Annotated in this window: 101 protein-coding genes and 1 pseudogene (2 of these 102 cut by a window edge); 64 read left to right on the plus strand and 38 right to left on the minus strand. The window is 38.7% G+C overall.

The genetic code is table 11. The features are described 5' to 3' along the window. Positions 1 to 607: the 5' portion of a dihydrodipicolinate synthase family protein gene (locus ACLCEG_RS15330; RefSeq protein ID WP_000050876.1), read on the minus strand. It extends 338 nt beyond the left edge of the window; only the first 607 of its 945 coding nucleotides appear in the window; its start codon is at positions 605 to 607; its stop codon lies off the left edge, out of view. A gap of 187 nt (positions 608 to 794) precedes the next feature. On the opposite strand from ACLCEG_RS15330, the gene ACLCEG_RS15335 reads away from it, so the two are divergent. Further along, positions 795 to 1,685: a LysR family transcriptional regulator gene (locus ACLCEG_RS15335; protein ID WP_068566408.1), complete on the plus strand. Its 891-nt coding sequence runs from the start codon at positions 795 to 797 to the stop codon at positions 1,683 to 1,685. A gap of 13 nt (positions 1,686 to 1,698) precedes the next feature. Here ACLCEG_RS15335 and ACLCEG_RS15340 read toward each other — a convergent pair. Beyond that, positions 1,699 to 1,887 (minus strand): annotated as a pseudogene (locus ACLCEG_RS15340) (hypothetical protein); the annotation flags it as partial. A gap of 312 nt (positions 1,888 to 2,199) precedes the next feature. On the opposite strand from ACLCEG_RS15340, the gene ACLCEG_RS15345 reads away from it, so the two are divergent. The 9 genes from ACLCEG_RS15345 to ACLCEG_RS15385 all read left to right on the plus strand — a co-directional run bounded on the left by ACLCEG_RS15345 (position 2,200) and on the right by ACLCEG_RS15385 (position 11,892). Further along, a complete protein-coding gene (locus ACLCEG_RS15345; protein WP_410568170.1) occupies positions 2,200 to 4,500 on the plus strand; it encodes a type VI secretion system Vgr family protein in 2,301 nt (766 codons plus the stop codon). Next, positions 4,439 to 4,831 carry a DUF2345 domain-containing protein gene (locus ACLCEG_RS15350; protein ID WP_410568172.1) on the plus strand — a complete coding sequence of 131 codons (393 nt, stop codon included), beginning with the start codon at positions 4,439 to 4,441 and terminating at the stop codon, positions 4,829 to 4,831. The genes ACLCEG_RS15345 and ACLCEG_RS15350 overlap by 62 nt, the downstream gene beginning before the upstream one ends. Continuing rightward, positions 4,832 to 5,737 carry a DUF4123 domain-containing protein gene (locus ACLCEG_RS15355; RefSeq protein ID WP_410568174.1) on the plus strand — a complete coding sequence of 302 codons (906 nt, stop codon included), beginning with the start codon at positions 4,832 to 4,834 and terminating at the stop codon, positions 5,735 to 5,737. 8 nt (positions 5,738 to 5,745) lie between these two features. Then, entirely contained in the window at positions 5,746 to 6,174 is a 429-nt protein-coding gene (locus ACLCEG_RS15360; RefSeq protein WP_410568176.1) for a hypothetical protein, read from the plus strand. Between the two features lie 14 nt (positions 6,175 to 6,188). Then, complete coding sequence (locus tag ACLCEG_RS15365; protein WP_410568178.1) at positions 6,189 to 6,611, plus strand: hypothetical protein; 423 nt, start codon at positions 6,189 to 6,191, stop codon at positions 6,609 to 6,611. A 181-nt stretch (positions 6,612 to 6,792) separates the two neighbouring features. Then, positions 6,793 to 7,224, plus strand: a complete 432-nt coding sequence (locus tag ACLCEG_RS15370; RefSeq protein ID WP_410568180.1) for a hypothetical protein — start codon at positions 6,793 to 6,795, stop codon at positions 7,222 to 7,224. Positions 7,225 to 7,240: 16 nt separating this feature from the next. After that, positions 7,241 to 8,932, plus strand: coding sequence for a T6SS phospholipase effector Tle1-like catalytic domain-containing protein (locus ACLCEG_RS15375; RefSeq protein ID WP_410568182.1), 1,692 nt, complete (start codon positions 7,241 to 7,243; stop codon positions 8,930 to 8,932). Positions 8,933 to 9,123: 191 nt separating this feature from the next. Continuing rightward, a complete protein-coding gene (locus ACLCEG_RS15380) occupies positions 9,124 to 9,831 on the plus strand; it encodes a YoaK family protein (RefSeq protein WP_410568184.1) in 708 nt (235 codons plus the stop codon). 147 nt (positions 9,832 to 9,978) lie between these two features. Beyond that, positions 9,979 to 11,892, plus strand: coding sequence for an esterase/lipase family protein (locus tag ACLCEG_RS15385; RefSeq protein ID WP_410568186.1), 1,914 nt, complete (start codon positions 9,979 to 9,981; stop codon positions 11,890 to 11,892). A 50-nt stretch (positions 11,893 to 11,942) separates the two neighbouring features. Here ACLCEG_RS15385 and ACLCEG_RS15390 read toward each other — a convergent pair whose 3' ends face one another. From ACLCEG_RS15390 to betI, 7 genes are all read right to left on the minus strand, one after another. Beyond that, positions 11,943 to 13,277: a basic amino acid/polyamine antiporter gene (locus ACLCEG_RS15390; protein WP_019456936.1), complete on the minus strand. Its 1,335-nt coding sequence runs from the start codon at positions 13,275 to 13,277 to the stop codon at positions 11,943 to 11,945. 5 nt (positions 13,278 to 13,282) lie between these two features. Next, positions 13,283 to 14,161: a homocysteine S-methyltransferase family protein gene (locus tag ACLCEG_RS15395; RefSeq protein ID WP_004703215.1), complete on the minus strand. Its 879-nt coding sequence runs from the start codon at positions 14,159 to 14,161 to the stop codon at positions 13,283 to 13,285. Positions 14,162 to 14,377: 216 nt separating this feature from the next. After that, the gene (locus ACLCEG_RS15400) at positions 14,378 to 14,848 is read right to left on the minus strand and encodes a hypothetical protein (RefSeq protein ID WP_410568189.1); all 471 of its coding nucleotides are present in this window, start codon (positions 14,846 to 14,848) and stop codon (positions 14,378 to 14,380) included. A gap of 88 nt (positions 14,849 to 14,936) precedes the next feature. Then, a complete protein-coding gene (gene mqo, locus ACLCEG_RS15405) occupies positions 14,937 to 16,577 on the minus strand; it encodes a malate dehydrogenase (quinone) (RefSeq protein ID WP_200002245.1) in 1,641 nt (546 codons plus the stop codon). Positions 16,578 to 17,087: 510 nt separating this feature from the next. Then, positions 17,088 to 18,746: a choline dehydrogenase gene (gene betA / locus ACLCEG_RS15410; RefSeq protein WP_077165676.1), complete on the minus strand. Its 1,659-nt coding sequence runs from the start codon at positions 18,744 to 18,746 to the stop codon at positions 17,088 to 17,090. 95 nt (positions 18,747 to 18,841) lie between these two features. Beyond that, positions 18,842 to 20,314, minus strand: coding sequence for a betaine-aldehyde dehydrogenase (gene betB / locus ACLCEG_RS15415; protein ID WP_151684678.1), 1,473 nt, complete (start codon positions 20,312 to 20,314; stop codon positions 18,842 to 18,844). Continuing rightward, positions 20,307 to 20,930, minus strand: a complete 624-nt coding sequence (betI, locus tag ACLCEG_RS15420; protein WP_004703204.1) for a transcriptional regulator BetI — start codon at positions 20,928 to 20,930, stop codon at positions 20,307 to 20,309. Before betI ends, betB begins: the two co-directional genes overlap by 8 nt. 264 nt (positions 20,931 to 21,194) lie before the next feature. On the opposite strand from betI, the gene ACLCEG_RS15425 reads away from it, so the two are divergent. From ACLCEG_RS15425 to ACLCEG_RS15440, 4 genes are all read left to right on the plus strand, one after another. After that, positions 21,195 to 22,817 carry a BCCT family transporter gene (locus tag ACLCEG_RS15425; protein WP_410568192.1) on the plus strand — a complete coding sequence of 541 codons (1,623 nt, stop codon included), beginning with the start codon at positions 21,195 to 21,197 and terminating at the stop codon, positions 22,815 to 22,817. Positions 22,818 to 22,932: 115 nt separating this feature from the next. Further along, the gene (locus ACLCEG_RS15430; protein WP_191105584.1) at positions 22,933 to 24,999 is read left to right on the plus strand and encodes a choline transporter; all 2,067 of its coding nucleotides are present in this window, start codon (positions 22,933 to 22,935) and stop codon (positions 24,997 to 24,999) included. Between the two features lie 11 nt (positions 25,000 to 25,010). Beyond that, positions 25,011 to 25,625: a MarC family protein gene (locus ACLCEG_RS15435; RefSeq protein ID WP_410568194.1), complete on the plus strand. Its 615-nt coding sequence runs from the start codon at positions 25,011 to 25,013 to the stop codon at positions 25,623 to 25,625. Positions 25,626 to 25,883: 258 nt separating this feature from the next. Continuing rightward, positions 25,884 to 26,399, plus strand: coding sequence for an acyl-CoA thioesterase (locus ACLCEG_RS15440; protein WP_004703199.1), 516 nt, complete (start codon positions 25,884 to 25,886; stop codon positions 26,397 to 26,399). A 128-nt stretch (positions 26,400 to 26,527) separates the two neighbouring features. Here ACLCEG_RS15440 and ACLCEG_RS15445 read toward each other — a convergent pair whose 3' ends face one another. Further along, positions 26,528 to 26,722: a hypothetical protein gene (locus ACLCEG_RS15445; RefSeq protein WP_049065214.1), complete on the minus strand. Its 195-nt coding sequence runs from the start codon at positions 26,720 to 26,722 to the stop codon at positions 26,528 to 26,530. A 500-nt stretch (positions 26,723 to 27,222) separates the two neighbouring features. Between ACLCEG_RS15445 and ACLCEG_RS15450 the strand changes: the two genes are divergently transcribed. After that, positions 27,223 to 28,221, plus strand: a complete 999-nt coding sequence (locus tag ACLCEG_RS15450) for a CobW family GTP-binding protein (RefSeq protein WP_410568196.1) — start codon at positions 27,223 to 27,225, stop codon at positions 28,219 to 28,221. A 42-nt stretch (positions 28,222 to 28,263) separates the two neighbouring features. Here ACLCEG_RS15450 and dctA read toward each other — a convergent pair whose 3' ends face one another. Further along, positions 28,264 to 29,526, minus strand: coding sequence for a C4-dicarboxylate transporter DctA (gene dctA / locus ACLCEG_RS15455; RefSeq protein ID WP_039254131.1), 1,263 nt, complete (start codon positions 29,524 to 29,526; stop codon positions 28,264 to 28,266). Between the two features lie 190 nt (positions 29,527 to 29,716). Here dctA and ACLCEG_RS15460 point away from each other — a divergent pair, with 190 nt between their 5' ends. The 5 genes from ACLCEG_RS15460 (at position 29,717) to pgaD (ending at position 34,683) form a co-directional block, all read left to right on the plus strand. Next, positions 29,717 to 30,247, plus strand: coding sequence for a YaeQ family protein (locus ACLCEG_RS15460; protein ID WP_004703190.1), 531 nt, complete (start codon positions 29,717 to 29,719; stop codon positions 30,245 to 30,247). A gap of 87 nt (positions 30,248 to 30,334) precedes the next feature. Continuing rightward, positions 30,335 to 30,676, plus strand: coding sequence for an FKBP-type peptidyl-prolyl cis-trans isomerase (locus ACLCEG_RS15465; protein ID WP_212511810.1), 342 nt, complete (start codon positions 30,335 to 30,337; stop codon positions 30,674 to 30,676). A 236-nt stretch (positions 30,677 to 30,912) separates the two neighbouring features. Then, positions 30,913 to 32,907 (plus strand): poly-beta-1,6-N-acetyl-D-glucosamine N-deacetylase PgaB, encoded by a 1,995-nt coding sequence (gene pgaB, locus ACLCEG_RS15470; RefSeq protein ID WP_077170080.1) that lies wholly within the window; start codon positions 30,913 to 30,915, stop codon positions 32,905 to 32,907. A gap of 13 nt (positions 32,908 to 32,920) precedes the next feature. After that, the gene (pgaC, locus tag ACLCEG_RS15475; protein WP_004703185.1) at positions 32,921 to 34,177 is read left to right on the plus strand and encodes a poly-beta-1,6-N-acetyl-D-glucosamine synthase; all 1,257 of its coding nucleotides are present in this window, start codon (positions 32,921 to 32,923) and stop codon (positions 34,175 to 34,177) included. 86 nt (positions 34,178 to 34,263) lie between these two features. After that, positions 34,264 to 34,683: a poly-beta-1,6-N-acetyl-D-glucosamine biosynthesis protein PgaD gene (gene pgaD / locus ACLCEG_RS15480; RefSeq protein WP_004703183.1), complete on the plus strand. Its 420-nt coding sequence runs from the start codon at positions 34,264 to 34,266 to the stop codon at positions 34,681 to 34,683. Between the two features lie 107 nt (positions 34,684 to 34,790). Here the strand turns inward: pgaD and ACLCEG_RS15485 are convergent, their stop codons facing one another. Together ACLCEG_RS15485 and ACLCEG_RS15490 are read right to left on the minus strand one after the other, a co-directional pair. After that, positions 34,791 to 35,579, minus strand: a complete 789-nt coding sequence (locus tag ACLCEG_RS15485) for a crotonase/enoyl-CoA hydratase family protein (protein ID WP_410568198.1) — start codon at positions 35,577 to 35,579, stop codon at positions 34,791 to 34,793. Positions 35,580 to 35,737: 158 nt separating this feature from the next. Next, a complete protein-coding gene (locus ACLCEG_RS15490; RefSeq protein ID WP_347913363.1) occupies positions 35,738 to 36,682 on the minus strand; it encodes a DMT family transporter in 945 nt (314 codons plus the stop codon). Between the two features lie 407 nt (positions 36,683 to 37,089). Here ACLCEG_RS15490 and pnuC point away from each other — a divergent pair, with 407 nt between their 5' ends. The 4 genes from pnuC to ACLCEG_RS15510 are packed head-to-tail and all read left to right on the plus strand — an operon-like array spanning position 37,090 to position 39,137. Next, on the plus strand, positions 37,090 to 37,680 hold the full coding sequence (gene pnuC, locus ACLCEG_RS15495) for a nicotinamide riboside transporter PnuC (RefSeq protein WP_134262887.1): 591 nt from the start codon (positions 37,090 to 37,092) through the stop codon (positions 37,678 to 37,680). A 46-nt stretch (positions 37,681 to 37,726) separates the two neighbouring features. Further along, the gene (locus tag ACLCEG_RS15500; RefSeq protein ID WP_191105578.1) at positions 37,727 to 38,326 is read left to right on the plus strand and encodes a hypothetical protein; all 600 of its coding nucleotides are present in this window, start codon (positions 37,727 to 37,729) and stop codon (positions 38,324 to 38,326) included. A 21-nt stretch (positions 38,327 to 38,347) separates the two neighbouring features. Beyond that, positions 38,348 to 38,815, plus strand: coding sequence for a hypothetical protein (locus ACLCEG_RS15505; RefSeq protein WP_191105577.1), 468 nt, complete (start codon positions 38,348 to 38,350; stop codon positions 38,813 to 38,815). Between the two features lie 22 nt (positions 38,816 to 38,837). Beyond that, complete coding sequence (locus ACLCEG_RS15510; RefSeq protein ID WP_410568201.1) at positions 38,838 to 39,137, plus strand: hypothetical protein; 300 nt, start codon at positions 38,838 to 38,840, stop codon at positions 39,135 to 39,137. Positions 39,138 to 39,181: 44 nt separating this feature from the next. On the opposite strand, the gene ACLCEG_RS15515 is transcribed toward ACLCEG_RS15510, so the two are convergent. Next, a complete protein-coding gene (locus ACLCEG_RS15515; protein WP_410568203.1) occupies positions 39,182 to 39,994 on the minus strand; it encodes an IclR family transcriptional regulator in 813 nt (270 codons plus the stop codon). Between the two features lie 273 nt (positions 39,995 to 40,267). Between ACLCEG_RS15515 and ACLCEG_RS15520 the strand changes: the two genes are divergently transcribed. The 14 genes from ACLCEG_RS15520 to ACLCEG_RS15585 all read left to right on the plus strand — a co-directional run bounded on the left by ACLCEG_RS15520 (position 40,268) and on the right by ACLCEG_RS15585 (position 53,721). After that, positions 40,268 to 40,573, plus strand: coding sequence for a non-heme iron oxygenase ferredoxin subunit (locus tag ACLCEG_RS15520; protein ID WP_000118513.1), 306 nt, complete (start codon positions 40,268 to 40,270; stop codon positions 40,571 to 40,573). A 27-nt stretch (positions 40,574 to 40,600) separates the two neighbouring features. Further along, entirely contained in the window at positions 40,601 to 40,900 is a 300-nt protein-coding gene (locus ACLCEG_RS15525; protein ID WP_019456951.1) for a recombinase-like helix-turn-helix domain-containing protein, read from the plus strand. 16 nt (positions 40,901 to 40,916) lie between these two features. Beyond that, complete coding sequence (locus ACLCEG_RS15530) at positions 40,917 to 41,984, plus strand: Rieske 2Fe-2S domain-containing protein (RefSeq protein WP_410568205.1); 1,068 nt, start codon at positions 40,917 to 40,919, stop codon at positions 41,982 to 41,984. Beyond that, on the plus strand, positions 41,977 to 42,741 hold the full coding sequence (locus ACLCEG_RS15535; protein ID WP_410568207.1) for an SDR family oxidoreductase: 765 nt from the start codon (positions 41,977 to 41,979) through the stop codon (positions 42,739 to 42,741). The genes ACLCEG_RS15530 and ACLCEG_RS15535 overlap by 8 nt, the downstream gene beginning before the upstream one ends. 11 nt (positions 42,742 to 42,752) lie before the next feature. Then, complete coding sequence (locus ACLCEG_RS15540; RefSeq protein ID WP_198071510.1) at positions 42,753 to 43,682, plus strand: VOC family protein; 930 nt, start codon at positions 42,753 to 42,755, stop codon at positions 43,680 to 43,682. Between the two features lie 28 nt (positions 43,683 to 43,710). After that, on the plus strand, positions 43,711 to 44,922 hold the full coding sequence (locus ACLCEG_RS15545) for an NAD(P)/FAD-dependent oxidoreductase (protein WP_410568210.1): 1,212 nt from the start codon (positions 43,711 to 43,713) through the stop codon (positions 44,920 to 44,922). Between the two features lie 42 nt (positions 44,923 to 44,964). After that, entirely contained in the window at positions 44,965 to 46,188 is a 1,224-nt protein-coding gene (locus ACLCEG_RS15550; RefSeq protein ID WP_019456954.1) for an MFS transporter, read from the plus strand. A gap of 23 nt (positions 46,189 to 46,211) precedes the next feature. Beyond that, complete coding sequence (locus tag ACLCEG_RS15555) at positions 46,212 to 46,733, plus strand: cupin domain-containing protein (RefSeq protein WP_019456955.1); 522 nt, start codon at positions 46,212 to 46,214, stop codon at positions 46,731 to 46,733. Positions 46,734 to 46,768: 35 nt separating this feature from the next. Beyond that, positions 46,769 to 47,593: an alpha/beta fold hydrolase gene (locus ACLCEG_RS15560; RefSeq protein WP_410568212.1), complete on the plus strand. Its 825-nt coding sequence runs from the start codon at positions 46,769 to 46,771 to the stop codon at positions 47,591 to 47,593. A gap of 15 nt (positions 47,594 to 47,608) precedes the next feature. Then, entirely contained in the window at positions 47,609 to 48,403 is a 795-nt protein-coding gene (locus tag ACLCEG_RS15565) for an SDR family oxidoreductase (RefSeq protein WP_005803011.1), read from the plus strand. Positions 48,404 to 48,418: 15 nt separating this feature from the next. Further along, positions 48,419 to 49,210: an aspartate dehydrogenase gene (locus ACLCEG_RS15570; protein ID WP_410568214.1), complete on the plus strand. Its 792-nt coding sequence runs from the start codon at positions 48,419 to 48,421 to the stop codon at positions 49,208 to 49,210. A gap of 13 nt (positions 49,211 to 49,223) precedes the next feature. After that, the gene (locus tag ACLCEG_RS15575) at positions 49,224 to 50,690 is read left to right on the plus strand and encodes an aldehyde dehydrogenase (protein WP_410568216.1); all 1,467 of its coding nucleotides are present in this window, start codon (positions 49,224 to 49,226) and stop codon (positions 50,688 to 50,690) included. A 38-nt stretch (positions 50,691 to 50,728) separates the two neighbouring features. After that, a complete protein-coding gene (locus ACLCEG_RS15580) occupies positions 50,729 to 52,369 on the plus strand; it encodes a thiamine pyrophosphate-binding protein (protein WP_410568218.1) in 1,641 nt (546 codons plus the stop codon). A gap of 155 nt (positions 52,370 to 52,524) precedes the next feature. Next, positions 52,525 to 53,721: a hypothetical protein gene (locus tag ACLCEG_RS15585; protein WP_410568220.1), complete on the plus strand. Its 1,197-nt coding sequence runs from the start codon at positions 52,525 to 52,527 to the stop codon at positions 53,719 to 53,721. Positions 53,722 to 53,782: 61 nt separating this feature from the next. Here ACLCEG_RS15585 and ACLCEG_RS15590 read toward each other — a convergent pair whose 3' ends face one another. Then, a complete protein-coding gene (locus ACLCEG_RS15590) occupies positions 53,783 to 55,081 on the minus strand; it encodes an MFS transporter (protein WP_191015504.1) in 1,299 nt (432 codons plus the stop codon). Positions 55,082 to 55,316: 235 nt separating this feature from the next. On the opposite strand from ACLCEG_RS15590, the gene def reads away from it, so the two are divergent. Beyond that, entirely contained in the window at positions 55,317 to 55,799 is a 483-nt protein-coding gene (gene def, locus ACLCEG_RS15595; RefSeq protein WP_410568222.1) for a peptide deformylase, read from the plus strand. A 178-nt stretch (positions 55,800 to 55,977) separates the two neighbouring features. Further along, positions 55,978 to 57,300 (plus strand): glutaminase, encoded by a 1,323-nt coding sequence (locus tag ACLCEG_RS15600; RefSeq protein ID WP_019456963.1) that lies wholly within the window; start codon positions 55,978 to 55,980, stop codon positions 57,298 to 57,300. Here the strand turns inward: ACLCEG_RS15600 and ACLCEG_RS15605 are convergent. Further along, complete coding sequence (locus ACLCEG_RS15605; RefSeq protein WP_410568224.1) at positions 57,267 to 58,055, minus strand: AraC family transcriptional regulator; 789 nt, start codon at positions 58,053 to 58,055, stop codon at positions 57,267 to 57,269. The two genes, ACLCEG_RS15600 and ACLCEG_RS15605, sit on opposite strands and share 34 nt — an antisense overlap. Positions 58,056 to 58,161: 106 nt before the next feature. Here ACLCEG_RS15605 and ACLCEG_RS15610 point away from each other — a divergent pair, with 106 nt between their 5' ends. Next, positions 58,162 to 59,382: an MFS transporter gene (locus tag ACLCEG_RS15610; RefSeq protein ID WP_410568226.1), complete on the plus strand. Its 1,221-nt coding sequence runs from the start codon at positions 58,162 to 58,164 to the stop codon at positions 59,380 to 59,382. Between the two features lie 67 nt (positions 59,383 to 59,449). On the opposite strand, the gene ACLCEG_RS15615 is transcribed toward ACLCEG_RS15610, so the two are convergent. Beyond that, positions 59,450 to 60,595: an aldose epimerase family protein gene (locus tag ACLCEG_RS15615; protein WP_410568228.1), complete on the minus strand. Its 1,146-nt coding sequence runs from the start codon at positions 60,593 to 60,595 to the stop codon at positions 59,450 to 59,452. Between the two features lie 172 nt (positions 60,596 to 60,767). On the opposite strand from ACLCEG_RS15615, the gene ACLCEG_RS15620 reads away from it, so the two are divergent. After that, the gene (locus tag ACLCEG_RS15620; RefSeq protein WP_410568230.1) at positions 60,768 to 61,214 is read left to right on the plus strand and encodes a hypothetical protein; all 447 of its coding nucleotides are present in this window, start codon (positions 60,768 to 60,770) and stop codon (positions 61,212 to 61,214) included. Positions 61,215 to 61,225: 11 nt separating this feature from the next. On the opposite strand, the gene ACLCEG_RS15625 is transcribed toward ACLCEG_RS15620, so the two are convergent. Further along, on the minus strand, positions 61,226 to 62,101 hold the full coding sequence (locus ACLCEG_RS15625; protein WP_086222335.1) for a LysR substrate-binding domain-containing protein: 876 nt from the start codon (positions 62,099 to 62,101) through the stop codon (positions 61,226 to 61,228). 184 nt (positions 62,102 to 62,285) lie between these two features. On the opposite strand from ACLCEG_RS15625, the gene ACLCEG_RS15630 reads away from it, so the two are divergent. The 4 genes from ACLCEG_RS15630 to ACLCEG_RS15645 all read left to right on the plus strand — a co-directional run bounded on the left by ACLCEG_RS15630 (position 62,286) and on the right by ACLCEG_RS15645 (position 66,292). Next, entirely contained in the window at positions 62,286 to 63,035 is a 750-nt protein-coding gene (locus ACLCEG_RS15630) for an SDR family NAD(P)-dependent oxidoreductase (RefSeq protein WP_289392034.1), read from the plus strand. 75 nt (positions 63,036 to 63,110) lie between these two features. Continuing rightward, complete coding sequence (locus tag ACLCEG_RS15635) at positions 63,111 to 64,412, plus strand: MFS transporter (protein WP_410568232.1); 1,302 nt, start codon at positions 63,111 to 63,113, stop codon at positions 64,410 to 64,412. A gap of 19 nt (positions 64,413 to 64,431) precedes the next feature. After that, positions 64,432 to 65,277, plus strand: coding sequence for a transketolase (locus ACLCEG_RS15640; protein WP_206235118.1), 846 nt, complete (start codon positions 64,432 to 64,434; stop codon positions 65,275 to 65,277). A 10-nt stretch (positions 65,278 to 65,287) separates the two neighbouring features. Beyond that, entirely contained in the window at positions 65,288 to 66,292 is a 1,005-nt protein-coding gene (locus ACLCEG_RS15645; RefSeq protein ID WP_000080243.1) for a transketolase family protein, read from the plus strand. A gap of 287 nt (positions 66,293 to 66,579) precedes the next feature. Here ACLCEG_RS15645 and ACLCEG_RS15650 read toward each other — a convergent pair whose 3' ends face one another. Continuing rightward, positions 66,580 to 69,129, minus strand: coding sequence for a hypothetical protein (locus tag ACLCEG_RS15650; RefSeq protein ID WP_410568236.1), 2,550 nt, complete (start codon positions 69,127 to 69,129; stop codon positions 66,580 to 66,582). Between the two features lie 56 nt (positions 69,130 to 69,185). Further along, positions 69,186 to 72,872 (minus strand): methionine synthase, encoded by a 3,687-nt coding sequence (gene metH, locus ACLCEG_RS15655; protein ID WP_410568238.1) that lies wholly within the window; start codon positions 72,870 to 72,872, stop codon positions 69,186 to 69,188. 465 nt (positions 72,873 to 73,337) lie between these two features. Between metH and ACLCEG_RS15660 the strand changes: the two genes are divergently transcribed. Together ACLCEG_RS15660 and ACLCEG_RS15665 are read left to right on the plus strand one after the other, a co-directional pair. Further along, the gene (locus ACLCEG_RS15660) at positions 73,338 to 74,969 is read left to right on the plus strand and encodes an inorganic phosphate transporter (protein WP_004703132.1); all 1,632 of its coding nucleotides are present in this window, start codon (positions 73,338 to 73,340) and stop codon (positions 74,967 to 74,969) included. A gap of 162 nt (positions 74,970 to 75,131) precedes the next feature. Continuing rightward, on the plus strand, positions 75,132 to 76,466 hold the full coding sequence (locus ACLCEG_RS15665) for a D-serine ammonia-lyase (RefSeq protein ID WP_410568240.1): 1,335 nt from the start codon (positions 75,132 to 75,134) through the stop codon (positions 76,464 to 76,466). 46 nt (positions 76,467 to 76,512) lie between these two features. On the opposite strand, the gene ACLCEG_RS15670 is transcribed toward ACLCEG_RS15665, so the two are convergent. From ACLCEG_RS15670 to ACLCEG_RS15690, 5 genes are all read right to left on the minus strand, one after another. Next, entirely contained in the window at positions 76,513 to 78,060 is a 1,548-nt protein-coding gene (locus tag ACLCEG_RS15670) for a hypothetical protein (RefSeq protein WP_212511791.1), read from the minus strand. A gap of 540 nt (positions 78,061 to 78,600) precedes the next feature. Continuing rightward, positions 78,601 to 78,765 carry a hypothetical protein gene (locus tag ACLCEG_RS15675; protein ID WP_004703129.1) on the minus strand — a complete coding sequence of 55 codons (165 nt, stop codon included), beginning with the start codon at positions 78,763 to 78,765 and terminating at the stop codon, positions 78,601 to 78,603. A 115-nt stretch (positions 78,766 to 78,880) separates the two neighbouring features. Then, positions 78,881 to 79,888 (minus strand): SUMF1/EgtB/PvdO family nonheme iron enzyme, encoded by a 1,008-nt coding sequence (locus ACLCEG_RS15680; protein ID WP_410568243.1) that lies wholly within the window; start codon positions 79,886 to 79,888, stop codon positions 78,881 to 78,883. Beyond that, on the minus strand, positions 79,885 to 81,561 hold the full coding sequence (locus ACLCEG_RS15685) for an arylsulfatase (protein ID WP_410568245.1): 1,677 nt from the start codon (positions 81,559 to 81,561) through the stop codon (positions 79,885 to 79,887). Before ACLCEG_RS15685 ends, ACLCEG_RS15680 begins: the two co-directional genes overlap by 4 nt. Before the next feature lie 169 nt (positions 81,562 to 81,730). Then, complete coding sequence (locus ACLCEG_RS15690) at positions 81,731 to 82,348, minus strand: rhomboid family intramembrane serine protease (protein ID WP_019456839.1); 618 nt, start codon at positions 82,346 to 82,348, stop codon at positions 81,731 to 81,733. A 158-nt stretch (positions 82,349 to 82,506) separates the two neighbouring features. Here ACLCEG_RS15690 and nfuA point away from each other — a divergent pair, with 158 nt between their 5' ends. Next, entirely contained in the window at positions 82,507 to 83,145 is a 639-nt protein-coding gene (gene nfuA / locus ACLCEG_RS15695; protein ID WP_004703125.1) for a Fe-S biogenesis protein NfuA, read from the plus strand. A 166-nt stretch (positions 83,146 to 83,311) separates the two neighbouring features. Next, positions 83,312 to 85,567, plus strand: coding sequence for a TonB-dependent siderophore receptor (locus ACLCEG_RS15700; protein WP_410568247.1), 2,256 nt, complete (start codon positions 83,312 to 83,314; stop codon positions 85,565 to 85,567). A 23-nt stretch (positions 85,568 to 85,590) separates the two neighbouring features. Here the strand turns inward: ACLCEG_RS15700 and ACLCEG_RS15705 are convergent, their stop codons facing one another. Next, on the minus strand, positions 85,591 to 86,598 hold the full coding sequence (locus ACLCEG_RS15705) for a hypothetical protein (RefSeq protein WP_410568249.1): 1,008 nt from the start codon (positions 86,596 to 86,598) through the stop codon (positions 85,591 to 85,593). A gap of 26 nt (positions 86,599 to 86,624) precedes the next feature. Beyond that, entirely contained in the window at positions 86,625 to 87,653 is a 1,029-nt protein-coding gene (locus tag ACLCEG_RS15710; RefSeq protein ID WP_039253355.1) for an alpha/beta fold hydrolase, read from the minus strand. Positions 87,654 to 87,937: 284 nt separating this feature from the next. On the opposite strand from ACLCEG_RS15710, the gene ACLCEG_RS15715 reads away from it, so the two are divergent. After that, positions 87,938 to 88,552, plus strand: a complete 615-nt coding sequence (locus tag ACLCEG_RS15715) for a carbonic anhydrase (protein WP_019456843.1) — start codon at positions 87,938 to 87,940, stop codon at positions 88,550 to 88,552. A gap of 32 nt (positions 88,553 to 88,584) precedes the next feature. On the opposite strand, the gene ACLCEG_RS15720 is transcribed toward ACLCEG_RS15715, so the two are convergent. Next, on the minus strand, positions 88,585 to 89,208 hold the full coding sequence (locus ACLCEG_RS15720; RefSeq protein ID WP_410568288.1) for an arylesterase: 624 nt from the start codon (positions 89,206 to 89,208) through the stop codon (positions 88,585 to 88,587). A 44-nt stretch (positions 89,209 to 89,252) separates the two neighbouring features. Between ACLCEG_RS15720 and ACLCEG_RS15725 the strand changes: the two genes are divergently transcribed. Next, entirely contained in the window at positions 89,253 to 89,945 is a 693-nt protein-coding gene (locus ACLCEG_RS15725; RefSeq protein WP_410568251.1) for an ABC transporter ATP-binding protein, read from the plus strand. Positions 89,946 to 89,948: 3 nt separating this feature from the next. After that, on the plus strand, positions 89,949 to 92,408 hold the full coding sequence (locus tag ACLCEG_RS15730; RefSeq protein WP_410568253.1) for an ABC transporter permease: 2,460 nt from the start codon (positions 89,949 to 89,951) through the stop codon (positions 92,406 to 92,408). 1 nt (position 92,409) lies between these two features. Here ACLCEG_RS15730 and ACLCEG_RS15735 read toward each other — a convergent pair whose 3' ends face one another. Further along, the gene (locus tag ACLCEG_RS15735; protein WP_004703112.1) at positions 92,410 to 93,219 is read right to left on the minus strand and encodes a rhomboid family intramembrane serine protease; all 810 of its coding nucleotides are present in this window, start codon (positions 93,217 to 93,219) and stop codon (positions 92,410 to 92,412) included. Positions 93,220 to 93,295: 76 nt separating this feature from the next. Between ACLCEG_RS15735 and mtgA the strand changes: the two genes are divergently transcribed. The 3 genes from mtgA (at position 93,296) to ACLCEG_RS15750 (ending at position 96,985) form a co-directional block, all read left to right on the plus strand. Next, entirely contained in the window at positions 93,296 to 93,973 is a 678-nt protein-coding gene (gene mtgA, locus ACLCEG_RS15740) for a monofunctional biosynthetic peptidoglycan transglycosylase (RefSeq protein ID WP_049065774.1), read from the plus strand. Between the two features lie 104 nt (positions 93,974 to 94,077). Next, positions 94,078 to 96,156 carry a polyphosphate kinase 1 gene (ppk1, locus tag ACLCEG_RS15745; RefSeq protein WP_019456848.1) on the plus strand — a complete coding sequence of 693 codons (2,079 nt, stop codon included), beginning with the start codon at positions 94,078 to 94,080 and terminating at the stop codon, positions 96,154 to 96,156. Between the two features lie 238 nt (positions 96,157 to 96,394). Then, positions 96,395 to 96,985 (plus strand): SPOR domain-containing protein, encoded by a 591-nt coding sequence (locus ACLCEG_RS15750; RefSeq protein WP_348885296.1) that lies wholly within the window; start codon positions 96,395 to 96,397, stop codon positions 96,983 to 96,985. Between the two features lie 29 nt (positions 96,986 to 97,014). Here ACLCEG_RS15750 and oxyR read toward each other — a convergent pair whose 3' ends face one another. The 4 genes from oxyR to rubA form a co-directional block, all read right to left on the minus strand. Then, positions 97,015 to 97,923, minus strand: coding sequence for a LysR family transcriptional regulator OxyR (oxyR, locus tag ACLCEG_RS15755; protein WP_004703104.1), 909 nt, complete (start codon positions 97,921 to 97,923; stop codon positions 97,015 to 97,017). 6 nt (positions 97,924 to 97,929) lie between these two features. Continuing rightward, entirely contained in the window at positions 97,930 to 98,874 is a 945-nt protein-coding gene (gene estB, locus ACLCEG_RS15760; protein WP_004703103.1) for an esterase EstB, read from the minus strand. A 52-nt stretch (positions 98,875 to 98,926) separates the two neighbouring features. Further along, positions 98,927 to 100,108 carry a rubredoxin reductase RubB gene (gene rubB, locus ACLCEG_RS15765; protein WP_410568255.1) on the minus strand — a complete coding sequence of 394 codons (1,182 nt, stop codon included), beginning with the start codon at positions 100,106 to 100,108 and terminating at the stop codon, positions 98,927 to 98,929. Between the two features lie 92 nt (positions 100,109 to 100,200). Next, positions 100,201 to 100,365, minus strand: a complete 165-nt coding sequence (gene rubA, locus ACLCEG_RS15770) for a rubredoxin RubA (RefSeq protein WP_000760495.1) — start codon at positions 100,363 to 100,365, stop codon at positions 100,201 to 100,203. A 442-nt stretch (positions 100,366 to 100,807) separates the two neighbouring features. On the opposite strand from rubA, the gene ACLCEG_RS15775 reads away from it, so the two are divergent. Further along, on the plus strand, positions 100,808 to 101,248 hold the full coding sequence (locus ACLCEG_RS15775) for an SRPBCC family protein (protein WP_191012780.1): 441 nt from the start codon (positions 100,808 to 100,810) through the stop codon (positions 101,246 to 101,248). A gap of 22 nt (positions 101,249 to 101,270) precedes the next feature. On the opposite strand, the gene ACLCEG_RS15780 is transcribed toward ACLCEG_RS15775, so the two are convergent. Continuing rightward, positions 101,271 to 101,759: a YqiA/YcfP family alpha/beta fold hydrolase gene (locus tag ACLCEG_RS15780; protein ID WP_004703099.1), complete on the minus strand. Its 489-nt coding sequence runs from the start codon at positions 101,757 to 101,759 to the stop codon at positions 101,271 to 101,273. A 255-nt stretch (positions 101,760 to 102,014) separates the two neighbouring features. On the opposite strand from ACLCEG_RS15780, the gene lysS reads away from it, so the two are divergent. The 5 genes from lysS (at position 102,015) to cysN (ending at position 108,112) form a co-directional block, all read left to right on the plus strand. Then, positions 102,015 to 103,544 (plus strand): lysine--tRNA ligase, encoded by a 1,530-nt coding sequence (gene lysS / locus ACLCEG_RS15785; protein WP_004703097.1) that lies wholly within the window; start codon positions 102,015 to 102,017, stop codon positions 103,542 to 103,544. A gap of 192 nt (positions 103,545 to 103,736) precedes the next feature. Then, a complete protein-coding gene (locus ACLCEG_RS15790; protein WP_410568257.1) occupies positions 103,737 to 105,182 on the plus strand; it encodes a capsule assembly Wzi family protein in 1,446 nt (481 codons plus the stop codon). A 253-nt stretch (positions 105,183 to 105,435) separates the two neighbouring features. Further along, the gene (locus ACLCEG_RS15795; protein ID WP_081401316.1) at positions 105,436 to 105,567 is read left to right on the plus strand and encodes a hypothetical protein; all 132 of its coding nucleotides are present in this window, start codon (positions 105,436 to 105,438) and stop codon (positions 105,565 to 105,567) included. Then, entirely contained in the window at positions 105,560 to 106,468 is a 909-nt protein-coding gene (gene cysD, locus ACLCEG_RS15800; RefSeq protein WP_346523270.1) for a sulfate adenylyltransferase subunit CysD, read from the plus strand. The genes ACLCEG_RS15795 and cysD overlap by 8 nt, the downstream gene beginning before the upstream one ends. Before the next feature lie 30 nt (positions 106,469 to 106,498). Then, positions 106,499 to 108,112, plus strand: coding sequence for a sulfate adenylyltransferase subunit CysN (cysN, locus tag ACLCEG_RS15805; protein WP_191015479.1), 1,614 nt, complete (start codon positions 106,499 to 106,501; stop codon positions 108,110 to 108,112). Positions 108,113 to 108,167: 55 nt separating this feature from the next. On the opposite strand, the gene ACLCEG_RS15810 is transcribed toward cysN, so the two are convergent. Further along, positions 108,168 to 108,725, minus strand: a complete 558-nt coding sequence (locus ACLCEG_RS15810) for a DUF2239 family protein (protein WP_410568260.1) — start codon at positions 108,723 to 108,725, stop codon at positions 108,168 to 108,170. A 213-nt stretch (positions 108,726 to 108,938) separates the two neighbouring features. Here ACLCEG_RS15810 and ACLCEG_RS15815 point away from each other — a divergent pair, with 213 nt between their 5' ends. After that, positions 108,939 to 109,451: a hypothetical protein gene (locus ACLCEG_RS15815; RefSeq protein ID WP_049065783.1), complete on the plus strand. Its 513-nt coding sequence runs from the start codon at positions 108,939 to 108,941 to the stop codon at positions 109,449 to 109,451. A 49-nt stretch (positions 109,452 to 109,500) separates the two neighbouring features. Here ACLCEG_RS15815 and ACLCEG_RS15820 read toward each other — a convergent pair whose 3' ends face one another. The 3 genes from ACLCEG_RS15820 to ACLCEG_RS15830 form a co-directional block, all read right to left on the minus strand. After that, positions 109,501 to 110,838, minus strand: a complete 1,338-nt coding sequence (locus ACLCEG_RS15820) for a CitMHS family transporter (protein WP_004703084.1) — start codon at positions 110,836 to 110,838, stop codon at positions 109,501 to 109,503. Positions 110,839 to 111,389: 551 nt separating this feature from the next. After that, the gene (locus ACLCEG_RS15825; protein WP_019456855.1) at positions 111,390 to 112,715 is read right to left on the minus strand and encodes a hemolysin family protein; all 1,326 of its coding nucleotides are present in this window, start codon (positions 112,713 to 112,715) and stop codon (positions 111,390 to 111,392) included. A gap of 123 nt (positions 112,716 to 112,838) precedes the next feature. After that, positions 112,839 to 113,828 (minus strand): LysR substrate-binding domain-containing protein, encoded by a 990-nt coding sequence (locus tag ACLCEG_RS15830; protein WP_410568262.1) that lies wholly within the window; start codon positions 113,826 to 113,828, stop codon positions 112,839 to 112,841. Positions 113,829 to 114,416: 588 nt separating this feature from the next. Between ACLCEG_RS15830 and ACLCEG_RS15835 the strand changes: the two genes are divergently transcribed. Next, positions 114,417 to 115,343, plus strand: the 5' portion of a protein-coding gene (locus ACLCEG_RS15835) for an isocitrate lyase (RefSeq protein WP_004703081.1). The gene runs 678 nt beyond the window's last position; 927 of the gene's 1,605 nt are visible here — the first part of the coding sequence; it begins with the start codon at positions 114,417 to 114,419; its stop codon lies off the right edge, out of view.

A 115,343-nucleotide genomic window follows, 5' to 3' on the forward strand; every position in this document is an offset into this window, starting at 1 on the left:
GAAGCAAATATTCATCGTGGCATGTCAACACCTGTAAGTCTGGACGTTCACGGCGAATAATCGGGATTTCGACATCCCAGCGACGCATATTACGCACACCATTTTTCATGGCAAATACACCTGGCTGTGCAGAAATATCAAGTAGAGTGTCTAGGTCGTAAGTGGCCTTCGTTGCATCTGGATATTGGAATAAAATAGATGGCAAACCACTTTCTTCATAAATCGCTTTATAGCGGTCTTGCGGTGCGCCTTTTTGATAGCCGAAACGCAACCAGCCGTGTGAAGGGTAAATCAAACCTGCCGAAGCACCCGCGCTGACTGCGCGTTTTGCTTCTTCTGCTGCAACCGAAGTACCTTCGAGTGTAATCCCTGCGATTACCGGAATTTTGTCATCTACAGATTTAACAAAGCTTTCGATGACCTGCATTTGTTCTTTTTGCGACAAGAATGTTCCTTCACCTGCATGCCCAAGAACAACCAAGCCTTTCACACCATCAATACTGCCTAACCATGAACCTAAACGTTGAATTGCATTATGGTCTACTTGTCCGTCACGGGTAAAAGGAGTCACAGGTGCTGGGGTTAATCCACGTAAATCTAAACTCATAATCGTACTTCCTATACAGTGTAATTAAATATTCTCTGGTTCTTAATCTGACTTAAATCGTGTTGTAGAGAACATGATTGGAGTATAGAAATAGGTGAGCTATGTAGGAATTACCAATTCTTGAATTTCAGTTATACTGAAAATGTATGGCTCAAAATGTTGCCTATTTACGATTTAGGAAGAATCGATGAATTATGAATTATGGAAAATATTTTTAGACGCGGTGGAACTCGGTAGCTTAAGTAAAGTCGCGATGCTGCATAATACTAACCAACCGCAAATCAGTCGGCAAATGAACGAGCTTGAAGCGCAATGTGGTGGACGTTTGTTTAACCGAACTGGCCGCGGCGTAGAACTCACCGATTTAGGCCAGCATTTACTTCCTAAAATTCGTTCATGGCTGAACGTGACCGACCAACTCAATAACGAAATTTTGCACTCGACCGATACCCCGATTGGTACGGTTCGTATTGCCAGTTTGCCGTCTACTGCGCATCCGTTGTTATCGACTCTCTATAAAGTGCTTCAAGAGAAATATCCTTTAATTAAACTGTCGGTGCGTGAGGGGCAAGGGGTGCATTTAGAAAAATGGCTGGAAGATGGCAGCGTCGATTTAGCCATTCTCTATCGGTTTAATCCGACACCTAAACAAGGCGATGTTTACCTTACCGAAGCCGATACTTACTTGGTCGGCTGTGAAGGAGATGCGCTCACTCAGGCCAATGAAGTCGACTTTAAAAAAGTAAGTGAGTTACCTCTGGTCACGTTTTGTAGACCAAGTAACTGGCGCAATTTTTTAGACCACATGGCTTATGAAAATGGGGTAGAGCTGAACATTGTTTTTGAGGCTGACTCGATTAGTCTACAAACCCATTTGGTTTCCGAATCTCGCATGTATACCATGTTGGGGCCGCAAGCATTAAAGAAGGCCAGCCAATACACCTCAATTCAAGCCGCAAAAATTATTAACCCTGCCCTCAAGCGCTATATTTCTTTGTCTATTTCTAAACATGGCTATTTAACGCCTGCGTGTAAGGCGGTGATGGAAGAAATTAGGAATTTAGCCGATTTGCTTTAATCAAATCGTAACTTTATGACTGGCACTTTTGCATCGTTCGAAGCATGGTTTTTACAAAATCATGCGGCAATTCTGGGCTTTGTAGACTTAACTTTCTAAGCTTATGCATGAGTTTTGGGGAATATTGGCGTTCTAAACGGTGATAAATACACAAACAGGTCGCGCGACTATGTCCAGCGGCTACGCATTTTGAGTAAAAGTCACAGTTTCATCATAGTCGGAGCGGTTTTAGAGGCCAAATCGATTTGACGATAAAAGCATTTATGTTTTTGAAATGAATATTATTAAATAAAATTTTAATAATTTTTTATTTTTAATTAATAATAAAAATATTGCAGGATATTTATTCAATCAAGTGAAATAATTTATTTAAGATAACTTTTTAATACAAAAATATTATTATATTTATATTGTTGATTTTATTTTAATTTATTAAAAATAAGCATGTTTGCTTATTTGATGATTTTGTATCTGTTTGTTAATATAAGTAAGTTAATTTGTGGTTAAAATAACAATGTTAAATAATGTTTTTGATTTCTTAGATAAAATTGGTTTTGCTTCACAAAAACGGGCACTACATATTTATTTTGCCAATCCAGAAATAAATAGTCAGGTTTTTTTACAACGTATTGATGGTTTTCATGCAATTAATGAAGGTCTCTCTGCGGAGCTGATTTGTTTATCAACAAATCCTTATATTTCTTTAAAACAATTTATTGGTTGTCAGGTTGCAATAGAACAAGTAACAGATTCGGGTAAATTATTTAGAACGACAGGAATTATTACAGGGGCGAGTCAAGGGCAAAGTGATGGCGCTCTTTGCTTATATAAACTGACTATGCAAGATGCGACCAGTTTATGGCACAAACGACGTAATAGTCGGGTGTTTATGAACAAAAGTGCGGTAGAAATAATTGAGATTATTTTTAAAGAATGGCAAAACAAAAGCCCCTTATTTGCCGCAAGTTTACAAATAGATAGCACTGGCTTAACTAAGAATTATGATGTTCGACCTTTTTCTATGCAGTCAAATGAAAGTGATTATGCATATTTAACCCGTCTCATGCGCGAAGAGGGCATCAACTGGTTAATTGATGAATCAGAGACTATGGTCTTGAGCAATAGCCAGACGATTGAGCCTCAGAAGTTACGTCTTATTGATCATAATCATGAGTATAAAATCTTAGAGCGCCGAGCTATTCGCTATCATAGAAGCAATGCAACTGAACAAAATGACAGTATTACCAGTTTTATTGCACAAAGACAGTTGCAACCCACCGCAATCCATCTTCAACGTTGGCAAGCGGATAATTTAAGTCAAGAAGATGCAAGTGGCAGTGTTTTAAGTGCACATCAGCATAGTTCACAGCGTGACAATGAAAGTTTAAGTCTTGAACAAGCATGGACAATGTCACCTGCTTGGATTACGGACCTGAACGGAGAAGATCAGGCAACTACTTCAAGTAACAGTCAGATTGAAAAACTAAATAAGCAATTAAATCAATATCAAGCTTTACAGGCAAAATATTTTATTGCTCAAAGTAGTGTACGAGATGCTCAAGTTGGTTATTGGTTTCAGTTAAATGAACATCCTGAGCTTGAAAGAAATCATGAAATTTCTGATAAAGAGTTTTTGATTTTAAGTAAGCGGTTTTATAACCAAAATAACCTGCCTAAAGATATACGGGATCAAGTTGAGCAACTATTAAGTTTGAGCCATTGGCAAGTCAGCCATGATCGAGCGCAAGAACGACAAGCCAATGAACTCATGGTTGTACGCCGTTATATCGATATTGTTCCAGAGTTTGAGCCATTAATACATCGTCCCTCGGCCCATGTGCAACGAGCCAAAGTAGTGGGTTTAGATGGTGAAGAAATTCATGTAGATGAATGGGGACGTATCAAGGTTCGTTTTTTATTTACCCGTACCGATGATCACCAACATGATGGAGGTGCAGGAAGTAATGACAATGATACTGACTCGGCTTGGGTAGATGTATTAACGCCATGGGCAGGGGAAGGATACGGTGCCCGCTTTTTGCCAAGGGTGGGTGAGGTTGTTGTAATAGATTTTTTTGATGGAAATATTGACCGTCCATTTGTTACAGGGCGCATTCATGAAGGGCAACGGTCACCTACCAAATTTGATATTAAAGGTCAGCTACCCGATACAAAAAAGTTAAGTGGTATTCGCTCTAAAGAGGTCGGCGGGTCTGGATTTAACCAACTTCGTTTTGATGATACGACTGGACAAATTAGTACTCAACTCCACAGTAGTCATGGGGCGAGTCAGTTAAATTTAGGTAACTTAAGTCATCCTAAAGACAGCGCGACAAGTGAAGGAAGAGGTCAAGGGTTTGAATTAAGGTCTGATTTAGCTGGTGCGATTCGTAGTAAAGGACTATATGTTTCAACTTTCATTCAACCGGGTGCTCAAAAAACACAACTCGAAGCAAAAGAAGCCATTGAAAATCTTTCCGATGGTTTAGAGCGTATGAAAGCTTTATCTGAATATGCAGGTAAGCAGCAAGCTGAGGCAGCAGATATGCTTCAAAATGTTGAGATCTATATCAAAAAAATAGAATCTCAATGGAAAGACCTAAAAGCCATGAAAGATGCACTCATACTTTTAGCTGCTCCTGAAAGTATTGGTTTAACATCAGGAAAAGATATCCATATTCAAGCATCTGAAAGCATTACGCTTGGTAGTGGAAAATCTATTAATACAAGTACAGATGAAAGTCTGATTTTAAATGCGAAGAAAAAAAGTAAGCTTATTTGCAGGACAAGAAGATTTAAAAATTTATGCTGCTAAAGGTAAGTTTGATATTCAGGCTCAAGATAATGTACTAGATGCATCTGCAAGATTAGATATCAAAATTACTTCATCAGAAGGAAAAGTTGAAATCAATAGTCCTAAAGAAATTGTCTTAAGGGCTAAAGAGAGTGCATTAAGAATTGATGCATCAGGTGTAACAGTAATTACTCCGCAAAAATTTACAGCCAAGGCGGGTCAACACCTTTTTACAACTGGGGCAAGTGAAGCACCGTCCTTACCGATTTTTCCAAATAACGTGTGTTGGGAATGTTTGGCGAGACGAGCAGCACAAAAAGGTGCATTTGTAAACAAAGGGGATGGTCGATAAATGGCTGCTAAATTACCGCTTCAGACATTTTTTAAAACATTCCAGCAACACTCTTTAGCAGAAGTTGGATTAAACGTTTTTGCACTTGCAGATGCTGCACAAGATAATAGTTTCTTAAAGAAATTTGAGCATCTACGTCAAAAATGCCTTTTGTTAGAAGCGAGTGGTGAGCAAGCAAAAGCGGTGTCTCCTCATTTACTTCAACTCCCTCAAGATTTTTCATCACAAGAATGGCAATGGATACAACAAAATATTGCAGGCACGCCTCGCATGACAATTATAGTAAGCCCTTTGTCCTTCAATTATTTGTTTGAACACCTACGAAAATTTTTAGAAGTAAAATTTGAAGGTGGACTCGAAATGTTTTTGGCATTTTGGGACCCTGTAATCTTGGCTACCTTGGTTGGCCATAAAGAAAATAAAACTTTGTATGTCGAAGGACCTGTATTCAATGCTCAGCAGATTAAAGACTTACTTACTCCTATTCAAAGTTGGTGGTATTGGGATAGGTTAGGAAAACTTCAAGTAATTTGGGGAATAAACGAACGGGTTGAACAATTACCTTATGTGCAAGTTCCTTTACATTTTACTGTTGAACAAGAAGAAATGATGGTTGAGGCAACTTTCCCTGATAATCTTATTTATTATTTAAAACTCAATAATGAATTTCTTATTAGTGATATGACAGATAATGAATTATATCAATTTGTTATTAAATCTATTCCTGAGGCTAGAGCGTATAACTTATTTGGTACACGAGATATTTTAAATTTTATTTGTTTAAAATTGATTTATAAAGAAAACTTTTTAACAGATAAAGGGTTAAATCAAAAACTAGAACGCTTAAAAGATAAAAAAATATCTATGGATGAAGTGATGGTCCAACTTGTAGCAAATGCGAGCTAATAAATTTTATGATGAATAAAATGCAACGGTCGAATAGATTATTACTAATATTTGGTTTGATATTCAGTCTTGTAGGCTGTGTTAGCCTTGGTTCAAATGCGACTTATTATATGGGTACAACATCCTTTCAATATTTTACTTCTTACCATGCTTATATGACTGAGATAAATGGTGAGGGAATTGGAGGAGGATTTGGTGGAGGCATGAATACTTCTCCAGTTAAGATTGGTTCACAAGTCATTACATGGGGAGAAACAAATAGTAAAAAAAAGCATGTGGCAAAGAATCAAGTTATTCTTACGAAAGAGCAGTTAAAAGGGAAAAAATACTTAGCAGTACATATTTATCCTGATGAAACCGTAGAAATAACGATTTCAAATAACTGGCCTATGCCTACAGAAAAAGGTCTTAGCTTATTAGGCCAATTAAGACAGTAAAGAGAATAAACACTATGATTTTAAATAAAATATTACTATTGCCTATGAGCTTGATGTTAAGTATGGCTGGTTGCGCTAGTTTTGGTCCAAATGCAACTTATTATATGGCGACAACATCTTTTAAATATGATCCTCGATATACAGATTATATGATGGAAGTAAATGGATCTGAAATTGGTGGGGGATTTGGTAAAGCAATATCTACTAACCCAATTAAAGTGGGAGAGCAAATCATTACATGGAAAGATTCAAATACGGGTGAAAAACATACTGCTAAAAATCAGGTGATTATTACGAAAGAGCAGTTAAAAGCTAAAAAGTATTTAGCAGCTCATATTTACCCTGATGATACAGTTGAGATAACGACTTCTAACAATTGGCCTGACCCAACAGAAAAAGGGATGAAGTGGAGAGAAAAAATAAAAAGTGAGGAATAATAGATATTATTTGGATAATTTACCTAAAGTGAATGTAAATATTTATACATGAACGAGATAGCTATTATATGAATATGATTTTAGTAATGTAGTTAAGGTAATTATTATAAGTTCTTAAATTTATAAAAATCATAAGTTTTTATAAATTTGATAATTGAGTTGTAGAGTGAGGTTTAGTGAAATGAGTTTAAAGAAAATATTGTTATTACCAATAAGTTTAATGTTGAGTGCAGCTGGTTGTGCAGGTATTGGTCCAAATGCGAGTTATTATATGGCAACAACATCTTTTAATTATGATCCAAGTTATACAAGTTACATGGTGGAGTTGAATGGTTCTGAAATAGGTGGTGGATTTGGAGGTGGAACAAATACCTCTAGTGTAAAGATAGGGCCACAGATAGTTACATGGGGCGAGACGAATAGTAAAAGAAAGCATGTAGCGAAGAACCAAGTTCTTCTTACAAAAGAACAATTGAAAGGGAAAAAATATTTAGCAGTACATATTTATCCGGATGATACGGTTGAAATATCAACTTCAAATGATTGGCCTGAACCTATTCAAAAGGGATTAGATTGGCGAACTGAAATCTGGAAGAAGATTCATAATAAATAAAAAGGCATACAGATAAATGATTAGTGATAATTTACAACGTGTCGTTAATTTAAATAATGATATTTCAAATGATCAGCCATCCTCTAAGCAAGATTGTCATGATGTCGTGAATATTTCAGTATTTTTTGATGGTACTGGAAATAATGAGGATGCTGATAAAAAAGAAAAAAAATGGTCCAATCCTGCTCGATTATGGCGTAATGCTCAAACATTAAGAGACAAGGAAATGGCCGATAAAAACACGAAAATATCGCCCAATTACGCTATTTATATTTCTGGTGTTGGAACCAGATTTAATGCTGAGTTAAATATCTTTCAAAGAGCGATTTCTAGCTTTCAGGATCACTATAGTCTGTTAGGTATGGGCGTTGGTTTAGGTGGTGCAAGACGACTAGATTATGGTGAAGACCAGTTAAATGATGCCTTAAAACAAATCTTGACTTTTAATGCACAAAAGCTAGAAAAAGACGTTAAAAAATATGTAGGTGAAAAAAAGAATTATAGCTTTGCAGAAGTCGACAAAAACTTAAAAGATCATAGACTCATTAAGAAAATTAATATTTCTGTATTTGGTTTTTCGCGTGGTGCTGCACTTGCCCGTGCATTTACAAATCAATTTATAGGGCAGTGTGAATCAAACTGCGATGGGCTTACCTATGGACAAGGCAAATATCCAATTGAATTTAAGTTTTTAGGAATTTTCGATACGGTCGCTTCATTTGGTTTGCCTGCTACAAATTTAAGCAATAGCTTACCTTTTTTAGAACGTGATTTAGTGGTAGATGAGCGAGTTCAAAACTGTTCACATTATATCGCTGGTAATGAGGTTCGTTTTGCTTTCCCAGTAGATGTTATTCATAAAGACAATAAGTTAGCAAACAGTAACTGGAAAGAGGTGGTATATCCGGGGGTACATTCTGACGTGGGTGGTGGTTATGAACCAGGGGGTCAGGGAGTAAATGACAATTTTGCCCGAATTCCGTTAAAACATATGCTAGATGATGCCTTACAAGCAGGTGTCAAAATGTATAGTTATGATGAATTGAAAAAAGGACATTCCGAGGTTTTTGAACAGTTTGAAATTCAACCAGATTCTCAAAAATATTATGATGCTGTAAAAGCAGCTACGCCGAGTCAAGGAAGTGTTCAAGAGCAGATTAAAGGGTGTATGAAACTTTACTACAGTGCATATGGTACCATTGCCCGTGCTGGAAATGAGCTTTCTGTGAGTCAGCGTGTACGTCAGGAAAATAAATTCCGTGAATACATACCAGTTGGCCCATCCGATATGGCAACTGAAATGCAAAGATTGAAGAAACTAAAAGAAGCAACTGCTTCTAAGAAAGATGGTTTTAATATTTTTAGAGTTTTTTCACCTGTCTCAACTGCATATGAATATATGATTAGTATCGAAGATTGGCAATTTGAGAGTTGGAATAAAGATGTCAATGATGATATTAAAAAATTCTATTTAAATTATGTTCATGACTCTAAGTATGGTTTTTTAAGTAACGTAGAACCATTTAGTTATTTCCGTCAAAGAAGGGTCTATGAATCACGTCGTAGTGCCAGTGGAGAAGAGCGGGATAAAAAAGCTGCCGAACAGAAAGTAACTTGTAGTGCCCCTAAACAAGAGATACCGCAAACCCAGTTTATTAATGCTTATAAACAAGCTCAACAGACAGATAATTTTTTAAATGCATCTTAGTGATGCATTTAAAATACCTTAGCTTTTAAAATAAAAAGTCCAATACATTGTATCTTGTTTAAATACACTCTGACTTAAAATGAACAGCTAGGTTTTTACATAAAGATCTGTTGTTATTAAAGATCGAAATTTATATTAAATTTCTGACAAAAAATTTCTAATTAAAAAACCAATATTTGATAGGAAGTGTAATGCCAGAGACCTCAATTCAACAAGAGACACAAAGTACATGGGCACTATGTCGAGATCCTGTTTTACTGACTATGGTAGGCGGGGCAATTGATACCATTGGCTTTATTGCGTTATTTGGTTTTTTTACCGCCCATGTAACGGGTAACTTGGTGCTGGCAGGAGCGGCTTTGGTGAAGGGTGGTGCAGGTGTCTGGATTAAACTTGCGGCTATTCCATTGTTTATTGTGACGGTGGTGATTACCAAACTTTTAATTGACCGTAGTCAGGCTAAACATAAAACACTGTCTTATTTATTTTTGTTTGAAGCTATTTTTCTCTTTGCTTTTATGGCTGCTGGGCTTTACTTTGAGCCATTTAAAAATGCCGATGCGATTACGGTTGCAATCACGGGTGGCCTCGGTTTAATTGCTTTGGCGATTCGTAATACTTCAAGTAAAACCCTCATTAAAAATATTAGCCCAAGTACCATGATGACAGGCAACACCACCCAGCTTGGGATTGATATTGCCAACTTACTTAAAAATAATAATGAGGCCAATCGGGCAAGTTTATTGAAAAGTGCCAGTATTGTGATTGGCTTTGTGATTGGTGCTTTTATGGGGGCTGTGCTTTATGTCTATTTTGACTTTTGGAGTGTAGCGCCGTTTATTTTACCTATCCTTTATTTTTCTTATTTGGCTTCACAGCAGAAGTTTAAACAAGCTTAAACAAAGCTATTGAAAGAGCCTGAATTTAAAAAATTCGGGCTTTTATTTTTTTAGTAAAGCACCATTGAAGCTGAGCTGAAATTGTTCGTTCACAGCTTTACAGGCATAATGAGGAATGGGGAAATACATTCGATAAAGGAATGCACAATGACAAAATCCGGCCATTATTTAGTGCTTGCAATAATGGGACTGCTCAGCGGTTGTCAGGTCATTCATTTAAAAGAAAGTAACTTAAGCAGCGCTTTAAAAAGTAAAAATGAAAGCATTTTGACCGACAATACTTTAAGTCATCAAACCCAAAACTTACTGTATTTGGTCAAAGAAAATGAAAAGTCTTGTCTGCAAAATTTTGATGATTGTTTAAAGAAAATTCAGGGGCTGTCTGAAAATAGCAGCCGAGAAGAGCGTTATGCCGCACTGAGTGAAATTTACTTGGCAAAAGCTTTAGATGTGGGACGTAGTAGCCAGTGTAATGTGGGTAGTAAAAATAATCGTTGTGTCGAGCAAGAGTTAGCACTGTTTGATAAAAGCTTGCGTTATAGCTATGTTTATTTGTTTGACTCTGAGGAGTCGCCGTTCGATCGGGTATTTGACCATCGGCAAAATCAGGTGCGTATTTTTTATAACGTGGCTTTGTCAAAGCTCATGACCACGTATTTTAATCATTTAAATACGCTTCATTTTCCACCTTTACTAAAAGCAGATGGGCATGAGTACCAAGTCAACTTTGATCATGCAGTAGATGTACAAAACATTGAAGTCGATACCTTTCGCTCTAGCTATAACATGAACTTTTCAGGGTTTAATACTGTCAACCGTAAGGATGGTTTAGGTGCCGAGTTTATCGTGGGGCGTAAGGAGCATGATGTAAATCATGGTTTCATTTTAGACCCCGATGCTTTTTACGCTCACCAGAGCAATCCGAACATACATTTACCACGCTTCTTTCCAGTGACTGCCATTGCCTACCCAAAACAAAAGGCCACAGCCGATCAAGTCATTGCTGGGGCAGATTTGGAAATTTCCATGTTTGACCCTTATCGGCAGGACCGTGTAAAAGTTGAAGGTGTGGACTATCCGCTCACTGCAAACTATTCGGCGCCTTATGGATTGTGGCTGTCGAAATATAATTTAGGGGCAGCGGGTTATTGGTCTTTAATTAATAAAGAAGCCAATTTAATCATGCCGCATTTATATATGCTGGAACCTTTTAACCCCAATAAAAAAATTATTGTGTTTGTTCATGGTTTAGCGAGTAGCCCAGAAGCATGGGTAAGTCTAACCAATGACATTATGGGCGATGCTGAATTAAGAAAAAACTATCAAGTTTGGCAAGTGTTTTATTCAACCAATATGCCGATTTTTGAAAGTCGTTTTCAGATTTATTCATTGCTGAATCAGGCTTTTCAAAATGTTGCCAAAGACAGCTATGCTGCACATGATGCAGTGTTGGTTGGGCATAGTATGGGCGGCGTGATCAGTCGTTTATTGGTAAGTGATGCTGATATTTCAGAGCAAGCCATGCAAAAAATGAATGAAGCACAGCTAAATCGGTTAAAGGAAAATCCTGTTATTCGAGAGCGTTTTCAGTTCAAGACTTTGCCGTATTTTAAGCGGGTTGTTTTTGTTTCGGCGCCGCATCATGGTACAGACTATGCTGATCGATGGTTTACCCAAATTGCTCGCCGTGTCATTCGTTTGCCTGCTGACTTTTTTATTGCGGTCGAAATGAGAGATGAGAAAAATACAAAACTCAGAAAAGGTTTAATTGAAAACGGAGCGAGTAATTTAAGTCGCTCTTCTAGCTTTATGCAACTTACGCAAGCCATTCAGCCATCGTCCGACGTGGTCTATCACTCGATTATGGGTAATATAAATGGTACGACGGATAAGTTAAAAAGCAGTGATGGGATTGTACCGTATCAAAGTTCACATTTGGGTGGGGAGCAGTCCGAGCTGATTATTAAAGGTGGGCATTCAATACAAACCTCACCAGAGGCAATTTTAGAATTACGTCGTATTTTAAGGTTGCATTTAAAGCAGTCGCAGCTTTCAAAATAGAATTTTTTTAGAAAACCACTGCTGAAATAGCTCAACAGTGGTTGAAATGATTAATTAAGCTGATTTTGTTTGAGCGATTTTTTATGCTCAAAGTAGCTGATTGAAAAAATAACTAAGCCAACCAAATACAACACGCCAGACAACAGCAGCAAGTCTAAACCTGCCGCGTAGAGCAGCCAAAGTGCATAGATTGAAGCGACACTTGCAATCGCAATATGCGGCGTGCGTTTATGGCGAATCGATTCTTTAAGATAAAAAGCCGACACCAGAAAATAAGGCAGCAAAATCATCACTGATGAAATCAATAAAAGCTGAGTGTAGTTTTTATTGAAAAAATACACTGCAATGAGGGAGCCTTGTACCACAATAGTAGTGAGCCAAAGTGATGAAATCGGTACATTGTTCTGATTATTCTTTAAAAATAATTTCGGGAATGCACCATTTTTTGCGGCTAAAAATGGAATTTCGGTCGCAAATAACGTCCAGCTTAAATAAGAAGATGAAACTGAAATAATCAGCCCGATGGTAATAATGATGGTACCCGGTAAGCCGATCAATTGCTGCAAAATGGTCGCCATTGATGGGTTATGCATGCCTGCAAGGGCTTCACGACTTGCCACACCATAAGCCAGTACTGTCACCATGACGTAAAAACTTAACGCCAGTAACACACCTAAAATCGTCGCTTTACCAATGTCATTACGGTTCTTTGCACGCGATGATAAAACCACAGCACCTTCAATACCCGTAAATACCCAAAGGGTAATGAGCATCAGATCTTTCACTTGCTGCCAAAGTGGAACTTTTAAAGAGAAGTCATTTAAGTTGAGTTTGAATAAATCAAACTTAAAGGCAATAAACGTAAAGAAGATGAAAACCACCATTGGAATAATTTTGGCAATGGTCGCCAGCAAATTTACAACAGCGGCTTCTTTAATACCTCGGCTCACTAACCAATGCACCAGCCATACAAAAATGCTTGAACCAATCAGAGAGTAGAGCGTGTTACCTTCACCAAAAATAATATGGTCTTTGCTGTCGGTAAACATGCCAACGCCTGAAAAGGCAATGACCACATAGCCGACAATACCAATGGTGGTACATAACCAATAACCCCACGCCGAGCAAAACCCGATGAGATCTCCAAATCCTTCCCGTGCATAGTTATAAATACCGCCGTCTAGATCTGGTCGTTGACGGGTTAAATGCAACAATGACAGGGCTAAGAAAATAATGCCGACCCCAGTAATGAGCCATGCAACAAGAAGGGCAGAGCCGTTGGCAACTTGAGCCATATTTTGGGGAAGGCTAAATACACCAGACCCCACCATAGAGCTAAATACCAGCGCTGTAAGAGACAACAATCCGATTTTGGCAGCAGACATGGTATTTATTCTTTAAAAAATTGAGAAAGTTCAGCAATGTGTTCTGGTCCAATACCACAGCAACCACCAACCAGACTTGCACCTGCTTGCTGCCACTGTTTAGCAAAACCAAGATAAGCTGGAGCATCTAAGTCTTTACGAATTTCATCTAAGCCATCATTGGCTGTAGCACTATCATCTTGCGGTGGGAAAGCGTTGGCATAGGCGCCAATTTGTACAGACTCAGGAATGAGTCCTTTAATTTCATTAATCGCTTGCAAGATCACTTCAGGTTGGCAGCAGTTAAACAATACTGCTTTGGCATTGGATTGTTTGATGAAATCAGCCACTTGCTGCATGTTTTCGCCTGAACGAAGTAACGCTTGTTCTTGTTTAATTTCATCTTGCAGCGTAAATGACACCCAATAGTCCTTACCATCTTGTGGTAACAAGGCATGCACTGTTTCAACTTCTTTTAAGCAAGACTGGGTTTCAGCGAGCCAGAAATCTACTTCTGGTGCCAATGTGTTAATGATAGGCTCAGCTAGGTTTTTAGCCTGTTCTGGTTGGAACAAGTCGGCGCGGTAAGAACCAAATAACGGTGGTAAGCAGCCTGCAATTTTGACATTTTTGCCGCTTTCTTTAACTGCATTTTTCGCTTGTTCGATGGCAACTTTAATTAAACGCACGCCGTCAGTTTCAAAGCGTTCTTGCCCAATGTGAAATGGTACAACTGCGTAGTTGTTAGTTGTGATGACTTCTGCACCAGCATTAATAAAGTCTAGGTGAACTTCTTTTACTGTTTCTGGTGCTTCAATAAGTGCTAAAGCAGACCACTCTGGTTGACGAAATGGAGCGCCACGACGAGCCAATTCACGGCCTAAACCGCCATCTAAAATTTTCATAGAATTACAACATAAAGGGAGAAAAATAATTCAGGTAATCTAACGCGTAGGTGAATTCTATTCAATCACTAATATGCTCGATATATTTCAAAAAAAATGAGATGGTTATGAAAATTTTTTCTTAAAAGGAATTCTGTAGATGATGTTCAGTTTTACTGATGAATTTCACGTGAAAATGAGCGTGTATTGGTTTGCAAACATAGAATGAAAACGATCTTACAAAGCGCCATATTGTTGCCAGCTTTCACCGGTATGCTGTGTTTTATAATAGGCTTGAAGTTGAGCAAGCTGTGTAAAATGTATACCTGACCACACCAATAAACTGATCACTATTAAAACCTTAAATACATTACGAAGTTTATTTAGGCGGGAAAAAGCCAGTAGAACAAAAAATAGTGCAGGTAAAAATATAAAGAACTGGAGAGGGGAGAAAAATAAATGAGTACTACTGAAATATAACGCGGCTGCACTTAGCAGCACATTTAAAACTGAACAGATTTTCTGGTACTTGCCGAGCTTAAACGTATAAGCAGTGATAATAAATAATACGGCTGAGCTGACGTAAATGGCTGTACCACCAATCATCCACATATAAAATCCGCTTAACAAAAGATAAGCCAGTAGCAAAACAAGTACGAGCTTAAAACAAAATGATAAGAGGCGAGGTGATGAGTTTAAAGGCGTCATAGCGAATCTATATCTCAACTGTGGTCTAAAAAACAAAAGGACAAATCGAAATTCATCCTTTTGATATTTTACTTATACATCCTCAAACTTAGTTTGCTTTTGCAACAGGGGCAGCAGCAGTTTCATCGTTTGCAGCTTTGAATGGAGATGTATAGTTCAAGCCAAGCGTAGAACTTGTGTACTGACGAACTTTGTCGAGTAACACTGGGTCTTTGCTCAAGTCTTGCTTATAAGAAACCACGATTTCATGAAGCTTTTGGTTCCACTTACCTTCAGTTTGCTGAGGGAAAGCTTTTTCAAGCAAGTTAAGCATGATGTATGGAGAAGTCGAAGCACCCGGAGACGCACCTAACAATGCAGTTACAGCGCCGTCTTTAGAAGCAAAGATTTCTGTACCGAATTGAAGTGTCGCAGGTTTACCCGGTTCTTTCTTGATGATCTGAACACGTTGACCACCTTGGCTTAAACGCCAGTCTTCAGCTTTCGCATCTGGGTAGTATTTACGAAGTTCATTTAGACGGTCTTGGTCTGACATCATCACTTGGCTCACCAAGTATTTAACAAGATCAAGGTTTTCCAAGCCAACAGTCGTCATTGGTAAAATGTTGTTTTTGTTGGTTGATGCAAGCAAATCAAGCTGTGAACCATTTTTCAGGAACTTGTTTGAATAGGTTGCAAATGGTCCAAACAATACATATTTTTTACCGTCGATATAACGTGTATCAATATGTGGTACAGACATTGGAGGCGCACCAAGTTCAGCACGACCATATACTTTTGCGGTATGTTGAGCAGTAATTGCTGGGTTATCAGTAATTAAGAACTCACCACCTACAGGGAAACCAGCATATTGTTTCGCTTCTGGTAAACCAGTAAGTTGCAATAATTTAACCGCTGCACCACCTGCACCGATAAACACGAAACGTGTTTTAACGTGATCTGTTTTACCAGTTTTCAAATCTTTGAAAGTTACAGTCCAAGTTTTGTCATCATTTTGGCTGATGCCAGAAACTTCAGTTGAAGTCTGTAATTTGAAATTTGGGTTTTGGCTTAAGTGTTTCACTAACTGATTCGTGATTGAACCGTAGTTAACGTCTGAACCAACTTCCATACGCGTCGCTGCAACTTTTTGAGTTGGGTCACGATCGTTCATCACTAAAGGTGCCCATTGCTTAATTACAGCTGGGTCTTCAGTAAATTTCATACCTTTGAACAACGGGCTTTGAATCATGGCAGCATAACGTTTTTCTAAGAACTGAACGTTATCGCCCCAAACGAAAGCAATGTGTGGAACAGGGTTAATGAATGATTTTGGTTCAGCTAAAACGCCTTGTTTTACCTGATATGACCAGAACTGTTTTGCTACTTCAAACTGAGAAGCAACTTTTTCAGCTTTGGCAATTTCCATCTTACCGTTTTTCTCTTCGGTATAGTTCATTTCCATAAAGCCAGAGTGGCCTGTTCCGGCATTGTTAAAGCCGTTTGAACTTTCTTGAGCAACTTGGTCAAGACGCTCATACATACGAATTTGCCAATTCGGTTCAAGCTCAGTGAAGTAAGTACCGAGAGTGGCACTCATGATGCCGCCGCCAACAAGAACGGCATCAACAACTGGCTCATCTTTTGCAGTTTGCACTTGTTTTGACGCAATCGGTCTAAACAAGAAAACAATACCTGCAATTAAAATAATAATGATTAATACCAGAAGGTATTTCAAAAACTTTTTCATGCAAGGGGAACCTTAAAATAAGTTATTTGAGTCACTTAAGGTGTGAGGAAACCTAGACAGCGTATCCAGACAAAACGGATATAAATGCGAAAGTAAAATTCTCCAAAACAGAGAACTTTAAAAAAAGAAAAATTACTTGGGATTATCGCAAACACTCTATATTTTAGACTAATTTTGCATTGACAAGACAATTTTTATAATAAATGGGTTCTATCAAAATCATAAATATGATTTATATTTAATCAAACTAAGCTTTTATAAGATTATTTTTTGCTGATATTTTTATATAAATATATGAAAATTATTAATTTAAATAATTATGGTTAAAATTAAATCACTTGATGGTAATTTGCATATAAAAATAGATTAATTTTTATTTCATGCCATATTTGTGTAAATGTTTAGCTTATAGCCGCTTATTTTTTGTCATACATAGTTCTTATTAATGTTTGTGCAGTACCTATTAAATTAAGGGCATATTTCTGTATAAGAAATATGCCCTTAACGGTTTTATGACGCGACATAGAACGGTGCAGTTGAACGTGGTAATGCTTCACGTCCACGAATTTGGTCTGCAATTTTCTCGGCAATCATAATAGTGGTTGCATTTAAGTTACCAGTAATAATCAATGGCATAATTGAGGCATCAACTACACGTAAACCATTCATACCGTGTACACGGCCTTGACCATCTACAACAGCCATCTCATCTTCGCCCATCTTACAGCTACAAGACGGGTGGTAAGCTGTTTCCGCATGGTTACGAACAAAGTCATCAAGCTCTGCATCACTTTGCAAATGTTTACCCGGACTAATTTCTTCACCACGATATGGATCAAGCGCAGGTTGCTGCATGATTTCACGTGTAATACGAATTGCATCGCGGAACTCACGCCAGTCTTGTTCAGTCGACATGTAGTTAAACAAGATACTTGGATGTTCAAACGGATCTTTCGATTTAAGTTTGATACGACCACGTGAAGGCGAGCGCATTGAACCGACGTGTGCTTGGAAACCGTGTTCTTTTACTGCATTACTACCGTTGTAGTTAATAGCTACTGGCAAGAAATGGTACTGAATGTTTGGCCACTTGAACTCATCGGAACTACGGATAAATCCACCCGCTTCAAACTGGTTACTTGCGCCAATACCTGTACCATTAAATAACCACTCAGCACCAATGGCAGGTTGGTTATACCATTTTAAAGCAGGGTATAAAGAAACAGGTTGCTTACATTTATACTGTAAGTACATTTCCAAGTGGTCTTGCAAGTTTTCACCTACACCTGGCAAATCATGAACCACATCAATATCCATTGATTTTAAGAAGGTACTTTGCCCCACACCCGAGCGCTGTAAAATTTGTGGTGATGCAATTGCACCTGCACAAAGTAATACTTCGCGTTTAACCAAGGCACGTTGCAAGTTGTTTTGATCAGCACCAATAATGTATTCAACACCAATCGCTTGTTTTTGATTAAACAAGATTTTATTGGTCGTCGCATGAGTCAAAATAGTCAGGTTTGGACGACCTTTTGCCATATCTAAATAACCACGTGCAGTACTTGAGCGACGGCCTTTAGGCGTAACTGTACGGTCCATTGGACCAAAGCCTTCTTGCTGGTAACCATTTAAGTCATCAGTACGTGGGTAACCTGCTTGTACGCCTGCTTCAACCATGGCATGGAACAGCACATTATTGCCATTTTTCGGGGTAGCAACGGATACAGGGCCGTTATCACCATGATAGTCATTGCCACCAATGTCACGAGTTTCGGCTTTTTTGTAGTAAGGCAAACAATCGGCATAAGTCCAGTTTTCAAGGCCTTTATGAGTTGCCCATTGCTCTAGATCCATTGCGTTACCGCGGATATAACACATGCCATTAATTAAAGATGAGCCACCTAAACCTTTACCACGACCACATTCCATACGGCGGTTATTCATGTGCGGTTCAGGGTCGGTTAAATAAGCCCAGTTATAGCGACGACCTTGAAGAGGGTAGGCCAAAGCTGCCGGCATTTGTGTACGGAAATCCAAGCGATAATCTGGGCCACCCGCTTCTAAGAGTAAAACGGTGGTATCTTTGTCTTCAGTCAGACGCGCAGCAAGTACATTTCCGGCAGATCCTGCGCCAATAATAATGTAATCATATTCTTTAATATTCATAGCTATCCTTTTTTTACTAACAGTTTGCCTGAGCAATCTATAAAGACTGCTCGGCATATGTGATTTAGGTTGAAGGTTTTAGAGCGATTGCGGCATTAAAAAATGCTTTGATAATCGCCAAGTTCAACTTGAATAGATTTGATACGGGTATAGTGCCCAAGTGTGGTTAAGCCATTTTCGCGGCCTACACCAGATTGCTTGTAGCCGCCGACTGGCATTTCGGCAGGCGATTCGCCCCACGTGTTAATCCAGCAAATACCAGCTTCAATTTGGTGAATAATGCGATGAGCGCGGCTAATATCTTGAGTGACAACGCCGGCAGCTAAACCAAAGGTGGTGTCGTTGGCACGACGGATGACTTCTTCTTCGGTTTCATAGCTTAAGATGCTCATGACAGGTCCAAAAATTTCTTCTTGAACAATCGCCATCTGGTCAGTGCAGTCGCTAAATACAGTTGGTAGTACATAAGCGCCTTTGGCAAGTTCGCCTTCTGTAGCACGACCACCACCGATTAATACTTTAGCGCCTTGTTGTTTGCCTGACTCAATGAAAGACAACACTTTTTCCATATGAGGGAAGCTAGTGAGCGGACCAAAGTTCGTGTCTTCAGCCATTGGGTCGCCAATGCGAATGCGTTTTACACGCTCTACAACCGCTTTTTCAAAGTCGGCTAAACGTGATTTTGGAACAAATACGCGCGTACCGTTGGTACATACTTGACCTGAGCTAAAGAAGTTCGCCATAACCGCGATATCTGCGGCACGGTTAAGATCAGCATCTTCACAAATAATGAGTGGTGACTTCCCACCAAGTTCCATGGTCACTTCTTTCAGTGTAGAGCCAGCAGCGCTTGCCATGACTTTTTTGCCGGTTTCCACACCACCCGTGAATGAGATTTTTTCAATCACAGGATGTTCAGTGAGCCATTGACCAATTTCACGACCTGCACCTTGCACCACGTTAAATACACCGTCTGGTAAGCCAGCTTCTGTATAGATTTCTGCAAGTTTAAATGCAGTAAGTGGGGTTGTTTCACTTGGCTTGAAAATCATGGCATTACCCGCAGCAAGAGCAGGGGCAGATTTCCATAAAGCAATTTGAATTGGATAGTTCCAGGCACCAATACCGGCAACCACGCCTAAAGGTTCACGGCGTGTATAAAAGAAACTTGATTCGCGAAGCGGAACTTGTTCACCCTGAATGGCTGTTGCAAGTCCTGCGTAATATTCGAGTACATCGGCACCAGTCACAATATCGACGGTAGATGTTTCGCTATAGGCTTTACCTGTGTCGAGTGTTTCAAGACGGGCAAGCTCATCATTACGTTCACGGAGAATGTCGACAGCACGACGTAAAATACGTGAACGCTCCATGGCAGTCATGGCAGCCCAGATTTTTTGTCCTTGTTGGGCACTTTTTACAGCAGCTTCAATATCTTGTTCAGATGCCTGTTGAAGAGTCGCGATTGTCTCGCCATTGGCAGGGTTAATACTATTAAATGTTTTACCACTGGTTGCTTCAACGTAGCGTCCATGGATATACAGTTGATAAGCTTGTACATCACTCATTTTGTCTCTCCTGCAAAGGCTTGTTCGCAAATTGCAATTGCGTTTTTACATAATCGTAAGCAATAGAACGGGCCAGTTCGCTGTCAAATTCGTTATGACGGCTTAAACTGCCGCGTAGCCATAATCCATCAATCAATGCTGCCAACCCTCTTGCGGCAACACTGGCCTGTTGTTCATCTATTAACTTGAGGAAATAAAACTTCAAGTTAGAGTACAGGCGTTGATCATTAATCTTTTGCAAACGGCTCAGGTCCGGTACATGCATACTTGCAGACCAAAAGTCTAACCAGACCCGCATTGCTTTTTCATTTACCTGACTAATGTCAAAGTTAGAGTCAATAATTGCCTTAATTTGGCTTTCCGGATGCGAATCTGCTTCTGCTCTGTATTGTTCGGTTTTCCGACGCAAAACATTTAGCATTTCTTGCATACAAGTATTTATTAACCCTTGTTTGTCGCCAAAATAGTGGCTAACAATACCGGTCGACAGCTCGGCTTTTTTTGCAATTTGTGCAATGGTGGTATTGGATAACCCCACTTCATAAATTACGTCGAGTGCAGCGTTCATAATCTCTTCACGGCGCACATGCTCTGGTTTTACTCTGCGTTTTGTCATGATTTTCCACATCAGCACTTTTATGGGTGCTTTAAATTCAGCATGTTAACTTGCAGAGCATCATAGCACTTTTTTTATCATACTTTTTATTGATTGAACGTTCAATCAATAAAAAGTATGATGTGTAAAAATCAATGAATTTTTGAATCTGACTTCGGGGAAGAAGAGATAGAATCGAAAATTCTTACGGATAGGATGATGCGCATAAGTCCAGTACTTATCACGTTATTTTAGAAAAATACACCGATTGCAAGGAGCAATAAGATGGTGTTGAAAAGTGATAAATATTCTTCAGACCATATTCGGTTAAATCGTTTCGTATTTTGGAGTTCGGCAGTCAGTATCGGTATTTTTGGCCTGTTATTTGTACTGTTTCCGCAAAAAAGTCAGTTTTGGCTGACCTATGTACAAGAGCAAGTAAACCACTTTTTCGGGTGGTATTACATGTTGGTGATTGTGCTGTGTTTAGGCTTTGTTGCGTGGCTTGCCTTTTCAAAAGTAGGGCAGATTCCTTTAGGAAAAGACCACGACAAACCTGAGTTTGGCTATTTGGCTTGGACCTCAATGCTGTTTTCGGCAGGTATTGGTATCGCACTACTTTATTATGGTGTTGCTGAACCTGTTGACCATTTTCTAAGACCACCAGAAGGTGAGGCAGGAACAATTCAAGCTGCTCGAAACGCCATGACCTATAGCTTTTTGCACTGGGGTATTCATGGTTGGGTGCTTTACGCCTTGCTTGGCGTGACATTAGGTTACTTTGCTTTTAGACAAAATTTACCACTCGCGCTACGCTCGGCGCTCTATCCAATTTTCGGAGAACGAGTTCATGGCTTGGTGGGTGATTTTGTCGATGGCTTTGGTATTTTAGCAACCGTCATTTCGCTCGTGACTAATTTAGGTATAGGCGCTTTAGTATTAGTTTCAGGCATTTGTTATTTAATTCCTGAAATACCGCATAGCTCTGCAACCTTAATTACAGCTGTTCTCGTCATGATGAGTGTTGCGACCATTACAACAGTGGTCGGCATTGAAAAAGGCTTGGCATGGTTATCGCGTATTAATTTGCATTTGCTCTATGCTTTACTTTTATTTGTATTTTTAACAGGGCCAACTAACCATTTGTTAAATGGCCTTGTGCAAAATGTCGGTGATTACCTTAATAATTTTATGGGTAAAAGCTTTGATATGTATTTATACAATCAAAAAGCCAGTGGTTGGTTGGGTTCATGGACTGTGTTTTATTGGGCATGGTGGATTGCTTGGGCACCTTTTGTAGGAATGTTTATTGCCCGAATTTCCAAAGGTCGAACCATTCGTGAAGTGGTGTTAGGTGTATGTCTGATTCCACTCGGCTTTACACTGGCTTGGATTTCAGTTTTTGGAAACACTGCAATTTACTTAATTCTCAATCAAAAACATAAAGTTTTAGGAGATATGGTTTTAAGTGATCCAGCGTTGTCATTATTTAAATTACTCGAATATCTCCCGTTTAATCCGTACATTGCGGGGATTGTTGTTGTAATTTGTTTCGTTTTATTTTTGACCCCTGTTGGCTCTGGTACACTAATGATCGCCAATTTGTCCTCGAAAGGGGGCACCAGTGATAGTGATTCACCGATCTGGTTACGCATCTTTTGGTCTGTGGTCATCACCATTGTCAGTATCGGTTTACTCTTAGCCGGTAGTTTCAACTCCATGCAAAGTGCAGTGGTGTTATGTGGTTTACCATTTTCTGTAATTATTTTGCTTTATATGTTTGGTCTAGCCAAAGCCTTAAAGCAAGATGATTTTGACCCGAATGTTGCGAAAAAGCAGTTAGCTATTTCAAAAGACATTTCTATTCCATCGAATTGTGACCAGAACAAAGTAACCGAGGTTTTATAATCTTGGTTCATCACATTTATTTATATTTTTGCGTTCAAAGCAGTCTTTTCATTATGGTTAAATAGTGAAAAGACTAAATTGAATATTTTATTTTCTTCTATTCCTTGAGGATTGTATGGCAACAGATAATCCAAGAGCAGTTGATGATTTAACATTATCTAAATCTAAAAAAGACCCGCTTAATCGTGTGGTTTTTTATATTTCAGCTCTAATTATTTTAATCTTTTCTCTCGTTACTTTTTTGTTTAACGATTTTGCAAATCGAACAATTAACACCGTACTTGCGTGGGTAACGTCAACTTTCGGCTGGTATTACTTACTGGCTGCAACACTGTATATGGTGTTTGTTATTTTCATTGCCTGTTCCAGATATGGTGAAATTAAGCTTGGGCCTAAACACTCAAAGCCTGAGTTTAGTCTACTGAGTTGGTCTGCCATGCTGTTTTCGGCAGGCATTGGTATCGATTTAATGTTCTTCTCGGTGGCCGAGCCATTATCTCATTATATGCAGCCGCCTGTTGGCGTAGGCCAGACCTATGAAGCTGCACGCCAAAGTATGGTGTGGACGCTATTTCACTATGGTTTGACCGGATGGTGTATGTATGCCTTGATTGGTATGGCACTTGGCTATTTCAGTTATCGCTATAACTTACCGCTGACCATTCGTTCTGCGCTTTACCCAATTTTCGGGAACAGAATTAATGGGGCAATTGGCCATAGTGTGGATACTGCCGCAGTCATCGGGACAATTTTTGGTATTGCGACCACCTGCGGGATTGGCGTGGTACAGCTGAACTATGGTTTACATGTTTTATTAGGACTGCCAGAGAATATCTGGATGCAGTTTGCGCTGATTGCCATTGCAGTCGGTATTAGTATTATTTCAGTGACATCTGGGGTGAATAAGGGCCTTCGGATTTTGTCTGAAATCAATATTTATGTATCAATTGGTCTTTTGCTGTTTATTTTGTTCTTAGGTAATACCGAGTTTTTACTTAATGCTTTGGTACAAAATATTGGCGACTATTTAACTCGATTCCCGACCTTAGCACTTCAAAGTTTTGCTTTTGAGCAACCTAAAGATTGGATGAGCAGTTGGACCTTGTTCTTCTGGGCATGGTGGATTGCTTGGTCTCCATTTGTAGGACTCTTTTTGGCACGTATCTCAAGAGGGCGTACTATTCGGGAGTTCGTGTGCGGGACTTTAATTATTCCTTTATTATTTACCTTAACGTGGTTATCCATTTTTGGTAATAGCGCCTTACACAGCGTAATTTTTGAAGGTAACCAAACTTTAGCTGCAACGGTATTATCCAATCCGGCACATGGTTTTTATGACCTGTTAGCGCAGTATCCAGGTTTTACCTTCATTGCTTCAATTGCGACGGTGACGGGGCTTTTATTCTATGTGACTTCTGCCGATTCGGGTGCATTGGTTTTGGGTAACTTCACGACCAAGCTCACGCATATTGATAATGATGCACCACGTTGGTTAAGTGTGTTCTGGGCAATTGCCATTGGCTTATTAACTCTTGCTATGCTGATGACCAACGGGATTACTGCTTTGCAAAATGCCACCATTATTATGGGACTACCGTTTAGTTTCGTAATGTTCCTTGTGATGGCAGGGCTTTATAAGTCACTCAGACTTGAGGACTACAGGCATGCTAGTCGAAGTATGAATGCAGCACCCGTGGTAGGTAACGTCGATATTCTGAACTGGAAAAAGCGTTTGACCCGAGTGATGCACCATCCGGGAACGACTGAAACTAAACGTATGTTAGATGATGTTTGTTATCCGGCGGTTCAAGCCGTGGCTGATGAGCTGATTAAGCAAGGCATGAATGTCGATGTACAGCAAACGCCTCTTGAAGATGAAGAAGCGCTTTATCACCTCGATATCACCATTCATTTGGAAGAAGAGCAAAACTTCGTTTATCAGATCTGGCCAGTTCGTTATACCGCGCCTAACTTTAGTCAGCGTGTAAAACGAGGCAAGCAGTTCTATTACCGTCTCGAAACCTATCTTTATGAAGGTTCTCAAGACAACGACCTTGTTGGTTACAGTAAAGAACAGGTCATTAATGACATTTTAGATAAATATGAAAGACATATGACCTTCTTGCATATCAATCGTATTAGCCCTGGAAACCGACCATTGTTCCCAGATCCACAAGCTTAAGAGGAAAATGCATGGCTTCTCCTTATCTACATTCTTTTGCTTTATTTTTCTCATTGCTCAATCCATTTTTAATGAGCATTTATATGATTGGCCTAATCCGCCATTCAGAAGCTAAGGTGTTTAATAAAGCACTGATTCAGGGAAGTTTGATTGCTTTTATTGTATTCATGCTGTTTGCATGGGGCGGTGAAACAATTTTTAGTAAATATCTGAATGTATGTTTTGAAGCCTTTCAGATTTTTGGCGGCCTTATCTTTTTGGTGATTGGCTATCGTTATGTGTTTCAGGGTGCCGATACCATTGGTGAAATGCGCGGTGCTCCTGAGCATTTAGCTGGAACCATCGCTATGCCATTTATGATTGGGCCAGGTACTATTAGTGCCGCTGTAGTCACAGGCATAGAAATGTCAATTGGTGAAGCAGCTCTAGTGATTGCCTTTACGTTATTTTTAACCTGTAGTATTTTGATTTTGATGAAATTTTCACATGATCATTTACGCTATAAACATGCCAAACATATTGACCGCTATTTTGATATTGTCGGGCGTTTATCAGCGTTATTAATCGGTACGATCGCTATTGATATGATTATCAATGGTGTGACAGGTGTAATTAATAAAGTTTAGCAAGTATCGGTCAACATCGTGCTATGTCATTTAATATCGAAAAATGGCATAGCACTTTTTTTATTATTTTTAATTTCTCAATCAATTTTTATTTAAGAAAAACTAAAAAATAATTAAAAATAATAGATTAAAAAAGCTTCGTTCAAAAAAAGAATAAACAATATTAAAAAATACGATGCTATGTTGTGGATTTAAGCATGTTTTTTTTGTGAATTATCAACCATAATGTTTCTGAGCTTGTTTGGACAGAGTTGAGTCATGCCTACATTAGATGAAATGACAACCGTAACTGATGATCAGTCAGAATTAACCATGTCAGTTTTAATGACCCCTGATATGGCAAATTTTTCAGGTAATGTTCATGGTGGAACAATTCTTAAGCTGTTAGACCAAGTCGCCTATGCTTGTGCAAGCCGTTATTCGGGCAGCTATGTGGTCACTTTGTCTGTAGATAAAGTGAATTTTAAAGAACCGATTTATGTAGGCGAGTTAGTTACCTTCTTGGCAAGTGTGAACCATGTAGGCCGTACTTCAATGGAAGTTGGTATTCGTGTTGAAGCACAAAATATTCAAAAGCGCACCGTTCGCCATACCAATAGCTGTTATTTCACAATGGTTTCTGTTGATGAGCATGGGAAACCACGCGAAGTTCCTCAATTGAAGCTAGATACCGAGTGGAAACGCTGTCGATTTGAAGCGGCAGAGCATCGTAAGGTGTTGCGCCTACAAGAAAATCATAATCCTTCTTGTAGCATGTATAAGAAAACCTCTTAATCAGATCGAATTAAAAAAAGATCGAACCGCAGCATGGTTCGATCTTTTTTTTCATCACTGAAACTTAACGTCCTGTTTCATTTCAGTAAAATTATCTCTGAGCTTGGAGGAGAGTACAGAGATAATAATTATTGAGCAGCAGGAGCGGCTTCAGAAGCTGAACCTACAGCTTCAGATGCAGCATTTGCAGTGTTGGCTTGTTCTTGAGTTGAAACTACAACTTTGTCTTCTGGAGCATGAACCTTGTCATGTTTAGAAGCAGCGAAAGTTGAAGCAGCAGTTAAAGCTAGAGTAGTAGCAAGTAAAGTTTTAGCTAATTTCATTTTATGGCATCCTTAAAATTCATTAAACAATAAATTAAACCTAATCGTTCTTACCAACATGAAACCTGTATGGCTGAATGATTAAGCTAGGACACATGCTAAGCCGAGCTTTGGATTGCATCAATTAACTTAACAATCTATTACGGCTATCTTAACAATATGAAATATACGGGCCGTTTATGTGCGTCTACTGTAAAATTACCGCGCTGGTTGAACGTTTAAAATGTGAAAAAATATTTCATGTTGAATAAAAAAAAGTCAGGTTGGTTACGTAAACAAAACACTCTGGTATGAATGATGAATGCCTTAAAATAGAATATTCCGTTTGATAATAAATTATTTAAAGTAAATTTAGATAAACAACGAGACTTACATCTCAAATTTAATATTTTCACCCACTTTTTAAAAATATGACGTCAAAAAGAAAAATCATTTTCATGCTACTTAAACAGTGATATACCTTTCCTAGTTTTTTTGAACCTTGTTGATTTGAGTTGCTTGTGAAACTAATTCCCCAAAAAACTGTTCCTACCCATATTATTTCAGGATTTTTAGGGGCAGGGAAAACCACATTATTACAGCATTTATTAAGTCAAAAACCCAAAGATGAAGTGTGGGCGGTCTTAATGAATGAGTTTGGGCAAATTGGGGTAGATCAACAACTTTTACCGCAAGAACAAGGCTATGCCGTAAAAGAATTATTAGGTGGGTGTTTATGTTGTAGTAGCCAACTCCCCATGCATATTGCTTTGGCTCGTTTGCTAAGTGAACAAAAACCAGACCGACTCTTTATTGAACCTACAGGGCTTGGACATCCTTCGCAACTGTTTGATCAGTTAACAGAACCTCATTGGCAAAACAGCTTGGCTATGCGTGCATTAGTCACTGTTGTCGATGGTAGCCGTTTGCATGACACCAATTGGGTTAAGCATAATCTTTATGAAGATCAGTTGAAAGCTGCCCAGATTGTTGTGGTTTCTCATGCTGATACGATGTCTTTTGAAGATGAACAAGCATTAGACCAATTGAAACAAGAGTATCAACCTTATCAACAACAATGGTTAACGACAGAGCATGGTCAACTCGAACTAGCACAAATTGATGTGGCTGCTCGTTTAACCGCACGCTCTATACAACCTTTACTTAAGCTTCAAAAGCAGATGAGTGAAGCTGAAGTAGCAAAAGAAATTCGTCAATTGCCTTATCACTATGTTGAGTCAGCGCAGGGATATACTGTTGCAGGCTGGAAATTACCTAAGCGTTGGAAATTCGAATTTTATGCTTTGCTCGATTTACTCTGCGCACAGCAAGACTGGCTGCGTATTAAGGGAATTTTTCATACAGATCAGGGGTGGAAGACCTTTAACTTTAATCCTGAACAGTTTAATTATAAGTCTGGTCAAGAAGGCATTGATAACCGTATTGAAATCATTAGCCAACATGAACATGACTGGCTGGCATTTGAAACTGAGTTATTAACTTGTAGAATTGATGAATAGAGAACATTGAAAAGATAGCTCAATGTTCTCAAAAATCTTCATCTATTTTTTTATGTCGAGTACAGCTTTAGCTTGGGCATGATCAATATCTTTTTCCCAATGGGCAATGACTACGGTCGCAACACAGTTACCAATTAAGTTGGTACAGGCACGAATAATCCCAATAAACCAATCTACAGACAGTAAAAGTACTAGGCCAATTGCAGGTAAGCTTGGAATAACTGAAAGTGTAGCCGCAAGAATAACTAAAGCTGACCCCGGAATACCATGCGCACCTTTAGAGGTAATCAGTGAAACCAGTAAAATAGCTAACAAGTCATGCATGGAGAGATCGATATTGCAGGCCTGCGCAATAAAAATCACTCCTAATGTTAAATAAATGGAAAAACCATCTAAGTTAAAAGAATAACCGGTTGGAATGACTAGACCGACTGTTGAGTCTTTTATGCCTAGGTTCTTAAGCTTCTTCATGACTTGAGGAAGAACTGAGTCGGAAGAGGCAGTACCTAAAACAATGGCAAGTTCATCTTTAAAATAGCCTACAAATTTGAAAATGTTCAGGCCAGCAAGCTTTAGAATTAAACCTAGAACAATGACAACAAATAAAATGCAGGTTGCATAAAAGAGTAAAACTAAATAACCGAGTTGCAGGAGTGAGTCTGATCCAAATTTTGCAGTGGTATAGGCAACTGAACCGAATACCCCAATTGGAGCTAAGCGAATGATTAGCCCCATAATTTTAAAGAAGACTTCAGAGAAAGCTTCAAGTGCCTGACGTACTAGCTCTGCTAAATGTTTAGGAATTAAAAGTAGCGATACGCCAAATAAAATCGCGATGAGTAAAACTTGTAAAATATCGCCGTTGGCAAAAGCGCTAGTAAATGTTTTTGGAATAATATTAAGAAGAAAATCTGAACCTGTATGCATGTCGTGAGCACGTTCGGTATAAGTACTTAAATCTTTAGCATCTAAATGGCTAATATCAATATTCATACCGACGCCCGGTTTAAAGACATAAGCAACAATAATTCCCAAAATTAAAGCAATACTTGTGACTACTTCAAAATAGAGAATCGTTTTTGCACCGACTTTGCCCATTTTTTTAATATCGTTTGCACCATAAATTCCCAGTACTACGACACAAAATACAATTGGTGCAATCAACATTTTAATCAGTGAAATAAAACCATCACCAAGGGGTTTTAAAGCTAGAGAGAAGTCATGAAAAGCAAGTCCTACTGCAATACCGAGGAAGAGAGCGCAGAGAACTTGTAGGAATAAACTACGTTTAAGTTTTTGCCACATAAGTCATCAAATCAAAAGAGAGGAATACAAACCCTTCAAAGCAAAAAGCCCGCCAACTTGGAAAGCGCTTGGATGTTTTGGAAGAAGATGCAAATTTAGAGTGAAAGAAGTTTTGTGTTACTGCGTTTTTTCTATAATTTTTTAATTGAAATCGAGTATTCTTAGCGCCAAATTTTTGGACATATTAACCATGGCGCTTAAAGCAACAATTTATAAGGCAGACTTGAATATTGCCAATATGGATGACCATATCTATGGCGATTATCAATTGACGCTTGCATTGCATCCTTCAGAAACTTTAGAACGGTTAATGGTTCGTGTTATGGCATTTGCACGTTTTGCAAGTGACAGTCTTGAATTTACTAAAGACCTTTTTGAAACTGATGAGCCTGCACTTTGGCAAAAAGATTTAACAGGTCAGTTAGAAAATTGGATTGAAGTCGGTTTACCTTCTGAAGATAAAGTGAAAAAAGCCAGTGCACGTTGTAAAGCTGTAGCAATTGTTGCGTATGGTTCACAGGTCGAAGACTGGTGGAAGAGAAACAGTAAAATTAAAACATTAAGTAATGTCCAAGTTTGGCAAATTGCACCTGAAAGTACAGCAGAGTTAGAACAGCTTTGTGAACGTACGATGCAGTTACAGTTAAACGTTATGGACAACGAGTGGACTTTACTGGGCGAGAATGGCCAAGCAAATGTAGTGTGGACCCAATTACAGTAAAATTGGAAAGCGCAACAAAATTTACAAAACTAGTTGCTAGACTAAAGATTGAGTCTGGGCTGTGAATTTAAATGAAACGGAAATGTTATGATCACTGAATTAGAAATTATCGATTTAAAAGTAGGCGAAGGTAAGGAAGCGGTTAAAGGTGCCTTAATTACCACTCACTATACAGGTTGGTTAGAAGACGGTACTCAATTCGACTCTTCAATTGACCGCGGAAATTATTTCGAATGCGTCATTGGAACAGGCCGTGTGATTAAAGGTTGGGACCAAGGCATCATGGGAATGAAAGTTGGCGGAAAACGTAAACTTATTGTTCCTGCGCATTTAGCTTATGGGGAACGCAAAATGGGCAAAGTTATTCCGGCGAACTCAAATTTGATTTTTGAAATTGAGTTATTTGACGTAAAAACTCGCGATGAATGAAATCAAAATTTTACCGTTTGATTTTTTTATATAAGCTTTAAATATGAATATATTCGTTATTTATATTTTAGCTTTTTGAATATTTAAGATTATTTTCAGTTTATTTGATTATAAAGGTGAACTGAAAAACTGTTCATTTTGGGCAGTTTAAACTTAAGGGCTAAATAGACGTCGGTTTTAGTTCTTAAGTTTAAATTTCACATAAATAATCTATATTGCTATTGAGACGCTATTTCATGATTACCCGCTTTGCATCTCCTTTGTTGAATCTAACGCTTGGCTTGGCTTTAGCAGGCTTGTCAGGTATGGCATTAGCTGCTCCTCCTAAAATAGATGCTTCAGAACTTACTGTTATTGGCTATCATGAAATTACCGATACTAAGAATGCCTTAATTCCTCAATATGCGGTGACTACGAAACAATTTAGTGAGCATATCGATTGGCTGCAAAAAAACGGTTTCCATTTTATTACTGTAGATCAGCTAATTCGTGCTCATCAGGGTAAAGTTGCACTGCCAAGCAAACCGGTTTTATTAACTGTAGATGATGGTTATCAGACTTTTTATCAAAATGCTTATCCAGTGATTAAGGCTAAGAAAATACCAGTAGTACTTGCTGTTGTTGGTTCATGGTTAGAGCCAAAAGAAAATCAGAAGGTAGATTTTTCTGGTGAAGAAATTTCACGTGATAAAATCTTAAGCTGGCCTGAACTTAAAGAGATGCAAGATAGCGGTTTTGTTGAAATTGCAAGCCATAGCTATCACTTACACCGTGGTATTAATGGTAATCCACAAGGAAACTCTGAACCTGCGGCAACTACACGTTTTTATGATGATAAAACTAAAACATATGAAAACGACAGCCAGTATCAGGCTCGAATCTATAATGATTTAAAAAAGAATAATCAGTTGCTCAAACAACATGGTATACGTTCGCCACGTATTATGGTTTGGCCATACGGTCGCTACAATATGCAAACGGTCCAGATTGCTAAAAAGCTTGGTATGCCAATTACCATCACACTTGATGATGGGGCAGATCATGCTAAACAGTCTCTACAGAATATGAGCCGTATTTTGGTAGAAGGCGGAATGAGTACCAATGATTTGGCTCAAGAGATTAAAAACCGTGAATTAAACTTAACGGATAACAATCGCCCGCAAAAAATTATGCATGTTGATCTGGACTATATTTATGATCCAGATCCGAAACAACAAGAGCGTAATTTAGGTAATCTACTCGACCGTATTAATGCGATGGGCGTAAACACGGTTTATTTACAAGCTTTCTCTGATGCAGATGCTAATGGTTCTGCCGATATGGTATACTTCCCAAATCGACATATTCCTATGCGTGCTGATTTATTCAACCGTGTTGCATGGCAAATTCAAACACGTACGCCTGTAAGCCGTATTTATGCGTGGATGCCTTTATTGGCATGGGAACTACCAAAAACTGATCCTGTATCAAAAGACTTGGTTGTAACCCAGCAGGATAAAACGAGTGAGCATCTCAATATGGGATACATTCGTTTAAGCCCTTTTTCACCTGAAGCGCGTCAAACTATCCGTGAAATATATGAAGATTTAGCGAAGTCATCGTCTTTCAATGGAATTTTATTCCATGACGATGTGACTCTGTCTGATTATGAAGATGCAAGCCCAGATGCCTTAAAAGCTTATGCGAAACAAGGTTTACCAACAGACTTGGCAAAAATTCGTGCAAATGACGAAGATTTGCAGAAGTGGACTGCATATAAAACAAGATATTTAGATGATTTTGCGATGGAGCTTGTTGGTGAGGTTCGTCAGTATGAGCCATTCCTGCTTACAGCACGTAATTTATATGCACAAGTGGCTTTAAAACCATATGCGGAAAATTGGTACTCTCAGTCACTTGAAGAGTCATTAAACCGTTATGATTTTACTGCTATTATGGCGATGCCTTATATGGAGCAAGTGAAGAACCAAGATCAATTCTATAAAGATATGGTTGATCGTGTGAAACAGTATCCAAATGGCATTAAGAAAACAGTTTTTGAGCTACAAGCAACGAACTGGCGTAATAACGAAAAGGTACCTTCAACTGAAATGGCTGCGACAATTCACTCTCTCTATGAACAAGGTGCAATGCATGTTGCATATTACCCAGATGACCCAATTAAAGATCATCCGGACGTGAACGTGATGCATAAAGCATTTGCTGAAAAGTCATCTCGTCTTGTGCCGTAGACGAGGCTGAAACATGACAATCTTTGCTGCAATATGGTCGCAGGCTCTAAAGTTCGTTTTTTATTATCCATTGTTTATGTCATATCTATGGATGATTGGTGCGATCATTTTCTATTGGAAAGAACGTAAGGCTCCACCTTACGATCAACCGGCTCCATTAGAAAGCTATCCGAAAGTTGCTGTACTTATTCCTTGCTTTAACGAAGGTGATAATGCAGAGGAAACCATTAGTCACGCTTTAAAATTGGATTACCCTAATTTTGAAGTCATTGCGATTAACGATGGTAGTTCGGATAATACGGGTGAAGTCCTAGATCGTTTAGCTGAACAATACGAAAAACTTCGTGTTGTTCACCTTGCACAAAACCAAGGTAAAGCAATGGGCTTACAGGCTGGTAGCCTCATGACCGATGCCGAGTTTTTAATTGGTATCGATGGGGATGCTTTGCTTGACCCGCATGCAGCAAAATGGATGATTCGTCATTTTCTTCAGAATCCAACAGTTGCAGCCGTAACTGGAAACCCACGTATTCGTACGCGTTCAACTTTGTTAGGACGTATTCAAGTCGGTGAGTTTTCTTCGATTGTGGGAATGATTAAACGTGCGCAGCGTACATTTGGTCGTTTGTTTACGGTGTCTGGTGTAATTACGGCTTTCCGTAAAAGTGCTGTTCACCAAGTCGATTATTGGTCACCAAATATGTTGACCGAAGACATCGATATTACTTGGAAATTGCAACGTGCAGGCTGGGACATTCGTTTTGAACCGAATGCCTTGGTCTGGATTTTAATGCCTGAAACATTAAACGGATTGTGGAAACAGCGTTTACGTTGGGCAATGGGTGGGGCACAGGTATTAATTAAAAATATTGATGTGTTCACCAAACCAAAACTGAATTTTTTATGGCCTTTAATGTTTGAGCTTTGCTTAACTTTAGTCTGGTCATATTTAATGCTGGCAATGGCTTTATTGTGGTTGGTACATTTTATTTTCCCAGTCCCTGCATTAGCCGTTGTGAGTTCCCCATTTTTACCGTATGGTACAGGTATTTTATTGGGGGCAACCTGTCTAATTCAGTTTGCTTTAAGCAAATGGATGGATAGTCGTTATGAACCGAATCTAGGAAAAAACTATTTCTGGATGATTTGGTATCCATTGGTCTTTTGGCTAATCACCATTTCGGCAACCATTGTGGCATTTCCAAAAGTCTTACGACGTGGAGATGAGAAACGAGCACGTTGGGTGAGCCCGGATCGGGGCATTCGTTAGATGAAATGCAAGAGTCATGAGATTTTAAAGATCGTGCTGTATTGATGTCTGGGGAAAACCGCAGCACTTCGTTAGGTAAAAGAGAAATGAAGACAAATTCGTTGATTATTGATTTACGTCGTCAATTACCGTGGCACAAGCGCTATGTTTCTACAACAAGCACAGCCATGATGTGGGGCGGTTGGTTGTTGTTGTGGCGTCCGTTCGTGTTTGTATGGCTATTGGTTGAACTACAAAAAACACATTTGGTACACCGTTTATTTAGTGCCTTTGGTGTGGGAATTGAGCATGGCTTTACAGCACTCATTGCTTGTGCAATTGGTTTGTTGCTATGGAGCCATATTTTGCCTGAACGCCGTGTGGGTGGTGATGAACTTGACATGAAGCAGACAGATGATTATGCACGCTACTTTGATTTACCTGAGCAAGAAATTGAGCAGGGACGTAGCCAAAAAATTACGATAGTTCACCACGATGAATTTGGTAAAATTGTTAGAGTTGAATAAGCCAAATTAATTCAAGAAAGCCCACATCATGTGGGCTTTCTTTTTATATATGTTTTTAGAGAGTAATAAGTTTTAAATCTTGAAGGGTGTGTGTGTCTGAGTAGTCTTTATTTACCTTTGAAAACAGGTGGACGCTTTTGTAGCATGGCAAAGACACCTTCTTGAACATCTTCTGTGGTTAGCAAAGGCTGTAAATGAGTTTGCAATTGATCAAAAGCAACCTCATAGCCTTCATTAATGGCTTCGCGTGCAGAGGCAAGAGTGGCTTTTACAGCAAGTGGGGCCGCTTGGGAAATATGTTCAGCAAGTTCTATTGCTCGGTTAAGCTCCGTCCCTTCAGGACATATTTCTGTAATCAGGTTCATATCAAATGCTGCTTTTGCATCAAAAGGGTCACCTGTAAGTAAATATCGCATCGCTTTGGCCCAGCCAGCAGCTTGAGTAAAGCGAGCAGTCGCGCCGCCAAAAGGTAAGATGCCACGTTGGACTTCAATTTGCGCAAATTGAGTATTTTCACTTGCAATTGCAAGATCTGCATTAAGAAATAGTTCGATACCCGCGGTATAACAGTAGCCCTGTACAGCTACAATTAATGGTTTACTCAGTTTTCGGCCAACTGTACCCCATGGGTTAATTTCTTCATCATTAAAATCGAACACGCCTGTAGCAAGCTTAGGTTGTAACTCAACCAAATCTAAACCCGCCGTAAAATGGTCGCCATGAGCAAAAATAATCGCACAGCGCAGAGCATCATTATTTTCATATTCTGTAAGCGCTAGAGATAAATCTTTAATGAGGTGGCTATCAAAGGCATTGCGTTTTGCTGCCCGATCTAAACCAATTAAAAAAATATGTCCTCGAGTTTCACGGCTGACTTTTCCTTCTTGATTTGACATATTGTCGCGCTCTTTATTTGTGTTTCATTATCTTTTAAACAATCATTTAAAAACGATCAAATACAATTTGTTGATGACTTGGTAAGTGAAAATAAAAGCATGCTGTCAATACTCGTCAAAAGTCAACCTGACGTATAGATGTATCAGGTTGAGCAAGATTATGCAGAGCGCCTTGAATACATTAATAGCCCTAGACATAACAGGATTAAACCTAAAACAAGATGTGAGCTAAGTTGTTCATGGTTGAACCATGTTCCCCAAAAGGTGGCTAAAACAGGGGTGATAATTGTAATAAGTAGTACCGTAGTCGGTTGGAGTACCTTAATGAGTTGATAATAAAAAATCATGGCAAGTACAGAAGAAAAGACAGCACTATAGAAGACCGCTAGTGAAATTTTCAGACTTGGAAGTTCAGTTGGAAGATGTGACCAGAAGAAAGGCAATAAGCATGCGTAACCTACCCACGAGACAAGGCTAGAACCCGTCATTTGTATAATGGGGTGAATATGCGCTCCGACAGATTTTACGGCAAAAGTCGACAATACATAAAACAGCATAGCGATTAGCTCTAGCATAATACCAATACTGTTGAGCTGAAAACCTGATGAAGATAGCCCTAATGTAAAACTCATCCCGACAAGCGCAATACCGAGACCAAGCCACTGCCATGATGAAAAACGCTCACGCCCTAATACAAAAGAACTGACAAGCCCAGATACTAACGGAGAGGTGCCGTAAATAATTGAAATAATGGCTGATGGAACTTTATCTGCACCCATGTAGCAAAAAGCCATGGAACCAAATAAACCAATGGCTCCTGCACAGTAGCTTAAAACCGCTTTTTTACTAAAGATCAGTTTTAAACGGAAAAACTTTAGACATAGTAAAGCAATCGGAATAGCGATGCTAAAGCGAAGGAATAATCCCCATGCCCAGTGAAGTTCTTGTACTGTCCATACGGCGGCGAGTGGTGTAAGCGACCAAATAACAATGACCGCAATAAATTGGCCGGCTGTAGCGAGTCGAGTCGGAGATGAAGGTAATGCTACAGCCGGCTGAATCTGCGGGCTGGACGTACTCTGTTGTTCAAATAAAGGCTTCATATAAAGCTCCATAAAGTAATGTTTTGTAGGATGAACGGACATAAAAAAAGCCGCTTTTTATGGCGGCTTTTTAAGAAAAATCAGAGAAAATATTATGTAAGTAACTTCTTGATGTTTTTATTCAAAGCGCCAGATTGTCCGAAATAAGGACGTCGGCAATTGACCACACAGAGCATCATCTCTGAGGCGTGGAATTGACGCGCTAGACAATAATGGGCTTTAGATAAAAACATGATAAGTATATTAAAAATATAGATGATATTTTTATAACATATAAATAGAAAAGTGCAAATTAGATTCAAGCGTGGGATATAGATTTTGTTGAATACGTTAAATTAGTTGTTTGCTTAGGCCCATATTTTTCTCATAATACCTCGTCAAATTGATCTCAATAAGCAGCTGCTCTTATGTCACCTCTAGAAATCTTTGCGGTCTTAATTAGTCTAATTGGAGTCGGATTAACTGTAATTCGCAATATGTGGTGCTGGCTGTTTAATTTCTTTGCCTTTGTTCTATACGCCTATTTGTTTTACGAATTTAAACTTTATGGTGAAACGATTTTGCAGTTCTTTTTTATGGCTGTAAATTTTTATGGTTTTTACTATTGGCTCAAAGGAAAGCAGCAAGATCACGACATTCGAATTGAACCTATCGCAGTTCAAACCGCGATTATCCAAATGATCATTGCTGCGATAGGCGGCTTACTGTTTGGTTTGATACTTAAAAACTTTACTGATGCAGCAGTGCCTATGCTCGACTCGCAGCTTGCCGCATTTAGTTTGCTTGCAACTTATTGGACGAGTCGAAAACATATTGCGACTTGGATACTTTGGGTATTTGTCGACATTATTTATGTGGGTATGTTTATTTATAAAGATCTATTTTTAACTTCAGCCTTATATGCAGCCTTTGTATTAATGGCAGCTTATGGTTGGTATCAATGGGAAAAGGTTAAAAGAAAGCAGGTTGATCATATAGATCTTAAAAAAACTATTTAATGTATGAGAAAATATTAAAACAATAATCCTGTTTGGAAACTATTTGATGACTCATACTTTAAAAAAACTTTTATTTTGTTTATTTCTTTTTTCTGGTTATGCAAATGCTCAGGTTAATGCTATTCCTTTAAACCAGCTCAGTAAATTACCTGATTCATGTCAGAAAGATGAACCTGTTGAAAATAATAAATTAGTTATACAGACGGCACAGATAAAAATACAAAGCTATTCTTGCTTTAAGCCTGATATAGCTGATGCGCTAGGCTATAATGTATTTGCTATTCATTTAGATAAAAATAAAACCTATTATTTTAAAGCGCAAACTCAGGATATATCCTCAATAGCAGGCCAGACTATACATAAAATTGATTCCGAAACTTTTGCAATAGACAACTATCAAGAGCGTGGCGGAAATTTCATTATTTTTTGGATAGCGAATTGGTCAAATATTTATACACAAGATATTTCTTATTATACGGATGATGAAACTTCCATAGATAGCTTTATTAAAGACAGACAGATTTATTTACAGAAGAAAAAATATTTGGATAATACCAAAATTAAAAAAGTTGGATCTCCCTTAATCATTATGAAAGACAAACAAAAAGGTTTGATTATTAATAAGACTAAGGCGCAAAACTTTTAAATCATTAATTTCTGGATTTTTATGAAAAATTTAACTCATATATTTTTATTTTGTATTGGCTTTTTAGTAGCAACGACCTCTTATGCGCAAGTAAATATTAAACCTTTATGGCATGGTAAAGTATTGAACAGTTTTGATATTCCTTTAAATAACCTGAAAAAGCCAAAGCAGGTTATTAAAGGTGAGGCTGATGAATGCAATGGTGGTTATTTTCCAGATCAATGGGTATATGACGATGGAGTGGTACTCTCTACGGGTTCTATAGATAAGGTATATGTAAGCCAGCAAAATGGTCTAAAGTATGGTCCCCGATTATTTAATCATTTAACTTCTGAGAATGAGTTTAAAAAGTTTTTTGGTAAGCAGATAGTTATGTCTGAAAATCATACTTACTCTATCTTTCCTTGGAAAGGGAGTAATGATGGCTTACATTTTCATTTCCGTAATGGAAAACTACATTACTATACGCATTCTATTGATGACTGCTAGTAATTAACTTTTAAGAATAACCATGATCCTGAATTTAGTCATATATAAACAGCAACAGTTTGATGCAGTGGCCCAAAAAATTATGGCTGAACCAACAAAATATATAGATTTTAATTCAGTATCAGATTTCTATAAGGCTGCATGGCTCAAAGATTTTCCACAAGGCACTCAGGTCTCTGTGACAGGTTTAGATGATGGAGCCGAAGAGTTTTATGCAGTAGTACGGTTTAAACAGCAGTATTTAAAATTTGATATTAAAGAAAGCCATTCGACACTGAGTTTTCAGGACATGAATGGTGAAATTTTTAAGCGTAATTTTTAATTGATGAAATAAAAGTACAAAAAAGCGACTTAACGTCGCTTTTTTTAATAAATAAATTTTGAAATTTTATCTGCCGTTGCGATGACCAGAGCGGCGATATCTTCTTTAAAGGTTTTTTCATCATAAGTGGTAATTGGACAGCTCACCGAAAGGATCGCCACCATTTTTCCATTAGATTGTTTGAAAATAGGAGCACCACAAGCAGCCATATCATGATTGTAATGACCCCAGCTCACCATCGATTTTTGGGTTTTTACATAATTTAGTTTTTGTAAGAGTGCTTTCAAGTTAGTTGGGGTAAGTTCTGAGAAACTATCCCACTCATTGAAATTACGATAGCGTTGTCGTACTTCTGCCTCTGGTAAATCTGACAATAACATTTGACCAATAACGGTAGCATGGGCTGGCCAGCGAGTACCTAAACTAATATTGCTGGTAAAAGTACCCATTGATTGAACGTTATTTACAAAAACAATATGTGTACCTTCCAAAACAGTCAGATGTACTGCGAGTTTGGTCTGATCACGTAGTTCTTTCATTAAAGGAGTGGATAAGTCGAGTAATGAAAGCTTCGATAAACTGTTAAAACCAAGCTCCATAACTTTTGAGTCAAGCGCATAAGTTTTTTGGGATGCTTTCCTTAAATAGCCACAAGCTTCGAGTGTATAAATAAGACGAAATGCACTAGAACGGTTCACTTCCAAAATTTCGGCAATTTCTGTAATCGTCATTTCTTGTGCTTGTTGATTGAATGCTTGCAAGATGGCTAAACCACGCACAAGCCCTGGTACTAAATATCGATCATCATTTTTTGTCGTTTCTGATTCTTGCAAATCTTCTTCAATCTCTAGGCTCATTTGTGTTGTTTTCCTATAAATAAAAAAGGGTTCGAATTGGGGCATTATGCTTTATTTTAGAACTATTGTAATTATAAAGATCGCATAAAACATTTTTTATATTTAAAACAAAGTTTTCTTTTTGAAACGTAACAAATTATTTAAAATGAATTAATACAGTGATTTTTATCATTATTTTTACTTTGACAAAAATTAACCAAGAGTATTATTCTTTGCTTGTGTTTTGAAAATGAAATTAAGTTTTGTATATAAAACAAAATGAGGACGCAAAGTATGAGTTGGATCTCAGTTTGTCAGCAGGGTGACGTTAGCGAAGATGAGCCGAAGGCTATCGAAGTTGAAGGAAAAAAAATTGGCGTATTTTTTGTCGATGAAAATTACTTCGCTATCGAAAATGTTTGCCCTCATGCGTATGCCTTATTAACCGAAGGATTTATCGAAGATCAAACTGTTGAATGTCCATTGCACGAAGCAATTTTTGACATTCAGACAGGTGAGCTAAAAAGTGGGCCCGGGTGTAGAAACCTATGTACGTACCCAGTTCGTGTTGAAGGACAGGATATTCAAATTCAACTCTAGTCCTCACATGTACAAGGAAGCAGAACAATGAAGACATTTAATGAAAAGTTAGCAAGCTGGATTCATGCAACGCCAGCAACCGAAGCAGGTATCAACAATATTCAAATTCCTGGTCAATCTGAATTGTTGGTTTGGCAGACACGTTATAAAGAACCGACTCTCTACGAGCAAGATTTTGTAAAGAACTTGATTCAAGCATTCTCTGCGGGTGCAACAGCGCTAGATGATGTTGTTTCTGCACTTAATCAACAGGGTTTCCGCTGTGAATCTGGTGATGAATGGACTTCTGCAAGCTTTACAGAAGAAATGCAACGTTTAGGTTATTGATTCAGGGAAGAATAAAATGAACGCAATCGTATCAACTTCACAAAGTGCTGAAGAATATTTAGAACTTGGTTTACGTGACCAATGGCATCCGGTTTTGGCAAGTTGGGAAGTCGCTGCTAATCCGGTCGGAATTACCCGTTTAGGCGAAAACATTGTGGTTTGGCGTGATGCTGAAGGGCAGGTTCATGCACTTGAAGATCGCTGTCCACATCGCGGCGCTCGTCTTTCCCTCGGTTGGAACTTGGGTGACCGAGTTGCTTGTTGGTATCACGGTGTTGAAGTTCGTGCTGATGGTGTGGTTGCCGATGTGCCAGCAGTTCATGAATGTCCAATGACTGGAACTAAATGCTTAAAGAACTATCCAGTAATTGAGCAGCATGGTGCAATCTTTATTTGGTTTGGTATTGATGCAAATGAACAACCAGCACCGCTTGAGTTCCCAGAGCAACTTGCAAGTGAAGAGTGGAGTGCGTTCCTTTGCCAAGCAGACTGGAAAGTAAACCATCAATACGCGATTGATAACGTGATGGACCCAATGCATGGTAGTTATTTACATGCGACATCGCACTCGATGGCAGATGGTGATCGTACCGCAGAGATGAAGCACCGCACCACCGATAATGGTTTTATTTTTGAAAAAGAAGGTCAATTAGGTGTGAACTTCGATTGGGTTGAATATGGTTCAACAGGTGCGAGCTGGTTACGTCTGTCAATTCCATACCGCAAACAATTTGGCCCAGGTGGTGAGTTCTGGATCGTGGGCTATGCAACGCCAATTGATGCTAACAATACCCGCGTATTTTTCTGGCGCTGCCGTAAGGTGAGTGGCTGGCAACGTAATGTATGGCGCTTCTTGTATCGCAATCATTTAGAGCAGTTGCATTGGGATGTATTGGAACAAGACCGAATTATTTTAGAAAACCTTGCGCCAAAGGCACGTGAACAAGAATTCCTCTATCAACACGATGTTGGCCTTGCTCGTTTACGTCGTTTAATGAAAAAAGAAGCTGAAAAGCAATTAAAGAAAATTGCTGCGCTAAATGCATCAAACCGTATTGAGATGCAGGAAGAAGCTCATGGCTAATGTAGCGTTGTTGCAAGGCAAAAAAGTTTTAGTGACTGGTGCTGCACGTGGTTTAGGCCGAGATTTTGCTCAAGCTATTGCCGAGGCTGGTGCTGAGGTTGTAATGGCAGATATTTTATCTGACTTGGTGCAACAAGAAGCACAAGCTTTGCAAAAACAAGGACTGAATGTTCATGCTGTTACCGTTGACCTTGCCAATGCAGACTCTATTGAAAATGCGGTTGCAAAAAGTGTTGACGTACTCCAAGGACTAGATGGCCTTGTGAACTGCGCGGCACTGGCAACCAATGTTGGTGGAAAAAATATGATTGATTACGATCCTGAACTTTGGGATCGGGTCATGAATATTAATGTGAAAGGCACATGGCTCATTAGTAAGGCTTGTGTTCCCCATTTAAAGCAATCGGCTGCAGGCAAGATCATTAATGTTGCTTCTGATACAGCACTTTGGGGCGCACCGAACCTAATGGCTTATGTTGCGAGTAAAGGTGCAATTGTTGCCATGACGCGTTCAATGGCAAGAGAGTTGGGACAATCTAATATCTGTGTCAACACATTGTCACCGGGACTTACTCTGGTTGAAGCAACCGAGTATGTGCCTCAAGAACGTCACGATTTATATGTCAAGGGAAGAGCGATTCAACGTCAGCAACTTCCACAAGATTTAAATGGAACAGCATTGTATCTACTGTCGGATTTGTCCTCTTTTGTGACAGGTCAAAATATTCCGGTCAATGGCGGTTTTGTCTTTAACTAAGGAGTAGTCAAATGATTACAGGGATCGAGATTTTAAAGTTTGGAGTTGAGGATAGAGCCGCTTCAAACAAGTTTCTAGCAGATTTTGGTTTAAGCCAAAGTACTTCGGATATTGAAGGTACAGATTTATACCAAACTCAAAATGGCAGCAAGATTTATCTATTTAATTGTGATGATGATCGTTTGCCACCTGCGATTGAACAAGGCTCAACTTTACGTGAAGTCACTTGGGGTGTTGATAATTCTCAAGACCTTGAAGACTTGGCAGCTCGTTTGGCTGATGTAGAAGGTTTTAAACGTTCTGAACATACAGTTCAGTGTCTTGACCCAAATGGCATGACGATTCGTTTTGAACAAAGTTTTGTTAAAGATGTCTCTGAACTCAAAACGGAAGGTATTAACCAATACGGCAACATTCAACGTGTTAATGCAGCAAGTCCTGTCTATGAAAAAGGTCAGCCTGTTGCGATTGGACACGTGGTGTTCTTCACACCAGATTTGGCAACAACTGAAAACTTCTATATTGAAAAAGTAGGTTTCCATTTATCTGATGCCTATAAAAATCGCGGTGCATTCTTACGTTGCCGCGGTGAAGGTTATCACCATGATTTATTCTTGCTCAGTGTTCCAAATAAACCTGCTGGCTTAAATCACGTTGCGTTTGTAGTACGTGATATCCATGAGGTGATTGGAGGCGGTTTAAATATGAATCGTTCGGAATGGTCAACTTTTATTGGACCGGGACGTCACCCAATTTCTTCTGCTTATTTCTGGTACGTCAACTCGCCATTAGGTGGTGCGTTTGAATATTACACCAACGATGATTATTTGACAGAAGAATGGCAGCCACGTGTAGAAGAGCATCGTCTAGAGCTTTTCACTGAATGGGCGATTGAAGGTGGTCTTGATGACACAACCCGCCGTCAGGTGAAGCCTGTTTAACAGGTATGGCTGAACAAGGAAGATGGCTATGGAAAAGATCGTAATTGTAGGTGCCGGACAGGCAGCGGGTTGGGCAGTAAGTACCTTACGCCAAAATGGTTATGCGGGCGAAATTCACGTGGTTTCAAATGAAGACCAAGTGTTTTACGAGCGTCCACCACTGTCTAAGCAAGTACTTTCAAAAGAAGCTACTTATGAGAGTTTGAATCTGTTCTCACCTGAACAGGTTCAAGAGTTCAACGTTCAATGGCATAAACCAGAAATTGCGACAAAAGTCGATCGTGAGCAAAAACAGGTTCATTTAGAAAGTGGCCAAGTTTTACCGTATGACAAATTGCTGATTGCAACTGGAAGCCGTGCACGTGTACCCGTCAATACATGGCAGTTTATTCCAAATGTTGTGACCCTACGTAATGTGCATGACTGTGAACGTTTGGCTGAAATTTTAAAGAACGCAAAAAATATCGCTGTGATTGGTGGCGGCTGGATTGGTTTAGAAATTGCTGCAACTGCACGTAAGCAAGGTAAAGAGGTACATGTTTTTGAATATGGCGACCGTTTATGTGCAAGAAGTGTGAGTCCGGAAGTTTCTGCATTTTTAAAAAATATGCATGAAACACAAGGCACAAAAATTCATTTAGACAGCAAAAGTCTTCATTTGGTTGAAGCACCAGATCGCAAAGTTGAAGTGGTAAATCATCCTCAACATAGCCAGTTATTTGACTGTGTTGTGGTAGGTGCTGGTGCTGAAATTGCCAAAGAGTTAGGTGTGCACGCTGGTCTCGATGTGAAAGATGGCATTGTGGTGAATTGTTTTGGGCAAACCTCAGATCAAAACATTTATGCCGCAGGTGATGTCGCAATTCATCCGAGCTTGGGTTATTGCATTCAGTCTTGGGCAAATGCACAAAATCAAGCGATTGCAGCAGCAAAGTCAATGCTCGGAATTGATACTGAATATACCGATATTCCATGGCTCTGGTCTGATCAGTACCACTTCAATATTCAGATTTTAGGTACGTATCAACCAGATAGAACCAAAGAAGTAGTGATTCGCCAAGGTGGTGAGGATCAGGTGAGTTATTTATATCTCGACCATGAAAATCGTTTGCTGAATATGATTGCCATTAATGATTCGAAGCTGATCAAACTGGCGAAACGTTGGATGCAAGCCAACACCGTTTTATATCCAAAATTATTAGCAGATGCCGAATTTAATGTCATGAAGTTAAAACCGTAAGCATTAAATCTGGTTCTCATTACCAAATCGAAGGAATGACGCATGAGTAATGAAGAAAAAAGTGGATTGAAGCATTGGGTGCCTGCTTTTGTCCTTATGGTGTGTGTGGTACTGGCATTTTTCGACAAGATTAGTATTGCGGTTTTATTTTCAGATCCTCATTTTCAAACTGCAATGGGAATTGCTGAAGATAAGGCCAAGCTTGGATGGCTCATGACAAGTTTCTTGCTTGCTTATGGCTTTTCATCGGTTTTTCTAAGCTTCTTGGGTGACATTTTTAACCCAAAGAAAATGCTGTTCTGGAGCGTAACATCATGGGGTTTACTCATGTTCTGTATGGGTTTCACCACCAGTTATTCAGGCATGTTGATTTTACGTGTACTACTTGGTTTGGCAGAAGGACCACTGTTTGCTTTGGCATACACCATTGTTAAGCAGACTTATACAGACCGTCAGCAGGCACGTGCTTCTACTATGTTTTTGCTTGGAACTCCGATAGGTGCATTCCTTGGATTTCCAATCACGGCAAATGTTTTAGCTCACCACGACTGGCACACCACTTTTTTTGTGATGGCTGCGCTAACCCTAATTGCCATTTTCAGTATTGTTTTTGGTTTGCGTAACTTACAGCTCAAGAAAACTGTCGAAATTGAGGGCGAGAGTAAACGTACCAATTTCAAAGGCCACATTGCTAATACTAAATTGCTGCTCAGCAACAGCGCGTTCTGGCTGGTTTGCCTCTTTAACATTGCATTAATGACTTATTTGTGGGGCTTAAACAGCTGGGTTCCTTCTTATCTTATGCAAGACAAAGGATTCAATCTCAAAGAGTTTGGGATGTATTCAAGCTTTCCATTCATTGCCATGTTAATTGGCGAAATCATCGGTGCGTTTTTATCTGACAAGTTAGGCCGCCGAGCAATTCAAGTCTTTAGCGGTTTATTACTCGCGGGCATCTTCATGTATGTGATGGTCATTATGACTCAACCATTATTGATTATTGCTGCCATGTCTTTAAGTGCGATGGCGTGGGGTTTTGGAGTAGCAGCTGTATTTGCTTTGCTTGCCCGAGTAACCACCTCAAATGTAGGGGCGACTGCGGGTGGAATATTTAACGGTTTAGGTAATTTTGCAAGTGCAATTGCGCCTGTCCTTATTGGTTACATCGTGATGCAAACACATAGTTTTAATTTAGGAATTAGCTTCTTGGCTGCTGTCGCTGTCATTGGGTCGTTGTTCTTGGTTCCTCTTTTAAAACGTTATTAATTCACTGTATAGGAGTTTAAAAAATGACTACACAACAATTCGAATCGTGGGCACAACCAGAGGGTGCTTCTTTAGAAGATTGGTTAAATACGCGTATTGCTCGCTTTGAGACACGTAAATACGACTTCGATGCTTTGAAGTTCCAAGCAGATTACGATCCGAAGTATCGCCGTGCACAAATGCGTTACATGGGTACGGGTGCAACAGGTGTTGCAAATGACGGTAACACTGTTCCAGCAGAAAACTTCACATTTTCCACAATGGTTTTGCCTGCACAGTGTGAAGGTCCTTTGCATATTCACCACGATGTTGAAGAAGTGTTCTTTATGCTTCGCGGCGAAATTGATTTGTTCATTGAGCACAACGGCGAAAAATTTGAGACCCGTTTAAAAGAGCGTGACCTGATTTCAATTCCACCGGGAATCTATCGTGGTCTTTTTAACCCAGGTCAAGAAGATGCCTTGATGTGTGTGATGTTGGGAACAGGTAAACCAACCATTCCGAACTATCCACCAGAGCATCCATTGTCTCAAATCAAACGTTAATTGTTTGATGAAGTGAATGAAGGAATGAATTGAAAATGATGACACTCATTGAAAAGTTAGCAGAATTTCCGGTGAAAACCGTTACTGTTCAAGGCCAGCGGCAAGCCTATCGGGAAGCCGGTCAAGGTGAGTACCTTGTGCTGTTGCATGGCATTAGTTCAGGTTCTGCTTCATGGGTAAACCAACTTGAAGTGCTGTCTCATCATTTTCATGTCATTGCCTGGGATGCGCCGGGCTATGGCAAATCAGATGAACTTTTAACTGATCAACCCAATGCTACCGATTACGCAAAGCGTTTGGCTGCGCTATTCGATGTTTTAAAAATTGAAAAAGCAACTGTGGTCGGACACTCATTAGGTGCCTTACAGGCCAGTGCATTTGCTGCACTTTACCCAGAGCGAGTGAAGCACTTAGTTGTTGCTAACTTGGCGCAAGGCTACCAACGCCACGATGAACAAACACAAATTCAGGTTTTTGAAAAAAGACCAAAAATGTTGAAAGAACTAGGCGCTAAAGGAATGGCCGAAAACCGTGGACCTCATTTGATTTATAAACAAGAGCCACAAGCCTTAGCTTTAGTTTCAGAGGTGATGCAGCAATTGACCCTACAAGGTTTCACACATGCATCGTATTTACTGGCATATGACGAAATACGTAATTACCTAACCGATTTAAAAGTCCCATGCACAGTCATTGCAGGGCAGCAAGATCAAATCACTCCTGCGTTAGGTATACAAGAGCTTGCTCAGGAATTGCAGTTGGAACAGCGCTTCGTCATAGAAGATGCAGGACATTTAAGTTATGTCGACCAACCGCAAGCATTTAACCAAATTATGTTGACGATTCAGGAACAATCGTAAGAGAGATTAAGGATTATGAGCTTCCAAGTTGAAGGAAAAGTTGCAGTTGTTACCGGTGGCTCATCTGGGATTGGGTTGGCTGCTGTTGAAATACTGGTTGCAGAGGGTGCAAAAGTTGCTTGGTGTGGTCGCGATGAAGAGCGTTTAAATGCTTCTAAGCACTATATTCTAGAAAAATATCCGCATGCCAATATTTTTACCAAAGCATGTAATGTGTTGAAAAAAGAAGAAGTTCAGCAATTTGCTAAAGACGTCAAACTCAATTTGGGCAATGTAGACATGCTCATTAACAATGCTGGACAAGGCCGTGTTTCAAATTTTGAAAATACGCAAGATGAAGACTGGATGAAAGAAATTGAGCTGAAATATTTCAGTGTTTTACATCCGGTAAGAGCTTTTCTTGACGACTTAAAACAGTCGGCAAATGCGTCTATTACCAATGTGAACTCATTACTGGCATTGCAACCTGAACCGCACATGATTGCGACTTCATCTGCACGCGCTGCACTGTTGAACTTAACCCATTCTTTGGCACATGAGTTTACTCAATATGGTGTTCGCGTGAACTCGATTTTACTCGGTATGGTCGAATCTGCGCAGTGGAAACGCCGTTATGAAACCCGTTCAGATTTAAATCTGTCATGGGAGGAGTGGACAGGCAATATCGCAAAAAATCGCGGTATTCCTATGCAGCGTTTAGGCCGCCCAGAAGAGCCAGCACGTGCTTTAGTTTTCTTGGCATCACCATTGGCATCTTACACCACAGGTTCGGCAATAGATGTCTCAGGTGGTTTTAACAAACATTTATAAATATCAGGTGCTGTCATGAAAAAGTTGATGATGATTGGTTTTGGCGCAATGGCAGCAGAAGTATATGCCCATTTGCCTCAAGATCTGCAACTCAAATGGATTGTCGTACCATCTCGCAGCATTGAAAAAGTGCAGTCACAAGTGTCTTCCGAGATTCAGGTGATTTCCGATATTGAGCAATGTGATGGTGAGCCAGACTATGTCATTGAGGTGGCAGGTCAAGCAGCAGTGAAAGAACATGCTCAAAAAGTTTTAGCGAAAGGCTGGACCATTGGTCTGATTTCGGTGGGTACTTTGGCTGATAACGAGTTTTTAATTCAGCTTAAACAAACTGCTGAAAAAAATGATGCCCATCTGCATTTACTGGCAGGGGCTATCGCAGGTATTGACGGTATTTCTGCGGCCAAAGAAGGTGGTTTGCAAAAGGTCACTTACAAAGGCTGTAAAAGTCCAAAAAGCTGGAAGGGTAGTTATGCAGAGCAATTGGTCGATTTAGACCATGTTGCTGAACCTACGGTCTTCTTCACAGGAACTGCGCGTGAAGCTGCCATGAAATTTCCAGCTAATGCCAACGTTGCAGCAACCATTGCACTTGCAGGACTTGGTATGGATGAAACCATGGTTGAGTTAACTGTTGATCCAAGCATCAACAAAAACAAACACACCATTGTGGCAGAAGGTGGCTTTGGGCAAATGACCATTGAACTGGTGGGCGTGCCGTTACCAAGTAACCCGAAAACATCAACGTTGGCTGCGCTTAGCGTGATTCGTGCTTGTCGCAATAGTGTAGAAGCAATACAGATTTAAGAAGGATTTGATCATGGCAAAGGAAATTTATATTGCAGGTGAATGGCGATTAGGCCGTGGTGCAGTTATTCAGAGCCTGTTTCCGGCAGATCAGTCGGTTAACACTGAGCTTTCAACAGCAACGCTTGAAGATGTAAATGAAGCAATTGAAAAAGCGGATCAGGCTTGGCGTCAACCGAGCTGGAGAAATAGTTTGCCGCATGAGCGCGCACGTATTCTGTACAAGGTTGCAGACATTATTGAGGCGCGTGTAGATGAATTAGCGAAACTACAAACACGCGATAATGGTAAGCCTTTAACCGAAACTCGCGGTTTAGTCATGAGCGCTGCCGCAACTGCACGCTATGTTGCAGCAGCATGTGAAACGCTGAACGATGAGCTCACCACTCAACGTGCTCCAGACTTTATGACCATGAGCGTGCATGAACCAGTGGGTGTTGTGGCAGCAATTACCCCTTGGAACTCTCCAATTGCGAGTGAAGTTCAAAAGCTTGCTCCAGCTTTGGCAGCAGGAAATGCCGTGGTGTTAAAACCAGCAGAAGCAACTTCACTGATTGCTTTAGAGCTTGCCAAAATTTTTGAAGAAGCAGGTTTACCAAAAGGTTTACTTAGTGTGTTAGTTGGGCGTGGTTCTATCATTGGTGATGCGATTGCTCAGCACCCGTTGGTTCGTAAAATTTCTTTTACAGGTGGAACAACTACGGGTCGTCATTTGGCACACATTGCCGCAGATAAACTCATTACCACTTCGCTTGAGTTAGGTGGTAAGTCACCAACCATCGTTTTGCCAGATGCAGACGTTGAACTGGCTGCTAAAGGTGTCGCGTACGGCATTTTTAGCTCAGCAGGCCAAGCGTGTATTGCAGGTTCTCGCTTGTTTATTCATAGCAGTCTTTACGATCAGTTTTTAATGCGTTTGGTTGAAATTACCAAAGGCTTACGTGTGGGCCATCCGGAACAGGCGGGTGTGCATTTAGGGCCACTGGTCAATGATAAACATTTGCAGTCCGTTGACCGCTATGTGCAGCTTGCTAAAAGTGAAGGTGGTCAGGTTCTGATTGGTGGTGAGGCACTTACCACTGGTGACTATGCCAAAGGAAGCTATTACTTACCGACCATTATCACTGGCTTAAATAACAGTGCTCAAACCTGTCAGGAAGAAATTTTTGGCCCTGTTTTAGTCGTTATGAAATATGACAACGAGCAAGATTTAATTGCCCAAGCCAATGACAGTTGTTTTGGTCTTGCCGCAGGTATCTGGACTGAAAGCTATCGCAAAGCTTGGCGCATTGCACGTGCATTAGAAGTGGGAACGGTGTGGATTAATACCTACAAAAAATTCTCGATTAGTGCGCCGTTTGGTGGCTTTAAAGACAGTGGGATTGGGCGCGAAAAAGGCCGTTTGGGCATTTTATCGTACATGCAACAAAAGAGTATTTATATGGGGCTGAATGAACAGTCGAACCCTTGGTGCGATTAATAAATTCAAGGACTGAAAACAAATTTTGAGGAACAGACATGACTGAACGTGTAAATGTAGGCGAAGCAATCGCAAGAGTTTTAGAAGCGCACCAAGTTGATAGTATTTATGGTGTTATTTCCATCCACAATTTACCGATTGCCGATGCAGTAGGGCGCCGTGAAAAAATGCGCTTTGTCGCAGCCCGTGGTGAAGCGGGTGCGGTCACCATGGCAGATGCACACTCACGCTTTAAAGGCCTAGGTGTAGCGTTAACCAGTACGGGTGCTGGAGCAGGTAATGCGGTAGGTTCACTCATTGAAGCAATGAATGCAGGTAGTCCTGTATTGCATTTAACAGGTCAAGTTGAGCGTGAATATCTCGACCGTGATGCAAGTTTCATCCATGAAACCAAAGATCAACTTACATTCTTACGTGCATCGAGCAAAGCGGCGTTCCGTATTACCAGCCCAGACAATGCTGTTGGTGTGATTCGTGAAGCCATCCGTGTAGCAACCACAGTTCCAATGGGACCGGTAAGTGTTGAGCTGCCGATTGATGTGCAGGCAGCAGAAATTGATTTACCACTTAATCTTGGGCCAGTTAAAGCACTTGAGTTGCCACAGGCAGAGCAAACTGAAATTGACCTTCTTGTAAGCGAAATCAAAAAAGCAAAACGTCCGATTTTCTGGGTTGGCGGTGGAACTTTAAATAGCATTGCAGAAGTGAAAGCAATTGCAGATTTAGGTATTCCGGTTGTTTCATCGACTCATGCTCGTGGGGTGTTGGCAGATGATCATCCACGTAGCTTAGGTGCTTTCCATAACTCGGCGGGTGTTGAGCAGTTATTAAAAGATGCTGACTTGATGGTAGTCGTGGGTTCTCGTTTACGTAGTAATGAAACAAAAACTTATTCGGTTGAATTCCCTGAAAATATTATTCAGGTAGATGCCAACCCAGTGGCTCAGCAACGTAATTACAAAATTCGCAACTTCATTTGTGGCGATGCCAAAGATGTCTTAACACGTGTGTTAGAACAGCTTCAAGACATTTCAAAAGTTGATGCTGATTACGATGCTGCTGTAGTGGCTGCTAAACAGTCTGCAATCGATGCGCTGCGCAAACAAATCGACCAATACGCATTAATTTGTGATCACTTACGTGTAGCTTTACCTCAAGACGGTATTTTTGTACGAGACATCACCATGTCGGGTAGCACATGGGGTAGTCGTTTATTTCCTGTACAAGCACCAAACCAAAACATCCACTCACTTGCGGGTGCAATTGGTTTAGGCCTTGCAACTGCAATCGGTGCTTCAGTTGCTAACCCTGACAAAAAAGTAATTGGTTTAGTCGGCGATGGCGGCTTAATGCTTGGCATTGGTGAAATTGCAACTATGGTGCAAGAAAACACCAATATGGTCTTAATGATTATGAATGATGGTGGTTATGGCGTAATGCGTGGCATTCAAAATAATTACTTCGGTGGCCGCCAGTATTTCAATGAACTGCATACGCCTGACTACAAACTCCTTGGCGAATCAATGGGTGTGAAAAGCTGGAAAGTCGGTAGTGCAGATGAGTTTAAAACGGTTATTCAAGAGGCTGTCGCTTTTGAAGGGCCAACCGTGATTGAGCTCGATATGAACTCGATTGGACCATTAAACTTCGCGGGTCCACCGCAAAAGAAACTGTATTAACCAGTTTGGATGGTTTAGTACATATGCGATGGGAGCTGCTAAGCCATCCTTTTTTTAGATAAATTTTTTTGTCTAAAAAACAATAAAAACTAAGTTTTACAGGTAAAACAAATAAAGTTCCAGCAGGACGCTGGAACTCAATAAAGGATGTAGAGATGAAAAAGACTTCATTGATCATGGCATTCATTGCACCGTTTACGCTGGGGGTAAGCGTCAATGCTTTTGCAAAAGATTCATTACTTGAGTGGAAGAGTGATGATGGAACTGAGTCATTAAAGTTGGGTGGGGTGGTTCGGTTAAATCAACGTTATGAAGATTGGGAAGGACCAAACCGTGGTTTTGGTAAGCTCTATTTCGACGTGTTCAGAGTTGATCTGAAAGGTAAGTTTGATGATGCTTACATCAACGCCAGCTATCTGTTTCAAGATCAACAGAAAACTGCCATTGAAAAAGCCTATGTGGGTTATAACTTAAATGCCAATAACAGCATTGAAGCAGGTTTGGTTTATAAACCTTTTACGATTTATCCCTATCCACAAAATGGTTGGACTTACCACATTCCATTCTTTTTAGGTTATGGCAATAATATTGCACCGGGACTTAACTGGAATTATCACGACAAAGACTGGGATGTAAAACTCGGCTATTACCCGCAAATGCTTGAGACCAATTTGCGCTATTCACCTGAAAGTGCAACTTATGATGACTTGGCAGGAAATGCATTTCCATCTCAAAAAGCCTATCAAAATGAAAAACGCAATCAGATGAATACCCGTATTGTGCGCAAGTTAGAAACTGATTTCGGTAAGCAAGAGTTTGGCGTATCGGGTGCAATTGCACAGTTACATAACAAAGTGACTGATAAAGACGGCAAATATTATGCAGTCGGTTTGCATACTGAAAATAATTACAATCGCTTTAATTTACAAAGTTCGGTCATTCACTATCAATACGATGCGAAAAATCCGGATGGTGTAAATAGTGACATGACCTTAATGGGCAATAATGGTTTTACACCTGCTTATTTCATTGCTTCGGAAGGAACGATTGCCAGTTTAAACCTTGCCTATACATTGCCCGTCACCAATATGGGCAAGCTAAAAGCTATTAAGTTTTATAATGACTATAGTTATCTCGATAAAAAACGCGATGATTGGTCAGATTCGCAAATGAATACCACAGGTATGATGTTTATAGCTTCACCATTTATGGTTTGGGCAGATTATACGTGGGGTAAAAACTCCAACATTATTGGTGGTTCTACAAACTCAACGGGTTATACCTCTGCAACCTCGCCAAACAGCGATAAATGGCTATACCGTATTAACTTTAATATCGGCTTTACTTTCTAAAGTAAGCAGCATTAAAAAACCACGCAATCAGCGTGGTTTTTTATTTAATAAGTTAAAGCGTTTAATACCTGTTTTTTTCGAACTTATTCCAAAACACAAAGGCAGTTACAAAGGCCAAAATGGTGAGCGCGAAAATATAATACATCGCACCAATATCACTATATTGACTGAGCCAATGAACGAGAGGCAGTGTCATACCGCCAACAATCGCATATGACAAATTATAAGAAAATGAAATGCCCGAGAAACGCACAGGCGCGGGGAACATTTTGACCATACTGCTCGAAACCATGCCAACCGTACCTGAGCATAGGCCCAACAACATATATAAACCAAAAATGGTTGAATGTGCGGCATGTCCTAAACTGTTATAAAAAACTGCTGCTGTGAGTGCAACGGCAAGCGCACCGACCATCATCACTTTGCCACAACCATAACGGTCAGCAAAATAGCCTGCCAAAATACAACCGACCATTTGCATGACAATAGCTGCACTTTGCATTTCAAAAGTCTGTGCGCGCTCAAAGCCAAATGAACCAATCAATAAATTCGGCATGGCTAAAATCACCACCACCACACAGCCAGTTAAAAACCACGTAAATAACATACCAATCGCAACGGCTGTTTTATGCGTTTTTAACACTTGCTTGACTGGCATTTCTTTTGAAATTTCTTTACGAGCCTGCATGGCTTTAAACACAGGTGTTTCTTTTAAATAAGTCCGTAAATAAAGTGCAACCAGACCAAAAATACCACCTGCAATGAAAGGAATACGCCATGCCCAGTCATGGATTTGTCCTTCACTAAAATTCAGTGAAATCCATAGAGACATGAGCGCACCTAGTAAAATTCCTAGAGACAGTCCGGCAGTGAGTAAACCATTTGCCAGTCCGATTTTTCTTTCAGGTACATGTTCAGACACAAAGGTCCATGCGGCTGGAATTTCACCCCCAATCGCAATCCCTTGTACCACTCGCATAAGCAATAAAAGTAGCGGTGCCAAATACCCAATATTTTCAAAGGTAGGCAAAATCCCGATAAACAGGGTAGGCAGTGCCATCAGTAAAATAGAAAGTGAAAAAAGTTTTTTACGCCCGACCAGATCACCAAAATGGGCCATGACAACCCCACCTAATGGCCTAAAAAAGTAACCTGCTGCGAAAATGCCGTAAGTGTTAAGCATGGCCCAAAATGGGCTGAGTGTGCTTGGGAAAAAAAGGTCGGAAATGATTTTGGCGTAAAAGACATAAATCACAAAATCATAAAACTCTAAAGCGCCACCCAATGAAGAAAGGGCCAGCGTTCGTTTATCTTCTTTATTAAGATAGTTCGCATCCTGCAAAGTTAAGTCCTGATCCATTTTTTTACTTAATTGTTGTAATTGAAGTTTGGATATTAATGGAAAAGTGAAGTAAAAGTAAATGGAGGAAATTTGTTCTATCAAGAAGGTTAGATTTTCATTACTCAAATAAAAAGGCTTTAAAACAAAAAATGTATTAGATGAAACAAAAACAGATGTAGGAATGACTTTTCTTTTGAGTCGTTCAGCGAAATAATAAAACTCGTCTAGCCAGTTTAATAGAGAGATTCAAAGGATGAGTGTAGTTTTACCAGTCGCAAAACGTGGTGAAGATATTTTGAAACTGATTGCAGCTCCTGTCTCGGCAAATGAGTTAAACAGTGATTGGCTTTATCAGCTTGCTGCTGCTATGCAAGCAACCATGCTTGAACGCAATGGGGTGGGGATTGCTGCACCGCAAGTTTATATCTCTAAACGCGTCATTATTGTGGCATCTCGTCCAAATCCACGTTATCCCGATGCACCTGAAATGGATGCTGTGGTGATGGTAAATCCTGAAATTTTAGAGTTCTCAAATGAAACGCTTTTGGGTGAAGAAGGTTGTTTAAGTGTGCCAGATGAGCGTGGACAAGTTGAGCGTGCAGAAATGGTCAAGGTCAAATACTTAACGCTTAAGCGGGAGGCTGTTGAAACAATTTTTCATGGTTTTCCAGCTCGCATTGTTCAACATGAAGTCGATCATTTAAATGGAATCTTATTTGTAGAAAGAATAAGCTAATCTTCAGTTTAAAGTTTTGAAAAATCTATAATGAGCTTGAAATGAATAAGACATAGCAATTACAATACTTGTAGCGTGATATTTAAATCATTACAAAAGATATAATTTTAATATTATCAGCAGGTTGTGCTGAAATTTTGCGCGATGTTGTGAATCTCCTCATTTAAGGTTACTGACCATGAAAACCCCTCTCCCAGAATATTTGGCAAATGTTATAGAAGCCTGTGACATCGACAACAGTGGTCATCTCGCCGATTATATTCCTGAGTTGGCAAATGCAAACCCAGATCGATTAGCTTTAGCAATGTCTACGGTAGATGGCGAAATTTATTCGGTTGGTGATGATGATGTCGAATTCACCATACAGTCGATTTCTAAACCTTTTGTATATGCCTATGTTTTACAACAACTTGGCATTGATGCAGTACTTACGAAAGTAGGGGTAGAGCCATCGGGGGAAGCCTTCAATGAAATTTCATTGGGTAAAGACGGACGCCCGAAAAACCCGATGATTAACTCTGGCGCAATTACTGTACATTCTTTGATTCAGGTCAAACATGGTTTACATAGTGCAGAAATTCTACGCCGTTTTATGAGTGAGCTTGCAGGGCGTGAATTAAGTTTTGATGAGTCTGTTTATGATTCGGAAGTTAAAACTGCCTACCGTAATCTTTCGATCGGTTATATGTTGCGAACTGTTGGGATTTTGGAAACTGACCCTGTAGATATCGTGAATGGCTATATTCGCCAATGTGCGATCATGGTTACAGTTAAAGACTTGGTACGTATGGGCAGTGTACTTGCCAATGGTGGGGTCGACCCTAAAACTGGAAAGCGTTTGTTAAACCGATCTGTGGTTAGACAAGTACTCAGTGTCATGATGAGCTGTGGTATGTATGATGCCGCAGGTGACTGGCTGTCGACTGTAGGTATTCCTGCTAAGAGTGGTGTAGCAGGCGGTATTTTAGGTGTGCTGCCAGGTCAGGTGAGTATTGCTGCTTTTTCACCTCGTTTAGATGAGCATGGGCATAGTATTCGAGGTATCGATATTTTAGAGCGATTATCTCGTGACATGGGATTACATCTCATGGAAGGTACACCTTCTGCACAAACGATTGTACAAAGTCATTATCGCACAGGAAAAGACGCATCATTAAGTGTGTATGTGCTTCGTGGCGTATTGAAATTTACTGAAGCTGAAATGTTGTTGCGTATTTTGCAAGATGAGACCATTGACCAAAGCACAATTGTTATTGATTTAACTCAGATTTCACTTATCCACGATGTGGGTAAACGTATGTTCTTAGAAGGGGTAGATCGTCTCATTGATGATGGTCATACGCTTGTTCTAGTTGACCCTGAACAACGATTAGATCATGCCAGAACAGCTAAAGATCGTGAGCTTCATGTCTACCACGATTTTGATGATTTGCTCGAAAAGCATGAGATCCGCACTAAAAAAAAGACTTATAGCGACATCGCGGCACTTCTAAACTGCTGAGGTGTTTTTCCTAGGTGTCGCTTAAACATCGCACTGAACGCGCTGGGGTTTGTGTACCCCAGCGACTCTGAAACTTGAGCAATAGATTCACCATTCGCAATTTTACTTAACGCAAGTGCAATATGCATTTGTTGCAACCATGCCCGATACGACAGCCCTGTTTCTTTTTGGAACATGCGCATTAGAGTTCTGGAACTCGCACCAATTTCATCAGCCCAATCTGTCAAATCTTTTGAATGGTCAGGAGTATGTAATAACTCTTGGCAAATTTTTAATAGTCTTTTGTCTTTCGGCCATGGAATTTGAATAGGTAACAAATTGGCTCGATGAATTTCTTCAAAAATCAAAATTTGTAAAGAATGGGAAAGTTCTTGAGATGTTGCTGTATTTGGCGTGTCTTCTCGTTCAATTTCATTTAAACGAATCAAAAGCTCATGCAACAGATTGCTTACCCGAATAATAAAACAATCTTGTCCCATTAGAGCAGCAGCATTTACTTCAACTAACGCCGTATTTAACTTTACGTGACTCAGTGAAATCACGCTGTGCTCTACATGGGCTGGAATCCATAATGCACACATCGGCGGCACAATCCAGACATGATTGGGCGTAAACACCTGAATGTTCCCTGTTGATGCATATAAAAACTGCGCACGTGTATGTGTATGGGTAGGCGTGATTTCTCGGTAAGCATGCTCAGAAGATAGCCCAATCACAAGTTCAGACAAATCAGACTGAATAAGAGAATCGGACATAAACTATCCTAAAAAATTGTCACTTATACGATGATTATTGGAAGATAACTTTATAAGCGACAATTTACAATAAACATCTTACTTAAAATATTGGAGTTTTTCAGGTATGACGTCTTCAATACAATTGAAAGATGGTATTGCCAATACCGTTGCAAATGATCAGCCTCAAGGAATGATTATTAAAATTGTAGGCGCTGTGGCAGTCGCACATTTACTGAATGATTTAATTCAAGCAGTGCTACCCGCTATTTATCCAATGCTAAAAGCAAACTTTTCGTTGAGTTTTGCGGAGGTTGGCCTGATCTCATTTGTATATCAAATCACAGGTTCGCTGCTACAGCCTTGGATTGGACTTTATACCGATAAACATCCAAAACCGTATCTTCTCCCACTCGGAATGGTCGTCACATTCTGCGGCATTATCTTGTTAGCCTTTTCGCCAAGTTTTGCCGTGTTGTTATGTGCATCTGCACTGATTGGGGTAGGGTCTGCCACCTTTCATCCAGAAGCTTCGCGTGTGGCGCGTATGGCATCGGGTGGGCGCTTCGGTACAGCTCAGTCGACTTTCCAAGTGGGCGGAAATACAGGTACTGCCATTGGTCCATTATTAGCAGCATTATTAATTGTTCCATTTGGGCAGCATGCAGTTGCGGGCTTGGTGATATTTGCACTTTTAGCGATTTGGGTTTTATTCGGTGTAAGCCGCTGGACAGTAAACCATGCTAAAAGTCAGGTGGTTACACGTGCTACGCAAGCACATACCAAATTGCATGGCCGTAAGCTCATTATCGCCTTGGGCACAATTAGTGTGTTGATGTTTGCTAAATTTACTTACATTGCCAGCATTAGTAACTATTTTACTTTTTATTTAATTCAAAAGTTCCATATTAGTATTCAAACAGCTCAATTACACTTATTTGCTTTTTTGGCAGCTGTGGCTGTAGGCACATTTGCGGGTGGCCCAATTGGTGATAAGATCGGCCGTAAAGCTGTGATCTGGGTTTCATTTGTTGGCATGGCGCCGTTTGCATTAATGATGCCGTATTCAAACTTATTTTGGACAACGGTTTTCTCAATTATTGCAGGTTTGGTGTTGTCATCTGCTTTTGCAGCGATGGTGGTTTATGCACAAGAAGCTGTTCCGGGCCGTGTAGGCATGATTGCAGGTTTAATGTTTGGCCTTATGTTTGGGGTAAGTGGTATTGCCGCAGCGGGGCTAGGGCATTTAGCGGATATTAACGGCATTGAATGGGTATTTGGTTTATGTTCATTGTTGCCATTACTTGGTTTTGCAACAGCACTTTTACCAAACACAAAAGTTAAATAAATGAAAAGACTCTCAGCCATATTCAGCTGAGAGTCTTTTTAATATGAACATAGCCTCATTAGAAAGACTATTTTTGAACACCAAACTTAAATACGGTAACACTGTTATAAGTTTGATTTGGGTTTAAACGTGTAGACGGGAAAGCCGGTTGATTCGGGCTATCTGGAAAATGCTGTGTTTCTAATGCTAGCGCGTCTGCTTGCCGATAGAGCACGCCATTTGCGCCAACAATATTTCCTAATAAATGATTGGCTGTATACATTTGGACACTTGGTTCAGTGGTTAAAACCTGCATTGTTCGTTTAGATTTTGGATCAACTACAACAGCCGCAAGATTGAGTTTCCCTTGAGACTTTTGATTAATTACCCAAGTTTGGTCATAGCCATATCCATAGGCCAATTGCTGATTATTCGCTCGAATATCTTTCACAATCGCCTTAGGCATCCGAAAATCAAAAGGTGTTCCTGCAACTGAAGCAATTTCACCTGTTGGTAAAGAGTTTTGATCGGTTACCAATATACGGTCTGCATTGAGTTGTACCACATGATCTAGCACGCCATAAGGATTGTTCCCAGCGCCTGATAAGTTGAAATAGCTGTGGTTGGTGAGGTTGACGACTGTAGGCTGATCAGTTTTGGCTTTATATTCAATCTTGAATTCATTTTGATCTGAAAGACTGTAGATTACTTCCACATCTAATTTTCCGGGAAAACCTTGATCACCATTTGGACTGGTTAACTTCAGAGACGCTTTAACGGTTTCACCTTTAGAAATGAGGGGTTTAACTTGCCAAACACGTTTATCAAAACCAGGATTGCCGCTATGTAATGAGTTCGGGCCATTATTTTTTTCAAGATTATACGTTTTCCCATCTAAGCTAAATTTAGCATTACCAATCCGGTTCGCATAACGACCAATTAATCCGCCAAAATGAATACCTTCCTTGGTATCAGTGACTTCATAACCTTTTAGGTCATCAAAGCCCAAAACAATATTATTTTGTTTACCTTGTGCATCGGGAGTTAAAATCTGGGTAATTACACCACCGAAGCTAATAAAAGAAACTGAGACTCCCTTATTATTACTCATGGTGTATAGATCAACTTTTTGACCGTCTTGAGTCGTGCCATAAGGTTTTACATTTAATGTTGCTGCATTTGTAATTTGCGCAAAGCTACAGACTATGAAACTTAAAATTACTAATTTTTTCATGTTTATACTCTATTTTTTAATAGTAAGACTGGACGAATATAAGATTGAATTTTCGTCTTTTTAAAGAGTTTTTTATTATATATAGTGTTAATGATGATTAGCGCTGTTAACGCTAAGTATTGAATAAGCTGGCACTAATCCTATTAGTAAAACTCAACGGTAAGCTATTTTTATGACTCATCTCGACTCGGTTTTAAAATTTTCGCTTGGTCTTAATGGTATGTCATTTGCCTTAGACAACCAGCACATTCAAATTGAGCAGGGCTTGGGTTTTGTTAATGCAAAAAGCATTCGCTATGGTGTGATTGATGAGCTGGCTATCGAAAAGATGATTTATTTTATTGAAGAAATCATCGAGTCAAAACCTCTCAGAAATTTAAAGACAAGTGGTGTAGCTGTTACGTCTGATGCAGGCATGACACAACTCAGTGAGTTATTTTTTAGTGCAAAAAAGAAAATCAGTCGTATTGAGCTTGAGCATGGATTCAATGATTTTATTGAGCGTTTGAGTTACTACACGAATCAAGTAGCTCCAGATCAGGTTTATGTTTTTACCTACTTTGTATTTGTTCGAGAGATGATGCATCACTTACGAGCTGAGCAAATTCAAATCATTTAAAAATTACTTTCTCAATCCGCCAACTCATCATGAATCCAGTTTAAAAACAGCTCAATTTTAGGAATAAACTGATGGGTCCGTGGATATACCAAGTGATGAGCAGAGATAGGAACCGATAGCTCATCTGCAAAAACTCTAACTAATTTTCCAGATTCCAAATAATTTTGGGTAAGCAAATTACTTTCTAAAACAAAACCTAGTCCGTGTGTAGCTGCTTCAAGTGACATATAAGAGCGGTCAAAACTCAAAGTGTAGGGGAACTCTGGAATGCTTAAACCCTGATGGGCAAACCACTGCGGCCAAGTGATTAAGGTTGAGCGCGATAAAATCAGTTCTTTTTTTAATAAATCTTGAGGCTTATGTACCGGACTGCGTTCAAGTAGCTTAGGAGATGCAAGCACTTCTAGTTTTTCATTCCGAATCGTTCTGATTTCTACCCCTGTCCAGTTGGGTAAACCATGACGAATATCAATGTCGATCTTATCGCGGGTAAAGTGCAAATTTTCATAAGAACATGACAAGTTGACTTGAATCATGGGGAACTTTTCTTTAAATGACTCGAGGCGAGGGAGCAACCAAAGCAAACCAAAACTTGGGGATGAATGAATATATAAACTGTCTTTCGGGCTTTTATCGGCAGCTTTTTCAGTGGCTAACATCAGGTTATGCAAAATGGTGGTGACATCTTGAAAATAGCGTTCACCTGAAGGAGTAAGCGTCACACCACGTGCACCACGAATAAATAAACTCTGCCCAATCATTTCTTCAAGCTTAGCAATTTGGTGACTCACTGCTGAAGGCGTGAGATTCAAATGCTCGGCTGCCTTGGCAACATTGCCGAAACGAGCGGTTTGTTCAAAAGCCTGTAATGTTTTAATTGAGGGCATTTGGTTGAAATTGTTTTCACTACTATCCATGAAATGATCCGGTTTTATCCCTAAAACTTATTTAAAAATAGCATAGGCATGAATTTTTTTCATGTCTTGTTGAATTCGACATGATTGCTGGGCTTTGTGAAAAAAGAGATTCTAAGTCAGAACTAAGGAAATAAAGGGTAAAAGAGGATTGAACATGTTACTACAAGGAAAAGTGGCATTAATTACGGGTGCAGCATCAGAACGTGGAATTGGGCGAGCAACCGCAGAAATCTTTGCACAACAAGGTGCCAAAGTCATTATTGTTGATTTAGATCTTGTTCAAAGCCAAAACGCTGCAAAGGCACTTGGTGAAGGACATATGGGTCTTGCTGCCAATGTTGCAAATGAAGAGCAGGTCAAAGCTGCTGTTGAACAAGCGCTACAGCACTATGGAAAGATTGATATTTTAATTAACAATGCGGGCATTACTCAGCCTATCAAAACACTTGATATTCAACGCAATGACTATGACCGTGTTTTAGATGTCAGCCTACGCGGAACACTGATTATGTCGCAAGCGGTTATTCCATCTATGAAAGCAAACGGTGGTGGAAGCATTGTGTGCCTATCTTCAGTTTCAGCACAACGCGGCGGTGGTATTTTTGGCGGGCCACACTATAGCGCTGCTAAAGCAGGCGTGTTAGGTCTGGCAAAAGCGATGGCTCGTGAGTTTGGTAGTGACCAGATTCGTGTAAATTCTCTTACTCCCGGTCTAATTCAGACTGATATTACTGGCGGTTTAATGAATGATGACCGTCGTCACGACATTCTGGCTGGTATTCCGCTTGGCCGTTTAGGTAAAGCACAAGACGTTGCAAATGCAGCACTATTTTTGGCAAGTGACCTGTCAGCTTATTTGACTGGTGTAACACTCGATGTAAATGGTGGCATGCTTATTCATTAATCGCTCACCATTTAAATAAAAATAGAATGATGGTCACAAGAGGATACTGTGGCCAAATGTAAAGGGATTCGCATGATGGATACAGTATTTTCATCTGAAGTAGATACAACAGTTCGTAAATCGGCGTATCGAAAAATTGCATTTCGGCTCATGCCATTTTTAATGCTTTGTTATTTTTGTGCCTATTTAGATCGGGTAAATGTGGGTTTTGCCAAGCTACAAATGATGAGCGATTTACAGTTTAGTGAAGCTGTATATGGGCTAGGCGCAGGGATTTTCTTTATTGGTTATTTTCTTTGTGAAGTACCAAGTAACATTGTACTTCACAAGGTAGGCGCAAGACGTTGGATTGCCCGTATCATTATTACATGGGGCATTTTGTCAGGCTGTTTTGCCTTTGTCCAAACCGAATGGCAATTTTACACCTTACGTTTTTTACTGGGTGTCGCCGAAGCTGGACTAGCTCCGGGTTTGTTGCTCTACCTCACTTACTGGTTCCCATCTTACCGCCGCGCACGCATGACCGTACTGTGGTTTATCGCGATTCCAATTTCGGGAATGATTGGTGGCCCACTTTCAGGCTTAATCATGGACCGAATGAGCGGCGTACATGGCTGGTTTGGCTGGCAGTGGATGTTTGTAATTGAGGCTATTCCCACAGTGCTTGTTGGCTTGCTTGTACTTGCTGTTTTAAAAGATTCAGTTCAAGAAGCCAACTGGCTAACCCAAGACGAAAAAAACTTGGTGAAGCAAGAGCTTGCTCAGGATAACCAGCACAAAGAAGGCCATGCTAGCGTCAAAGAGTTCATCGCAGATAAACGGTTATGGCTACTGGCAGGTATCTACTTTTGTGTAGTGATGGGCCAATACGCAATTACATTTTGGTTGCCAACTCTCATTCGTAACTCGGGCATTAGTGATAACTGGCATATTGGTTTGCTCACAAGCCTGCCTTATATGTGTGCCATTGTGGTCATGATTTTGGCGGGGCGTAGCGGCGACCATTTCCAAGAACGCCGCTGGCACTTAATTATTCCGATGTGTGCAGGTGCTATAGCACTCACATTTGCGACTTTATTCGCTTCAAATCTAACGCTCTCTTTAATTTGCCTTTGCATCGCAGCCTCAGGTGTGCTGACGGCATCCTCTTTATTCTGGATGTTACCGACCAACTTTTTGGGTGGTGTTTCCGCAGCAGCAGGTATTGCAGCCGTCAATAGCTTTGCCAACCTTGCCGGATTTTGCTCGCCGTATTTAATTGGTTGGATTACTACTAACACGGGTTCAAATGCAATCGGCATGTTCTTAATCACAGCAGTATTAATTTTCGGTGCCAGTCTGGTTCTGCGTGTTCCGGCAAAACTGGTCAATCGTTAATAAGGAATAGTAAATGACAATGTTAAATGTTGATAAAGCAGGCCAAATTGCCGAGTTGCAACAACGTGCCTACCACATTCGCCAGCATGCTTTACGTATGGGACAAGTACAAGGCCAAGGCTATGTTGGGCAAGCTTTGGGTGCAGCAGATCTACTGGCAGTATCTTATTTCCATGCGATGAAATATCAGCCAGAAAACCCCGAATGGGAAGGGCGTGACCGTTTTTATCTTTCTATTGGGCACTATGCAATTGCACTCTATGCAGCCTTAATCGAAGCAAAAATTATCCCACTTGAAGAACTTGAAACCTACGGTGCAGATGACAGTCGTCTACCGATGTCGGGTATGGCTTCTTACACACCGGGTATGGAAATTACAGGTGGCTCATTGGGTCATGGTCTTGGAATTGCAGTTGGTGCATGTCTAGGGCTGAAACAGAAAAAGTCGGATGCTTTTGTCTATAACTTACTGTCCGATGGGGAGCTAAATGAAGGCTCAACATGGGAGGCTGTGATGTCTGCTTCTCATTGGAAACTAGATAACTTGATTGCCATCATTGATGTGAATAATCAGCAGGCAGATGGACATTCCAGCGAAATTTTAGCGTTTGAGCCAATTGTTGATCGTTGGCAGTCATTTGGTTGGTACACCCAACGTGTAGATGGCAACAACATGGAAGCTTTGCTTGAGGCATTCGATCAAGCACGAAACTATGAGGGAACATGCCCACGCGTCATTATTTGTGACACCAAAATGGGTAAAGGCGTGTCGTTCTTGGAAAGCCGCGAAAAAACTCACTTCATTCGTGTTGATGAACATGAGTGGGACGACGCTTTAAATATTTTGACCCACTACGGACAGTAAGGAATATACCATGAGCCAGTTAGCCAATCCTCCTAAGAAAAAACTAACCACTTCGGCAATGATTGCTTCTATTGCTGCCGAGGGCCAACCGACCAAACCCGCACCATTTGGACATGCACTGAATGCCTTGGCAAAAGAGCGTGACGATATTGTGGGGTTATCAGCAGATTTATCTAAATACACCGATCTACATATTTTCGCTAAAGAAAACCCAGACAAGTTTTTCCAAATGGGCATGGCAGAACAACTTTTGATGAGCGCAGCAGCAGGACTTGCTCGTGAAGGATTTGTTCCTTTTGCAACAACTTATGCCGTGTTTGCATCACGCCGTGCCTATGACTTTATTTGTATGGCGATTGCAGAAGATAACCTTAATGTCAAAATTGTGGCAGCACTCCCGGGGTTAACCACGGGCTATGGCCCAAGTCATCAGGCAACAGATGATATTGCAATTTTCCGTGCTATGCCGAACTTGATGGTTATCGATCCATGTGATGCCTTGGAAATCGAACAGGCGATTCCTCAGATTGCCGCGCATAATGGCCCCGTATATATGCGTTTATTGCGTGGACAAGTTCCGTTAGTGCTCGATAAATATAATTACCAGTTTAAATTGGGTAAGGCACAGGTGATTAAACCGGGTAAAGATTTACTCATTATTTCCACTGGTTTATTGACCATGCGTGCGCTTGAGGCAGCTGAAGAACTTGAAAAAGAGGGCATTGAGGTTTCAGTGCTACATGTACCGACTATTAAGCCTCTAGATGAACAAACTATTTTGGATGAAGTCGCAAAAGGTGGCCGGCCTGTTTTAACTGCCGAAAATCATTCAGTGATTGGTGGGTTAGGAGAAGCTGTCGGCTCACTACTTCTAAGAAATGGGCAACATCCTCGTTTTGACATGATTGGTTTGCCAGATGCATTTTTAGATGCAGGCGCATTACCAACTTTGCATGATCGATATGGTATTTCAACTGAAGCAGTTAAAGAGAAGATTAAGTCACATTTGAAGTAAAAATAGTATTTGCTTAATGTGGATAGTATGGAAATAGATTCGTTGAAATCCCTTAATCTTAAAGGTTGGGGGATTTATTATGAGAAAGTTAAAAATAGTTTTAAGTATAAATATTATTTTATACATTAACCTTTTAACTGACTTTAGATGGTATAACTTAATCATAACTAAGAAGGAATTCAAAAGGGTAAAATAAATATATCCCAATTTTAAATTTTTAAAATTGGGATATAAATATATGTGTAATAAATTAGATTTTGAAATTTAAATATAATTTCTATATTAATTTATTTAGTATATTCCCTTGTAATTACCTCAAGTACTAAACTGTTTTCTGTCAGATGTACTTCGCAAGGAAACTCTACTTTTACTAGAGCTTTTTGGTGGTTGTTGGTGTCGATGCTGATTTTTACCTTTGATAAGAAATCAGAGCTTATTTTAGATAAAAAAATGTTTTTAAAAATATTGTTTGGAAGTATATAAAAGGAATTTTTAGGAAGTTTACCTTCATACTTAAAAATTGTCTTTCCGACTTTATAATCTATATTATTTTTTAATTTTTTTATATTATAGGTAGGGAATAAATTTTTATTACAGTTGTGTAAGAAAAAGTTTAAGATTTCATCATTGTTGTAAATTACAATTGGTAAAGAAAATATACAACTTTTTAAATAAATATTTTGTAAAGTTTGAAATACATTTTTCGTAAAAAGGTATTCTGTTCTTTTTATTTTTTGTATTTCTTTAAAAAATAATTCTTCTATGATGTGTGCGTAATAGTTAGTTTTAAATATGCTATCTAAATGTATACTATATTCCGTTGTTAAATATTTTGAATCATATGTTTCATAATACGAGGATGAAGCTATATTTTGCTTATAATTTACTTTTTTAAAAAAAGAATGAAAGAAAGTTTCTTGTAATGTGTCTTTTAAGTCTTTAATGTGTAAGGTGTTTTGTGAAATTAAATCTTCAATTTTATTTTGATCTAACTCTATAGATTCAAATTTAAATTTTAGATATTTTTCGGTGTGAGTGATTAAATTACTTATATAGGAAGTTAATCTGTTTTTTGAAATTTCAAGTTTTTTATAATCCCAACCTAAGCTATTATAGTCATTAAAAAAAATGATTAATTTTTTTAAATTTATTAATAAATTAATTATTTTATCGTTATTTGCTATAGATGTCTCTTGAAGCGATTGATTCCATGTATAAATAGAAATAGAAGTTTTTTCTCCGGGATTTAATAATAATAGCTTGATGAAGTAATTAGTAATTCTCATTTCTAAATCCGGAATCAGCCCACCATATATTAAGCCAGAAATCTCAATATTACGATTTAAATCCTCAAGAATATCATTGAAGTAATGTTTGTATCTGTAGTTTGTTAGTAATCTAAAATAGCTAAATAAAATATTATCTATTTTCTGAAAAGAGTAAAAATTAGATCTCATATCTTTTGTTTTTATTAATATCTTGCCATTAATTAAAATATTGTAATATCTAGAGGTGATTTTTATATCATCAAGATTTTTACTAATAAGATAAAATGATATTATTTTTGTTTCTAAAACAAGATTGGCTATAGTCTGTAAGTTTTTATAGTCAAATATTGTTTTTAAATTGTTTTCATTTTCTATATAATTAGGCATATTATTAGCTTCGTCTTCCCATCGACTTAAGCAGTCACAAATAAAGTCTAGTCCTTTTATATTTTTACTTTTGCTAAAAATATCAATAGTTAAAGTAGTTAGCTGAAGATGTTCGATAAATATAGATAACTTTAATGTATTATCTAATTTAAGATGTAAATTTATCCACTTATACCAAGAAGATATAAAATCATTGATAATTTTAGGTTTTTTTTCTGTTAATTCAGTTGTTATAAAAAAAGTATGTCTATAATGAGCTTTTAAAAGTTCTAAAACTGATTCATCTTCCAGTATTTTATAATTTCTACAAACAGTATGAAAATAAAAATCTTTAAGATTTCCATAAAACTCGGGATCTGGATGATTTATTGCTGTTTCTATATTTTTTTGAATTAGAAAAATAATTTTTGAAAATTTTGTTCCAAATGAATTACTTTGATAAATCTTGTTTAAATTGGAAGATATTTCACCATCTTTGATTTCTGTTGAATTAATAATAATTATATCTAAAAATTTTTTTAAGAAATTTAAATTTTTTTCAAATGAATTTAGGTCAGAGTTATGTATATCTTCATTTATTTTGTTGGTTATTATACTTAAAATATTAATCGATTCATCATTTTCTTTTGAGTTAATATAAGACTGAATTAAAGTTTTATTAAATCCTTTTGTAGTAGTAAATGAAATGGTTTTTTCGAGAAAGAATAGAGAAATAAGAATAATATCTATGAAAAATATAGCTAATGTTGCATTGAGGGCAACTCTTATTTTTTCAGTTAAAGTTGAGTCATAAACATAAAAAAAACTTATTACATAAAATACAATGATAATAAATGAGCTTTGATATAATTTTTTAGAATTAGTAGTGGCAGTATATATTCTAAAAACAGAATCAAAATCATTCTTTTTACTATAAAGGATGCCAACAAGAGTTAAAATTATGGGGAAAATTAGAGCAACAATAGTAACTTGTGCTGCAAAAATATAAAGTGACTCATCTTTTAATTTAGGAATACTTATAAAATAAGATAATATAAAAAAGAGAAAAAAAGTACAAAAAAGTAATGTGACTCGTTTAGACGGAAAAATTTTTAAATTAGTATTAATTTCAAAATACTTTTTATACACGGAAGAATAAGAATACTCTTTAAGTATTTTCTCTTTTTGGTCTTTTAAATTCATAAGCTTATTTAAAATAAAAGGTAGTATATATTATATGTACTACCTTTATATTTCAATTAAACAATCGAATCATCTAAATTTGGTGCTAACCAACGCTTCGCTTCATCTAGTGTCCAACCTTTACGTTTTGCATAATCTTCAAGTTGGTCTTGAGAGATTTTACCTACGTTGAAGTATTCACTTTGTGGATGAGAATAATAGAAACCACTTACCGAAGATGGTGGCATCATTGCAAAGTGTTCAGTTAGTTTAGTACCGATTTTGTCGGTAGAGCCTAACCAATCAAATAACACTGCCTTTTCAGAGTGCTCAGGGCAAGCAGGGTAGCCCGGTGCAGGGCGAATACCGACGTATTTCTCTTTAATCAGTTCTTCATTGCTGAGCTGTTCATCAGCTTTATAGCCCCAGAACTCTTTACGAATGCGTTCATGTAAGTGTTCTGCAAAAGCTTCAGCAAAACGGTCTGCCAATGACTGCACTAAAATTGCAGAGTAGTCATCACCTTTGGCTTTGTATTCATTTGCCAATTCTTCTGCACCAAAAATCGATACAGTGAATCCGCCTAAGTAGTCCTGCTGCTCACGGTCATTACGAATGTAATCTGCCAAAGATAAGTTTGGTTTACCTGTCACTTTGTCAGATTGCTGACGTAAGTGCTCAAAAGTATGTGTAACATTTTGACCAGCTTCATCAAATACGCTGACGGTGTCTGCGTCAGTGCGCTGTGCTGGGAACATACCAAATACAGCACGAGCATCAAAACGGTTGTTGTCGATAATATCTTTCAACATTGCTTGTGCTTGGTTGTAAAGGTCAGTTGCCGCTTCACCCACCACTTCATCTTCTAAAATTTTCGGGAATTTACCTGCCAAGCTCCAAGAAATGAAGAATGGTGTCCAGTCAAAATATTCTACAAGGGTTGCAAGCGGGTAGTTGGTGAGGACTTGTGTTCCCAAAAGATTTGGTTTTGGTGGTACATAGCTCTCATCAATTTTAAAACCATTTTCAACCGACTCTTTATAAGTCAGTTTGGCCGCTTTTGGTTGTTTGTTGGCTAAACGTTCACGAATTTTGGCATATTCAGCACGATGCTCTGCAATAAAGTTTCCACGCATTTCTTTTGAAAGGAGAGTGGTTGCAACACCTACAGCACGTGAAGCATCGGCAACATAAATCACTGCATCGTTTTGATACTGAGGGTCAATTTTTACTGCTGTGTGTGCTTTAGAAGTAGTCGCGCCACCAATCAATAACGGAATGTTAAAACCCTTACGCTGCATTTCTTTCGCAACAAATACCATCTCATCTAAAGATGGAGTAATCAGACCAGACAAACCAATGATGTCACATTTTTCATCAATTGCAGTTTGCAAGATTTTCTCGCAAGGTACCATCACGCCAAGGTCAACAATGTCGTAACCATTACAGCCAAGTACTACGCCAACAATATTCTTACCAATATCGTGTACGTCGCCCTTAACCGTTGCCATGAGGACTTTACCTTTAGATTGGCTGCCTGTTTTTTCAGCTTCAATGTACGGGTTGAGCCAAGCCACAGCTTGCTTCATAACACGTGCAGATTTCACAACCTGAGGTAAGAACATTTTGCCTGAACCGAACAAGTCACCAACCACGTTCATACCATCCATCAAAGCGCCTTCGATTACATCTAAAGGACGTTTTGCTTTGAGGCGAGCTTCTTCTGTATCTTGATCAATATAAGTGGTAATACCTTTAACCAACGCATATTCAAGACGTTTTTCGACTGACTCATTACGCCATTCAAGGTTCTCGGCTTCTTTGGCAGCACCGCCTTGTCCGCGGTATTTTTCAGCGACTTCAAGTAGTTTCTCAGTCGCAGCTTGACCAGATTCACCTTGGTTTTGGTTTAAGATGACATCTTCAACAGCTTCTTTTAGCTCGGCTGGAATATCATCATAAATGGCCATTTGACCGGCATTCACAATACCCATGGTCATGCCTTGCTTGATGGCATGGTACAAGAACACAGAGTGAATGGCTTCACGAACAGGCTCGTTACCGCGGAACGAGAATGAAACGTTCGACACGCCACCAGAAATCATGGAGTGTGGTAAGTTTTGTTTAATCCAACCTGTGGCTTCAATAAAATCGACGCCATAGTTATTGTGTTCTTCGATCCCTGTTGCCACAGCAAATACGTTCGGGTCAAAAATAATATCTTCAGCAGGGAAGCCTACATCGTTAACCAAAACATCATAAGAACGTTTACAGATTTCACGTTTACGTTCAGCAGTGTCGGCCTGACCTGTTTCATCAAAGGCCATCACAATAATGGCAGCACCATATTGACGGCACAGGCGAGCTTTTTCGACAAACTCATCATAACCTTCTTTCAAAGAAATCGAGTTAACAACTGGTTTACCTTGTACGCATTTTAAGCCAGCTTCAATGATTTCCCATTTTGATGAGTCAATCATGATCGGCACACGTGAAATATCTGGTTCAGAAGCTACAAGGTTTAAGAAATGCACCATCGCATTTTGCGAATCGAGCATCCCTTCATCCATGTTAATGTCAATAATTTGTGCGCCAGCTTCAACTTGCTGCTGTGCAACTTCTAAAGCTTCGGCAAAGTTTTCTTCACGAATGAGACGTAAGAATTTTTTCGAACCTGTAACGTTAGTACGTTCACCCACGTTCACGAAAAGTGAGTCATCATAAATATTAAATGGCTCTAAACCACTTAAACGGCAAGCAGGGACTGTTTCAGGAACTTGGCGAGGTGCAATGTCTTTTACTGCATTAGCAATAGCGCGAATATGATCAGGTGTGGTACCACAGCAACCACCAGTAATATTAATTAAGCCGCTTTCTGCAAATTCTTTTAAGAATGCAGCAGTTTGTTCTGGTGTTTCATCATATTCACCAAAAGCGTTTGGTAAGCCTGCATTTGGGTGTGCTGAAACAAACGTATCTGCGACATCGGAAATAGTTTTTACATGAGGACGCATTGCATCTGCACCAAGCGCACAGTTAAAACCAATCGATAGTAAGTCACCATGACGTACAGAGTTCCAGAACGCTTCGGCAGTTTGACCTGTTAAGGTACGACCCGATGCATCGGTAATGGTGCCTGAAATCATGATTGGTAATTCATGACCAATTTGTTTAAAGACTTCTTTTACCGCAAAAATTGCCGCTTTACAGTTTAAGGTATCAAATACGGTTTCAATCAGAATGATATCTGCACCGCCTTCAATCAGCGCATGAGTCGCTTCAATATAGTTTTCTTTCAGCTCATCAAAGGTAATGTTACGAAAAGCAGGGTCATTTACATTTGGTGAAATTGAACAAGTACGCGAAGTTGGCCCAAGTACACCTGCTACAAAACGCGGCTTGTCTGGAGTTGAATACTTTTCACAAGCTGCTTTGGCTAAACGTGCTGCTTCACGGTTAATCTCTGGAACAAGATCTTCCATGTGGTAGTCAGACATTGAAACACGCGTACCGTTAAAGCTATTGGTTTCAATAATATCTGCACCAGCATCAAGATAAGCTTCATGAATGCCTTGAATAATTTGAGGTTGTGTCAAAACTAAAAGGTCGTTGTTGCCTTTTAAGTCATGTGCCCAATCGGCAAAACGCTCACCACGGTAGTCGGCTTCTTCTAACTTATGGCGCTGGATCATCGTTCCCATGGCACCATCAATAATCAGAATGCGTTTAGCAAGAAGCGCTTTTAGGGTGGCAAGCGTAGACATAGAAAACCCCGATCTTTTATATGAATTTAAAAATGCGGCGCTATTGTAACAGAATAGCAGCACAAATGATGACCTACGAAGGTCACGAGTCGATGAGTAAAAAATTAGTAAAAAGAGTCGGTTTTATGACAAAAACGAAAGAATTTTCATGAAATATTCATTAAATGATCATGATATTGAAATATTTCATGCCCAATATGCCGAAATATTACAGTTGCTTTGTATGAAAAATAAACATGTGGGTCATTTTATTTATTTTTTTGCTGTAAAAATAAGCACAAAAGGAGCTCATAAATAATGATTTAAATTATTGTATTTTAATGAAAAAATAAAAAATAGCGAGGAAAGGTGCATCAAATGAGGTCAAAATATAAAAATTTGACTTCATCAGGCGGCTCTTTGTCATATAATTGTCATAATTTAATTTAAGAATACAGAGGATTTTATTATCCTCTTACCGTCTGCATGAATTCTAATCTACCCCCTGTTTCGGATTCAAAACTTGCGGCAAACCTGCAAGCAAAATCGACGAATGTACACGTCCCAACACCGAAATTTTTTATGCCGGTGTTTCTGACGATTATTGTTGCAACACTTATTTATATTGGGTTTCAGGTTAGTGCTGATTTAGCGCATGTTCCACCTTTGAGCCTTTATTCGGTTATTCTTTTATCTACTGCACTTTTCATTGCATTGGGCTTTGAATTTGTAAATGGTTTCCACGATACTGCCAATGCAGTTGCAACGGTCATTTATACAAATGCATTGCCTGCACCAGTTGCAGTCATGTGGGCTGGTTTTTGTAATTTCCTTGGGGTAATGGTCGCAAGTGGTGCTGTTGCTTATGGCATCATTGCATTGCTTCCTGTTGAACTTATCATGAATATGGGTAGCGGTGCTGGCTTTGCAATGGTTTTTGCATTGTTAATCGCTGCAATTCTTTGGAACCTTGGTACTTGGTTCTTAGGAATCCCAGCTTCTAGCTCTCACACCTTGATTGGTTCAATCTTGGGCGTGGGTATTATGAACCATCTATTGAGTGCATCGACTGGCGTAACGACTAGTGGTGTAGATATGGATCAGGTGATTAAAGTAGGTAAGGCATTATTATTTTCACCTTTAATTGGTTTTGCTTTTGCAGCAATCTTATTCTTGTTGGTTAAAACTATTTTTAAACGCCAATTAGAATTATTTCAGCCACCTGAAGGTAATAAGCCACCACCAGCAATCATTCGTGCAATTTTAATCTTTACCTGTACAGGTGTAAGTTTTGCACACGGTTCAAATGACGGCCAAAAAGGTATGGGACTCATCATGCTCATTTTGGTTGGTTTAGTACCATTAGCTTATTCAATCAATAAAAACCTCGATACACAACAGGTTCAATCATTCCACCAGCTTTCTTCTCAAACTGCTGTTTTGTTAAACCATAATCAGCAAGAATTGACTGATGAAAAAGCGCGTGAAGTTTTAACTAAATATATTCAAACCAAGCAACAAACACCTGAAGTTGTACCTGCATTGGCAAGTATGACTGACCATTTAGGTGCTCGTGTTTCTAGCTATCGCGACTTAAAGGATATTCCTGAAGCTGCGATTAGTGAAATTCGTAATGACATGTATTTAAGCACAACCACGTTTAAACGTTTGGACAAAGCAGATGCTTTACCAAAAATGGATGATTCACAGAAAAAGCTTGTGAAAGATTATCGTGGTAGCTTGGATTCATTCTTACAGTACATTCCAAACTGGGTTAAAGTTGCAGTTGCATTAGCGCTTGGTCTTGGCACTATGGTCGGTTGGAAACGCATTGTGGTAACTGTAGGTGAGCGTATTGGTAAGAACCATATGACTTATGGTCAAGGAATGTCTGCTGAGCTTATTGCAATGAGTACAATTGCAGCAGCAGATGGTTTAGGTATGCCAGTTTCAACTACACATGTTTTAAACAGTGCTGTTGCCGGTACCATGGTTGCAAATAAATCAGGTCTAAACTTTAATACTGTTAAAACAATCTTATCAGCTTGGATATTTACTTTACCTGCGACTATCTGTTTGTCAGGTGGTTTATATTGGTTGTTCTTAAAGTTCATTTAAGTTGTCTGTTTAAATCTAAAAAGCCACTATTATTAGTGGCTTTTTTATTGGCATATTTAAAAAAAGATCGCTTTTTTCAGATAAATTCAGTAAAGAATGAATGATTATTGCAAATACTTATTGCTGTGTGACTAGCTCAAAAAATTGATGAAAGGATATAGGATGAAAACGGTTCAACTTGATCAGCTAAAACAACAATTCCCACTCATTCAAACATTACAAGATTACCAAGAAACATTTTGGTTTAACCCGAATCGTTATCCTTTAAAAGATGCACTCGCGAAAGTTGGTCTTAGCGAGCAAGATGTAAAAGACGCCGAGGCTAGGCTAGACCGTTTTGCTCCTTACTTGGCAAAAGTCTTTCCTGAAACTCAAACGCAACACGGAAAAATTGAATCCGAGTTAGTTGAAATTGCAAATATGCAACACGCCCTATCTGTAAAAGAGCAAAAGGAACTTACAGGTAGCCTTTGGCTTAAAAAAGATAGTCATTTACCGATTTCAGGTTCAATTAAAGCACGTGGTGGTATTTATGAAGTTTTGGCTCATGCTGAAAAACTAGCAATTGAGGCAGGGCTTCTTAAGTTAGAAGACGATTACAGTAAACTCGACCAAGATGCATTTCGGACATTTTTTTCCAAATATCAAATTGCGGTAGGCTCTACAGGTAATCTAGGTTTATCTATTGGTATTATGAGTGCGAAGCTCGGCTTTAGAGTGACAGTGCATATGTCTGCCGATGCAAAGCAATGGAAAAAGGATAAATTGCGTTCATTGGGCGTTAACGTGGTTGAGTATGACAGTGATTATGGGGTTGCTGTAGAGCAGGGACGTAAAGCTGCAGAACAAGATCCAAATTGCTTTTTTATTGACGATGAAAATTCAACAACATTATTTTTAGGTTATGCCGTTGCGGGGTTACGTTTAAAACAGCAGTGTGAGCAAAAGCAGATTAAAGTCGATGCTGAACATCCATTATTTGTTTATTTACCTTGTGGCGTAGGTGGTGGCCCCGGTGGCGTGAGTTTTGGGCTTAAACTTGCTTTTGGTGAGCATGTACATTGTATCTTTGCAGAACCCACGCATTCACCTTGTATGTTATTGGGTGTGCATACAGGACTGCACGATGAGATTTCAGTAAATGATATTGGTTTAGATAACATTACTGCTGCAGATGGCTTAGCTGTTGGTCGTGCTTCTGGATTCGTAGGGCGAGCTATGGAACAGTTAATTGATGGTTACTACACGATTCATGATGAACGTTTATATGAGCTGATTGCACTTTTAAATCAAACGGAAAATATTCAAGTTGAGCCTTCAGCAGCGGCTGGCATGATGGGGTCATATTATGTGCAAACTACTCCTGATTATTTAGCTTTGCATCAATTATCGGCAGAGAATTTAAAGCAGGCAACACATGTGGTTTGGGCAACTGGTGGTGGTATGGTGCCACCGGATGAAATGCAAAAGTATTTAACTCATAGTCAAAACAAATAACTGAAGTTAAAAAAAGCCCAATTCGAAAATTGGGCTTTTAATTTCATTATTTTTTAGAGAGTTTTTTAAAGGGAAGTTTCTCTGCTGCAAAACCGTAAATAGCAGCAAAAGGGAGAGCGGTACGGGCTAAATAAGCCACACGCCATAGACCACCGTGATTGGCACCTTCCATCATTAATTCTAGAGGATGATCAAGTACAGTTTCAGGGTTTGCTACAGAGGACTCACTTCTTAAGTCATGAATCCATAGCGCTGCCATAATCGCATTGGTTGTTTCTGGGCTGAATGCTTCAACATCAAAAAGTTCAGCACCATTAAATGCTGCTTTAAGTAATGGGTTTTTGGTCACCGAGTGAGTTGTGGTAGATGGAGCAATATTAATACTTACACGTTGGCCTTGATGACGAGCAAGTGTTGCACGCCATTGTTGAATGCGTTTTGCCAAAGCATAGTTTGGTCCTTGTTCAACTACTAAGCAGTCTGCAATACCATAAGTTTTACCATTCTCACTGGTAATTAAATCTTGATAAGGCGCTTGGAAAAAACGTTTAAGTGAAAGAGCAGAAACTCCTTTCGCAGCCATTTTCTGTAGTTGTGAACGCGATTTAAATTTCTCTTGAGCTGCTTCTGCAACTTCTTGAGGCACTGCGTAAACATCGGTTGGAGTACACATGAACATTAAGCTGGTATCTGATTTATGTTCACTCACATATTGCATAATGCTATCCATTGCCATTGAAACACGGACATGTTTTTCACCGTCTAAATACGCAATAGCAGCTAAATCTAACTTTTGTGGAAATTGAACTAACCACTGTGCAATTTCTGGAAGTTGAGTCAGTAAATTGGCACCTAATTTATCTCTTAACTCGGATGCTTTTGCTGACGAGTCAACTGATTCAATCGTAGGTGCAATAAGCGTTGCATTTCCATTTTTAATCGTATTTAAGATTTTGCCCCACACTCGTGAATTTGGTAAGTCTATTGCAATAATATTAGCTTTCCATTTTGCCAGCCAAGGTAAGGGACCCGCTTCTGATGCTGCACCAAACAACACCATAGTACGATCTGATAAATCAAACCATTCAGGATGTGCGATAGCTTCACGCAATGCGTTTGCATGGCTTGGTTCAATAATTCCTGCATTTTCCCATTTTTGAATTTGGTCAAGGAGACTTTGTCCACTGAGTTTCTGACCTTTATATGGAACATACCATTCCGGTGCCGATTCACTTTCGCCTTTGAACTTTACTGTATTTAAAGGTGCAGACGCAGGAATGCGAAGAGCATCTTTTAAAAGGTAATGTTTGCCATCTCTAAAAAAATCAAAAAGATGATGTGCCTTATGTAACCCTTGTTTTGCAATGGTGATTGGATTGTTGCTATTAGAAAGTCCATGCTGAACAAGCGATTTAAAGTATGTTGGATAATTTTTCCGCCAGTTTTTTTCAGTCAAAATCTGTTGAGCAGTTTTATTATCTACAATAGATAAAGCTTCTGACAAAATCTCTTGGCCTGTGCGAGAAGTACTTTGCTTTTTTGTTGAAGCGTGTATTGGAAATTGTAGACCTTCTACTTGACTCTGACTGGACATAAAATATCTCACTTGTACGGTATCATTAATATACAGGTGTATACATTATCTATGCCAACGTAAAGAAACGAGTGGCAATAACTGACAAAATGAAAATTAAATTTTTTTTGTGATAGAGGTGGTTTGAGTGAATTTTTATGATAATTCGATCTCATTTTTACCTCATTTTTTTTCACATTTTTAGAACATTTTTATGGACTTACGTTACATAAATGATTATTTTGTATAGAGCAAAGTCATCAGGTCTAAACTGAAGATAAAATGTTCAAAATGTATCAATAAAAAAGATACGATGATGATTAAAAAACTAGACTTTTTTATTAAACGATAAGACTAGTGAAACGGAATAAGAAAGAATTGGGGTGAAACTAGATGGAAGACAACGTAAGATTGTCTTTTAAAAATCTTGGGGATATGGTGATTTTTTTGCACCATAATTTTCTAGTTTCGCCCCATCTAATTTTGGGTGAAACCCTTCACGTGAGCTGTAAGTCATCTTGCTAAAGGGCAAGGTCAATTCGTTACAGTCTATCTAAACCTTTAGCAACGACCTTTCTTAGCTTGTCCTGGTGGGCAAAAATCACCTGGATGATTGTGATAAGGCGAATCCGGATCGACCACAACACTGCCAGCTGGGGTATAAACTGCACAAGCAGATAGTGATAGTGTGAAAATTGCTGCTGCACAAACTAGTAATACTTTCATATTGTTCTCACTTTTTATCATTCTCCCTTTTACTATTTACTATAAAAATTATTAGATCGTTTTTCGATCTACTTTTGGTTGAGAAATATCAATACTACAAAATAGTTTTAACTTGTTAAGGTGTACGTAAAATTGTTCGAAAACCGACGTGGGTAGCTGCTAAATCAAAATCTTGAGGGTAACGGCTACTGTTGCGATAACGTGAACAATAATTTTCAGCACACAAAAATGAGCCTCCTTTAATGACATATTGGGTACTGCTCATTTCTTTTTGTCTTAAATCAGAATAATTACCCATATGCTGATCATGTGCGCCTTGGTAGGGAGAGGATGTCCATTCCCAAACATTTCCAATCATATCGAATAGTTTAAAGCCATTAGGTTTAAAACAGCCAACAGGAGCAATACCAGTAAAATGATCTTGATTCAAATTTTCAAAAGGAAATGCACCTTGCCAGTAATTTGCTTGGGGATGCTGATGTTCATCAGTAGGTGCTTGGTGTAAAGGCGTGTCGGTCTGTGAGTTCGCTTTAGCGGCGTACTCCCATTCAAGTTCTGTGGGTAAATCGTGTCCTAGCCAAACTGCATAATGCTCAGCATCATTTTTTGTCACGTAGCGTACAGGTTCATGAGGGTTGGGAAGTGCGCCATTTTGGCCATTTGGCATTTTCCAGGTATATCCAGATTTGAGTTGCCACCATTGCTGTGGGTGATGAGGGTCTGGTGAAAAAACAGCAGCCTGCTTTTGTGTTTCAGCATCGGTAATATAACCCGTGGCTTTTACAAAACTTGAGAACTGAGCGACAGTAACTTCAGTTTGATCAATCCAGAAACCTTTAACTTCGCGCTGTTTTTTCCCAAAGTTAAGCTCATCTGGATAAGCTTTTTCAGAGCCAAAATTAAAATGTCCATCTGGAATGAACACCATTCCAGCCGTTGTATTTTTACGCCAACCTGCAGGAAGGCCTGTATAGCTTTTACACTGTTCAATAGAACCCAAAGCAGCCGATGGGGGGGCTTGCTTTGGTAAAACTGTTTTTGTGTCAGAGCTATGTTCAGACTTACTACAGCCTGTGATGAATAACAGGCTGATTGTAGTGCTTAAAACCAGTTTCAATTTCATTTGGCGTTATATTCCTGTACGCCATTTTGTTCAGTGTATTTTTGATAAACCGAGAGCAACTCTTGTACTTTTGCTGGGTAAAGCTGCGCAACATTGTGATTTTCACCACGATCAGTGGCAATGTTATAGAGCTCCCAAGTACTCGTGCCTAATTCAGGGCGACCTTGAAGCGCAATTTTCCATTCGCCTTGTTTGGCATATTTACTGCCATGGAGTTCATCGGCAAAGCTGAAATTTGCTGGACGGATGGTTTGTGATTTATTTTCAAGTACAGATTTCCAAGAATAACCGCTCGGTGTATTAATGGTTCGACCTTTATATTGGCCCTGAGGGACTTGAATATGGGCATAATCTAATAAGGTTGGAAAAACGTCGAGTACAGATGCAAAGCTATGATTGGTTGCTTCTGCTTTTTTCTGATTTGGTAATTTCACAATAGCAGGTGCAGTCGTTGCACCTTCGCCAGCCGTATCTTTCCATAAGTGGAAAGGTGCCGCACTGACCTCGGCCCAACGTGGTCCAATATAGTGGTATGAAGTAGGCGTACCTACGTTTGTTACAGAGTTATCAAAACCAGATTCACTACCATATCCACCACGAATAAAACCTTCTGCGCCATTGTCAGAAACAAAGAAAATTAAAGTATTTTCATAAAGATTATTTTGTTTTAGATATTGGATAATTCGGCCCACGTTGGCATCAAGATTTTCTACCATACCTGCGTAGATTTCCATTTTACGTGCTTCAAGTGCTTTCTGTTCAGCCGTTAACTCATCCCATTTTCCATATTTCTGTGGTGCATTTTGTGTTGCAATTGGTTCTGCTGCTTCAAAGTTTGTCGGAATAATTCCAAGCTGTTTTTGGCGAGCTATACGTGCTTTACGAATAGCATCGTAGCCAACATCATAAACGCCACGATATTTGTCACGGTATTCTGCTGGAGCTTGTATAGGCCAGTGAGGTGCAGTATAGGCAGCATAAGCAAAGAATGGTTTACCGCTATTTTTACCTGATTCTAAATAGCTCAGTAATTTGTCGGTAAAATAGTTGGTTGAGAAGAAGTCATCAGGTAATGCTGAAACAGGAATAATTTGACCATCTTCTGTATAAGTCGAGTTGCGTTTAAAGGCACTTGGAGCTTGTTTAAAGTGATGATCTAGACCTTGTAATAAGGTAAATGAATGATCAAAACCTTTTGCATGTGCATTTGTTTCCGGAGTTAGCCCTAAATGCCATTTACCGCTGATGTACGTGCGGTAACCATTATCTTTAAGTACTTGAGCGATAGATAGAGAACGTTCATTTAAATATCCCTCGTAGCCTGGTTGTCCTTTCAAATGTTCTGGTGTCAGTTCAGCCATTGCCCCAATACCAGCTAAATGGTGATCAGTACCAGAAATGAGTTGAGAGCGTGTTGGAGAACAGGTCGGGGCAGTATGATAATCCGTTAAAAGGCGACCTTCTTGAGCCAAACTATCAATATTAGGGGTGTGAATTTCACCACCAAAAGCCCCTAAATCTGAATAGCCTAAGTCGTCAGCCATAATGAACAGAATATTGGGTTGCTTTGATGTAGTTGCTGCAGTTTCTTGTGAATTATTATCGTTACAGCCAGCTAAAGATAAGCTAAATAATGCAATTGAAAGACTAGATAAAAGAGCTTTGTACTTCATTGTATCATCTGAATTATTAAAAGAATTATGCACGAGTTTAATCAGATGGTTTTTGCAATCAAAACAAGGAATTGATCAAAGAAAAGCAGAAAAATGTCTGAGCATTTATGCTCATAAATAAATGAGAAAAAAAGAAAAGCCCATTTAGGGCTTTTCAGAAATATTCAGTTTAAAATGGCAAACGAGTAAGTTGATCTAGGAAATGCGGAATCACTCTTGGTTCAATCAAGATTGTTACAATTACGCCGTAAGCCGCACCCCATAAATGGGCACTATGGTTAATATGAGTATTGCCACGTTTGCCTGCCCAAATGCTATAAGCGACATATAAAACCGCAAAAATAATCGCTGGTACAGGAATAAAAAATACAAAAATTAGCTTCCATGGCTGAAACAGAATATAAGCAAATAGAACAGCAGATACCGCTCCTGAAGCTCCAAGACTTGCCCAGTTTGCATCATTTTTATGTTGTAGATAGCTTGGTAAAATCGCAAAAATTAAACCGCCTAAATAGAACAACACAAAGCCCATGTCATAAAAATATTGGCGATAAAAACTCTCAATAATACTGCCAAAGAAAAACAGGGTAATCATGTTGAACAGTAAATGTGTCCCATCTGCATGAATAAAGCCATGTGTAATGAAGCGATCAAATTGTCCACGTTGCATTGCAGGTGGCCAGAAGATCAGACGATTCATAACATTTTGATTGCTAAAAGCAAGTAAAGAGACGACGACCGTAATAATAATAAGGGTAATGGTATGGTTAAAGGGCAAATTCAACATAAGAAATATTTAAAAAATGATCAATACTGGGGTCAATAATGCCATTAAAAATACAACTTGAAACCCTGTTGTGTATAAATCCGACAAATTTAGTTGATTTTTTTTAAATCCACCTCATCTTCGGTTAATATAAAGGCATCAGCTTGAGGAATATTGTTATGTCGACTGAGAACACCAACACTGCTGTTGCAGAAGAAATTCCGAACCTTTTGATTACACCATCTGCACAAGAGTATTTGCACGAATTATTGGCGAAGCAAAATACTCCGGGAATTGGCGTTCGAATTTTTGTTGAACATCCGGGTACACCACGTGCAGAGTGCTGTATGGCATATAGCGCACCAGAAGAAGTGGTACCAACGGACTATAAACAGGACTATCCTGATTTTCCTGCATACATTGATGCACCGTCTATTCCATATCTTTTAGACGCTGTAATTGATTACAACAAAGACCGTTTCGGTGGTCAGTTAACTTTCCGTGCACCAAATTCAAAAGTGCCACGTGTAGGACCAGATGCTTCAATTGAAGAACGTATTACTTATATTCTTCAAGCAGAAATTAACCCAGGTCTTGCAGGGCATGGCGGTAACTGTAGTTTGGTAGAAGTACAAGACGACCCAGAACATGGTTTAACTGCTGTATTAAAATTTGGTGGTGGTTGCCAAGGTTGTTCTGCAATTGATGTGACTTTAAAACAAGGTGTAGAAACAACCTTAAAAGAAAACATTCCTGAGCTTCAACGTGTGGTTGACCAAACAGACCATACACAAGCTGAAGGTGCTTACTTCAAATAAAATTATTTGAAGAGTGAAATAAAAAAGCCTCTATATGAGGTTTTTTTATTATTCAATATAAATAATGATAATTATTATCAATATCATTTGTAATTTTATTTGTATTTGTTACAATGCGAAACTGAAAATGAGAGATGTTTAATAAATCAATATATTGGGAATACTTATGTCGAAGCGTATTATCCAGTCAGTGCTTTCTGTTTCAGTACTGGCAAGTATGATGTCTATGACTTATGCTGCACAAAGCGAGCAAGAACAAGCATTAGAAAAGCCTGCTGAACCTGTGAAATTGGAAACAATTTTTGTAACAGCTGAAGAGCAGGTGAAGCAATCGCTCGGTGTGTCGGTGATTACCAAAGAAGATTTAGAAAAGCTGCCTGTTCGTAATGATATTTCTGACTATGTACGTCGTATGCCGGGTGTCAATTTAACTGGTAATAGCGCAACAGGGCAGCGTGGTAATAACAGACAAATTGATATTCGTGGAATGGGGCCTGAAAACACACTTATTTTAGTGGACGGTAAACCAATTAACTCTCGTAACTCAGTCCGTTATGGCTGGAAAGGAGAGCGTGATACACGCGGTGACTCAAACTGGGTACCAGCAGAAGCAATCGAGTCGATCGAAGTTTTACGTGGACCAGCAGCAGCTCGTTATGGCTCTGGTGCTGCGGGTGGTGTAGTTAACATCATTACTAAAAAAGTGACGAATGAAACCCATGGTTCGGTAGAGTTTTATACTTCACAACCTGAAGACTCTAAAGAAGGTGCATCAAATCGTGTTGGCTTTAACGTAAGTGGGCCATTGATTAAAGACGTTTTGTCTTATCGTTTATATGGTAATTACAATAAAACAGAAGCTGACGACGTCGATATTAATAAATCAATAGGCAGTACAGCAGCTGGCCGTGAAGGCGTTAGAAATAAAGATATTTCAGGCCGTTTAGCTTGGCAGGCAACAGATCAGCAAACTGTCTTACTCGATGTTTCTTCTAGCAAACAAGGCAATATTTATTCTGGTGATTCTCAGTTAAATGCAAATGCTCAAGCGGATGCGATTCTTTCGCAGCTCATCGGTAAAGAAACCAATACTATGTACCGTGATAGCTATGCATTAACGCATGAAGGGGATTGGTCTTGGGGTAAAAGTAAGCTCGTTGCTCAATATGATAAAACTCACAATAAGCGCCTTCCTGAAGGTTTGGGCGGTAGCACAGAAGGAAAAATTAATAATCTGGATGACAAAGCCACTTCACGCTTAGAAACGCTTCGATTAAATGGTGAAGCCAATATTCCTTTTGAATATTATGTACCACATGTATTAACAGTAGGTACTGAATGGGTTGAAGACAGATTTAAAGATAATATTTCGACAAATCAGGGTACAGACAGTAGTGGTTCGGGTTATGGCGATCAATTAGCTAAAGGCAATCGCAGTAAAATGGAATCACGTATTGCTTCTGCATATATCGAAGATAACCTAAAATTTACAGATAGCACTGATGTGGTATTAGGTTTACGTTTCGATGATCACAGCAAATCAGGTTCTAATTGGAGCCCAAGCTTAAACGTTACTCAAAGACTCAATGATTATTTCACTTTAAAAGGTGGGGTAGCAAAAGCCTATAAAGCACCGAATATGTATCAAAATGCTGAAGGGTATTTGTTAAGTACAAATGGTAATGGTTGCCCAGCTAATATTGATTCACGTTGTTTATTACAGGGTAATGGTGACCTAAAACCCGAGACTTCCGTAAACAAAGAGCTTGGTATTCAGTTCCAAAAGGATATCGTGAATGCGAGCTTAACTTGGTTCCGCAATGACTATAAAGATAAAATTGTAGCTGGTACAAATGTTGTTGGAACAGTAGATGGTTCAAGCACCAATGTAAATACTGGCGCTGTGACCGATACCAAGTGGAATATCTTACGTTGGGAAAATACGCCTAAAGCATTAATTCAAGGTTTTGAGGGAAGCTTGGGATTAGACTTCGGTGATATCCGCTGGACTAACAACTTTACTTATATGATGGACTCGAAAGATAAACAGACAGGGAACCCATTATCTTTAGTACCAAACTATACGATTAACTCAATTTTTGATTATGACATTACAGATCAGTTAGATGTGAATTTTGTGTTCACTCAATATGGCCGTCAAAAATCACGCCAGTTTGCCGAGAATAGACTCGAATCGGGGATTGGCTCAGGTGGAGCAAATTCTGCACTTAAGCCAAGTACTGTAAAAAGCTATAGTATTGCTGGAATTAACGTCGGTTATAAATTTTCAGATAATATAAGTACACGCGTTGGTGTAAGTAATCTATTTGATAAACAAATTTTAAGAGATAGTAACTCAATTAGCCAAACTTACAACGAGCCAGGTCGAGCTTATTATGCATCTTTAAAATATTCTTTCTAAACAAGACTTATGGCAAAGGCGCTTCAGGCGCCTTTGTTATTTAAAATATCTAATGCTTTTTCAGAGTAATAAAACTTTTCTAAGTACACACGGGCACGGCGTCTTAAATGTCCTGTTGTAACGATGTGCTGTAATACGGGTACAAGTAACTGAGTAAGTTCATGTTGTACTAGGCTTTCTTCAATATTTAGGTCTCGCAGTAACAAGTCAAAATTACGTTCTTGGTTACGCGCGTACCACGTATAAATACCATCATGGACTTGTTGTTTTAGATAATCAGTTTGACGAATATGGTCCCAAATTTCATGCCCTAAACCAACCGTTTTGGTTAAATCTTCAGTTTCTATATAATTTTTTAAAACAGAAAGTGGCATCGTTTTAACTTTATGCCAAATATTAGCTTGAAAGTGATAAAGCTTATCATTGTCAAAATGTTGGTTTAAAACACGTTCACTCATTTGGCTGAGTTTTAAAATATTCTTTTGCAAATAATGGTTAATCGTGTCATCGAGATTAGAATCGGTCACGGTTTCTAATACCGATTTGCCCATTTTCATAAAACGACCTACACCTGGTACGCGTTTTGACATTGATTCATCTAGATAGTCATGCATGGTTTGCTGAATCAGTTGTGTGAGTAGGGCCGAAAAAGCAGGGTTATTTACGATCGTTTTAATGAGTTTTTTACGATGCTGTTCTTTACTTGCAACATACTGTGCAATTCGGTCAATGGTTAAGACAGGAATAACATCTTCAACCGTTGCTGTGTCATTTGCAGGATGAATGAGTGCAAAGCGAATATGCTCTGCAATCTGTTCAATTAGAAAATCAGAAGCGGGTGTATCTAAAATTTGCTTTTGAATAAGATGTTGAATCTGTTCAAAAGTCCACAATTGTTGTAACTGCCGGCTACCCAACCAATGATAAAACTGCTCAAACTCTTGTTGGATGACTTGAGTCTGAGCAAATTGCTCATCTAAAAAATCTAGATGAGCTTCAATAAGTTTTTCAATGATTGGTTGGGTAGACATAAGGTCTCACAAGTCCGAAGTTTTATTTAATGAGAAGTCGTTTTTGACGCTTGATTTGTTTCTACTTTAAGTAAAAACGGTACATATTGTTGAATAACCAACTGCTCAGCCTCCAAAATTGGCATATGGCCTACGTTTTCTAAAATGACAGGAGGTTGTGCATTTTTTAAGAGACTTTTGAGCTCACTCGCCACTTCTACATTAATAATTTTATCTTGTTTGCCCCATAAAATGAGTGTGGGTGCATCAATGGTTTTGGTAAGCACTGCAAATGAGTCTGGAGTATAGACTTTATTAAGAGCAATCAGTTGATCAACTAGTTTTTGTGTTTGTGGTGCCTGATTAATCATCAGTTTTTCCTGAGCTTGTAAGAACTCTTTAGGAATAAACGGAGGATTAAACATGGTTTGTTTTAACAAATAGTTAAAGTCACCTTTTTTAGAGACTAAAAGTTGTTTTAGATAGGTAGGATCTTTGAGATAAATTGTGTTGGCAGAACGGAAAATACCGCCGCTATCAACTAAGAATAGACTCTTAGTTTCAAATGGATATTGTCCAGCATACAGCAAGGCTATGGAACCGCCCAGTGAGTGTCCTGCAATATGGATTGGGCCCTTCAAATTTTCAGCTTCAACAAACCGACGTAATTTTTCAGCTAAGTTGGGAACAGAATAATCGAAATCTTGAGCAACGATTGTTTCGCCACTCCCCGGTAAATCAGGAATAATGACATGATAATTTGTAGTTAAGTAATGTGCTACTCGGTTCCAGTTATCTCGACTACCACCTAACCCATGAATGAGCAGTAAAGTTGGCTTCGTGCTAGAACCACCTTCACTATATGACCAAGTGATATCACCAACTTTTAATTTTTTGCTTTGCAGTCCAGCCCAGCTACGTTCTTGCTGTAATACGGTCTGAAAGTTGATATCAATATTATCGGCTGCCTGTGCTTGAGAAATACTCATCACTGAAAATAAGCTACAAGAAGCTATAGTCAATACAGTAGCAGTTTTTTTCATGGAGGCTTTAATTGATGCAGACAGCCTAGTCATAGTTTTCATCCTTGAAGCTTAAACGAGTTTGAAAAATTATTGAAAAACTTTGCCAATGAGTCATTTGCCAAACGTTTGGAATGAAGAAAATTATAGTCAATCTAGGAACTAAAGTATGTCTATTTTTTCACTAAACAGTAGGGAATTGAGCAGTAATAGCTGATTAAAATCGATTAGGCATTTTTAAATTTTTTCATAACAAAGGATTTATTTTTTGTCAGTGACATTCAAATTTTGACACATTAAAATAATTTCTAACCTTGAAAAAACAATGGAAATATAAAATGCCTACTGCGCAAGAAGTTTTAGATCGTCTGAAAGCTGGTAATCAACGATTTGTAAATGGAAATACTTCCCTTGCAAAAACCTTATCGCACCATGAACGTGCTGAAATGGCAAAGGATCAAAATCCGTTTGCGATTGTATTAGGTTGTTCAGATTCTCGTGTACCAGCAGAAATGGTATTCGATCAAGGTCTTGGTGACTTATTCGTAATTCGTGTTGCTGGTAATGTGGTTGCTCCTTCACAAGTTGGTAGCGTCGAGTTTGCAGCAGAGCGTTATGACTGTCCCGTTGTAATTGTATTGGGACACAGTCATTGTGGCGCGATTCAAGCAACAATTGATACGTTGATGAATCCTGATCATCCACCGTCATCTAACTTAATGTCAATTGTGAACCGTGTTCGTCCATCAGTTGAAATTTTAATGCAAACTGACTTAAAGAATGATTTGAAAAAACTTTCTTGTCATGCAGTGCGTTCAAACGTTTTTGCTTCTGTAAATCAATTACGTCATGGTTCTGCTGTATTAGAGAGCCTAATAGCAAAAGGCGAGTTGATTGTTGTTGGTGCTGAATATTCGTTAGAAACTGGAGAAGTTACTTTTTTTGACTTCTGAGCAGATTGAAAAAATTTAAAACTAAAAGGTGCCTATAGGGCACCTTTTATGTATGGATAAGCCAAATTAAGTAATTTTGTTTGTGCTTGAGCATTTGGATGAATCAAGTCATTTTGCATTAGTTGTTTTTGACCAGCGACGCCATCAAGGAAAAACGGTAGCAGTTTCACCTGATATTTTTGACTTACAGTTTTATAGCTATTCTCGAATGCTTTGCTATAAGCAGTTCCATAATTTGGCGGAATTTTCATACCAAAAAGAATAACCTGCGCTTTTTGTTTTTGGCTTAATTGAACAAGCTGAGATAGATTTTGTTGAATCATTTGTGGGGGTTGCCCACGTAAACCATCATTGCCGCCTAACTCAATAACAACAACCTCTGGTTTATAAGTTTGTAAAAGTTTAGGTAATCTTGCTAAAGCGCCACTTGTAGTTTCACCACTCATGCTTGCATTGACCACCTTATGTTGTTTGGGATACTGTTGGTCTAAGCGTTTTTGTAGTAATTGTACCCAACCTTGTTTAGGGTCTATTCCATAACCGGCACTAATACTATCTCCTAAAATTAAAATAGTCTTTGCCGAGACCAACATGGGCAACATGCTCAATGAAATGAGTAAGAGGCTTTTAGAACCAAACAAATAAGATTTATACATTTGTGTTTCAACTCGAATACTAAACATATAGGACTGTCCACATCATGCCACAACCTATTATTGCTGCCCATAAAGTTACACAAACTATTCAGATTAACCAAAATCAGTTTACGATTTTAAAAAATATTGATTTAGAAATTTATGAAGGGGAGCAGGTAGCAATTACAGGACGTTCTGGTTCGGGAAAATCAACCTTACTGGGTATTTTAGCGACTTTAGATCAGCCGTCTGAAGGTGAGGTGTGGCTATGTGGACAGGCGGTTCATCAGTTAACAGAAGAGCAGCGCGCTCAAATTCGAATGCAGCATATCGGTTTTGTATTTCAGTCTTTCCAACTTTTACCGCAGTTAAGTGCACTTGAAAATGTGATGTTACCACTTCGGTTGCGTAAAGATTTTGATTATAAAGTTGCTGAACAAAAAGCCTTAGATTGGTTGCATCGAGTAGGCTTAAGCCGACAGGCAGAGCAAACCCCTAAAGTCTTATCTGGAGGAGAGCAGCAACGTGTGGCAATTGCTCGGGCTCTCATTGCAGAACCACAAATTATTTTTGCGGATGAACCTACCGGAAACTTAGATGGTCAGACGGCACAAGAAATTGAAAGTTTGCTCTTTGATTTAAATAAAGAGCTCGGTACAACGCTTATTTTGGTCACACATGACCGTAACTTGGCAGCGCTTTGTCAACGTCATGTTGAGTTAGATGACGGCCGACTAAAGACAGTACAGGGTGGTTAAATTATGCGTAATCTTCTAAAGCCGCTCTTCCTACAAAGTTTTCGTACGGGTGGATTATATCTGCTGATTATTGCTCTATCGCTTGCGATTAGTGCGACCACAGCCCTGAAATTTAGTAATGACCAAGTGAAGAATGCAGTCAGTCTGCAAGCCTCGCAAATGCTGGGTGCAGATTTAGTTCTGTCGAATAACGAACCTTTAGACACTAAATGGCAGAAAAAAGCAGAGCAGCTTGGTTTAAGGCAGACTCATGTGACCATGTTTAGTTCTATGGCACATACTCAAAATCAGTTTGTCATGGTCAATGTCAAAGCAATAGAGCCGGCGTTTCCGTTAAGAGGACAGCTTGAGATTGCACCTATTGCACAGAGTATTCAACCCGGCCAACTGTGGTTAAGTCAAAGAGCAGCCGATTTACTTAAAGTTAAACTAGGCGATACGGTTTCTATTGCAGATGCCGAATTTCGTTTTAGTGGTGTCATTGTACGTGATTCGAATCAGGAACTCGGCTTTTCAGGTTTTTCGCCTACCGTTATTATTCATCAAGCCGATATAGCTAAAACGCATGCAATTCAAACTGGCAGTAGAATCGATTATCGACTGTTAATGTCTGGTCCACCTGATCAGGTACAAAACTTTAGCAAGCAATTTAAACAGCAACATAAACCCGTAAATGATCAGGAAGAAAACGCAGGTTTACGTTTACGCGATGCCAGTGAGTCAAATGGTAGATTATTACGCCCACTAGAAAACCTTGATACTTTCTTACAACTTGCCAATATTTTAACGATTTTATTGTGTGGTATTGCGATTGCTTTAACGAGTCAACGTTACGTTCAGCAAAACCAAGATCATATTGCTTTAATACGTTGTTTAGGGGCCAGTAAATTTCAAATTTTATGGGCCTATATTGGGTTGCTTTTCTTAGTCAGCGCAATTTCAATTCTGATTGGTAGCCTACTCGGAATAATGATGGGTTATGGGTTACTTGAGCTTATGTTGCAGCTCATTCCACAACTAGAGTTAAGTTTCTCGGTAGTCGGTTTCTTAATTGGCCCCTTACCAATTGCTATTTTTACGAGTGTAATTGTGCTACTTGGATTTATTTTGCCAAGTATCTGGGAGTTGTTAAATACACCTCCAATTCGAGTTATTCGAGAGCAGGCTAAATCTCGAAAATCACTATTTTTTATGTTCTTTGCGGGTATTAACAGTCTTGTTATTTTTAGCTTAGTTTTAAGTGAAAACTTGATGCTCAGTATTATGGTGCTAGCTGCAATTATCGTTCTGTGTGTTTTGTTGTACACTGCTGTTTGGGTTTTGCTTCGTAGCTTAAAGAAGATGAAAACCCGTTTATCTTTTTATATTCGTTCATCATCGCAAAGTGCCTTACAAATTACAGCACTGGCTTTGGGTTTAAGCCTTATTACCGTGCTAAGCGTACTCAGGACAGATTTATTAGAGCGTTGGCAACAGCAGTTACCAGAAGGCACACCAAACCAGTTTGTTTATGGCCTACCACCATTTGATTTAAAAGCTTTTGAGCAACAATTAAAACAAAATGGTTGGCAAAGTACTCCTCTGTATCCAAATATTCGTGGGCGATTACTTGCCAAGAATGATGTTCCTTTTTCTGAAGATGCAATCAAGCAAAATAATTCTTTACGCCGTGAATTAAATTTAACTCAGTCAAACATTTTGCCAAATGATAATCTCATTACAAAAGGACAAGCCACTTTTAATGGTATAGGACAAGTTTCAGTCGAGGCAAAAACTGCTGAAAGTTTAGGTATTCAGATTGGGGATAAGCTGACTTTTAGCATGCCAGACGGTACTTTGCAGGCAAAAGTTGTGAATTTTAGAAGTGTTGAATGGGAAAGTTTTAGTCCAAATTTCTTCTTTATTTTTTCGCCCAAAACTTTAGATGAAAATGCGGGTAGCTACTTGGGTAGCTTTTATGTGCCTAAACAAGATCAGCCTAAAATGATTAATATTATTCAGCAATTTTCAAATACAGTTTTTATTGATGTTGACCGTATTTTGGATGAAGTAAAGCGTTTAATGAATGTATTAGTCAAAATCGTGACTGTACTTGCGGCTTTAGTTGGCTTTTCTGGAATACTCGTTTTAATTGCTTGTCTAAACCTGTTAATGGATGAGCGCCGTCGAGAGGTTGCTTTATTACGTTCATTTGGTTTGTCTAAAAATAAAATGAAGCAAATGCTGAGTTTAGAAATTGGATTTTTAGGGCTATTAGCAGGCATTGTTGCCTGCTGTTTTGCCGAAGTAATTAGTGCGATAGCAAGTTATAAAATGAATATGGCTATACAGTGGCATATTGAAATATGGTTGATTTTACCACTTGCTATGATGTTGCTTTGTGCTCTCATTGGTCGATATAGACTTGGTTATCTTTGTAATTTACCGCCACTACAAAGTTTGCGAGAGCTGAACCAGATTTAAGTTAAGGCAGTATTTCTGGGTTCTGAATTAAAATTTCATGCCAAAGTGGAAGTAATGGTGAGTTCAGTTGATTACAGTAAATATAGAAGCCGACTGTTAATAAGAGTCCTCCCATTAGACCCAAAAATTTTAAGGTCGTACTAAGTTTAGTACGGTAACTTAAATACCAAATCAGCGCGAGTAATGCACCCATAATCATACCGCCGACATGTGCAGCATTATTGATACCTGTGGCAACCAGACCGAATATAAGGTTAATCGCCATAATCATTAATAATGCTTTTTTATCGAGTATATAGGCTTGATGAGGTAGAGGAGGAAATAATGAAAGGACAGTTAAAGCCGCACCTAATCCCATCACAGCACCAGAGGCTCCGGCACTTACATGAGGGAGCAAGCTTTGGTCAAAATGTTGTAGTAATTCATGTCCATTTTGAATATTGATATAACTACTTAAAAGGCTACCAAACAGGCCAGCAAGCAAATATAGGCCGATAAAATATAAACGACCAAATAAAGCTTCAGCGACATTACCGAAAATATATAGGGCCCACATGTTAAGCATAAGGTGAATGATACCAAAGTGAAAAAACATGCTGGTAAATAAACGTTCGGGCTGTCCAGAAAAAGTAAGTGGTGTAAAATCTGCACCCCAGTGAAGAGCATCTTTTATGGCTGGGTCGCTAATGTCGACTCCAGATATAATTTGCCAGATGAACAAACCTACATTGATTGAGATCAGTAGGGCCGTCAGCCACCATGCTTGTACATTGAGTTTACGATTAATGTGCGGAGGCTGAGATTGAGTCATGCTATGCTTTTGTTATATATGAACATGCTTTACAGCTTAACATGAAAAAAGTTGAATACAGGAGATTGGGACGAACATGAAAGCTTTTATTGTTCGCGTGTTGTTAATTTTTATTGGTCTAATTCTCCTAATTCAGCTTTGGATTTTCTCAAGTTTAGTTTGGTGGCGTACTCATGAAGTTGATACTACCATGTTCATGCGAATTGATTATTGGTCAGATACATCTCGGCCGATCATTCATGAATGGCTCGACTATGATGATATAAGCGATAATTTCAAACATGCAATTTTAGCCGGTGAAGATGCAAAGTTTATCCACCATCATGGCTTTGACTGGGATGGTATTCGTTTTGCGCTAGAGCGTAATAACGAAGAGGGCGAAGTGGTTGCGGGTGGTTCCACTGTGTCTCAACAACTTGCAAAGAACTTGTTCTTATACAATAAGCGATCATTTATTCGCAAAGGCCAAGAAACAGTGGCGACATGGATGATGGAGCGTATGTGGTCAAAACGTCGAATTCTTGAGGTCTATATGAACTCTGTTGAATTTGGCAAACATTTATATGGTGTTGAAGCTGCTGCTCAATATTATTATGGTAAAAGTGCTAAAAACCTAACACGCGAACAAGCTGCTTTTTTAGCCGCATTATTACCAGATCCAAAATATTATCAAGATCATCGTAATGACCATAAACTACAATATCGAAAACGCGTTATTTTACGTTATATGAATAGCACCCAGATTCCTGAATAACTCTGTCTTAAAGATGTGTTATTTTTTTAGTTTTTATCAAATTGACATAATTTTACAGCATACTATTTTGCAGAGATTTTGGTTGGAAAGAGATTAAGTTAGACATGAATACAGCGATTACAGCAACGACCCCAACAGAATATAGTTATAACGACCGTTATATTAATCGTGAATTGTCTATTCTTGACTTTCATTTGCGTGTATTGGAACAGGCAGTCGACCCTTTACATCCATTACTTGAACGAATGAATTTCTTGCTTATTTTTTCACGTAATTTAGATGAGTTTTTTGAAATTCGTGTAGCTGGTGTCATGGAGCAATATGCTTTAGGCAATGAAAGTCGAAGTCCAGATGGTTTAACACCTAGACAAGTCTTACAAAAAATCTCTGAGACTGCTCATGCGGCAATTGAACGTCAATATCGTATTTTAAATGAAGAAATCTTGCCTAAACTCCGTGAAGAAGATATTTGCTTCTTACGTCGTGGGGAGTTAACACCAGCTCAATCAGCTTGGGTTAAAAAATATTTTCAGGAACAAGTTGCGCCTGTTCTAACACCAATTAGTCTAGATCCAGCTCATCCATTCCCGCGTTTAGTCAATAAAAGCTTGAACTTTATTGTGACCTTAGAAGGTAAAGATGCGTTTGGTCGTCAAATTGACTTAGCGGTTGTACCAGCACCACGCTCATTACCTCGGGTTGTACGATTACCAGATGAGTTGACAGGCGGTAAAGAGCATCATGTCATGCTGTCTGCCATTATTCATGAGCATGTATCAGACTTGTTCCCAGGCATGACTGCAACGGGTTGTTACCAATTCCGTGTTACCCGTAATGCCGATTTGGCGCTCAATGAGGACGTTGAAGATTTAGCAAAAGCTTTAAAAGGTGAGTTAAGTTCACGCCGATTTGGTCGTGCAGTTCGCTTAGAAGTGACTCATAACTGTCCACAGCATATTTATGAATATTTATTGGAAGAATTCGATTTAACCGATGAGCAACTATACAAAGTTGATGGTCCTGTAAACTTGGCTCGTCTGGTTTCAAACTTTAAACGTCCTCATTTGCGTTATGACTCACATACACCGGTCGTACCAAAAGTATTTAAAAAGACTGAGAGTATTTTCTCGGCTATGCAAAAGCAGGATATTTTGCTTCATCATCCATTTGAATCTTTTGCTCCAGTTATTCAGTTACTCCGCGAAGCAGCACGTGATCCACAAGTACTTGCAATTAAACAAACGCTTTACCGTAGTGGTGTTGATTCGGAAATTGTACAAGTCTTGGCCGAAGCTGCACGTAATGGAAAAGAAGTAACGGCAGTTATTGAGTTACGTGCCCGTTTTGATGAAGAATCAAACATTGAAGTGGCAAATGTGCTTCAAGAAGCAGGAGCGGTAGTCGTTTATGGCATTGTGGGTTATAAAACGCATGCCAAAATGATTATGGTAGTACGCCGTGAAAATAATAAATTGGTACGTTATGTTCATTTAGGAACAGGTAACTACCATGCCATGAATGCCCGTATTTATACCGATTATGGTCTTATGACGACCGATAAAGACTTATGTGAAGACGTACATCGTATCTTCCAAGAGTTAACAGGTATGGGCAAAATGGCAAAACTGAAAAAGTTGCTCCATGCACCTTTTACTTTGCATGCTCAGCTCATCAACTTTATTGATGAAGAAATTGCCAATGCTAAGGCTGGTCGTAAAGCTCAAATTATTGTGAAAGTAAATGCTTTAACTGAAGTTCAGTTAATTAATAAATTGTATGAAGCTTCTCAAGCAGGGGTGCAGGTAGATCTGATTATTCGTTCGATTTGTTGCTTACGTCCAGGATTACCGAATTTATCGGAAAACATTCGAGTACGTTCAATCGTAGGGCGCTTCCTTGAGCATACGCGTGTTTATTACTTTAGTAATAACGGCGATGCACGTATTTACTGTTCAAGTGCAGACTGGATGGATCGTAACCTATTTAATCGTGTTGAAGCATGTTTCCCAATTGAAGACCCAGCATTGAAGAAACGAATTTATCAACAAGGTCTTCTTAATTATTTGCAAGATAATCAGCAAGCTTGGTTATTACAAGGTGATGGTACTTGGGTTCGTGCCCAACCTGCTGAAGGTGAAAAACTGCATAATGCTCAAAGAGAATTATTAGAAACATTTAAATAAAACTTAATATTAGAAAACCGACTTTATGTCGGTTTTTTTAATTATATGAAATTCAAGGTATTTTAGTCTGAATACTTAAATGGTTGCAAGATATACAATAATAATTTGAATTAACGCAAGATGTTTAAAAAATATGTGATTCTTTGCATAAAACTTTGAATATTAAAAATATACAAATCACGAGAAATCTACTTTAATACGCCGCATTAAATATACTTAACTTTGGTAAGTGAATAATATGCAATGCTTTATTAAAAGTTTATTTATTAGAATATTTTTAGGGGTAATGCCAGTGACTGCCTATGCAGATCAAAAGTGCTATGGAGATATTATTGTATTTCATAAATATGATGATCAAATGATATATCCCTATTTTGTACAGCCGCCTAGGGAAAAAAATAAGAAGAATGAAACACAAAATAAAGCGATGACGATTCAAAAAAGAAAAACGACTCAAGATGAGCAGTTAACACAAAAGAAGGCCGAAGAGACTCAATCAAAAAAAATAGAAGAAAAGAAAACTCTTGAGAATAAAAAACAGCTTGATGCAGCAGTGGCTAAAGAAATTTTAGAAAATGGTGAAAAAAAATGGATGGTACAAGTCGCATTAGCACCTAATCAAAATAAAGCAAATATGCTCCAGTCACAATTGCACGCCAAAGGATATAAGGTTGTGACTAGTCCAACCACAAAAGGAATACGGGTCATGATAGATCCAGCCAATGATTATGCGATTGCACAAATCATTCGAGAAAAAATCATTTCAGATGAGAATTTAGATTTGAAATCAGCTTGGGTTTTCAAATGGGCATCTTTAACAGCGCAGTAAAAGAAAAAGGAGTCCGAAGACTCCTTTTTTTATTCATGTAAATTTGTTGTGATTTTCTGCATGATTTGCAGGAGTACATCAAATTCGCTTTGTAGTGGTGTACTTTTACGTGTAACGAGTGCCAGAGTACGACTTGGTGCATCTTCAATTGGTTTTGCAGTAATCTGATCATTAAACTTGATCATACTATTTTCAATTGCGATTTCTGGTAAAAGCGTAAAACCTAAATTAGAAGACACCATCTCAACTAAGGTAGGTAATGAACTTGCTTTTAAACGGTTATCGTTTTTACGCTCACCAATTGGACACGCACTTAATACGTGGTCACGTAAGCAATGGCCTTCTTCAAGTAAAATCAGTCGTGACAAATCGAGGTCATCTAGAGAGTTTGCTTGAAGCGCATTTGTATCTTGTTTACTGCAAACGAGATACAAATTTTCTTTTGAAATTTCAGCTACTTTTAGACTTCTTGTGTCAAAAGGTAGTGCAAGAACGATCATGTCCAAATTACCATGCTCTAATCGCTCTACAATTTTCTCGCTTTGAGCTTCATGTAAATGCAACTGAATTTTTGGTAATTGGTGATGCACTTCATCAAGTAACCGTGTCAGGATAAAAGGTGCAATGGTTGGAATAACACCCAAATGAAGATCACCAGTTAATGGTTCACTCATTTCACGGCTTAAACGCATTAAATCCTGAGCATCTGCTAGCAATACACGGGCTCGAGCAACGACTTGCTCACCTAATGGCGTTAAACGCACATTCTGACGGTCACGTTCAACCAGAACGCCACCTAGTAGCCTTTCTAGCTCCATAATGCCGCCCGATAAAGTCGATTGGGTAACAAAAGAGCGACGTGCTGCTTCAGTAAAATGCAAAGTTTCCGACAACGTAACTAAATATGATAGCTGTCTTAGTGAGGGTAATGCAGCCATAGTGTCCTAGTATGATGATTTAAAATGATGCGCAAATAAACCGCTAAGCTGTGGAATAAAATGGGCAGGGATATCATGCCCCATTCCATCAATTAATTCAAACTTAGCACCGGAAATTGCTTTTGCTACAGCCTTACCGTGGCTCGGTGGAAGTAAGCGATCACGAGAGCCATGTAAGACTATTGTGGGTTGCTTAATTTCACGGTCCAGTTGCAGTAAGGAACCTGTACATAATATTGCTAAAAACTGTTGAAGTACACCAGCAGGATAATAGCTACGTTGATAAAGTTTTCGTGCGGTTTGAACGGCTTCAATATGGTTAATATAACCAGGAGAACCAATTAACTGGAATAATTTTAAGCTGTGATTAACAATCCCTTCTTCATCACGTGATTCTGGTTTGCCAATCAAACTTAAAAGTTGTTTAGGAAACGGTGGGGGTAAAAAGGGTTGATTGTTACTTGTAAACATCAAACCTAACTTTTCTACTTTTTCTGGATATTTTGCAGCAAGAATTTGGGCAATCATACCGCCCATTGATGCACCGACTACATGAGTCTTACTTACGCCTAAACGGTCAAGAAGCATCGATACGTCGTCAGCCATATCATACAATGTATAAGGTGCGCCCTGATTACTTAACCCTAAAGCAAAACGTCCCATCAACTTCATGGTATTTAAACGTTTACCCTGATGACGAACTTTTGAAGAAAGGCCAATATCACGGTTATCAAAACGAATAACACGAAAACCTTGATCAATGAGCGATTTACAGAAAAAGTCCGGCCAAAATAGCATTTGAGCACCTAAGCCCATAATCAGCAAAATGGTCGGGTGTTCTGGTTTTCCACCTACTTCTACATGCAATTCAATACCGTTGCCTAAGTTGACTTTGGTTTCCTGCATAAAAGGAGTGTAGGGTGAAATACTAAATTGTAAGGCGCTATTCATGTTATTCATACCTTAAAGGAATACTCTTTAGCGAGTATTCCTAATTTAAACTTTATGCTTGGGCAGGAATAAGATCTGGAACAAGCTTAGTTAAAGTTAAACGTTGCTTGCCTGCTGTCGCACCTAACAATACGAAACCACGTAATGTTCCGTCATTATCAAGTGCTTTGGCAAGCATACCATCGTCGAATTCTTCAGTTTCCCAATTTACATCGACATCAACTGGTGCCGGTAAAACTGTAAGTGGTGCAGCCGGAGTTTTTACCGCAACTGGCATTGCAGGATAATGTACATTTGTCTGTTGGCCGCTTAATGTTTTTGCTAGAGCACGCGCTTGCTGCATAATTGGCATTACATAAGGAAGCAGGGTACCGTTAACTTCTGCACAGTCACCAATTGCATAAATATCTGCTTGATTCGTTTCAAGTAAGCTATTGGTAATTACACCACGGCTGGTTTGAATATTTGCGCTTTGAGCAAGAGAAATATTTGGTTGTAGGCCAATTGCTGAAAGTACGATATCAGCAACTAAAGTTTGACCATTTGCTAATGTAACTGCGTAATCTTCACCGTTATCGATTTTACTTACTTTTTCAACGGTAGTGCCTAATGCAAATTTAACTCCAGCTTCTTCAAGATTTTCTTGGAATGCTGAAGCAATGTGTGACGGTAATAAACGACCCAATGGTTGAGGTGCTAAATCAATTACCGTTACATCATATTCACTATGAAGTAAGTCGTTGGCAAATTCACAACCGATTAAACCAGCACCCAAAATCACAACACGTTTATCTTTACGTTGAGCAAGGTTTTCGCGGAAGGTACGATAGTCAATTAGTGAGTTCACTACATGAATGTCATCACTGCCATCTCCTGCAATTGCAAGACGAATCGGGTTGGCACCAATAGCCAAAATTAATTTTGAATAGGGTTGTTGAGAAACAACACCATCTTTTTCCAGAACAAGCTCATGACGCTCAGCTAAAATTTCTTTCACCCATGTAAAAGGTTCAATACGCATATTGAGCTGTGCACTCATTTTTGCAGCATCACCTAACGGAATTTGTTCCGGAGCCTTTTTACCTGCAAAGGCATTAGATAACGTTGGTTTTGCATAGTTCACCGCATCATCCGCACAAATCATCACAAGTTCTTGCTCTGGGTTAAGCTTACGGAACTCACGTGCTAAGGTATAACCCGCCATGCCTGATCCGATAATGACGATTGGATGCATTTTTTTCTCCAGAATTAGAATTGTTCATTTAATACGGTGATTGGTAATATATAAAAAAGACCATGTAAATCATGGCCTTTTCATTTAAGACATTAGATTTCGATCATTTCAAAGTCAGCTTTTGAAACGCCACAATCAGGGCAAGTCCAATCATCAGGGATATCTTCCCATTTTGTTCCAGCTGCAATGCCGTCTTGTGGCCAACCTTCTGCTTCATCGTAAATCCATCCACAAACGATACATTGATATTTTTTCATGAGACTCTCCGCACTGATAAGTTTGCTCAAAGCTGCCTTTCAGTAAAACTATTCCATCTATTAATAATGTAACTACGATCCGTTCAATAATAACTAATGTAGCTTTGATCGGGTATCAAATTTTTACGCAGTTCTACATTTAAAGTAAAGCACATAAGGGAGTTTAATCATTCGTAAGCAAAGATGAATGGCATATCGAGACAAATAACTGGTTATTTAGGCAAAACTTCAACATAAATACATAATAAATCATATTTTTTTATTCACTTATTAATCTAATAAGGTTTTAAGTGATATGAAGGGTTACAAAAAGAACAAAGCATTTATATAAATAAAGTTCTTAAAAACATAAGCTGATTAATAAATAGACAGATAAATTGATGTTTATATAAAGCGATAAAGTTTGTTGAATACTTGAGTAACAGAGATAAGGAAGTTGAGTATGGAAATTCTAGTATATGAAGTAGAGATTAACGCGCCTATAGAAAAAGTATGGAACGTACTTTGGAATAGCGAGACATATAATGCATGGACGAAATTCTTTGCGCCGGATTCTTCAATGCGTACTGACTGGGAAATTGGTGGTAAAACATATTTTCTAGACGGAGAAGGAAATGGAATGGTTTCGACCATTGAAGAAATGAAAAAGCCTGAAGTGCTAATTTTTAAACATTTAGGAATGATTAAAGAGGGTAAGGAAGACTTAGAAAGTGAAGAGGTGAAGGGCTGGAGTGGTTCGCTAGAAAAATATTTTTTAAGCCAAAATGGGAATACTACAACTTTAAAAGTTGAATTGGCCACCTTACCTGAATATATCGGTATGTTAAAAAGTGGCTTTATTCAAGGTTTTGAAGTTGTAAAACATATTGCTGAAGGGAGCTAGTTCATCTTACTCAGTTCGTTGTTTAGGCAAAGTATTTTTTATGAATTTTAGAAATCAGATCATTGAGACGAGAAGGATAAGCAAGACGATGATGCCCTCCGTCATATGTTTCTACTGTCATATAAGGTGAAAGCTTTTCCTGTACTTGATACATATCAAGTTGCTCGTCTCCTAACTCTAAATAAGCCATTTTAGGATGAGAGTGATCAAGATCTTCATCACAAAGGTGAGGGTAATCATTACGAAAACTAGGATTAAGGCTTGGGTTAGCAACAATCACCGCTAATTTATGTTGAGCGGCTGTTTTCAATGCCCAGTAGCCGCCAAGACTATGTCCAACCAATAAGTCAGGTTTAATTGTTTCGATCGCTTGGTGATAAAAATCTTTAACTGAAGAGTAGCTTAGGTTTCGATAATCAACATCAATACAAAATTTTTCAGGATGCAAGATGGCATGGAACTTTGTTGATTCACGAGAAGAATCCAAGCCATGTAAAAATAGAATTTTCATTATTTACTACACAATCTCATGGATAAAATAAAAGGAAAAAAAGCCTTTTAATATCGAGGTCATTTGGATTTTTTTATATTTTACTTAAAGCAAAAAAAAATGATCTTAGCGATTGGTCTAAGTAATTTTCGTCATTGAATACTGATTTAGTGTGAGTGGTTTGACTTTTTTCATTTTTGTTTTGTTGAAATCTTTCGAAAAACTCCCGCAATCTGTTAAGCTATGCCACTTAATTTTTACTTAATCGAGGCAGAGATGACGCAACAAAACGCTCAATCGACTTCTGAACCAACTATTTCCGAAAACGATTTAATCGCACAGCGTCATGCCAAATTAAAGCAAATCCAAGATGTTGCAAAGGATACTGGAAAGAGTCCTTGGCCAAATACATTTAAACGTGAACACTACGCTGCCGATTTACAAGAACAATTTAAAGATCAGTCGAAAGAACAAATTGAAAGCGCTGAACATGTCTATGTAAAAGTTGCTGGCCGTGTCATGTTAAACCGTGGTTCTTTCATGGTGATTCAAGATATGACTGGGCGTATCCAGTTATATGTTGACCGTAAAGGTTTACCAAAAGATATTCTTGAGACCATTAAAGGTTTGGACCTAGGCGATATTATTGCTGCTGAAGGTTATATTGGTCGTTCTGGCAAAGGTGACTTATATGTACACCTTGAAAGCTTTGAACTTCTTACAAAATCGCTTCGTCCGTTACCAGATAAATTTCATGGTTTGAATGATACAGAAGTTAAGTACCGTAAGCGTTACCTCGACTTAATCGTGAATGAAGAAACTCGTAAGACTTTTGAAATTCGTGCCAAAGTTGTTGCAGGTATTCGTGCATTTTTAACAAATGAGCGTTTCATGGAAGTCGAAACGCCAATGATGCATGTAATTCCAGGTGGTGCGTCTGCACGTCCGTTTGAAACGCATCACAATGCTTTAGATATGCCGTTATTCTTGCGTATCGCACCAGAACTTTATTTAAAGCGTTTGGTTGTTGGTGGTTTTGAGCGTGTGTTTGAAATTAACCGTAACTTCCGTAATGAAGGGGTGTCAACACGTCATAACCCTGAATTTACAATGATCGAGTTTTATCAGGCCTATGCTGATTATAAAGATTTGATGGCTTTAACTGAAAATATGCTTGAAAAGCTAGCTCTTGATATTTTAGGTACGACTGATGTGCCTTACCAAGGTGAAGTGTTTAGCTTTAAAGGGCCATTCAAGAAAATCTCTATGTTTGATGCCATTTTAGAGAATAACCCTCAGTTCACCCCAGAAAACGTTGGTGATCGTGAGTTCCTTGCAAAATTTGTGCGTGAGGAATTAAAAGAGCAAGTTAAACCTGGTTTTGGTTTAGGTAAACTTCAAACAATCGTATTTGAAGAAACAGTTGAAACTAAACTCCGTCAACCTACCTTTATTACTGAATATCCAGCGGAAACGTCTCCACTTGCTCGTCGTAATGATGACAATCCGCACATTACCGATCGTTTCGAATTTTTCATCGGTGGACGTGAATTGGCAAATGGCTTTAGTGAGTTAAATGACCCAATTGATCAGGCAGAGCGTTTCCAAGCTCAGGTTGCTGAAAAAGATGCAGGTGATGACGAAGCAATGCACTACGATGCAGAGTTTGTTGAAGCGCTTGAATACGGTTTACCTCCAACAGCTGGTGAAGGTATTGGTATTGACCGTTTGGTTATGCTTTTTGCTGATGCGCCAAGTATTCGTGATGTAATTTTATTCCCGCATATGCGTCGTAAAGAAGGTTAATTTAATCTTCAAAGTACAAAAAGGCAGTTTATACTGCCTTTTTTTATTCACTCTTTATATATATATAAAACACTAAAATTATAGAAAACTTAAGACCACGTTAAAAAATGTAATTGCACAGTTTAACAATTGCAAATTTGTGATAAAAAAATTAATGTGTTGCTCATAAATAACTTTGAGAATTGTGCTGACATGTTTTTAAGAAAAACACTTTCAATTGCATTATTAACAGCTGCCTCTTCAGCTGTTTTTGCCCAAGGTTTGGTGCTTAATAATGATGATTTGCGTACAGATTTAAATTGGTTGAATCAACAAGGTGTTATTAACATCAGCACTTCTACTTGGCCTTTAAGCGGTGATGAAATTCAGCGCGCACTCTCTCAGGCTAAAGTAACTCATCCAGCTCAACAAAAAGTTATTAATTCAGTTCTTAATGCATTAAAAGCAGATAACGATACAGTTAAAGTAGGTGCTTTTGCAGGAACAGATATCAAAGATATTCCTCAAGCATTTGGAAATAATCATAAATCACAGTATGAAGGTTCTGTAGAGTTTAATGCGGGCGGTGAAAACTGGGACGCAAAAATTCGTGTAAACGCTGAAAAAGATCCACAAATTGATAGTGGGCATGATGTGAATGTAGAAGGTTCGTATGTTGCTGGCAAGCTCTGGAATCAGTGGGTTGTTGCAGGTCAAATTCCAACGTGGTGGGGACCTGGACATGATGGCAGCTTAATCCGTGGTGATGCGAGTCGTCCCGTTTATGGGGTAACCATGCAACGAGCTGTACAAGATGCATTTGAAAATAAATGGTTGTCTTGGATTGGTCCTTGGCAATACCAATTATTCGCTGGCCGATTACAGGATTACGAATCTGATCCTGGAGTTAAATTATTGGGCATGCGTTTGACTGCACAGCCTCTACCTTATCTAGAATTAGGTGCATCTCGAGCAATACAATTTGGCGGTGGCGATCGTCCTGAAAACTGGGATCGTTTCTGGAAAGCTGTAGTTGGCCGTGACAATGTACAAGATGGTAGCGAAGATCCATCAAATCAATTAGGTGGATTTGATGCGCGTTTATCTTTACAACCTTTATTGCAGATCCCTGTCAGTATATATGGACAGATGATTGGTGAAGATGAAGCTGGTTATTTGCCGGCAAAATGGATGTATCTTGCAGGTACAGATTTTTCATCAGTTTATAAAAACATGCCATATCAGCTGTATGCAGAATGGGCTGACACTCGTACAAATCTCGGAGAGAAGACAGGAATTTCTTATACGCATTACGTATATCATGATGGCTTTTACCAACAAGGTTTTCCATTAGGTCATGGTATGGGTGGTGATGGTCAAATGTATTCAGTAGGCGGTAATATCAGCTTTGATACGATGAATCGTTTAAGTGGACGTGTTCTTTATGCAAAAGTTAATCCATTAAGCCTTACTGTTAATCAGGCATTTCCTGAGAAAGATACAATTAAAGGCTTAGACTTGACTTGGACACACTATATAAAACCAACACTTCCGTTAAAAATTAATGGTTGGATAACAGACTCAGATCGTAATGGTCGAGATAATGGCGTTTCTCTGGGTGTTGAAATTCCATTAGAACGTAAAATGTTTGGTTTTTAATTAAATAGTGCTATAGCAAGAGAGAAGCTAAAATGGCTTCTCTTTTTTATTGTATTTAAAGAAATCTAAAGATGAGATCGTGATTTGCTTCAGCTAATAATGCGAGCTACGATAGACAGGTTAGTTATGCAAATCAGTATTTTACATTTATATGATGAATTTGAATATCAATATGAAAAAACAAGCAAAAGAAAACAGTTTTAAATCACTATAATGCATAACTAATGCTATAAGCCTCATAAAGGGCTTGTGGTTGGATTATTTATCACGAAAAATTGGAGTTGTTATGGCACTCGTTCCTCCACATGGTCTTCTAAGTGGTGGTTTAATACCACTTCTAGATTTTATGGGCAAAATGGATAGAGAAGGGCGTGTTCATGACTGAATCAAGACTTACACATCTCAAGCAACTTGAAGCTGAAAGTATTCATATTATTCGTGAAGTTGCAGCAGAATTTGAAAATCCAGTCATGCTTTACTCAATTGGTAAAGATTCGGCTGTGATGCTTCATCTTGCATTAAAAGCATTTTATCCTGCGAAACTTCCTTTTCCTTTATTACATGTAGATACAGGTTGGAAGTTTAAAGACATGATCGCGTTTCGCGATAACATTGCAAAAACCCATGGCTTTGATTTAATTGTTCATCAAAATAAAGAAGGCCGTGAAGCAGGGATTAATCCATTTGATCACGGTAGCTCAAAATATACAGATATTATGAAAACCCAAGCTTTAAAACAGGCTTTGGATAAATATCAATTTGATGCTGCTTTTGGTGGTGCGCGCCGTGACGAAGAAAAATCGCGTGCGAAAGAGCGTGTGTATTCATTCCGTGATAGTAAGCATCGTTGGGACCCTAAAAACCAACGTCCTGAACTTTGGAACCTTTACAACGGTAAAGTAAACAAAGGCGAAAGTATTCGTGTATTCCCTTTATCTAACTGGACAGAGTTAGATATCTGGCAATATATCTATTTAGAAAATATTCAAATTGTTCCTCTTTATTTCTCTGCTGTTCGTCCAGTAGTTGAGCGTAGTGGTACGCTCATTATGGTGGATGATGAACGCATGCGCTTAAAAGAGGGTGAAGTTCCACAAATGAAGTCTGTACGTTTCCGTACGCTTGGCTGTTACCCATTAACAGGTGCAGTTGAGTCTGAAGCTGATACATTGCCAGAAATTATTCAGGAAATGTTATTGGCAACAAGTTCTGAGCGTCAAGGTCGTATGATTGACCATGATGAAGCAGGCTCAATGGAAAAGAAAAAGCAAGAAGGCTATTTCTAAGACAGTTTCTAAATTTGTGGAGTTTGAGCAATGTCTCATCAATCAGACTTAATCAGCCAAGACATTCTGGCTTATCTAAAACAGCATGAACAAAAAGACCTTTTGCGTTTTTTGACTTGCGGTAACGTAGATGATGGTAAAAGTACTTTAATTGGTCGTTTACTTTACGATTCAAAATTGATTTATGAAGATCAATTACAAGCAGTGACCCGTGATAGTAAAAAAGTAGGTACGACGGGTGATGCACCAGATTTAGCTTTGCTTGTAGACGGTTTACAGGCTGAGCGTGAGCAAGGTATTACTATTGATGTAGCTTATCGCTATTTCTCGACTGAAAAGCGTAAGTTTATTATTGCCGATACACCGGGACATGAACAATATACCCGCAACATGGCTACTGGTGCATCGACTGCTGATCTTGCAATTATCTTGATTGATGCGCGCTATGGTGTTCAAACACAAACGCGTCGTCATACATTTATTGCTAGTTTGCTTGGTATTAAAAATATTGTTGTTGCCATTAATAAAATGGACTTGGTTGAATATTCACCTGAGCGTTTTAATGAAATTCAGATTGAATATGATGCGTTCGTAAGCCAGTTAGGTGAGCGTCGCCCAGCTAATATCTTATTTGTTCCAATCTCTGCTTTAAATGGCGATAACGTTGTAAATCCATCTGCTCATACTCCTTGGTACAAGGGTCAAACCTTGATGAGTATTCTTGAGTCTGTGGAAATTAGCCGCGAATCAAACAAACACGAATTCCGTTTCCCTGTTCAGTATGTGAACCGTCCAAACCTCGACTTCCGTGGTTTTGCGGGTACTGTTGCTTTAGGTGAAATTAAAGTCGGTGACGAAATTGTAGCGTTACCTTCTGGTAAGCGTTCTACGGTTAAAGAAATCGTTACTTTTGACGGTAACCTTGAGCAAGCAGTGGCTGGTCAAGCAGTTACATTAACGTTAAACGACGAAATTGATATTAGCCGTGGTAACGTGCTGGTACGTGCAGGTGAGCAACCATTAATTTCACGTAGCGTCCGTGCTTCTGTGGTATGGATGAATGAGCACCCGCTTGTAAAAGGTAAGTTGTACAACGTTAAGATTGGTACACAAACCGTTCCAGCAAAAGTGACGAACATTCACTACCGTGTGAATGTAAATACACTTGAGCATACTCAAGTTGAAGAGCTTGAGTTAAATGCCATTGCCGATGTGGTAGTTGAGTTTGATGCTCCAGTAGTATTTGACCAATATCAAGACTCTCGTTACACAGGTTCATTTATTTTTATTGACCGTTTAAGTAACGTGACTGTGGGTGCCGGGATGGTAGAGGCAGCTGTAGAGTGGACTGCTCATAGCAATCCTGTTACTGCTGAAGACCGTGCTGCTCGTTTAGGTCAAAAACCTGCTGTTATTAGTGTTCCTGTACAATTAATTGAAAAAGCTCAAGCCTTAGAAAGTTTGTTGATTCAGCAAGGCGTAGTTGCGATCGCGAAAGCAAGTTTAACAGCTGAGCAATTGGTTCTGTTACGTGAGACTGGTGTTGTAACTATTACAACTTCTGTGGATGGTACAGATACTGAGATAACTGCTGAAACAATAGAAGAAGCAGTAGAAAAAATCGTGGAATTGGTTCGTCTTTAATAGATTGAAAAATGAGTTCTAAAAAAACCCGCGTAAGCGGGTTTTTTTATTGAGTTTAGAAAATATTTTGAGTTTTTAAAGTTAAATATTCTCTTAAGTCTTTAGGATAGTTCTGAATCATCTTTAAAAATGTATCCCGATCGCCTTGATATAAGGCGCGTGTTGCTTCCTCGTAATTTGGCATATTGCCTAACATAGCAGACATAAAACGGTCGATGGCTTGTTTGGCAAGCATAATATTGCCTTCAGAATTTGGGTTATTTAACTCTTTATCAATTAACTTACGAATTACTGCTGATGCACTCGCACTTTGTTGATCTAACCAATCCCAATGTTTTTTCTGTAAAGTGATTTCACGCGAAATTACGCCAAGTTTAGGTCGACCAACTTTTTTAATTTCTTCAGGTTCAGCATAACGTTGTTGAAAATCTTGTTCTGAACCAGAAAGATCAAGATCAATTTGTTGACCTGTTTGATCATTAAAAATCAGAATATTTTCCGTTGTTTTAGGAAGATGTTTTAGTTTTATTGCAAGTTCAACAAGGGAGTCGCTTGCAATAAGTGTGCTTCCAGTAAAAGCGGTATAGGTGATTGTTGTATTCATTTTTGCCACATATTTTTATCAGGGTAAAATAATATTATCAGGGTAAAACTAATTTGGCAAACATTAAAATTTATAACCAAAGAATTATCTGATTTTATGAGTGGTATCTCTGAAATTAAGGCTATAAAAATAGTCAAGGTAAGAGGCTATTTAAAATTTTGTTCTGCTTTAATATCACTTTTATGAGAGAATGTGCCTTTAGTTGTATGTATAAGGACTCCTATGTTTGAGCAATCTCCTGAATCTTTAAGCGATATCGAAATTTTAGACATTTTACAGTCGATGAAAAAAGATAAGCTGGATACGGAAGCAAATGAGATTATCCGTAGCGGGGGAAAAGCGGGACGTCAGGAAGCGCATAAACAGGCTTTGGTGGCACTAAATACAAATTTTGAAGAGAAGTTTGTAGAGGCAGTGACTCTTGCACTAGGTTTGAATGCAGCTCAAGCTAAAAAAATTCGCTATAAAAAAGATCGAATTCGTATTTTAAAAGCGCGTGGTATTGATTATTTAGCTATTGATGGAGCAGAAACAGCGCAAGTTTTGGCACAAATTTCACAAGCAATTGTTCGCGAAGATGCAATAGTTACCCATGACTTACATGATATCTTCCCATTTTGGAAAGAAGGTTGGCCAATGGTGCAATTTGATAATGCCTATAAAATTTTAGAAGAAGATATTACCTTGCACTTTCATGCGTTCTTAGATGCGATGATTGAGTACGTAAATAAATAAAAAATAAAAGCCCCAATTGGGGCTTTTATTTTTTTATAGCAGAGTAGAATTAGATCGCACTAAAAAGTGGGAAAACACCAATCACCAAAGCTGTACCCATCAACACCATACAAGTAATAAATGCCCACTTAAAAGTGAACTTTTGATGATCTGCAAAATCGACTTTAGCAAGACCACATAACAAGTAAGTTGACGGAACAAGTGGTGATAATAAGTGTACAGGTTGGCCTACAATTGATGCACGAGCAATCGCTTCTGGGCTAATACCATAATGTGAAGCGGCTTCAGCAAGAATAGGTAATACACCATAGAAGAATGCATCATTTGACATAAAGAACGTCAAAGGCATGCTTACCAACGCTGTAATTGGTGCCAGATATGGACCCATACTTGCAGGAATCATTGCGACAAATTCTTTAGACATCGCTTCAACCATGCCTGTGCCAGATAAAATACCTGTAAAAATACCAGCAGCAAAAATTAAGCCTACAACAGCCAAGATACTATCTGCATGCATAGCGATACGTTTCTTCTGCATATCAACATCTGGATAGTTGATAAGCATCGCAATACAGAACGCCAGCATGAATAACACTGACATTGGTAAAATACCTTTGATCAACGCAATCATAAGAATAATGGTGAGTACCATATTTACTTTACGCAAATGTGGACGAGTCGCTTCTGGATCTTTTGAAACAGTAATATTGTCACCATGATGGCTTTCAAGCTCAATCACGCCTAAACGTTTTTGCTCATAGCGACCATATAAATATGCCAAGAAGAATAACCAGCCAATACTAATAATCATTGGAAGAATCATTGGTACAAAAATATGGCTTGGGTCGACTTGAAGTGCACTCGCTGCGCGGGCAGTAGGTCCACCCCATGGCGTAAGGTTCATTACACCACTACATAACAACATAAGTGCTGTCATGATCAGTGTATTCATACCAAGTCGCTGATAGAGAGGAAGCATAGCTGCGACACAAATCATATATGTCGTTGAGCCATCACCATCAAGAGAAACTAACGTCGTTAAAAAAACGGTCCCTAATGTAATTTTTAGAGGATCGCCTTTAACCTTTTTCAAAATCCATTTAACCGGGGGATCGAAAAGACCTGCATCGATCATTAAGGCAAAATATAAAATTGCAAATAATAGCATTACACCAGTAGGTGCAAGTTTTTTGATGCCTTCTAGCATCATCTCGCTGAGACCTTTAAGCTCAATATGACTTAAGCTTTCAAAGTAGTGACCTAGGCCCCAAGCAATAAGAGAAAAAATAAATGGGATAAGAATTAAAGCAATAATAGGGCTTAAACGTTTGGACATGATTAAGTACATGAAGCACAAAATCATGCCAACACCAAGTAATGTCAGCATACAATCAATCCTTTGCCTTTAGTTTTACTGAACAAGTTTATTCCAAACTTTGACTTTTATTATTCTTATGAATTTTTATTAAAAAAACAAATAATATATTTAGTTTATTTGGTTAATATATATTCAATTAAAAAGGTATATTCTCCGGAAATACTGAATATATATATTAATGGCTTAGTTTATTTATTATATATAGTAGCTTTAATATTTATATAAAGGTTTTATCATATTTAAAATTATCATATATTTTGAAGAATTATACTTGCTTTGAGCGTTGAGATGAGAAGAAGACCCATTTACAAGGCTTGTAATATCTACGTTACCTAAGGCTGATGGGGTTGTAAATGCTTTATTCGCAAATTTTCATTTCAATTGAACTTAATTTTTTTATTTTAATTAAGAGGTTAATCTTTATATTTATAAATATGATTAGCATAATTAATTAAACTTTTAATAATGAAGAATATTAAATGAAAGCGTGAATTTAATAACTACTTATTCATATTAAAAAAATATCCTGCATTTGGCAGGATATTTTGCACCAAAATAAATCAATTTTCGTCAGGCGGTGAATGTAATTCAGATTTTTCTAATACGCGAGTAACTAATAGTTGATCGATTTTAAAATGATCCACATCGACAACTTCAAATTTATAACCACCAAATTCGACAAAATCGGCTGGACGAGGAATTTTGCGTAAACGATACATCATAAAACCTGCTAGCGTTTCATAATTCTCTTCATCGGGCATTTCGTCAATTTCAAGAGCATGTCTCAGGTCATCAATTGGTGTGCTGCCATCAATTAACCAAGAGTTATTGTCACGCTTAATGATTTGCTGTTCTTCTTCAATTGGGGTAACCCAGTCACCCATTACGGTAATCATGATATCGCTTAAGGTGATAACACCAACTACAAGCGCATATTCATTAATTACAACAGCGAACTTTTCTTTTGTTGATCTGAAGCGATCAAGTAATTCAGAAAGGGTTAATGTGTCAGGAATAATGAGAACATTGCGAATAGTAGATTCATTTAATTGAGTCGGTGATTGATTATTTAAAATACGAACAAGAAAATCTTTGGCATCTACATACCCAATAACCTGATCAATATTTTCATTACACACTAAAAATTTAGAATAAGGATATTCTGCTAATTTTTGTCGAATACTGTCTTCATGTTCGTTTAAAGTGAAATAAACAACATTTTCACGCGTTGTCATACTCGATGGTACGTTGCGTTCTTCTAGTTCAAAAACATTTTCAATAAAATGATGTTCTTGTTTTTGAAGTACACCTGCTTGGGCACCTGCATCCATAACAGCTGAGATATCATCAAAAGTAATATTGTCTTCTCGAGTTGTATTTACTTTAAATAAGCGGAATAACAGGTTCGCGATGGCATTAATTCCCCAGGCTAAAGGTTTACAAACTTTAATAAAAACCTGAATTGGATTGATAACACTAATTGCAATTTTTTCTGGGGCAATCATAGCCAAGCGTTTTGGCATAAGATCGGCAAATAAAATAAATAGCGATGTTACTAAAGTAAAAGATAGAGCAAAACCAATTGTTTGCGACCAGGGACCTACATAGAACCGGTCAACTAAAGTCACAAAAAATGGACGGAAAGCAGCTTCGCCTAAAATACCGCCTAAAATTGCAACAGCATTTAGTCCAATTTGGGATGCTGCAAAAAAGTCTGCAGATTGTTCTTGTAAATCAAGTACCTGTTGAGCACGTTCCTCGCCAGCTTCAGCTAAAATTTTTAACTTCACTTTTCTGGCGCCAGCCAGTGCAATTTCAGTTAAAGATAAAAAGCCTGCTGCGATGATGAGCAGTACGATGATAATGATATTTTGAAAGAGACTCACAAATCACCCGAGGTTCATCATTATTATGACTATGTTTTAACACAAAAAAGCGCTGAGGTAATCAGATTGATTGCTCAGCGCTTAAAGATAATGTTTGAAAGAGACAATTAAATTAAAATTTATTTAATAGTGAGAAAATTGTGAATTGTTGGTAAGAAATTCACGATTTTCTTCTTCGATCATTTGGCGAGCAACGAATAGAATAAGTTGGCGTAACCAGCGATGAGCAGGGTGATGGTGTAATAGTGGGCACCAAGCCATTTTAAGTTCAAATTCTGGAATATAAAAAGGAGGATCCTTTATAATCAGTTTTGGATTTTGAGTTTGTAGGCGCGCCATTCGAGTTGGAAGCGTTGCAATGAGGTCAACATTTTGAGCAAGCAAGGCTGGCATTTGGTAGTGGCGAGTAAATACTGAAATTTTACGGCGTTGACCAATACGTTCTAATGCTTGATCAATCCAGCCTAAACCACCTTGTTTATCTGGGTTTACGCCAAAACCAACACCCATACCTGTTTTAGATACCCAAATATGCTGTGCATCTAGGTAACTTTTAAGATTTAAATGAGTAACAGCAGGGTGTTTGTCATTCAAAATACAGCTGAAACTATCACGCCAAACTAACACTTGGTGGAAACTTTGCGGTATTTCATTAAATCTATTAATTGCCAGATCAACTTTACCTTGTTCCATGTCTCTATATGACACATCACTTGGGGTAAGAAAGTCGAGCACTACATTTGGAGCTTCGGAACGTAAGGCTTTTACTAGACGAGGAACCAGAGTTGCTTCTGCATAATCAGAAGTCATAATGCGAAAAACGCGATTGCTGGTATAAGGGCGGAATTCGGTACGCGGTTCCAAAATCATGGAAAGATCAGAAAGGGCATCGCGAATACGTGGTTGTAATTCGAGTGCGCGTTCTGTCGGTGTCATTCCTTCCGATGAACGGATTAGAAGAGGGTCGTTAAATAAATTACGCAAGCGACGTAAAATATTACTCATGGCTGGTTGAGTAACGCCAAGCTGTTCTGCTGCGCGTGTAACATTTTTTTCACGAAGAAGAACATCAAGATATATTAATAGATTAAGATCTACCCGTTCCAGATTCATAAAAAAAATACCGAAAATAAAACCCTAAAATTGTTTCAAATTATGCCATATTTAAAGAACATTGTGTGAAAAAATGATGAGAAAAACGACATTTTTTGTTGAAATTAAGTATGTCTGAAAAGGACCTCAAATGCTCGATTTTATTATCTTTGATCTGTTTTTGACTTTGTCTTTATAGACGTAAAATTTTTCTTTTATATTTAACCATGTTCTATCATTAAAATTGACTTTTTACATTGGCAAAAGTCGCCTAATTTACAATTGACTTTTGACACTAAAAATGAATGGAAAAATCTCAAAAATTGTATAAAAATAAAACTTGGAGAGTTTTTTGATCAAAATACTATACTCCTTTAGGATTATTTTGTTTTTATAAACAAAGTGTTATGTTTTTTAGTTTTACTTATAATATCGATTTATTGGTATATTTTTTAAATAAATACTGAAGATTAACGAAGGATATTGGATTAATTGATTGGCTAAGTCTAAGCTGTGTTCATGAGGAAGCAGCTGGTGTCATAAGAAATTTAAGTAACGTGACTCTAGGCTTCAATCGATGAAATCCTAAAATGAATACAGGACAATATCATGACTACATATCAAACAGCGATTGATGCAGTACGTCAATTAAAAGCAAAATTTGGCAACACTTGGGCAGACATTAGCCCAGAAGATGCTGCTCGTATGCAACTTCAAAACCGTTTCAAAACTGGTTTAGATATTGCTAAGTATACAGCTGCGATTATGCGTCGTGATATGGCTGAATACGATGCTGACTCAAGCAAATACACTCAATCATTAGGTTGCTGGCATGGTTTCATTGCACAACAAAAAATGATTGCGAACAAAAAATACTTCGGTACTACAAGCAAACGTTATATCTACCTTTCTGGTTGGATGGTTGCTGCTCTTCGTTCAGAGTTCGGTCCACTTCCTGACCAATCTATGCACGAAAAAACTTCTGTTCCTGCTTTGATCGAAGAAATCTACACTTTCTTACGTCAAGCTGACGCAAAAGAATTAAACGATTTATTCCGTGCCCTTAAAAAAGCACAAGAAGCTGGTGATACTGCTAAAGCAGCTGAAATCACAGCTCAAATCGACAACTTTGAAACTCACGTTGTGCCAATTATTGCTGACATCGATGCTGGTTTCGGTAACGAAGAAGCAACTTACTTACTTGCTAAGAAAATGATCGAAGCTGGTGCTTGTGCGCTTCAAATCGAAAATCAAGTATCTGATGCTAAACAATGTGGTCACCAAGCTGGTAAAGTAACTGTTCCACACGAAGACTTTATTGCTAAGATCCATGCATTACGTTATGCATTCTTAGAAATGGGTCTTGAAGAAGGTATCATCGTTGCGCGTACTGACTCTGAAGGCGCTGACTTGACTCAAAAAATCCCAGTGGTTAAAGAGCCAGGTGACATCGCTTCTCAATACATCAGCTACTTAGATACTCAAGAAATTGACATTGCTGATGCGCAAGAAGACGAAATCTTAATCAAGCGTGAT

Source organism: Acinetobacter sp. H1(2024) (assembly GCF_046557555.1).
Lineage (GTDB): Bacteria > Pseudomonadota > Gammaproteobacteria > Pseudomonadales > Moraxellaceae > Acinetobacter > Acinetobacter seifertii.

Coding starts and splice junctions, on each gene's coding strand:
- ACLCEG_RS15830 (WP_410568262.1), bottom strand. CDS start 113,828: ATGAATCTGGAACGGGTAGATCTTAATCTATTAATATATCTTGATGTT.
- ACLCEG_RS15720 (WP_410568288.1), bottom strand. CDS start 89,208: ATGTATAAATCTTATTTGTTTGGTTCTAAAAGCCTCTTACTCATTTCA.
- ACLCEG_RS15815 (WP_049065783.1), top strand. CDS start 108,939: ATGTTTGAGCAATCTCCTGAATCTTTAAGCGATATCGAAATTTTAGAC.
- ACLCEG_RS15575 (WP_410568216.1), top strand. CDS start 49,224: ATGGCAAAGGAAATTTATATTGCAGGTGAATGGCGATTAGGCCGTGGT.
- ACLCEG_RS15360 (WP_410568176.1), top strand. CDS start 5,746: ATGATGAATAAAATGCAACGGTCGAATAGATTATTACTAATATTTGGT.
- betB (WP_151684678.1), bottom strand. CDS start 20,314: ATGAGTGATGTACAAGCTTATCAACTGTATATCCATGGACGCTACGTT.
- betI (WP_004703204.1), bottom strand. CDS start 20,930: ATGACAAAACGCAGAGTAAAACCAGAGCATGTGCGCCGTGAAGAGATT.
- ACLCEG_RS15650 (WP_410568236.1), bottom strand. CDS start 69,129: ATGAATTTAAAAGACCAAAAAGAGAAAATACTTAAAGAGTATTCTTAT.
- ACLCEG_RS15425 (WP_410568192.1), top strand. CDS start 21,195: ATGGTGTTGAAAAGTGATAAATATTCTTCAGACCATATTCGGTTAAAT.
- ACLCEG_RS15525 (WP_019456951.1), top strand. CDS start 40,601: ATGAAGACATTTAATGAAAAGTTAGCAAGCTGGATTCATGCAACGCCA.
- ACLCEG_RS15645 (WP_000080243.1), top strand. CDS start 65,288: ATGAGCCAGTTAGCCAATCCTCCTAAGAAAAAACTAACCACTTCGGCA.
- ACLCEG_RS15570 (WP_410568214.1), top strand. CDS start 48,419: ATGAAAAAGTTGATGATGATTGGTTTTGGCGCAATGGCAGCAGAAGTA.
- mtgA (WP_049065774.1), top strand. CDS start 93,296: ATGAAAGCTTTTATTGTTCGCGTGTTGTTAATTTTTATTGGTCTAATT.
- mqo (WP_200002245.1), bottom strand. CDS start 16,577: ATGAAAAAGTTTTTGAAATACCTTCTGGTATTAATCATTATTATTTTA.
- betA (WP_077165676.1), bottom strand. CDS start 18,746: ATGAATATTAAAGAATATGATTACATTATTATTGGCGCAGGATCTGCC.
- ACLCEG_RS15550 (WP_019456954.1), top strand. CDS start 44,965: ATGAGTAATGAAGAAAAAAGTGGATTGAAGCATTGGGTGCCTGCTTTT.
- rubA (WP_000760495.1), bottom strand. CDS start 100,365: ATGAAAAAATATCAATGTATCGTTTGTGGATGGATTTACGATGAAGCA.
- ACLCEG_RS15600 (WP_019456963.1), top strand. CDS start 55,978: ATGAAAACCCCTCTCCCAGAATATTTGGCAAATGTTATAGAAGCCTGT.
- ACLCEG_RS15440 (WP_004703199.1), top strand. CDS start 25,884: ATGCCTACATTAGATGAAATGACAACCGTAACTGATGATCAGTCAGAA.
- ACLCEG_RS15510 (WP_410568201.1), top strand. CDS start 38,838: ATGATCCTGAATTTAGTCATATATAAACAGCAACAGTTTGATGCAGTG.
- ACLCEG_RS15625 (WP_086222335.1), bottom strand. CDS start 62,101: ATGCCCTCAATTAAAACATTACAGGCTTTTGAACAAACCGCTCGTTTC.
- ACLCEG_RS15395 (WP_004703215.1), bottom strand. CDS start 14,161: ATGAAAATTTTAGATGGCGGTTTAGGCCGTGAATTGGCTCGTCGTGGC.
- ACLCEG_RS15705 (WP_410568249.1), bottom strand. CDS start 86,598: ATGTCTACCCAACCAATCATTGAAAAACTTATTGAAGCTCATCTAGAT.
- ppk1 (WP_019456848.1), top strand. CDS start 94,078: ATGAATACAGCGATTACAGCAACGACCCCAACAGAATATAGTTATAAC.
- ACLCEG_RS15535 (WP_410568207.1), top strand. CDS start 41,977: ATGGCTAATGTAGCGTTGTTGCAAGGCAAAAAAGTTTTAGTGACTGGT.
- ACLCEG_RS15515 (WP_410568203.1), bottom strand. CDS start 39,994: ATGAGCCTAGAGATTGAAGAAGATTTGCAAGAATCAGAAACGACAAAA.
- ACLCEG_RS15665 (WP_410568240.1), top strand. CDS start 75,132: ATGAAAACGGTTCAACTTGATCAGCTAAAACAACAATTCCCACTCATT.
- ACLCEG_RS15775 (WP_191012780.1), top strand. CDS start 100,808: ATGGAAATTCTAGTATATGAAGTAGAGATTAACGCGCCTATAGAAAAA.
- ACLCEG_RS15620 (WP_410568230.1), top strand. CDS start 60,768: ATGACTCATCTCGACTCGGTTTTAAAATTTTCGCTTGGTCTTAATGGT.
- estB (WP_004703103.1), bottom strand. CDS start 98,874: ATGAATAGCGCCTTACAATTTAGTATTTCACCCTACACTCCTTTTATG.
- oxyR (WP_004703104.1), bottom strand. CDS start 97,923: ATGGCTGCATTACCCTCACTAAGACAGCTATCATATTTAGTTACGTTG.
- dctA (WP_039254131.1), bottom strand. CDS start 29,526: ATGTGGCAAAAACTTAAACGTAGTTTATTCCTACAAGTTCTCTGCGCT.
- ACLCEG_RS15750 (WP_348885296.1), top strand. CDS start 96,395: ATGCAATGCTTTATTAAAAGTTTATTTATTAGAATATTTTTAGGGGTA.
- ACLCEG_RS15580 (WP_410568218.1), top strand. CDS start 50,729: ATGACTGAACGTGTAAATGTAGGCGAAGCAATCGCAAGAGTTTTAGAA.
- ACLCEG_RS15345 (WP_410568170.1), top strand. CDS start 2,200: ATGTTAAATAATGTTTTTGATTTCTTAGATAAAATTGGTTTTGCTTCA.
- ACLCEG_RS15690 (WP_019456839.1), bottom strand. CDS start 82,348: ATGTTGAATTTGCCCTTTAACCATACCATTACCCTTATTATTATTACG.
- ACLCEG_RS15390 (WP_019456936.1), bottom strand. CDS start 13,277: ATGTCTGCTGCCAAAATCGGATTGTTGTCTCTTACAGCGCTGGTATTT.
- pgaD (WP_004703183.1), top strand. CDS start 34,264: ATGAAGACAAATTCGTTGATTATTGATTTACGTCGTCAATTACCGTGG.
- ACLCEG_RS15435 (WP_410568194.1), top strand. CDS start 25,011: ATGGCTTCTCCTTATCTACATTCTTTTGCTTTATTTTTCTCATTGCTC.
- ACLCEG_RS15365 (WP_410568178.1), top strand. CDS start 6,189: ATGATTTTAAATAAAATATTACTATTGCCTATGAGCTTGATGTTAAGT.
- ACLCEG_RS15630 (WP_289392034.1), top strand. CDS start 62,286: ATGTTACTACAAGGAAAAGTGGCATTAATTACGGGTGCAGCATCAGAA.
- ACLCEG_RS15565 (WP_005803011.1), top strand. CDS start 47,609: ATGAGCTTCCAAGTTGAAGGAAAAGTTGCAGTTGTTACCGGTGGCTCA.
- ACLCEG_RS15605 (WP_410568224.1), bottom strand. CDS start 58,055: ATGTCCGATTCTCTTATTCAGTCTGATTTGTCTGAACTTGTGATTGGG.
- ACLCEG_RS15385 (WP_410568186.1), top strand. CDS start 9,979: ATGACAAAATCCGGCCATTATTTAGTGCTTGCAATAATGGGACTGCTC.
- ACLCEG_RS15465 (WP_212511810.1), top strand. CDS start 30,335: ATGATCACTGAATTAGAAATTATCGATTTAAAAGTAGGCGAAGGTAAG.
- cysD (WP_346523270.1), top strand. CDS start 105,560: ATGACTGAATCAAGACTTACACATCTCAAGCAACTTGAAGCTGAAAGT.
- ACLCEG_RS15700 (WP_410568247.1), top strand. CDS start 83,312: ATGTCGAAGCGTATTATCCAGTCAGTGCTTTCTGTTTCAGTACTGGCA.
- ACLCEG_RS15660 (WP_004703132.1), top strand. CDS start 73,338: ATGAATTCTAATCTACCCCCTGTTTCGGATTCAAAACTTGCGGCAAAC.
- ACLCEG_RS15545 (WP_410568210.1), top strand. CDS start 43,711: ATGGAAAAGATCGTAATTGTAGGTGCCGGACAGGCAGCGGGTTGGGCA.
- ACLCEG_RS15680 (WP_410568243.1), bottom strand. CDS start 79,888: ATGAAATTGAAACTGGTTTTAAGCACTACAATCAGCCTGTTATTCATC.
- ACLCEG_RS15430 (WP_191105584.1), top strand. CDS start 22,933: ATGGCAACAGATAATCCAAGAGCAGTTGATGATTTAACATTATCTAAA.
- rubB (WP_410568255.1), bottom strand. CDS start 100,108: ATGCATCCAATCGTCATTATCGGATCAGGCATGGCGGGTTATACCTTA.
- ACLCEG_RS15505 (WP_191105577.1), top strand. CDS start 38,348: ATGAAAAATTTAACTCATATATTTTTATTTTGTATTGGCTTTTTAGTA.
- ACLCEG_RS15610 (WP_410568226.1), top strand. CDS start 58,162: ATGACGTCTTCAATACAATTGAAAGATGGTATTGCCAATACCGTTGCA.
- ACLCEG_RS15370 (WP_410568180.1), top strand. CDS start 6,793: ATGAGTTTAAAGAAAATATTGTTATTACCAATAAGTTTAATGTTGAGT.
- ACLCEG_RS15335 (WP_068566408.1), top strand. CDS start 795: ATGAATTATGAATTATGGAAAATATTTTTAGACGCGGTGGAACTCGGT.
- ACLCEG_RS15380 (WP_410568184.1), top strand. CDS start 9,124: ATGCCAGAGACCTCAATTCAACAAGAGACACAAAGTACATGGGCACTA.
- ACLCEG_RS15485 (WP_410568198.1), bottom strand. CDS start 35,579: ATGTCAAATCAAGAAGGAAAAGTCAGCCGTGAAACTCGAGGACATATT.
- ACLCEG_RS15780 (WP_004703099.1), bottom strand. CDS start 101,759: ATGAAAATTCTATTTTTACATGGCTTGGATTCTTCTCGTGAATCAACA.
- ACLCEG_RS15520 (WP_000118513.1), top strand. CDS start 40,268: ATGAGTTGGATCTCAGTTTGTCAGCAGGGTGACGTTAGCGAAGATGAG.
- ACLCEG_RS15820 (WP_004703084.1), bottom strand. CDS start 110,838: ATGCTGACATTACTTGGTGTTGGCATGATTTTGTGCTTCATGTACTTA.
- ACLCEG_RS15500 (WP_191105578.1), top strand. CDS start 37,727: ATGACTCATACTTTAAAAAAACTTTTATTTTGTTTATTTCTTTTTTCT.
- ACLCEG_RS15460 (WP_004703190.1), top strand. CDS start 29,717: ATGGCGCTTAAAGCAACAATTTATAAGGCAGACTTGAATATTGCCAAT.
- ACLCEG_RS15710 (WP_039253355.1), bottom strand. CDS start 87,653: ATGACTAGGCTGTCTGCATCAATTAAAGCCTCCATGAAAAAAACTGCT.
- ACLCEG_RS15670 (WP_212511791.1), bottom strand. CDS start 78,060: ATGTCCAGTCAGAGTCAAGTAGAAGGTCTACAATTTCCAATACACGCT.
- ACLCEG_RS15590 (WP_191015504.1), bottom strand. CDS start 55,081: ATGGATCAGGACTTAACTTTGCAGGATGCGAACTATCTTAATAAAGAA.
- pnuC (WP_134262887.1), top strand. CDS start 37,090: ATGTCACCTCTAGAAATCTTTGCGGTCTTAATTAGTCTAATTGGAGTC.
- ACLCEG_RS15375 (WP_410568182.1), top strand. CDS start 7,241: ATGATTAGTGATAATTTACAACGTGTCGTTAATTTAAATAATGATATT.
- def (WP_410568222.1), top strand. CDS start 55,317: ATGAGTGTAGTTTTACCAGTCGCAAAACGTGGTGAAGATATTTTGAAA.
- lysS (WP_004703097.1), top strand. CDS start 102,015: ATGACGCAACAAAACGCTCAATCGACTTCTGAACCAACTATTTCCGAA.
- ACLCEG_RS15445 (WP_049065214.1), bottom strand. CDS start 26,722: ATGAAATTAGCTAAAACTTTACTTGCTACTACTCTAGCTTTAACTGCT.
- metH (WP_410568238.1), bottom strand. CDS start 72,872: ATGTCTACGCTTGCCACCCTAAAAGCGCTTCTTGCTAAACGCATTCTG.
- ACLCEG_RS15490 (WP_347913363.1), bottom strand. CDS start 36,682: ATGAAGCCTTTATTTGAACAACAGAGTACGTCCAGCCCGCAGATTCAG.
- ACLCEG_RS15715 (WP_019456843.1), top strand. CDS start 87,938: ATGCCTACTGCGCAAGAAGTTTTAGATCGTCTGAAAGCTGGTAATCAA.
- pgaB (WP_077170080.1), top strand. CDS start 30,913: ATGATTACCCGCTTTGCATCTCCTTTGTTGAATCTAACGCTTGGCTTG.
- ACLCEG_RS15530 (WP_410568205.1), top strand. CDS start 40,917: ATGAACGCAATCGTATCAACTTCACAAAGTGCTGAAGAATATTTAGAA.
- ACLCEG_RS15400 (WP_410568189.1), bottom strand. CDS start 14,848: ATGACGCCTTTAAACTCATCACCTCGCCTCTTATCATTTTGTTTTAAG.
- ACLCEG_RS15735 (WP_004703112.1), bottom strand. CDS start 93,219: ATGACTCAATCTCAGCCTCCGCACATTAATCGTAAACTCAATGTACAA.
- ACLCEG_RS15615 (WP_410568228.1), bottom strand. CDS start 60,595: ATGAAAAAATTAGTAATTTTAAGTTTCATAGTCTGTAGCTTTGCGCAA.
- ACLCEG_RS15635 (WP_410568232.1), top strand. CDS start 63,111: ATGGATACAGTATTTTCATCTGAAGTAGATACAACAGTTCGTAAATCG.
- pgaC (WP_004703185.1), top strand. CDS start 32,921: ATGACAATCTTTGCTGCAATATGGTCGCAGGCTCTAAAGTTCGTTTTT.
- nfuA (WP_004703125.1), top strand. CDS start 82,507: ATGTCGACTGAGAACACCAACACTGCTGTTGCAGAAGAAATTCCGAAC.
- ACLCEG_RS15350 (WP_410568172.1), top strand. CDS start 4,439: ATGCGAAGAAAAAAAGTAAGCTTATTTGCAGGACAAGAAGATTTAAAA.
- ACLCEG_RS15730 (WP_410568253.1), top strand. CDS start 89,949: ATGCGTAATCTTCTAAAGCCGCTCTTCCTACAAAGTTTTCGTACGGGT.
- ACLCEG_RS15540 (WP_198071510.1), top strand. CDS start 42,753: ATGATTACAGGGATCGAGATTTTAAAGTTTGGAGTTGAGGATAGAGCC.
- ACLCEG_RS15355 (WP_410568174.1), top strand. CDS start 4,832: ATGGCTGCTAAATTACCGCTTCAGACATTTTTTAAAACATTCCAGCAA.
- ACLCEG_RS15685 (WP_410568245.1), bottom strand. CDS start 81,561: ATGAAGTACAAAGCTCTTTTATCTAGTCTTTCAATTGCATTATTTAGC.
- cysN (WP_191015479.1), top strand. CDS start 106,499: ATGTCTCATCAATCAGACTTAATCAGCCAAGACATTCTGGCTTATCTA.
- ACLCEG_RS15790 (WP_410568257.1), top strand. CDS start 103,737: ATGTTTTTAAGAAAAACACTTTCAATTGCATTATTAACAGCTGCCTCT.
- ACLCEG_RS15675 (WP_004703129.1), bottom strand. CDS start 78,765: ATGAAAGTATTACTAGTTTGTGCAGCAGCAATTTTCACACTATCACTA.
- ACLCEG_RS15555 (WP_019456955.1), top strand. CDS start 46,212: ATGACTACACAACAATTCGAATCGTGGGCACAACCAGAGGGTGCTTCT.
- ACLCEG_RS15640 (WP_206235118.1), top strand. CDS start 64,432: ATGTTAAATGTTGATAAAGCAGGCCAAATTGCCGAGTTGCAACAACGT.
- ACLCEG_RS15585 (WP_410568220.1), top strand. CDS start 52,525: ATGAAAAAGACTTCATTGATCATGGCATTCATTGCACCGTTTACGCTG.
- ACLCEG_RS15725 (WP_410568251.1), top strand. CDS start 89,253: ATGCCACAACCTATTATTGCTGCCCATAAAGTTACACAAACTATTCAG.
- ACLCEG_RS15560 (WP_410568212.1), top strand. CDS start 46,769: ATGATGACACTCATTGAAAAGTTAGCAGAATTTCCGGTGAAAACCGTT.